The organism is Paenibacillus canaveralius (assembly GCF_047238265.1).
Classification (GTDB): Bacteria; Bacillota; Bacilli; order Paenibacillales; family NBRC-103111; genus Paenibacillus_F.
Genome location: NZ_JBDFMM010000001.1, coordinates 1926363 through 2041705, shown reverse-complemented (window position 1 = coordinate 2041705; position 115343 = coordinate 1926363). Strand labels below are relative to the sequence as shown.

The window sequence follows — 115343 nt, the reverse complement described above, 5'->3', positions numbered from 1 at the left end:
GGATCACTGTCCAGGACACGACGACACTGGACATGGTCAGCATTATCACGGGAGGCCGCCGGTACGCCATCCATTTCCAGGGCCAGCAGAGCCTCGCCCAGCGCAACCACGTCGAGACGTCCCGCCATGCTTTCGTCGTAGACAGCCGGGTGCAGGGACCGAACGTCTTCCTGGACGGAACGACGGACAAAAATTTCAACACAAGCGAGCCGCACCACAAATGGTCGGCAGGCGGCTTGTACGACAATATCCAGGCGCCGATCTCGATACGCGACCGGGCATGGCTCGGAAGCGGCCACGGCTGGTCGGGCGCGAACTATGTGACGTGGAACACGGAAGGCGCGCTTACCTCGCAGCAGCCTCCGACCGCGCAGAACTACGCCATCGGCCACGTCGGGACCGTGGTGCCCGGACTCGTGCCGAGCACCTACGATCCCAGACCGCGCAGCGAAGCGTTCTGGGAGTCCACCGGCGCCCACGTGACGCCGGTCAGCTTGTATAAGCAGCAGCTTCTGGAGAGAAAAGGCCCGGACGCGCTGCAGTTTATTTCCCGGCTTCCGCTGCCGTCCGGTTCGCTGAATCAGCCGTAAGGCAGCGCGCCGTTTCTTCTCCGGAAGTAAGCGTACGGCAGGCGGCCGAGCGCCGTCAGCGGGCGGCCGGACAACTCCTCCGCCGAGCCATTGGCCGAGCAGTGGCCAAGCGTGGCAGCGGAACCGGAGGCCATGCGGCTGAGTACCAACGACGCCTGCCGAGGCGGAACGGGCGGCCGTGCAGTTGAGTACCGGCGACGCCTGCCGAGGCGGGACGGGAGGGGGCTGTCACACCGCCATATGCCCGCCCGGGCATCCACAGAACACCCCCGCGCACACTAAAAAGCAGCCGTAGCGATACGGCTGCTTTGTCATGCATACAAACATCCTCGGTCCGGTGTGCCTTGTATAAAACCTTCCAGCCTGCCCGTTATAACCGGCATCACAGTGCAATAGGCATCCGCGCGCTCCTGCGTGACCGGAAAGCTCTTCCCGCCTAGCGCTCTCTGTTCTTTTCGATATCCAGAATCGGCAGCTTGTCGCCCTGCCCGCCGCATTTGCTGAGCTGGATCCCATAACTCTCAGAAGTTTCGATTTTTTCAATGGAGGCGCACTTGTACGTTTGCTTCTGTTTGGGCGAGCTGTACCCATCCCTCGTATTGTCTACCGTCCACGTAATCTGTGTCCCGTCCGTATGGACATCGTGTATCCACGGGCCGCTGTCAATCGTCGGTGAAATCACCATCAGATAATCTCCCTGATCCCGGTTGAACCGGTCTACGAGCTCGTCCAGCCTGTTCATATCCCGCTGATCGAGATTCACAAGAATGCCGGGGTTCGCTCCAACCGCTGAAGGCTGGAACCAGTGAGCCTTGACCGCGACATAAGGCATAAATCCGGCTAGAAATGCCGCCCCCATTAAAACAATCGCAAGCTTTTTGTTCATGGAATTGCTCTCTCCTTCACTCCGTTTCCCGAATCCGGTCATGTCCGCTCCTACCCTGATGCTGTCCGCCGGTTTGGCGTTTCACGATGTTTCCGCCTATATCCTAATCCAGCAAAACCGGTTTGGCGGGGTTCTCGGCCATTTCGAACATGGTAAGCAGCTGGGCCTCCGTGTTTCTCTCCGCCGACAGTTCGGGCAGCTCCTCTTTTCCGAAAAAAGCCGCCTCGCTCGTTTCGAGCCCTCCTTGTATCTCGCCCCCGGTAACGGTGCAGAGCACAAAAAATTTGTACACGTGATATGGAGATTCCGGATGATCGTGAAATTTTTTATCGAATACGGCCAGCAGCCTCTCCGCTTTCACTTCCAGTCCGGCCTCCTCTTTGACTTCCTTCACCGCCACTTCCGAAGGCGACAGCCCGATGTCCGCCCAGCCTCCCGGCAGCGACCAGGCCCCGTCCAGCTTCTCCCGCACAAGCACAAGCTTGCCTTCCCGGAAAACGACTGCGCGGATGTCCACTTTCGGGGTAGCGTACCCGGTTTCGTTCGCGAAAAGATCCCGGATTTTTTCCCGGTGAAGGTCCGTATACTCGCTCATGATCTCCACACTCAAATCCCGCAGCATTTCATACCGCTCCAGATCATACACATCCTTGCTGTAGGCAAGCCCGATTTGCGAAATCGCCTGAATCTGCTTGGCCCATTCCAGCCACTTGGCGCTCACGCTTGTATCCTCCCCGCTTCGTTCGTTTTATAAAAAAAGACGAGCACCGGTGATGAGGTGTCGTCTCGCAATTAGGTTTATTTTATCATGAGAGCTGTGCAAATAAAAACAAGTATTCTCTCCGCTTACTCCGTAACCCCCGAATTCATTTCCGGTTCGGCAGGCTGCTTAGCGGGTTCTTCCGCGTCGTTTTCCGGTATCCACCAGTCGTCCCAGGTGCCGTGAACATGATACCAGGTGATTCCTGCGGGAGACTGCCACTTTTCGAAAGCTTTAACAGTCTGCGGGACAAAATAGCCCTTCGGATTGTGAATGCGGCTCCAGTCGGGGTATTTATACGTTGTCGTGCGGGACGTGAGCGGAACTTCTTCGTCCGTCGGAATAATACCGGCAGGCCGCACTTTAAGCGCCAGTCCCGGATTGACCCATACTGCACCGGATTCCGTCCGGATATGCACCCATTCCAGTTCTCCGTCCTTCCACGTTTCAAAAGCGTCATAGCTGCCCGGCGCGACTTCCGAATAATTTTCATCGTCGTAATAGGTCGGCTTTCCGAATCCTTTGCCGCCGGTCGGCAGTTCCGCTTTTCCCGTCGTTTCCTGAACACCGGCCAGCTCGCCCTCGGGCAAAATCCAGCGTTCCCCTTCCGGAAGGGAAACTTTATACCACGTCGGACTGCCGTCGCCGATCGTAGGCGGAAGCTCCCACACGGCCGTTACCGGATATCTGCCGGATTTGAGCGTTCCGGTTTTGGCTGAACCCGTGTAAGGCAGTTCAAAGCTGTCCGTCTCTTTAAAAAGATCGATGGTAGTCGAGATCGCTTTTTCCCGGATAGCCTCCTTATAGAAGCTGTTGTAGATCCACTTCTCTCCCAGCCATGTCCGGATGCGGTAAAATTTTGCCTTCCGGGGAGGTCCGAAATCCGCTTCGTCCCATTCAATCGTTCCCGTTACCGTTACCTGCTGCGGGGATAGGACCGTTCCGCCCGCCTTTTCTTGCAGCGGTTCGTCGTACAGCTCCTGTTTATCCACGAGAGTGATCGTCGCGCTCTCGGCCCTGTACGTACCGGGAACGAGCGTTTCCGGATCGGCCTTGATCCATTTCTCCCCCTGCCACGTTTCGATAAGATATCCCTTTTCTTCCGTATGATCCTCCATGCTCCAACCGCTGTCTCTCTTCGTAATATGAACGGTTTGAAGAGGAGCCAGGCTTCCCGCAGGCTTCGTGAACGCTTCGTCGTCGTAGATTGCCGTCTCCCGGATCAGCGTGACGTCCCACGGAACGTTTACGATCATCGCGTTCGTCCGTGCGGGAGCCAGAATGGAGGCGGAACTTGCGAGCAGCAGGAAAGCCGTGCCAGACATGAGCCACTTTTTCAACGGGTTTCCTCCTTCGTCAACGAATAGTTAGTCGGGGTTAAAAAGCACCTGAAACCACCGGGGTCCCAGATGCTTTCAACAGGATGCGCAGCGTTTTAGCTGCAGGGCGGGCCGCGCCCTATACGGCCTTCAGCAGATAGACCCTCGCCTCATAAGGACGAAGCTGAAGCTCCGCGTCCAAACCGCTCGTCTCGCTTCCTTCCCCGACGGGGTAGTTGGCGATCAGCAGCTCACCGCCGCCTCCTGCCAGAAGCGGGTAAGGGCTCGCGAAAGAAGCCGTTTCTCCGGTAAAGTTGAGTATAACGAACAGCCTGTCGTTACCGAGCGTGCGCGTGTACGCGTAAATGCGCTCATCATCCTCGGCCACGATTTCGTAGCTGCCGTACACGATAACCGGGTGGATTTTGCGGAGTGCGATCAGCTTCCGGTAATAGTGAAAAATAGAGTCCGCATCGGCCAAAGCCGCTTCCGCGTTAATCTCCGTATAGTTCGGATTGACGTGAAGCCAAGGCGTGCCGGTCGTAAAGCCGGCGTGCTCTTCCGCATTCCACTGCATGGGAGTCCGTGCGTTATCCCGCCCTTTGACGCGGATCGCGTTCATGACCTCTTCGTGATTGCCGCCGCCTTCGGTGACGCGCTCCCGGTACATGTTCAGCGTCTCGACGTCCCGGCAGTCCTCGATCCCTTTGAACGGCACGTTCGTCATGCCAAGCTCTTCGCCCTGATAAATGTAGGGCGTTCCTTCCAGCGTATGAAGGAAAGTCGCCAGCATTTTGGCCGATTCCACGCGGTATTCGCGGTCATTGCCGAACCGGGACACCATTCTCGGCTGGTCATGGTTGTTCAGGTACAAGCTGTTCCAAGCGCGGCCGTGCAGGCCCGTCTGCCAGCGGCCGATCGCCGCTTTCAGATCCTTCAGCTTCCAGGCGCACGGGTCCCATTTGCCGCCCCAGCCGCTGTCCAGCTCCATATGCTCGAACTGGAACACCATGTTCAGCTCGCTGCCGTCCGTATTCGCGTAACGGGCCGCGTCATCGGGAGTTACACCGGGCGTTTCGCCGACCGTCATAATGTCGTAACGGGACAGCACCTTCTCGTTCATTTCCCGCAAAAACTCATGAACCCTCGGGCCGTTCATAAAGTAATCGCCGCCCCAGGCATATCTATCCCCACCGGCGCTGGGAAGACCTTCCGCCTTGGAAATCATGTTGATGACGTCCATGCGGAATCCGTCGATCCCCTTATTGAGCCACCACGTCATCATGTCGTAGACTTCCTCGCGCACCTTCGGGTTCTCCCAGTTTAAATCCGGCTGTTTGCGGCTGAACAAATGAAGGTAATACTCCCCGGTCGCCTCGTCATACTCCCAAGCCGGGCCGCTGAAGATGCTCGTCCAGTTGTTCGGCTCGCGGCCGTCACGGCCGGGCCTCCAAATGTAATAATCCCGGTAGGGATTGTCTTTGGAGGAGCGCGATTCGAGGAACCAGGCATGCTCGTCCGACGAGTGGTTCACGACGAGATCCATGATGAGCTTCATGCCGCGGCCGTGCACTTCCGCGAGCAGCTTTTCCCAGTCGGCCATCGTTCCGAAGTCGTCCATGATCTCGCGGTAATCGCTGATGTCGTAGCCGTTGTCGTCATTAGGCGATTGATAGACCGGCGACAGCCAGATCACGTCGACGCCGAGCTCTTTCAAGTAATCCAGCTTGGAAATAATCCCGGGGATATCGCCGATCCCGTCCCCGTTGCTGTCTTTAAAGCTGCGGGGGTAAATTTGGTAGACGACGCTTTCCTTCCACCAGGCTTTGCCTCCGGGGCCCCCGCCTTCGTCTTCGCCCGCTTCGCTTGCAGCCGCTGCTTGCGGCCGGGCGGGAGTACGCTGGCTTGCGGCCGGCGACGCTTCCCTCAACTGGGCCGCATGAGCCGCGGCGACCCGGAGCTGAGCTTCCTGTTCGGTGCGCCGCCGCTCTTCTTCCTGCCAGGCTCTCTGGCGCTCTTTGACGGTGTCCGCCGCCTCCCGGATCAGCTCCTGGTACAGCGACTTGTACTGCAGAGCCGATTTTTTCCAGCTGAAATCGGTTTTCTTGATGTTGGCCATCAGGTTGCGCCAGGCATCCTGGTCATGATGATAGAAATGCACCGCTCGTCTGATCGTATGCAGCATATCGTGCGCGTTGTACGAGCTGAAGCTGAACCCCGTGCCTTCCCCGGTAAATTCGTTGTAAGGCTGGACCGTATCCTTCAAGCCGCCCGTCTCGCGGACGATCGGCACCGTCCGGTAGCGCATCGCGATAAGCTGACCGATTCCGCAGGGTTCGAAAAGCGAAGGCATCAGGAAGAGATCCGAGCCCGCGTATACTTGACGGGCCAGCCCGTCGTCGAACGCGATGTAGGCCGCCAGCTTGTCGGGATGCCGGGATGCCGCTTCGCGGAAGAGTTGCTCGTATTCGTGATCCCCCGTCCCCACGATCACCCATTGGGCATCCAGGGACAGCAACTCCGGCAGCACGTGGCGGATCAGATCGATGCCCTTCTGCTGCACCAGCCGGGTCACCAGCGAAATAACCGGCACGTCGTCGCGCACCGGCAGCCCCAGCCGCTGCTGAAGATGCGTTTTATTCAGCCGCTTTTTGGACAAAGCATCCCGGTACGTGACAGCCAGATGGGAATCCGTCATCGGATTGAAAAGATCATAGTCGATGCCGTTGACGATACCCACTGTCGCATCGCTCCGGTAGCGGAGCAGGCTGTCCATATGCTCACCGAAGAACGGCGTGCGGATTTCCTCCGCGTAAGCCGGGCTTACCGCCGTAATCCGGTCGGAATACAGCAGTCCGCCTTTCAGGAAGCTGCCGCCGTCGTACATTTCCAGCTGTTCCCCGCTGAAATAACCGGCGTCCAGACCGAACAGATCCATCATCGTTTCTTTGGAAAACAGCCCCTGATAACGCAGGTTGTGTATCGTAATGACCGTTTTGATATCTTCATAGAACGGATAGTAAGGACTATACTGCGTTTTCAGCAAAACCGGAATCATTCCGGCCTGCCAGTCGTGGCAGTGAATGACATCGGGTTTAAAGCCCAGGTGCGGAAGCGAGTCGATTACGGCCCGGCAGTAAAACGCGAATCTTTCGGCGTCGTCGCCGTATCCGTAATGCCCGCTTCTGCGGAAATAAAACTCGTTGTCCACGAAATAAAACGTGACGCCTTCGTGCTCCAAGGTTTGTATGCCGCAGTACTGCGAGCGCCAGCCCAAGTTCACGCTGAACGTGACGAGGTTCGCCGTCTCCATCTTGTCTTTGAATACTTGAGGGATCTCGTCATACTTGGGCAGAATGACCCGGACATCCGCTCCGTTGCGTTTAAGTTCTTTGGGCAGGGACCCGATTACGTCACCCAGTCCGCCCGTCTTGGCGAAAGGTGCCGCTTCCGAAGCCGCAAACAAAATGTTCATGCACGTCTCCACTCCCGTCTTCTGAATTTCTTCTGAGTTTCTATTGGCAAAAAGCCAAACCGGAACCGCTCGGCGGCGTCCGGTTACGGCTTTTGATTGTCGGAATACGTTTTAGATGACCTTCATTTTGGCCGCGATAAACGGCGCTCTCATATCGCCGGTCAATACGCGTCCCCGGCTGATAAACACGTCTTTGTCGAGAATGGCGTTCTCGATCACGACATTTTCTTCGATGGAGCAGTTCTGCAGGATAATGCTGTTTTTGACGACGGCACCCTTGCTGATTTTTACCCCACGGGACAAAATGCTGTTATCGACCTTGCCTTCAATAACGCAACCGTTGGCGATCAGGGAATTGCGCACATTCGCATTAGCCTCATACCGGGCAGGCGGCTCGTCTTTTACCTTCGTGTAGATAAGATCCTTGCGGAAGAACAGTTCCCGCAGCACGGACGGGTCCAACAGCTCCATGCTGTGCCGGTAATAGCCCTGGATCGAGTTCACGATCCCCAGATACCCGTCATGACGGTAGCCGACCACGTTCAGTTTGTCGACGTTCTTCATAATGCCGTCTCGGACCAGATGGTCGTAGCCCTGAGCCAGGCACGTCTCCACCATATCGAGCAGCAGCGACTTGCTCATAATATACATTTCCATGGACACGTTGTCCGTACGAAGACGTCCGGTCTGATCTTCGATGACCGTCACTCTGCCGTCCGGACGTATCGCAAGGCGGCGGTAGCTTCCCGAGTATTCTTCTTCCGCTTCTTTATAAATGACGGTAACATCCGCTCTCATATCTTCATGGTAGCGGACCGCGTCTTCATAATTCATGTTGCAGACCATGTGGCTGCGTCCGATGATGACCAGCTCTTCCCGGCCCCGGTAGAAATAATCGCGGTGGGAGTAGAATTGGAACAAATCTCCCCGCGACATGCCCGCCGGGTCGTCCTGGACGGACGGCAGCACGAACAGGCCGCCTCTCTTGCGGTCGAGATCCCATTCCTTGCCGGAACCCAGATGGTCCATCAGGGAACGGTATTTGTGCTGGGTAAACACCGCCACGTTGCCGATTGAGGAATTCACCATATTGGATAAAACAAAATCGATAAGCCGGTACCGGCCTCCGAAAGGAACCGAAGCGGCACAGCGGTGAAGCGTAAGTTCTTCCAGATCGTCCGGCTCGTTCACCAGATTGATAACGCCCATTACATGCTTCATGCTACCCTCATCCTTTCGATTCCGTAGTCGCCCGTATGTGTTCTCCGGCGCCGATCAGCACGATTTCTTCCCCGTCGCCTACGACCGCCCCGTCATCCACGACCGTATTTTCCCCGATGATCGCTTTGCGGATGGTGACATTATTGCCGATTCTCGCTCCAGGCATGATGACGGAATCCCGGATCACGCTGCCTTCACCGATATGGACGCCATAGAACAAGACGGAATGGTCCACGTCTCCGAATACGGAGCACCCTTCGTTCACGAGTGAACGGCGTACTTTGGCCCCGTTCGAAACAAACTGGGCAGGCTGATAAGGCGTCACGGAATAAATACGCCACGATTTATCGTTCAGGTTCAGCTGGGTCGGATCGTCCAGCAGGTCCATGTTCGCTTCCCACAAGCTCTGTATGGTGCCGACATCCTTCCAGTAACCCTGGAACGGGTAAGCCACGAGGTTCGCCCCTTCTTCAAGCATCGCCGGAATAATGTCCTTGCCGAAATCTTTGCTGGAATCGGGATTCTCGTTATCTTGAATCAAATATTTTTTCAGCGCCTTCCAACTGAACATGTATACGCCCATGGAAGCGAGGTTGCTTTTGGGCTCTTTCGGTTTTTCCGCAAACTCCGTAATTTCGCTGTCATCATTTACGCTCAATAGACCAAAACGCGACGCCTCTTCCCACTTGACCTCAATCACCGCGATTGTGGCGTCGGCCCCTTTCGTTTTGTGATACGTGAGCAGCCGGTCATAATCCATTTTATAGATATGATCCCCCGAGATGATCAGCACGTACTCCGGTTCGTAGCGGTCGATAAACCCGATATTGCGGTAAATCGCGTTCGCCGTCCCCTGATACCAGTCTCCGCCGCCCTGCTCCATAAAAGGAGGCAGAACCGTTACGCCGCCGTTTTTACGATCCAGGTCCCAAGCCCCGCCTATGCCGATATAAGAGTTGAGCACGAGCGGCTGGTACTGGGTAAGCACCCCCACCGTGTCGATGCCCGAGTTGGTGCAGTTGCTCAGCGTGAAATCGATAATGCGGTACTTTCCGCCGAAATGAACGGCAGGTTTCGCGAGCTGCTGGGTGAGCACGCCAAGTCGTTTGCCCTCTCCTCCGGCAAGCAGCATGGCAATACATTCTTTACTTCGCATTTTTCGACTTCCCCTTTCGTCGCGGAGTTCGTTCGACTTGTGATCGTTTCAGATAAACTGCGGCAAGCGGCGGTACGCGAAGCGACAAGCTGTAGTCGAAACCGTGCATCGGAACCGGCTCGGCCGCAAGCGGCTCGCCGTTGGATTGGCCCGATCCGCCGTACGCTTCGTCGTCGCTGTTGAAAATTTCCGCATACGCCCCCGGCTCGGGAACGCCGATCCGGTAATCCGGGTGGACGACCGGCGTGAAGTTGCACACGACGATGAGATCGTCCTTGGGCTTCTTGCCTTTGCGGATAAAGGCGACGACGCTCTGACTGGAATCGTCGGGCGAAATCCAACGGAACCCGTCGTGGCCGTGATCGTTCTGCCATAAGGCAGGCTGCTCCAGGTAGAAGCGGTTCAAGGCCCGGACATAGGTCTGCATTTTGCCGTGCAGCTCATAGTCCAGCAAAAACCAATCCAAATCCTCCAGGTCCTTCCATTCGTCGAACTGGGCGAATTCGCCTCCCATGAACAGAAGCTTTTTTCCCGGATGACCGGACATATAACCGTAAAGCACGCGGGTGTTGGCGAACTTCTGCCAGTAATCCCCCGGCATTTTATGCAGAATGGAGCGCTTGCCATGCACCACTTCGTCATGAGAAAGCGGCAGCACGAAATTTTCGTTAAACGCGTACATCAACGAGAACGTGATGAGATTATGATGATGTTTCCGGTGGATCGGGTCCATCTTCATATATTTCAGCATGTCGTTCATCCAGCCCATGTTCCACTTGTAATTAAAGCCCAGCCCGCCTGCATCGACGGGCGCTGTGACTTGAGGCCAGTCGGTGGAATCCTCGGCCATCATCAAGGCGTTCGGATAGGAGCCGAAGACGACGGTATTTAATTTTTTCAAAAATTGGATCGCGGACGGATTTTCATCCCCTCCGTGTTCGTTCGTTACCCACATGGACTGCGGTTTGCCGAAATTCAGATACAGCATGCTTGCTACCGCATCGACCCGGATGCCGTCAATGTGATATTTGTCCATCCAGAACATCGCGTTGGAAATAAGAAAGCTGTGAACCTCCGGCTTGTTAAAATCAAAGGCCAGCGTCCCCCATTCCGGCTTTTCGGCCAGATTGGGCTCGTCCGGCTCATACAGCGGCTGTCCGTCAAACTGGCGCAGACCGTGGGCATCTTTGCAGAAATGACCCGGCACCCAGTCCATGATGACGCCGATACCCGCCTGGTGGCACCGGTCCACGAAATACATAAAGTCTTTCGGTTCTCCGAACCGGCTCGTTACCGAAAAATAGCCCGTCGCCTGGTAGCCCCACGAACGGTCGAAGGGATGCTCCGCAAGCGGAAGCAGCTCGATATGGGTATAGCCCATCTCGGCGGCATAGCCGACAAGATCGTCCGCAAGCTCGCGGTAGGAGAAGAGTTCATCCTCTTCGCGGCTTTTCTTCTTCCAGGTACCGAGATGGACCTCGTAAATGTTCAAAGGCTGGTCGTATGCCGGCTTGCGGGCGCGCTGACGCCGCCAGTTCTGGTCGCCCCACTTGTATCCGTCCAAATTATATAAGCGGGAAGCGGTGCCCGGGCGAAGCTCCGAATAGACGGCATAAGGATCGGCTTTCAGAACGATCCTGCCGTCCGGTGTGTGAATTTCATATTTGTACAGGGAGCCTTCCGCCAGACCGGGTACCGCAAGCGTCCAGATGCCGCCTGATTCCGGCATGGTCTCCATGCGGTGGTTTTCTCCGTTCCATTCGTTAAAATCGCCGACGACGCGCACTTCACGGGCATGAGGCGCCCAAACGGTAAAGCGTACGGCCGTTGTCTTACCCCTTTTCTCTGCGTGTGCCCCGAATAGGCGATAACTGTGATAATACGTTCCTTCATGGAACAAATAGATGTCTTCGGAGCCGGGGATCTGTTTACCCGCCATATGCTTCAACCCATCCCCCTCTTGTATAGTCATCTTTTTGTACCCGATTCGGCACTTCGTGAAACGAAAAGGCGCTTTATCGGGCACACTCCTTATATTGGCTTCCATCAAGGGATGTTGTACAATAGATGCTTAGAAGAAAAAGGTGTTAAAAACCGCAAGTTATACCGGTACCCGTCCGCGGACGGATAGCGTTTTTTTGAACGAGGAACCGCTGTACATTTTGACGCGAGGAAAGAAGGAAATGAACCGATGTATGTAGCTAATCGCTGGAACGACTATGAACTCCTGGACACCGGCGGAGGAGAAAAACTCGAACGCTGGGGTTCTTATGTATTGCGGCGTCCCGACCCGCAAATTATTTGGCCGCTCACGGCCGAAACGGCAAGCTGGAAACAGGCCGAAGGACATTACCGGCGCAGTTCTTCCGGAGGCGGCAACTGGGACTTCCGCCAGACCCTGCCGGAACGCTGGACGATCTCGTATGACAACAAACTCCGGTTTCATATCAAGCCGACCGGCTTCAAACACACGGGCCTCTTCCCCGAGCAGGCCGCCAACTGGGACTGGATGATGGACAAGATAAGCAAAGCCGGCCGGCCCATTAAGGTATTGAATCTGTTCGCCTATACGGGCGGAGCTACCGTCGCCTGTGCTTATGCGGGCGCTTCGGTCGTCCACGTCGACGCTTCGAAAGGCGTTGTGCAGTGGGCGAAAGAAAACGTCGAGCTGTCCGGCCTCGCCGACCGCCACGTCCGTTTCATTACGGACGACGTTTTCAAATTCGTCCAGCGCGAGCAGCGCCGCGGCAACAAATACGACGCCATCATCATGGACCCGCCGTCCTACGGACGCGGACCCAACGGGGAAACCTGGAAGCTTGAGAACGATTTGTATCCGTTTATCGAGACATGCATGACGATTTTGTCGGATAACCCGCTCTTCCTGCTCGTCAATTCCTACACGACCGGCATCTCTTCCACGGTGCTGAAAAACATCCTGACAATGGCGATGCACAAGCGCTACGGCGGAACAATCACCGCAGGCGAAATCGGTCTTCCGATTACCGCGAGCGAGCTGACGCTGCCGTGCGGAATTCTCGGCCGCTGGGAGGCGTAAGCCATGGCGGGACCGAAGCATGCGGCGGACGGGGCGGCGATTCCCGTCCTCTACGAAGACAACCACGTGCTCGTCGTGGAGAAGCCCGTCAATATGCCGACGCAGGAGGACAGCTCGCGCGATCCCGATCTCCTGAGCGTGCTCAAGGAAGACTTGAAGCGCCGGCATCATAAGCCGGGCAACGTCTTCCTCGGGCTCGTGCACCGGCTGGACCGTCCCGTCGGCGGCGTCATGGTGTTCGCCAAAACGTCCAAGGCGGCTTCCCGCCTCTCGGACAGCGTGCGGACACGGACGTTCGACAAGACGTACGCGGCCGTTGTGCGCGGCAGACCCAAGGAGCCGCAGGGCTCTTTGCGGCACTGGCTGCTTAAGGATACGCGGACAAACACCGTATCCGTGGTCAAACCCGGCAAGGACGGCGCCAAAGAGGCGCTCCTTGACTACCGGGTGCTCGGCAGCGCCGAAGGGCTCAGCCTCGTCCTGGTGAAGCTGCACACGGGCAGGCCGCACCAGATCCGCGTGCAGCTGGCGGCCATCGGCTGCCCCCTGTACGGGGATCAGCGGTACGGCGCCGGAGCGAACGAACCGGGGCAGCAGCTTGCCCTCTGGTCGGCCCGGTTGTCCTTCCCGCACCCGACACAGCAGGAGACGCTGACCTTCCGGTCGTCTCCACCGGAGCGTCACCCCTGGTTCTTATGGCAGGAGCTAGTTAGCAACCTTCCCGAGCAGGTAAACGAGTAGCTGCTGATTGTGGGAGGAAATGCGGCTGAGGTAAGTGTCCAGCACTTCCTGACGGATTTGCAGCCCCCGCTCCCGCTCGGATTTCCCTTTGTCCGTCGCGTCGACCCATACGACGCGGCGGTCTTTTTCATCCCGGCTCCGGCTGATAAGTCCCGCCCGCTCCATACGGTCCAGGAGAGTCGTCACGGCTGCCGGCGTCGTAGCCAAATATTCAATAAAATCGGAAGGCTTCATCGTGCCGTTAGCCGCAAGCAGCTCAAGCACGTGAAGCTGTCCTTCCGTAATCGTCGGTGCAAGCTGGTCTTCCATATTGGATTTGAGCTCCTTGGAAAGCTTCGTCCACAGTTTCGCAAATTCTACCGAATACAATTGCAATCACTCCTCCGATTCAAGGCTCATCCACTTTTCTATCCAAGTATATCACGTGTCCAATGGCGAAATATAGGTTAATGCCGTTAATACTTTAAGACAATAAGCCGGGCATTTCGCGCCTTTTCGCTAAGTTACGGGCTTCGCGGGCGGAAATGTTGTCCGAATTGCGAGAACGGGCGTCTGCGTCTTTAGGCTCGTTTTTCAGCTTCGTTCCGGCTTCGTTTTTAGCTTCGTTTTGATTTAGCGTCTCTTTCTCCGGCTCATTCTTCCCTGCGCCTTCTTCTGTCAGCATTGCACCCTCCTGCACGTTACTTTCCCTGTTTGCCCGAGCACGGACCCGTCCCGCACATTTCTGGGCGGATGCACATACACTGTAAGGAAACGGCAGAAGGAGGAATCGCCCGTGCACATAAAAAAAAGCGCGCTGGGACAGCGCGCACTTGATCTTGGCTTATTGAAGGACCCGGGCTGGCTGGATCGTCTGGACGAACAAGTGCCCTTATGGGTCGTATTGGAAATCGCTTTTCAGCTCATGGAAACGATCGATCCGCCTACCACGAGCTATGATTGAAGTCTAATCTGATAGGTTTCACGCGTTCGGCGGACGTTTATCCAGGCTTGCGTTCTTGACAAGGGCGGTAATGCTGTCGCCTTTGGAAACCGGCACAACCTGCTTTCCAATCGATTTACGGTCATCAAGCGGGGCCTGGTTGGTTTTGAACACGGTTTTCTCTCCGCTGCCGTTCCAGGCAGTAATATCGTAGTCCTGTTTAAAATAGAACATGCCGACCAGCTCGCTGCCGTTGGATTTCACGCGCTTGCCTTCCTTGAATTCGAACGTGCCGATGCCTTTGCCTCCGCGTCCCTGCAGCGGATAATCCACCAGCAGCGTACGTTTGGCATAGCCGAGATCGGAGATCACGAGCACCTCGCCCTCATCTCCGTATACCCAATCCGCAGCAACCACTTCATCGCCTTCGCGCAGTTGAAGCCCGCGGACTCCTGCCGCAGCACGCCCCATCGGATTGACTTCCTCCTCGCGGAAACGGATGCTCATTCCCTGCTTCGTCGCCAGCATAATATCCTTCGTGCCGTCGCTAAGCTGGACATGCAGGATCTCGTCTCCCGCTCCTACCTTGCAGGCGACAATCCCGCTGGAACGGTTCGTATAGTACTCCTTAAGGTCGGTCCGTTTAACCTGCCCTTTGCGGGTAATGAAGACGAGCGACTTGCCTTCTTCGTTAAAATCCTTGACGGAGATCATGTCCACGATCCGGTCGTCTTTCGCTATCGGAATAATGTTTACGATGGCGGTGCCGTTATCTTTCCATTTGTACTCCGGAATGAGATGAACGGGAAGAAGGAAATATTGGCCCTTATTGGTGAAAATGAGCAGGCTTTCGATCGTATTGACTTCCTTCAGATGACGGAGATAATCGCCTTCCTTAAGCCCCGTGTTATCGACCGCGCCTCCGGATCTCGTATAAGAAAGCATGCTTGTCCGTTTGATATATCCTTCGTTGGACAGCGTGACGAGAACATCCTCGGGCGTCACCATCACTTCCAGGTTTACCTTGATTTCCTCTACTTCGTTCTGGATATCCGACCGGCGCTCAATACCGTACTTGGTCCGGATTTCAGTCATCTCGTCCTTGATGACGCCAAGCAGCTTCTTCGTGCTTCCCAAAATGCCGCGCAGGTGATTGATCGTCTTCTGCACGTCCTTCAGCTCTTTTTCGAGCGAAGTGATTTCCAGGTTGGTCAGTCTGTACAGTTGGAGAACCAGAATCGCATCGGCCTGGCGCTCTGTAAAACCGAACAGGTTGACGAGATTTTTCTGGGCATCAAGGCGGTTTTTGGACGCTTTGATGGCCGCGATGACTTCGTCCAGAATGTTCAGAGCCTTGACAAGCCCTTCCAGAACGTGCGCGCGGTCTTCCGCTCTTTCAAGATCGTACTGGGAGCGGAACGTGACGACTTCCTTCTGATGCTCGATGTAGGCCGACAGCATGTCTTTCAGCCCGAGCTGCCTCGGCGTTTTGTTCACGATAGCCACCATATTGAAATTATAGGTGACCTGGAGGTCGGTCTTCTTCAGAAGATAAGCCAGAATTCCCTGAGCGTCGGCTTCCTTCTTCAGCTCCACGACGATACGCATGCCGTCTCTTCCGCTCTCGTCGCGGACTTCCGCGATGCCTTCGACCTTTTTCTCCAGACGGATATTTTCAATGGCGGTAACCAGTCTCGACTTCACGACCTGGTACGGAATTTCCGTCACGACAATTTGCTGCCGGCCCGCTTTGAGGTCCTGAATCTCCGTCTTGGAGCGGACATAAATACGGCCCTTGCCCGTATTATACGCGTCCCGGATGCCTTCCTCGCCCATGATGATGCCCCCCGTCGGAAAGTCGGGGCCTTTCATATGGCGCATCAGCTCTTCAACGCCAATTTCGGGCGCGTCGATCAGTGCCGTGCACGCGTCGATCACTTCCCGCAAGTTATGCGGGGGAATCTCGGTCGCAAATCCCGACGAAATCCCGCTTACGCCGTTGACGAGCAGGTTCGGATAACGGGAAGGAAGAACGACGGGTTCTTTGGTCGTATTATCGAAATTATCTTTGAAAAGAACGGTCCGCTTCTCGATATCGCGAAGCAGTTCCATCGCTATGGGCGATAACCTTGCTTCGGTATACCGCATAGCGGCGGCCGGATCATCGTCGATCGATCCCCAGTTGCCGTGGCCGTCGACGAGTACGTGGCCCATTTTCCAAGGCTGCGCCATACGCACCATGCCCTCGTAGATGGGACCGTCGCCGTGCGGATGATAGTTACCCATAACATCCCCGACCGTCTTCGCCGACTTCCGGTACGGTTTGTCCGGCGTATTTCCGGAATCGTACATGGCGTACAGAATCCGGCGCTGCACGGGCTTGAGTCCGTCACGGACATCGGGAATAGCCCGGTCTTGAATAATATATTTAGAGTAGCGGCCGAACCGGTCCCCTACTACTTCTTCCAGAAACGCGGGTAAAAACTGCTCCAAACTGCTCAACTCGGTTCACCTCTAGACGTTCAGTCACTCTTCGGATTCGGTAAAGTCTACATTTTCGATAATCCATCGTTTGCGCGGATCGACCTTGTCGCCCATCAGCGTCGATACCCGGCGCTCCGCCTTGGCCGCATCCTCAATCTGCACCTGCAGCAAAGTGCGGCTTCCCGGGTCCATCGTCGTTTCCCACAGCTGGTTCGGGTTCATTTCGCCCAATCCTTTGTAGCGCTGGAGTTCGATGCCTTTGCCCAGCTCCTTATGGAGCGCCTGCAGTTGTTCTTCGGTCCAAGCGTAGTGGACCGCACTGTTCTTGCCTGATTTCTTGGTCACCTTAAAAAGCGGCGGCTGCGCGATATACACTTTGCCGTTATCGATCAACGGTTTCATGTACCGGTAGAAGAACGTCAGCAGCAGCACCTGGATATGGGCGCCGTCCGTGTCGGCATCGGTCATGATAATGATTTTGCCGTAATTGCTCTCCTCAAGGGCGAATTCGGAGCCGACTCCCGCACCGATAGTCGCGATGATCGCCCGGTATTCATCGTTCTTGAGAATATCGGCGAGCTTCGCTTTCTCGGGGTTGAGCGGCTTCCCTTTCAGGGGCAGAATCGCCTGATGCTTCGAATCACGGCCCTGCTTGGCGGAGCCGCCTGCGGAATCGCCTTCCACGATGAACAGCTCGTTGCGCGCATAGTCTTTCGACTGCGCCGGCGTCAGCTTGCCTCCGAGATTGGAGCTTTCGCTGCGGCCTTTCTTGCCGCTTCGCACTTCCTCGCGCGCTTTGCGGGCCGCTTCACGCGCTTTGGCCGACTGGATCGCTTTTTTTAGCATGCTTTGGGCGATTTGCGGGTTTTCCTCCAGGAATACGGCCATTTTCTCCGACACGATAGCGTCTACGGCACTTCTCGCCGATGCGCTGCCGAGCTGGTCTTTCGTCTGGCCGACGAATTCCACCTCGCCCATCTTGATGTTAATAACGGCCATCATGCCTTCACGCAGGTCGGTCCCGTCGAGATTTTTTTCTTTTTCCTTCAAAATGGCGGTTTTACGGGCATACTCGTTCATCGCCCGCGTATAGGCGGTCTTAAAGCCGGTTTCATGGGTGCCGCCGCCGCGTGTCGGAATCGAGTTCACGAACGAAGCTAACGTTTCCGTGTAGCCGTCGTTGTACTGAAGCGCGACTTCCACCTCGATGTCGTCCCTCTCGGCCGCGAAGTGGATGACGTCATGCATGACCGATTTGCCTTCGTTGAGGAATTTAACGAATTCGCTCGCTCCGCCGTCGTATTTGAACGTTTCGGCCTGATCCGTGCGCTCGTCTTTCAAAATGACCTCCAGCCCGGAGTTCAGAAAAGCGATTTCCTGAAGCCGTTCGGCAAGCGTATCGTAGCTGATCGCAATGCCGTTCTGGAACACGCGGCGGTCCGGCTTAAAGGTAACGCGCGTCCCCGTTTTGTTCGTGGTCCCCGTCACCTCAAGCCCGGTTCTCGGTTCCCCTACATGCTCTACGCCTTTCTCGTCGATCCAATATTCGAAACGCTGTTTATGTATCTTGCCGTCTCGAAAAATCGTGACTTCCAGCCACTCGGACAAAGCGTTCGTCACGGAAGCGCCGACGCCGTGAAGGCCGCCGGACTTCTTGTACCCGCCGCCGCCGAATTTTCCTCCGGCATGAAGAATCGTAAATACAACCTGCGGCGTCGGTATGCCGGTCTTGTGCATGCCGGTCGGGATGCCCCGGCCGTTATCCTGTACGGTGACGGATCCGTCTTTATGAAGCGTCACCTCAATTTTGGAACCATGCTTCGCGAGGTGTTCATCGACCGCGTTATCGACGATTTCCCAAACCAGATGATGCAGGCCCGAAGTACTTGTGCTGCCGATGTACATGCCCGGCCTTTTACGGACGGCCGTCAGCCCCTCCAGTACCTGAATCGCATCGGCATCGTACTCCGCCGGCTGGTTCGGTTGATTCGTCATCATCTCTAGCTGCTCGGTCATCGAAGCGCCTCCTTCTTTCCTTTTTCCATTCCCGAACGGGTTCATACGTTAATTTAAAATATCTTTACGGGTAAATACCCCAAACGAAACGAAAAGTGAGATCACAGCCCAGACCGACAGAACGGCCAGCGAGAACCCGAGGCTCATGCCTTTAATCGGAGGCAGCGCGCCCGTCATGTAATCGGTCAGCTTCAGATTCACCATAAACAAATATTTGGCCGCTTCCCAAGAGGATACCATATTGGTCAGGATCGTGCCCGAAATAAGCACGGCCAGCATAATCCCCATTCCGGCCGCCGTCGAACGGATGAGCACGGACAGCATCAGGGAAAGGATGGCGACCACAATGCCGACGAACCAGACAAGCCCGGTTTCCATCAGCAGGTATTTCCACTGGTCAATGGCATGGACTCCGCTGAGATCCACATCTCCACCTGTCGTCTTGAAGCCGACAAACACCGGCATGTTCCATCCCCCGTATCCGAAAACAAGTCCGGATATGAGATAACTGAGCGCGGCGGTCGACAAAACGACGAGCGAAACGAACAGGATCAGCGTGATCAACTTGCTCATTAGGATTTTCCATCGCTTTACGGGTCTTGTCAACAACAATTTGATGGTGCCGCCCGAATGTTCGGATGAAATGATATCCGCCGCGATGACCATAATGATGAGCGGAATGAACAGCGAGATGGAGTTGTTCAGAAACTCCCGGGTGAAAGTGACGCCGTTGGGAGATTGCGGATTAATATCATGATCCAGATAATACTGGGATATTTTTATTTGTGCCCGCCTGAACTCTTTCCATTCCTCGGGAACGCGGGCGGAGCTGAGACTCCGCTGGTAATCCACGATTTTTTGACGCTCCGAAGCTCTCCAGTCCGTCGTACCGAATTGCTTGATTGTATTCTGGGAGACGCGCATCTGTGCATAAGTAAACATGGGAATGAGAGCGAGCAGGATCAGGATGACCACAAGAAAACGCCGTTTTTTAACCATTTTGATACTTTCATTCTGGACTAACGCCGCCAAGTTACCCAATTTTCTCACCCTCCGTCAGACTCAGGAACAGATCCTCCAGTGTCGGATGTTTCATTTCGATAGCATAGATCCGGATTCCTGCGTCAACCAGACCGCGATTTATTTCCGGAATCCGCTCTTCGCTTAACTGCGTGACTATCGTTCCCGCCCTTGTCTCGGCATGGAGCGAAGACAATAAGGCAGGCTCGTCTTCGGCATCGGCCAGCTCTTCGCGCCGTCCGAGCACCGTCACTCCCTGCTGCCTGCCCAGCCAGGTTTCCGCTTCGTCAGCCGGGTCCACGGACCAGAGAACCGTACTGCCGGACTGCACGATCAGCTCGTCCACTTCCCCTACCGCAATCACCTGTCCTTTGCTGATAATGGCGACGCGGTCGCAGAGCTGCTGGATTTCGCTGAGCAGGTGGCTCGATACGAACAGGCTGAGCCCGCCTTTGGCGAGCTTGCGGATAAAGATCCGCATTTCCTTGATGCCCTGCGGATCCAGACCGTTGGTCGGCTCGTCCAGGATAAGAAGCTTGGGCCTGGCCAGAAGAGCCTGGGCGATCCCGAGACGCTGACGCATGCCGAGCGAATACGTTTTCACCTTGTCGTGGATGCGCGCATCCATTCCTACCAGATCGACGACTTCCTTGATTCTCTCCTCGCCCGTATCGGGAAGCATGCGCGCAAAATGCTCCAGGTTCTCCCACCCGGTCAAATAGCCGTAAAGTTCAGGGTTCTCCACGATACAGCCGACATGCCGCATCGCTTCGTTATGCTGCTTCTGGACATCGAAGCCGCAGATCGTCACGGTTCCCGAAGACGGCTTAATGAGATCCACGAGCATTCGGATCGTCGTCGTTTTGCCGGAGCCGTTGGGCCCCAGAAATCCGAAAATTTCGCCGCCGTACACGTCAAATGAAATGCCTTTGATAATTTCCTTGCCGCGGATGCTTTTCCGGACATCTCTCACGGACAGCACCGGCTTTCGGTCATCAGCCACAAATAGTCCCCCTGTCATTTCAAAATTTGCGCCATCCGGCTTGCTATCCGCTCATACCCGTCCTGATTCGGATGAAAATGATCCGTAAACAAATATTTGTTCAAATTTTGTTCGAACAAATCGTAAGTGGGCACAAATATGGCATTCGGAAACTTGTTCGTCAGTGCGAAAGCCCCGTCGTTAAATTTCTGGACGATTAAAGAACCGGTTTTCTTCGGATCGAGATCCAGAAAAGGGTGATACAGCCCGACGTACATCACTTTCGCATCGGGATTCGCTTTGTTGATATTCGTGAGAATTTTGTCGAGATTAGCAAGAGCGGGCTCGACGCGTTTGGCTGCCGCTTCCGGATTGAAGCCCTGGTCATTGTTCGTGAAAATGTCGCTGCCGCTCTGGAAAATATCGTTGCCGCCAATCGTAAGCAAAATAAGATCCGCCTGCTTCAGCGCATCCGTCGTCTTCTTGCCGTCCCATTCCTTAAGCAGCGCTTCGGTCGTGGCACCGGGAATAGCCAGATTATTCAGCACGTAAACGGGCTTGCCTGTCTGTTCCTCCAGCTTTTCCCGGAATCGCCCCACATATCCTTTGCCCGTACCGTCTCCGGTGCCCGCCGTAAGCGAATCGCCCAGGGATACGAGCTGAATTTTATTTTTCCGGTCCAGTTCGTTCACCGCCGGCGTTTCTTTCGGAGCCGCCGTCAACTGCTCCCCGCCGGTAGCCGGAGACAAGACATCCTTTACCGCATAACCGAAGCCTCCGGCAAACAGCAAGGTGGAAATCAGGCCGGTCGTTCCGACAACAAACCATAATGTTCGCGATTTCATAGGTATAGAGGCCCCCTCGACTTGTCTGTTCGTTCCTACTTAAAAGAGTATCCGTTCGTCCGTCTATTTGCAAATGGGATGCGTTTCAAACAAAGCTTGATGCTGACATGATTCCTCCATTATAGAACACACGTTCCCCGATTTCAAAGGGTAATTGAATCACCTCGAATTCTTCCTGGAAATATTTTGCAAAATATGGTAACGTGATAAAGGTTTATTTCGCTATTTATCACGAAGTGAAAAGGAAGAACCCATTTATGTATCCCGTAAAAGTAAAGAAGTGTTTGACGGGCTTATTGATGCTGGCTTTGCTGGCGGGCGGCTGCTCCTCTCCGGCGGTAACGCCTCCGTCAGAAAGCCCCTCTCCTCTCCCTTCCGGCGCAGGACCGGAACAATTGATTGTGGAGCCGGCCGATTTGTTCGCGGGGGACGCCGACAAATTCAGCCCTTTCCTCGGCAGCCATGCGGGCAGTGTCCGCGTGCGTTACGAAGGCCGCAAAAAACAGTTGAACATTTCCTACAAGGTATGGGAAAACGGGAAGGCATCCGGATCCGCGGTCTCTCAGATTTCGCTGCCAATGGGGGGCGGTGATGCAAATCCGCAAAAGGACTACAGCGCAGAGTTCATCGTTTCGGTTCATGAGGTAAGAGACGAGAAGGATGAGAACGTCCTGAAAGCCTATGCCGTAACGTACAGCCTTAAGGACCCGGCAGGCTCTTCGTCTTCGGGCTTTAACGTTCCCGTCAACCGCAAGCACTTTACCCAATCCCACTTATTGAAGCTCCGTGAGAAAATTGCGATTCCGGACTCCACCCCGACTGCCGTCTGGGGATTTGCGGCTTCGGACGCCCATGCCGTCACGGTTACTTCCGGAAAATTGCCGGAAGAAGAAGCCGCAAAAGCCCCCTACGCTTTTGTGATGTACCTCAACCTGGAATAAACATGCCGCCCGCACCGAATAAAGAAAATCACGTCCGCTGGGACGTGATTTTCTATGTCGGAACCGTCAACCGTTCATCGGAACGTTTCCGGGTGAAACGGGCTTACGTTTGCCGGGCTTCAAGGCGCGGGCCGCTTTGCGGTAAAGAACGGCGGCAGCGAGCGAGCCGAGCAGGGCGCTCAGGAAGCCCAGCAGTACGTACAGATCATAAGCCGCCATACCGCCCGGAGCCGGAATTTTCAGCTTAAAAGCCGTTAAAATCAGCGGATGCATCAAATAAATGCCGAACGAATAAGAACCGAGCGGAAGCAGCCATTTGGCGGCGGCCGGAATTTTGTCCAGCAGCCATTTGCCCGCTCCGAGCAGGACCACCGAGACGGAAGACGCATAGAACAGCATGGCGATCACATACCAGGTGTTCTCGAACATCCGGCTGTCGTACCGGTTAAGCAGGAACATCTCCACATACGTACCGCCGGACACCAGCATAACGAGCAGTGCCCATGACACGGCGCTTTTCATTTTTTGACGGAAAAAATCGTAATACAAGCCTATAAACCCGCCCGTCAGGAAGAAACTGAAATAGGTCGGCGCCAGCGACGGGTAATGATCGATACTCTCTACCCAGTGGCTGTAGGAATAGAAGCCGAGCTGGATCAGAATACCGAGCGGAACCATGGAAACGCGGAACCATTTATACTTGGCGAGGAACATCAGCACCGGAAAAATCACGTAAAATTGCAGAATAATGATCATAAAATACAGATGATACCCCGTATCCGCCCACTGGATGTCTCCCAGAAACTCTTTCGCGTCCAGCTCTACGGGCTGACCGGATATCCAAGGGTTGTATATATAATAAAAAAGAGACCAGATCAGATAAGGGACGACAACGCTCCACAACCGGCGTTTGTAAAATTGGACGGCCGTCTTCACGCTCCAGCTTCCCGAATACCGGTAGAACAGGACAAGCCCGCTGATCAGAATGAAAACAGGCACCGCAAATTGGCAGGCCCGGTTGAGAGTGAACATAATGATCTGGGACAAACTTCCCTCGTCGGGCGTGACCTGTCCCTCCCACGGATACACAGCCGCTTCGGTTGTCGAGTGGATCAGTACGACGGCCATAATGGCAACAGCGCGCACGATGTCCATTTCAAAAATTTTCTGTTTACTTGTTTTTGTAGTCGTCTGGCGGTTCAAACAAATCCTCCTTCACTCGTGTTCCATCCAATTAATTACCCTATCACGATTTGCCCCTTTCTGTCGAGTGAGAACGGTTAACATTCTCTCCTTAAGCGGTTTTATTTGGAATCGTCCACCTTTTTTGTGCCACAGAAAAAAAGAACCCCCGAAGGAGTTCAATCGATTCATTTCCGATTCATTTCCTATTCAATTCCGATTTGTCTTCATTCCATCTTCATGCATGCTGACGGATCAAATCGCATCCTGCAAAAACTTATATTGGGCCTGAATCAGCCCGTAATAGATTCCCTGGTGCCTCATCAGCTCGTCGTGATTGCCGGTTTCCATCATTCGCCCGTGATCGAGAACGATGATCTTATCCGCTCCGCGGATCGTGGACAGACGATGGGCGACCATGAAGGAAGTCCGGCCTTGGAGCAGCGTCTTTAACGCTTCCTGGATGCGCAGCTCCGTCTCCGTGTCAATGCTTGCCGTCGCTTCGTCCAGGATCAGGATAGCGGGGTCCGCAAGCAGTGCCCGGGCGAACGAAATGAGCTGCCGCTGTCCCATGGAAAGCGCGTTCCCCCGCTCCTGGACTTCCGTGTCGTAGCCGAAAGGAAGCTTCTGGATGAAATCGTGAGCGTGGACCGCTTGAGCCGCCGCTTCCACCTCTTCATCCGTCGCATCAAGCCGGCCGAAACGGATATTGTCACGAATCGTTCCCGAGAAAATAAACGTGTCCTGCAGGACGATCCCGATCTGGGACCGCAGGCTCTGCAGCGTAACGTCCCGGATATCCGTCCCGTCGATACGAACGCTGCCTTGGGTGGGATCATAGAAGCGGCAGAGCAGGTTAATGATCGTGCTCTTGCCCGAGCCCGTATGGCCGACAAGCGCGATGCTCTGCCCCGGCTGCACGTCGAGATTGATATTGTGCAGGGCAGTGCGGCCTTTTTCATATTCGAAGACGATATTCTCGAAGCTGACATGCCCGCGGATCGGAGGCAGTGCCGCCGCGTTTTCCTTCTCGCCGACGGTCGGCTGCTCATCCATAAATTCGAAGATGCGCTCGGCGGACGCCATGGCCACGAGAAGCTGCGAATACATCTGCACCATGCGGTTGATCGGCTCCCAGAAGTTGCCGATATAGCTCGCGAAGGCGACGAGAAGACCGACTGTAATCTCACCGGACTGGATCAGGCTCGCTCCGTACCAGAACAAGATGAAATACCCGATCGCGCCCGTAATCTCGATGATCGGCCCGAAGCTCTGGTTCAGCTTGGAAGCCCGGTTCCACGCCTGCTTGTTGTCCTCGTTCATCTGTTCGAAGAAGCGGATATTTTCTTTCTCCTGCGTGTAAGCCTGCGTAACCCGGATTCCCTGGATACACTCATTGAGATGGGCGTTCAGGCGGGACTGTTTGATATTTACGGTCTGCCACGAACGTCTGACCCGTTTGCGAAGCTGGGACGAAACGATAAACATGAGCGGAACCGTAATAATAATCGCGGCTCCCAGTTTAAAGTTGATCGTCAGCAGAATAATCACGATCCCGATCAACTGGACACAGTCGATCATCATGTTGACGACCCCGTTCGTGAACAAATCCTGAAGGGAGTTCACGTAGTTCGTTACCCGTACCAGCACCGAGCCGGCCGGCCGCTTATCGAAAAATTCAAAGGACAGCCGCTGAATATGACGGAACAGGTCGTGTCTCAGATCGTAAATCACGCGCTGTCCGATTACACTCGTATATTTGATCCGGTATTTGTTCGCCAGCCACTGGATGATGTACACCCCGAGCATTAAAGCGACCATACCGAACAAAAATTTGGCGTCACCGCCTACATGAAGCGACGAATCGATCGTCGTACTGATAATAAGCGGGATCGACAGTTTCGTTACCGCTCCGACGATCATCATGACGATAACGATCGGAATAATCTGCTTGCTGTAAGGCTTCATGTAAACGGCAAGCCGTTTAAACTGCCCCCAGTCAAACGATTTTTCGAGCATTTCGTCGTCCTGGTAGACGAAACGTTCGCCGCCTCCGGCTCCCTTGCCGTTTATTTTCTCTTCGGACTGCCGCTGCCGGTTACTCATTGACTGCCGCCCTCCTTTGCTGCGCATCCGCCGCTCCCGCGACATCGGGATGATCCGAATATTGGATGCGGTACGTTTCCAGATAAGGGCCTTCCCGGCGAATCAGCTCCGAGTGAGTCCCTCTTTGTACGACGCGCCCTTTATCCAGCACGATAATTTCGTCCGCGTGTTTGAGCGAAGAAATACGGTGGGCGATAATAAACGTCGTCCTTCCCCGCATCACTTCCTTGAATCCCGCTTGAATTTCCTGTTCCGTCTCCATATCGACCGCACTTGTCGCATCGTCCAGGATCAGAATTTTAGGATCTTTAATCAGAGCGCGGGCAATGGCGATTCTCTGTTTTTGTCCTCCCGAGAGGCCCATTCCCCGCTCGCCCACGACCGTATCATAGCCGAGAGGCATCTCCATAATAAAATCATGCGCTTTCACCAGCTTGGCTGCGCGGATAATCTCGTCCATCGTCACGTCTTTGCGGCCGTAAGCGATGTTGCCTTTGATTGTCGAGGAGAACAGGAACGTTTCCTGGAATACCGTCGCAATCTGGCTTCTCAGGCTTTCCAGGCGGATGTCCTTAATATCCGTACCGTCCAGCGTGATTTGTCCGGTTTTCACGTTATAAGCCCGCATAAGCAGGGAAATAATCGTCGATTTCCCGGAACCCGTTCCCCCCAGGAAGCCGATGACGGACCCGGGAGTCGCGTTCAGGCTTAGGTCGTGAATGGCGGCCTCCGCATCCGGATAGGCGAATGTCACCCGGTCGAAATGAACGTGCCCTTTTACGGTATCGGGGTTCAATTCGACTGCATTCTCCCCGTCCTTCACATGAACGTACTGATGGAGTATTTCGAGAATTTTTTCACCGGACGCTTTGGACTGCGTATAGTTATTAATGTGAAACCCGATTCCCCACATGGGGCCGATGATATACCAGACAAGGCTGAAAAAGGCGACGAGTTCCCCTACGGACAGCGATCCGAGTATAACCATATAACCGCCCACTCCGAGCAAAATAACGGCGCTCAGGTTTGCGATCAGCTCCATTACCGGGAAATACTTGGACCAGATCTCCGAAGTAATGACGTTGTTCGCCCGGTATTCCTCGTTGCGGAGCGTAAATTTTTCGACTTCGTAAGGTTCGCGGGCAAACGATTTAACCGTGCGCACCCCTGTAATATTTTCTTGCACGGCCGTCGTCATATTGCTCATGGAAGCCCGGAGCGAACGGAAGGCCGGATGGATTTTACCTTCAAAACGGATAGCCGCGAAAGCCAGAAAAGGCATCGTCAGCATCGTCAGAAGCGTCAGTTTCCAGCTGATCGAGAACATCATGACCATCCCGAAAAGAACCATAAGAAACACGTTCAGAATCTGCGCGAAGCCGAAGCCGATAAAGTTCCGGATCGCTTCGAGATCGGCCGTAAGACGGGACATAAGATCTCCGGTACGGGCTTTGTCGTAATACTGGAAAGATAAGTACTGGAGCTTCTCGTACATCGCTTCCCGCATGTTGTACGCGACCCGGTTGCCGAGCCGTCCCCCGCTGAATCCGTGCAGAAACTGGAACAGCGCTTTCACCGCAATCACGCCTACAACCATTAGAGCCAGCGCCGGGACCTGATCGTAGCGCTTCACCGCGATAACGTCATCAATGAGATAACGCAGCAGGTTAGGGTACACAAGCCCCAGGGCCGTTGTGCAGATCAAGCAAAAAATAGAAGCGAAAAGCAGCTTCCGTTCGGGCCAATAAAACCGTTTGAGCCCCTTAAAGACTTCCATAGCATCCTCCTGGACATGGGCCAAGTTCACCGAATTTTGAGCAAGGCTTTACCTAGCAAACCTTAATGAATCTTAACACCATCCCCGTAGGGCGGCAACGAGTGGAAAAAGGCTGAATTCCCCTTAACCTTGCATATGTTCACGAATTAGACACCTGAGAGTTGCTATCCTTGTAAATCATCAAATTTCCCATCAATGAAAGCGGTATCATAACAAACCTAACTAAACCTCGTTTTTTCTTTAATGCGTCTTTAAATACATACCGCCCCCACTCCCTTTTCCTGTAAAAAAGAAAGACCTCCACCCAGAATTCAGTGAAGGTCAATTTCTCTTAAAGTGCATGATGTCAAAGGAGAACGAACCTGACTTAAGCTTCCCGGCCGGTTGATCCGCACGCACAAGTCACTTTGCCGGCTCCCGATTCCCCGAATTTGCCCAAGTTAGGGACACAGGGGCCCGTCGGTTAAAGAGGACTCGGTTCAGCCTGCCGGACAGCTCGTCTATACCCGGAAGCAGACCTGGTGAATCGGCCCGCCCGTTCAAGCAAGCCTCATCTTCCCGGTCTAAGCCGCCTCCCGTAGGTTCCAACCGATCCCGGCGCAACCTTGAGCCCGAAACAGCCGAAAACGCCGGAGCTATCCGGTTACCCTTTCCTGCCCGTCTGCCGTTTCTCCGCTGCGCGACGGCATCCATCTGGCGAGCTCGTCACGCTTGGCTGTCAGCACGCCAACGTCCGTCCGCATTTGAAGCGCATCTCTCATGCCCTCCAGATGCTCGCGGTAGCTCTCCAGGTGTCTTTCCTCCAGAACGGCGAATGTATCGGCCAGATGTCCCGCATACAATTGCTTCAGCATCGCTACGGCACTGTCCACAAAATGTGCGACCGGATCGTTCATTCTGCCCTCCAGCTCCGTCCTCAGCTTGCTCTTGCCTTCGCCTTCGAAGAAATGCTTGGCGTTCTTGAAATGAGCCACAAGCATTTTGTCCGTTACGTCGGGAGCTTCCAGCGGCAGCTTGTTATCCGGCGTATCGAAAGACAAGGATTCGTACGCTTCGAATTCGTAGCTTTCCAGCAGCTTGCGGAGTCCGGTTCCCCATGATTCATAGGTTCCTTTCGCAAGCTTGTTCAAAAACTGCTCGATCCGCAGACTGGTCGCCAGCACTTCCTGCTGAAGATCGAATTCAATCATCCGCAGGAGGTCGCGCCAGCTCTCGCGCAGGGCGGCTTTAGGGTCTCCGCCCCCTTCCCGGAAGGAAGCCGGGTTGAAAGAAGCGTTATACAGCTCGCCGAACCGGTACATCGTCCGCTGCTTCACGTAGTAGAGCAGCTCCTGAATTTCTTTTGCCAGTTCCCGCTGCACGGGCGCAGAATCCGTTTCTTTCAGGAAACGGACGGCGGCTTCCTCCGCCCGTTCCAGCGCCTGCAGGCGCGCTTTGCGGGCCTCTTCGCCCTGCTGCGCCCCTTCGATACGTTCCTGGAGAACATGCAGCGCACGTTCAATCTCCTGGTCGGCGGAGCGCAGGGATATATCCGTCAGCTCCTCCAGCGTGAAGCGGATAAAATCCCGTTCGAACGGAACGATGCCGGAAGCCTCCAGCTTCCTGTCGTCCCGGGACAGTTTTCCTTCGGCGGCCAGATGACTCGACACCGGATAAATTCTCGGATGACGGATTCCGTGCTGAAGCAGGTTCGTTTCGATATGGCGGACAACGCCCTGCAATTCTTCCTCCCCGGCCGCCAGATCCGCGGCATTGACGAGAAAGAACATTTTATCGAGTTCAAAGCTGTCTTTAACCCTGCCGAGCTGCAGCAGGAACTCCCGGTCCGCCTGTGAAAAGGCATGGTTATAATAAGTCACGAACAAAATCGCGTCCGCGTTCTTGATATAGTCGAAAGCGACGCCCGTATGGCGCGCGTTGATCGAGTCCGCTCCCGGCGTGTCCACAAACACGATTCCCTGCTCCGTAAGCGGCGTGGAATAATGCAGCTCGATGTACTCGACGAAGCACGACTTGGATTCTTCCGCCACGTAGCCGGCGAAAGCTTCCTCCCCGACTTTCTGCTGTGTTCCGAGAAGCGGGGCCGCATCGGGCCAGCCTTTGGCAACCGCCTTGAGAAACGTGTAGTGCGGCTTGCCCTTGGCCGTTACGCTTTCCGGGGTAAGCCCCCGGATCGCGGCCAGCGCTTCGTCCATGGCGGACGCCCGAACGCCTAGCATCTCCAGGGAGAACAGTACGTCCTGGAGCATCACTTCCGCCGTCTTCATCTGCACCTTGGCCGTTCCATGCGGCCAATCGGCCGTAGGCGGAACGATCTTATTAATCGCCGCGGTCGTCGGATTCGGCGATACGGGCAGGACGCGCTTGCCGATCAGCGCGTTGGTGAAGGACGACTTGCCGGCACTGAAAGCGCCGAACAAGGCGACTGTAAACGTCTTATGCCGCAGACGTTCGGCTTTCTCGCGCAGCGAGCGCACAATCGATCTCATCGACGGCATGTCGCCGAGGAGATCCGCCGCCGCCGCGAGATCCTGCGCGCGGCGCTCCGCGCGTTTCGCGCCGAGCTGCAGCCCGCCCGCGGACGCTTCCGCAGCGGCGTCTAGTGCGCCGCCGCCCGCCGGTGCCGCGGACGTTCCGTCTGCCGGAGCGCCGCTGGGCGCTGCTGCGCCGTCCGCGAGGCTGTCACGATCCCCGGGCGCGGTATGCGCCGCCCGCAGGATCGTGTCCATCTCGGACGTGTGCAGCACGCCGCGCAGCTCCCCGGTCTCTTCGCCGCGGTAAGCGGCGAGATCCGGCAGCTCGTACGCCTTGGCGTGCGGCCAGGAAGCCAACGCGCGCAGGGATTCCTCGCGGGCCGCCTCCTCGCGCTCGAAGCGCTTCAGCTCGCGCAGGGCGCCGAGCCGCTTCTCCAGCTGCCGCAGATCGGGCGCCAGCTCGGAATCGAGCCGGACCGAGCAGTTGCCGGCAAGACCGGCGAGGCGGTCGATCAGCGCGAGCGCCGTGCGGCGCGCGGCCGTTTTGAGCTCCGCGGCCGTCTGGCGCATATACGTCATCGTGTATTCGTTACCGAACACGGCTTCCGTGTTAACCTGCGAAGCGAGCCACGAAGACGTGACCTCCACGCTGAACGCGTCGATATCGGCCAGCAGCTTCTCGTCGCTCATGCCGATGCCGCTGTACGCCCGGCGCAGCGCATCCCTCAGATGCCAGTCCATCTGGGCGTGTATCTGCTCGGCGTAATCCTCGCGGAAGGCTTCCAGCCGCCGCTCCACCTCCGCAGCCGTCTTCGCGGCCGCTCCGAAGAAGCCGACCTTGAAGCCCGGCTTGCGGCTAAGCAAATATTCATGCGCTTTGTCGCGGGTAAGCGCGGGCGTCACGTTCGCATTGTCGATGATCGCCGCAATCTCTTTCCTCAGCGAGTCCGTCAGCTGCCCGGGCAGCGACTGCGCCTCGTTCAGGCGGCGGGACAGATCCTCGTACTCGGCCAGCACCCCGGCCGATTCCTCTTCGTCCACGCGCTCGCGCAAAGCCGCTTTCTGCGGCTCGTTCTGTTCCCTCAGCCACTGGATATGCTCGCCGATCAAATGATCCGCCGCCGCGTCCACGCTCGCTTCGCGAAGCTCCCGCTGCATGCCGATCAATCCGGACAGCAGCCATTTGAGCTTCCCGGATTCGTTGCGGGGATGGTCCGGCTGCTTCATCGTCACGAAGAACATCCCGTCGGGATAAATTCCCCAGCTTCGGAACGCTTCCAGTGCGCTTTCTTTGTAAGTATCGAAGGACAATTCTTCTTCCCGGTGTTTATCGATTTGGTTTACGATCAGGTAGAGCGGCTTGCCGCGTTCTTTCATCTGTTTCGTAAAAGCAAGGTTTACTTCCGATTGAACATGGTTATAGTCCATGACATAGAAAACCGCATCGGCCAGATGAAGCGCCGACTCCGTAGCCATGTGATGGGCCCCGTCCGTCGAATCGATTCCGGGAGTATCCAGAAGCACGGCGTGCTCCCCGAGAAAAGGCAGCGGATACGAAATGTGAACTTCCTCGATATCCGTTCCGTTGACGCAGTAAGCGTCGAGTTCGTTCAGCGGAATCCGCCGTTTTCTGGCCTCTTCCTCGCCCTCGCTCCTCTGAACGACTTCCGCCCCTTCCTCCCCGCTCTCAATGCTAACGATATTCGCACTCGTCGGAATCGGGCTTGAGGGCAGAAGCCGGTGCCCGCATAAGGTGTTGATCAAAGTGGATTTACCCGCCGAGAAATGCCCGCAGAACGCAAGGACGGTCTTCTCGCCGCCGAGCTTGTCTTCCAACTGAATCAGTTTGCGCACCCGCGCGCCGTCGCCGGCCCTCTTCATGTCTTCCCGAAGACGGTCGAATGCGCGGAGAACTTCGTCCTTTCTTTGCTCCATAAGTCCATTCATTGAGTTTCTAATCTCCCATGCCATTGATATCGGTATAAGTGTAATCCCGGGTGTAGCGGAAGTCAATTTCTGTTTATACGCAAAAACCCGTCCGTTCGCGCACGGAAGACAGACGCCGGGATAATCGGCGTGTCCCTGTGCGGACAGACGGGTAACCTGCTTGGAAGCCCGGTTGGCGCGGAGCAAAAGCGGTTTAGGAAACCACTGCGCTCTCTTTTTCTTCCGGAAGGAAGATTTCGAAAACATCGCCGTGTTGAAGGATGGTAATGTCGCCTTCTTTCACTTTCATGACAACCACTTCCGGTTTTGTTCTCATTTTTTCGAGATAGTTCTCAGGCACTTCGCCGGATTCGCTGACGATAACGCCTTGAATTTCTTTTTCTTCATTTTCGGAGAGCGGTGTGTTCATGATTGTCTCGTACAAATCGGAAAATAGTTCAAAATCTTTCGTGTAAACAGCTATGCATTTCATTTCTACTCATCCCTCACTACACATTCTTTTTAACTAGTTTTGCGTACTTTCTTGATTTTCATACGCTTTTTTCCTTCCGGACAGATGTCAAGCAGCGGGCAAATGTCGCATTTGGGCGATTGCGCCTTGCAGTGGTACCTGCCGAAAAAAATAAGCCGGTGATGCGTCAAGGTCCATTCCTCGCGAGGCACTTTTCGCATCAGTTTCTTCTCGACTTCGAGTACGGAGTCGTCCTTGCCCGCCAGTCCAAGCCGCTTCGACACCCGTTCTACATGAGTATCGACGGCGATTGCAGGAACTCCGAAAGCATTGGAAACGACTACGTTAGCCGTTTTGCGGCCTACACCGGGCAGCTCCACCAGTTGTTCGTGTGTGGTCGGAATCTGGCCGTCGTAGCGTTCGAGAATGAGTTGACACAGCTTCTGAATGTTCTTCGCCTTGTTGCGGTACAAACCGATGCGTCGGATGTCCTGCTCAAGCTCCTCCAGAGGGACGGCTAAATAATCTTCCGGCGTCTTATATTTTTGAAACAGCGTCTGGGTGACTTTATTCACGGTTTCATCTGTACACTGGGCGGATAGAAGCACCGCAATGGTTAACTCGAACGGATTCGAATGGTTCAATTCGCAGTGAGCGTCTGGAAACATTTCACCAATCGTGTCCAAAATGTGCCTTACCTTCTGATTCATGAGTACCTCTTCTTCAATTCCCCGTTTTCCTTTTACAAGTGTAGCGGAATGTTTGTCAGGTTGCAATGGAAGGATGCAAACAAATACGAACATTTTTCAAAAAAATTTTGACAACCAAAAAACCGCCCTCCGGAGAGGGCGGCCAGGCAATCCTTACTTTTCCATTTCGATGATTTTGTTATCCACGATATAAACCGTTACCGTCTCTCCTTTGTTGAAAGAGGAGGCGGTGAGGGTTTCGGTGCCTTTGTGATAGTAAGCGCTGCGGTGGATATTGTAACGCTCGGTAGAACCGCTCGCGTCGAACTGGATTTGATTCACCGCGTACTCGTAGCTGCTGAAGGTCTTGGTCATGGCAGCGGCGAGCTGGACGTTGATTTTGCCGTTCGACTGCTTAATCACTTGGACGCGATCTCCGGCTTTTATCGCATTCAGACCGATGAGGGTCGTGCCGTTCTTAACCACTGCATCCGTTCCGATCGTGTAAAGCTGGATTTTGCCTGTCGGCTCCTGAATGGTCAGCGTGCCGTTGACGGAATCCACATTCGTCACTTTACCGCGGGACGGGCTTACGATCTCCGCTTTCACGACGCTTCCGCCTTTATAGGTCACATACAGGTAGTCATCCGGTAAAATATCGGCCGCTGTGGCAGATGTACCGTCGCTTTTCACAATCTTCGTGTCTTTCAGGGTAAACGTCAAGCCGTTGTTAAGATCGTCTACGGCCGTAACCTGCTGGGAGCTGTTTACATACTGAACCTTCACGAGCGTGGAACGGTCAACGACGACTTTCGTTACGCCCGCCTGATTGTAATCGAGGGATGCCGTTACCAGGTCCCCGATTTTAAGATCGGCGAGGGTCGCTCCGCTTTTGTTCGGAATTTCAACGGCCGGCGAGTACATTTTGAACGTAAACGACTGTCCGTTGTTCGCACGGATCGACATTTCATTGGCTACCGTGTTGATTTGCGTGATCGTGCCGCTGACGTCAAGGGAAAGCTGAATCGCCGTCACCTTATTTTTCGATACTTTCAGGTCAACTTTCTTGCCCTCAGTGAAAAGGGAAGCGAAGCCCGGATAGTTTTTAAACGACATCGACGTGCCGCCGTACGTCACGACCGTATTGTCCGAAATCGTGTAGGCGCCCGGCGTTCCGTCCGCATGCTGGACGTTCAGCTGGTTGTATTTCGAATCGAAACGAATAAACGTAGCGAATAAAAGGTTGGAAATCGAACGGTTCGTCACGGTGATCTTCACGATCTGATCGTTCGCGATATCCATGGTCAGCTCGTCGTTCTCATCCAGGTCATACAGACTTGGAGAACCGACCCCGTCAATGACAACTTGAACGTTAGGAGCTAATTTGCTCGCGCCGAAGCTGCCGTCCGTTTCCTTGTAGAAGATACCCGTTTTATCCCCGCTGAGGCTGGAGAAAATACCTTTAACCGTCTTGCTGACGCCGGTTCTCGTTTTGATTTTAACCTGCGTGATTTGGCTGTTCTCAATCGTATACGAGACGGCGTCTCCCGCTTTGATCGCGGTTTTATCGACGAGGCGGTTATCCGCATCTACGATCGTCGGATTTTTGGCCAATGTGTACGACTCCGATTGTCCGCTCGTCAAGTCCACAAGCGCCACGGTGTCGCCGTTCACGCTCTGTACCGTGCCTTCGGACGTTTTGTTCACGGGAACTTCGCGGACGACCACTTGGCCGTATTCCTTGCTCCCCGTGATGGAGTTGCGGCGGAGTTCCAGCTTGCTGCCCACGACGAGCGAAGACAGGCTGATTTCCTGGCCTTTGCCATCAAGCACCAAGGCGCCGCTGCCAATTTCGTACGCTTCGAAATTATCGAGAGTAAGCTTGCGGTCTTTCACGTTTAGCAGCGTTCCCGTAACTTTCTCGGAGCGGTCTTCGTCTTTGAGGACCTCGGCATAGTAAGCCGTTCCGCCCTGCTGGACGAGGGAAACCTGATAAGTGTACGCCAGCTCCGAAGAATTGATCGGATTATCGTTTTTGTTTCCGTAGAAAACGGATTCCGGCGTCAATTTATAAGAAGCGGTTTTCCCCTTCTCATCGAAAATGCTGATCTTATCCGCGCTTACATGATTCACATAGCCGCGTACGACGCGGGAAGACAAGTTCTTGCTGTGACGCTCGGCACGGCTGAGGAACGTAGCCATTTGAGCGCGGGTGACTTCTCCCTTCGGACGGAAAGTTCCGTCTTCAAATCCGTCTACGATTCCCAGCACGGTAGCCGCGCTTATGTACGGCTTGGCCCAGCTTGAAATGCTCTTCAGATCGGTAAAAGCCGGCGTATCGTCCGCCAGGCCGTTAGCCGTTTCCTGCTGACCGATCGCGCGGATCGTCAGCTTCGTTACCCATTCACGGGAAGCCGGCTTGCTGCCCCAGTTTTTCGAGCCGTCCTTTTCTTCGTCAACGGAAATCAGTTTCTTCTCAATAGCGGCCGCTACATATTTCTGAGCGTAAGTGTCCACTTTCAGAGGGAGATTGTAAGAAGTATTCTCACTGAGGCTGGATTCGAATCCGAGTGTGCGGACCGCCATAATGATGACATCCTGCTGGGATACGGAAGCTTCGGGACGATAGTTGCCCTTCTCATCGCCTTCCACAATTCCTTCAAGCGCGAGTTTGGTAATGTGTCTGAGTGCCCAATGTGTATTTACGACATCCGGAAAATTCTTCTTAAGCGCTTCGGCGATGGTGGATTGAGCGGATGACGTCTTCTCGGTCGTGTTGTTGTCCGCATAAGCCGGACTTAAAGAAATGCTGGAGGCGATCAAAGCGCCTGCCAGCAACATTGCGGTTTTATTCGTTTTCATGCTTGCCCGTGTTCTCCTCTCGATTGCACGTTCTCTCTTTATTTGCGTTTAATCGGGTAAGGCAGATCCATATGGCCCATCAAGGATTCCACCTGTCCGCCGTCCTTCGTAATGTAGATGGCTTTCACTTCCGGGAACTGGAATACCGTTTTCTTCAACGCATCCAGGAAAAACTGTTCCCCGCCGGAGCCGAGCTGTGCGCCTTCGCCCATTTTCAGATCGAGTTTGAGCTCGTCCTTCTCGAATTTGACGGACTGGAACGTGACGTCGTTAAAAAGCGGTACGGCTTGCGCGTCGTCGCTTTTCTTCAAAGCTTCCAGGGCCGACTTGTACTTGTCCCCTTCGGTTTTATAAGAAATTTTGACGTTCTTCTCTACCAGCTTCGTAAGATCCGGATCGCTGTAATAAGCTTTAATCTCAGTTTGTTTAGCCTCCGGTGAAGGAGATGGTGACGGCTTTACGGAAATAGTCGGCTCAGGTGAAGGGCTCACGGTTTGCACCGGTGCCGGTGTGGAACCTCCGTTATTGCTTGCCAGAGGCTGCTGTTTCTGGCCGCAGCCGGATGCGACTGCCAACACCAGAGAGCTTACCACGATCCCCTGTACCCATAATTTTTTCTTCATGCTACACCCACTCCTTGCTTATTACGAAATCTTCAAATACTCTTTGATGGCAGCTACGAAAGAGGCCGCGACTTTGTCCTGGAAAGCGGACGTGTACATCAGAGCTTCCTCATGCGCGTTGGATAAAAATCCGACTTCGGCAAGAGCTGCCGGCATCTTCGTTTCTCTCACTACGTGAAGGTCGCCTTCTTTTACTCCCCGGTCCTTAAACCCGGTCGCTTCCAGCAAATGCTTCTGAACGACGTTCGCGAAAGCTTTGCTGTCCGCACGCTCGTAATAGAAGGTTTCGGTACCGCCTGCTGTCGGAGTCGCCTTGTTCGCGTGAATCGAAAGGAACAGGTCGGCGTCCAGGTTATTGGCAAATTCGGAACGGCCTTTCAGTGTGACAAAAGTGTCCGTCGAACGCGTCATATACGTCTGGATATTCGGTTCTTTCTCCAGCAGCTTCGCTACTTTATTCGCGACGGCCAGTACAAAATCCTTTTCTTTCTTATTGGTCAGGGAAACCGCGCCTGAATCCGTTCCGCCGTGACCTGCGTCAATAACGACTTTGTATTTGGTTTTACCCGGTTCCGGAGCTTTCAAAACTCCAACAAGCAGGTTTGCCTGTCCCGCTGCGGCGCTGAACGTAAGATCCGCTTTCGCTTTCATGTCAAGCGTAATTCTTACGGTTGCCGGATCATTGTTGAAATTCGAAAATCTCACCTTCTCTACCATCGGATGCAGGGAAGGGACTTCACCGACATTGTTGACGAGTTTACCGGCAAGCGAGGCGTCAAGCTCCGTACCCGGCAGATCGATAACGATCCGGTCCGGCGAGGTAAGCTTGAATACATTCGCCTGGGGAGACTTCTTGTCCGTTCCGACCAGAAGCTGATCCTTGGTCAGTTGGATCGTTTTCACAAGCACTTTGTCCGATACCTGGCCGGGATTCGGCGTCGGCGTCGGTGTAGGTGTTGTGGGCGGTGTTCCCGCACCGGAGCCTTGTCCGCTCTTCGGGAAAATTTGTACTGTGCTGGTTTCTTGAACCCATTTGAAATCGTAGCCGATTTTCTGTCCGACGAACCTAACGGGAACGAGCACATTGCCCTTCACGTTCATCGGGGCGACCTCAAGTTGTTCAGCCCTGCTTCCGTTGACGACCGGTTTGCGGTCACCGACTGTAAGCTGGATCTTCATGCTGTCACGAACAATAGTCGCGGTCTGCTTCGACTGATCCCAGGTCACCTTGGCACCGAGTTTCTCGAAAATTTGCCGAATCGGAACCAACACATTACCATCCACGTTGAGCGGGTCCACTTCGGTTGTCAGCGTCTTGCCGTCCAGCACGATTTTAGCGGTTGGGGGGGACGTTGCACCGAAAGCCAATGAGGGCAGGAGCAGAGCGATCATGAGCAGCGTGGCGACAGTGGACCAAAGTTTCATCATACACCTCTTACACTTATTTTTCAGCGTTCGTCTCTTCTCGCCGAGTTGCCCGCCTCATCTCTATTCTACCAAATTATGCTACGGTCAGACAACGAGAGCATAGATTCGACGGCGCCGAACATAGAGTTAGACGCAGGTTTAATGCCAAAAGTTGCACGAATTCGCCTAATAACCTTTAATATCGGCTTTTTTGAGGCAGTTTGGTAGATTTAAAGAGATATATTGGAAAAGAAAAGACATGCAAAAAAAAGCCGTTTCCTGCGGCAGGAAACGGCTTTTGGAAGACGGGCCATACGCCGTCTACAGATTCAATGCGAGGCGGTCTTGATGCTGAGCCTCGTAAGCGGAAATTTTATCCGCATGCTGCAGCGTCAGTCCGATATCGTCAAGCCCTTGAAGAAGAAATTGGCGGCGGTGCTCGTCAAGATCGAAATCGATCTTCAGACCATACTCGTCTGTCAGCGTCTTGTTTTCCAGATCGACGTTCAGCTTGTAGCCCTCGTGCTGCGCCGTACGCTGGAACAATTCTTCTACCTGTTCTTCGCTCAGCTTGATCGGCAGAATGCCGTTTTTGAAGCAGTTGTTGTAGAAAATATCCGCGTAAGAAGGCGCGATGACGACTTTGAAGCCGTAATCGAGAATCGCCCAAGGCGCATGTTCCCGGGAAGATCCGCAGCCGAAGTTCGCACGCGAAATGAGCACGGAAGCTCCCTGAAAACGCGGCTTGTTAAGGTCAAAAGTCGGGATTACTTGGCCGTCTTCGGTAAATCTCCATTCGAAGAACAGAAATTGTCCGAATCCGGTGCGCTCGATACGCTTCAAAAATTGTTTAGGGATGATAGCGTCTGTATCTACGTTAACACGGTCAACCGGACCGACGAGCCCGGTATGTTGTTTGAATGCTTCCATGATTGATTTCCTCGCTTCCTGTTATCTCGTTCTGGTTACGCTTCTTGCGGCACTTTGTACGTCCAGCCGCGCACGTCCGTGAAGCGGCCTTCGATCGCCGCTGCTGCGGCCATCTCCGGAGAAACAAGGTGCGTTCTGCCTCCGCGGCCCTGACGGCCTTCGAAGTTGCGGTTCGATGTGGACGCGCAGCGCTCGCCCGGGCTGAGAACGTCCGGATTCATGGCGAGGCACATGCTGCAGCCCGCATCGCGCCACTCGAAGCCCGCTTCGACGAAGATCTTGTCGAGACCTTCTTTCTCGGCCTGCAGTTTAACGCGGCCCGAACCGGGAACGACGATCGCGTTCACGTTCGGATTGACTTTGTAGCCGCTCGCCACAGCCGCGGCACGGCGCAGATCCTCGATGCGGCCGTTCGTGCAGGAGCCGATGAATACGCGGTCGACGGTAAGCTCCGTCATCGGTGTTCCGGGCTCAAGGCCCATATATTCAAGCGCCTTCTCGGCCGCTTTACGCTCGTTCTCCGTTGCCATTTCCTGCGGATCAGGCACGCTGCTCGTGACGCCCGTGCCCATGCCCGGGCTTGTGCCCCAGGTAACCTGCGGCACGAGGGATGCGGCGTCGAAGTCAACGACAAGGTCGTAAGACGCGCCTTCGTCCGTGGTCAGCAGCTTCCAGGCTTCGACCGCCCGGTCGAATGCCTCATCCTGCGGCACGTACTGGCGGCCGCGCAGGTATTCGAACGTCGTCTCGTCGGGAGCGATCAGTCCCGCTCTGGCACCGGCTTCGATCGACATGTTGCAGACGGTCATGCGCTCTTCCATGGACAAACCGCGGATCGCTTCGCCCGTATATTCGATGACGTAGCCTGTCGCAAAATCCGTTCCGTACTGGGCGATGATGCCCAGAATAAGGTCTTTTGCGGTTATGCCGACAGGCAGGGCGCCGTTTACGCGGACTTCCAGCGTCTTCGGCTTCGATTGCTGCAGCGTCTGCGTGGCAAGCACGTGCTCGACTTCGCTTGTGCCGATACCGAACGCCAGGGCGCCGAAGGCACCGTGTGTGGACGTGTGGCTGTCGCCGCAGACGATCGTCTTGCCCGGATGAGTCAAGCCGAGTTCGGGACCCATAACGTGGACAACGCCTTGATCCACATGGTTAAGATCAAACAGAGTAACGCCGAAATCGCGGCAGTTTTGCGAAAGCGTGTCGATCTGCTGTTTGGAAATCGGATCTTTAATGTTAAAACGGTCTTTCGTCGGAACGTTGTGGTCCATCGTGGCGAAAGTCAAGCTCAGGACGGCGAACCTTGCGCCCGCTCAGACGGAGTCCTTCGAAAGCCTGCGGAGAAGTTACCTCGTGTACGAGATGAAGATCGATGTACAGAATGCTCGGTTTTCCTTCTTCTTGATAAATCACGTGGTTGTTCCAAATTTTTTCGAATAATGTTTTTTTACTCATGTCGCTCACCCCAGATAAAGATTCCGTTAATCTAATTGATAATCTTATGCTAACATTTCTTTCTTCATTGTTCCAAGATATAATAACTATAACCTTCATAGGTAAAACCAATAATCAGAGGAGCTTTCATATGGAACTACGTCAACTGCAATACGCCGTACAAATCGCTCTGGAGCGCAACTTCTCACGGGCGGCCGAGAAGCTTCATATTGCCCAGCCTTCGCTCAGCCAGCAGTTGTCCAAGCTCGAACGCGAAATAGGCGTTCTGCTTTTCCAGCGCAGCACCAATTCCGTAGAGCTGACTCATGCCGGTTCTATTTTTGTCGATAAAGCCCAGGCCATACTCGATTCACTTGAACAGTTGAAGCAGGAGATGGAAGATATCTCCCTGATGAAGAAAGGCAAGCTCGTTGTCGGAAGCATGCCGATCACCGGCTCAACGATCATGCCGTATGTTCTCCCCATCTTCCAGGCCGCCTATCCGGATATCGAAGTCGTTCTCGTCGAGGAGACTTCCGCCAATCTGGAGAAACTGACGACCAGCGGCCAGACGGACATTTCCCTGCTCGCTCTCCCCATGCAGGAAGATTCGCTCGTCTACTCCCACCTTCTGGACGAAGAAATCGTCATCGCCTTTCCGCCAAACCATCCTCTGGCCAAGCGTCACATGGAAAACGGGGAACCCGTCACAATCTCCGAGCTGGAAAACGAAGCGTTCATCGCGCTCAAGAAAGGCCAGGGGTTCCGTAAAATCAACGTCGCCCTCTGTCAGGAAGCCGGATTCACCCCTAACATCGTTTTCGAAAGTTCCAATATGGAGACGGTCCAGTCGCTTGTCGCAGCCGGCATGGGCATTGCTTTCGTACCTTATCTTATTGCCAAAAGAACCCGCAGCGAGCTGTCCCCCGTTCACCTTCCGCTCCGGAACCACCCCTCCCGGACTCTCGTTATCGCCCACAGGCGGGGGCGGTATCTGTCCAAAGCGGCGGACGCTTTTATCGAGACGATCCAGGCGGTCATGAAAGACCAGGGCGGTCTCGAATAGCGGATTACCGGCAACATTCCGAAGTTCCGTTTGTTTCATCTCTCCTGCTGACGGGTAGAAAAAAGTACGGCAGAATCAATCAGTTAAAGGGGAGTGGAACTATGATAGGCTTCATTATTACTATTATAATGGCCGTAGTCATCGGGATTATCGGCGACGCGATCGTAAGAAGCAATATGCCCGGAGGCATACTGGGATCCATGTTGGCCGGTTTTGTCGGAGCGTGGCTCGGTTCTTTGCTTCTCGGCAGCTGGGGTCCCGAAATCGGCGGCTTCTCTGTCATCCCGGCTATTATCGGTGCAGCGTTATTCGTTTTCCTGATCGGCCTTGCCAGCCGCGCTTTTCACCGCACCAATGCTTAACCCGCGGAAACACTTCACATTTCTATAAATGTATCTTGTGTTTTAAAAAAATGATATTAGGTAAAGGAGATGGATCATATGTCTAACGAATCCAAAGGTAATGGCGTATTGCTTGGTACTCTGGTAGGTGCAGGTGTAGGCGCGATCACTGCCCTTCTTCTTGCCCCTAAAACAGGCCGTGAGATGAGAGAAGACCTCTCGGTTAAATATTCCGAATGGATGGCGAAAGGTCAAGAACTCGCGTCCGACGCTAAAACGAAAGTTGCGGATGTAGCCAGCCGTGTGAACGAGCAGACCAGCAATCTGGTCGACCGTTCGAAGGAATTGGTAAGCAGCGCGGCGACTTCCACGAACCGTGCTCTCGATAATGTAAAAGACATGAAAGAAGAGCGTACGGACCAGATGCTGAACAGCATGGACCAGTCCAATAAACCGATGAACTAAACGCTTCTGGAACTCCATTGGAATTGTTCCGAGCATCGGCAGCCAGCTTCTCTGCGGAGAGCTGGCTGTTTTGGCGAATGCCGTACAGGAGCCGTTCAAACTGACCGAAAGAGGTGCATTCCTTATGAGACAGTCTTCTCCCACCCGTGAGCGCCGAGTCCCTGGAGAGGTACCGATTCCTTCCCAGGAACCGAGCCGGAAGGAATTGGCGCTGGAACGCCTTGCTACCATCCTGGAACGCTCCGAGTATAAAGATGTGATCGAAAATTATCTCAATCCGCGTAAACGGATCATTACGAATTTCACTGCCGGCTTGGCCAGAGGCCTGGGACTTACGATCGGGACGACGGTTGTAGTCGCTCTGCTCGGCTGGCTCGTGTCCCAATTCATTTCCATGCCGATCATCGGTGAATTTATCGCGAAGCTCGTATCCTACGTGGATATGTATAAATAGAAAAAAGGCTGCCGGGCGGGCTCCATCTCCGGGCAGTCTTTTTTTGCTTCGCGTTTTTAAGATTCGTCCTGCCTGTACATCAAACTGCTTGTGAAGGGCCGTTCGCAATCGGTTCTTGTTTTCTTATATGAGTAGCCTATTAATCGATTTTAGTCGTCACTTAATGCATGCGTAGTTTGTTCAAAGTGTATTCTTATCTCGTCTGGAGCTTTTTAGGAAGCTTGTATTAATCTTATTGAACGTTCTATTATTCTGCTCTCAGTCCAATTTACCTGCTCCTTACTTGCTTCTTACTTGCTCCTTTACTTTTCTATTCATCTTTCCCTCCCCCGCCTTTCTTCTGCGTTCTGATGCTTTTGTATGTCAATGATGTCGGTTGCTTCCCTCCTATGTTTTGTCCCCGTGCTCTGCTCTTCCCTCGGATCATGCTTAAGAATCCGCTCTGATTTCTCTGTTCGCTGTTCAACAAAAAAACAGCCCGGCAGAGAACGCTCTGCACAAGGCTGTCGTTATTCGCAAATCTTATACAAAGAGTGCATCCACTTGTTCGTTCTGCATCTCTTCGTTCAGGATTTTACTTACCGGAATCGGGTGTTTATCCGGTTTCACCAAGAAGGTCTCCTGCAGGTAAAAGCCGTGTTCTTTCGCTTTTGCATACGTTTGGCAGAAATGGTCGGCTGCACGGACCGCCCGGTAAAATTCTGAATACGTTTCCAAAACATTCCCATTGCCTAGCGGGTTCGTACTAGCACGTATACAAAGCTGATATGTTGCCCCGTCAACTTCACGAACCAGAATTTCGCTGCCTTCACAGTCGATCGTATATTTGACTGTCATAAGACTCACCGCCTTCATTAGATTGGGAATTCATTTTTAATTGGGTATGATTATTATTTACCCATATTTCCCCCTGCTTGAAACGAATTTTTCTCGCAACTACCCGTCAACCGTATTGCCGGATCGGCCCCTGACGGGGCCCGCACCCGTTTATTTCAGATTGGAATGTTTGCTTTTCCCCTTGATGATATCGCCCGTCCAGCCCTTCCAATGAAGCCAGCCAAGGACTATCATCGGCAAAGCCACGATAAGACCGAGAGCAAGATAATAGCCGGCGGTCCATTTCAGCTCCGGCATATTTTCAAAGTTCATTCCCCATATTCCAGCAAGCATCGTAGGAGGAGCAAACACGGCCGTGAACACCGTCAACGTCTTCGTAATTTCATTCCCACGGTAGTTCGCGATACTCGTATCCAGGGCCAGCAGAGCCTCCACTTCTTCCGTATACAGCTTCAGCCGCGTCATAATACGCTCGATTTTGATGCAGGTTCTGCGGTGCTCGAGTCCTTCTTCCATATTCTCGACAAACAGCTCCTTGGCCGTCATCATCGTGTCTTTAAGCGGACGCACCCATTTCGTCATATCGAGCAGTTCATGGCGGCGGTCAAGAATTCGGTCCAGCAGCTTGGAATTGTTTCGTTTTCTCATATGCTCGCCGACCTGCCGCATTCTTTTCTCATAATCCGTCAGGACATGCAGCAGCCGTTCCGCAATATAACCGAGGATAACGAAAAGACCTTCAAGCGCATTCTTGGCATTTAACGTCTGTTCGCGGATCAAATCGGGATCAAAGGGAGCCAGCAGCTCTTCTTTGAAATTGATCGTAACCAGATGCTTTTCATTAACAAGAAAGTGAAAGATCGGAGTGCCCTTGAGGCATTCGGATTCAAAGTCGTAATAAAAGGCTCCTTCCAGCAGCTCGCTTCCTTTCTTACGGTATAAACGGGCTTCAAACGGCTCCGCCGCCGCCTGTTCCACGAGCGGTTTCAGCTCTTCGGGCAGCGTATCGATCGCCACATTGAGGTTTCCGTCCTTATCATGCAGGTCATGCCAAACCCAATTCGATGAAGATTCCAGCTCTTTATCTTCCATGCGTACCCTTCCTTTACCGGTATGTTGTCATTAAAAAAGAACACGCTGTAACAACGTGTTCTTTTCTGCAATCTATTGCCGCCTGAACGATTCAAGCTCCTTCACCAGGCTTGTTTTTCTCGAAATATTTGCGCAGCTTATCCAGCGCTCTGCGTTGAATACGGGATACGCTCATTTGAGAAACGCCAAGATCCTGGGCGATGGTTCTTTGCGAATATCCATCCACGTAAGCCAGCATCAGGACTTTCTGCTCCTCAGGCTTCAGGTGGCTTAACGCCTCCTGCAAATCGAGTTTGTTGTCGACATTAAGATACTCATCCACCTGAGTACCCAGGACGTCGCCAATCGTTGACCCGTTCTCTTCGGTTGAAAGCGGCATGTCCAAGGACACATAATGATAGCATTCGCGGCCTGCCAAAATTTCAATCGTTTCCTCGACAGTCAGACTCAGTTCTTCCGCAATTTCATTGACATTGGGAGAGCGTTCCAGCCGCATCGTCAGATGATCGATTGCCTGCTGGATCTGGAATCCTTTTTCTTTAATTCGTCTAGGAACCTGGATATACCAGGATTTGTCACGAAGATAATTCTTCATGTGGCCGATAATGCTTTTCATCATATAAGCATCAAACTGCACACCGTGAGAAGGGTCAAACTGCTTAAACAGCTTTAGCAGAGATATTTGCCCGATCTGGATCAGATCTTCATACAGATCCGGACGGTTGCGGGACATCTTCGCTGCGGCCATTTTCACAGTAGACTCGTATTGAATAAGCAAAGAGGTAGCGATATCATTGCATTCGGTTTCCTGATACTGTCGAATCAGATCATGGATATGCTCCATCTCTTTCCTCTCGGATTGTAATTTCATACCATTTCCTCACTTTTGCTGACCATCTTCGTTAAGATAACAACAGTCCCCTGATCCCCTTTCACTTCTACATGGTCCATCAGGGCTTGCATAAGATATAATCCGAGACCGCCGCTGCTCACTTCATCCAGAGATTTATTGTGCAGCGAGTCGGCGGAACCTACCTTCGTGACATGATCAAAGCTCAGACCCTGATCCTGCACGGTAATTTTAATCCCGCCGTCCACTTCTTCGAAATGAACTTCCATTTTGCCGCCTTGGCCAGGCTCATAGGCGTGAACCACGACGTTGTTGCAAGCCTCCGAAACGGCGACTTTCATATCTTCGATATCTTCATAAGAGAAACCCATCTTAGAGCTGATTCCATAAAGCGTCAAACGGACGAGATCAATGTATTCAGCTTCAGCAGGCAGCGTTAAACTCACAGTACGATTTTTGGATTCCATAGACCCTTTTCTTTCCTTTCTTAGTTCACAGTATTCGCTACAGCCGACAAAAACGGTGTCAACCCCGTAAGGTCAAACAACTTCTGGACCTTGGGTGGGATATTCTCAACCGCAAAAGGCGCTTTTAATGCATGACGGGTTTTGATGATCGTAAGTATGACTCCGATTCCCGTACTGTCGATATAGGTCAATTCTTTGAGATTGAGAATAAGTTTGCGTCCCACATCTTGCACAAACGGGTCCACGTTTGTATTAAACTCGGATGCCTTGGATAGATCCAGCTCCCCGATCAAAGAAATGATGTTATCATCATCTGTAATTTGTTTTTCCATTCTGAATTTGTTCTCTTGCACCATTTATTTTGTCCTCCTTAGTCAATGACCCACCAATTATAATACCTGCACATACTACTTACTTTACCCGGCTTGAATCCAAGTGAAACAGCTTTTTATTTTACCTGTTGTTACCAGCCCGCTTCGGGCTATTCTTTGTAAGAAGCCGTCTTACTTGACGGCTACGCTTTTGCTGTTCGTCGTGCGGCTCTGCTTCAATCTCTTCCACATATCTACCGCTACCGGAACCAGAGGTGCGATGCGGTTCACGATGCTTTTCGGAGAGTTAAGCTCTTTCTCCACTTTATTTCTCATTGTATTCGTTACGGTAGCCGAGGTTTGGCGCACGGAAGTCGTAATTTCGCTTACCACGTCCCCGACATTTTTAATGGTATAAAAAGTTTTGTCGAGCGCATGGAGCTTGTTGCGTACGTCCAGGCTAACCTCATTGGTATGACGAAGCAGTTCGTTTGCTTCCTGGCTTACCACCGTCACCTGCTGCTGAACTTGCTGAATGGTCTGGTTAGTCTGGGCAACGAGATCGGTCACCGACCGGAGTGTCTTTACCAGAAAAACGACGAGCACCACAAAGGCAATCGCAATAACCGCTAAACTAATTTGCCATATCATAAGCTATCCCCTCCCTTATACGTGAACCTTGCTCATGAATCGCCGGATCGACCGGCTCATCTCAGTTTTACCACCTTCCGGGCACTTTGAAACAGCGGATTTCCCGCTATAATTTGCCTTGTTTCGCCCCGTGAAGCTGCGGGTAATGAGCTTGTAGACACGACTACTCAAAGTAAAAGGGAGGAATTTTATCATGGCTAAAACATCTACAGCTAAAGAACAACAAACCGTAACTTTACTTAATAAACAAGTGGCAAACTGGGGTGTTATGTACGTTAAGCTGCATCAGTTCCACTGGTACCTTAAAGGTCCTTCGTTCTTCGTTCTCCACGTAAAATTCGAAGAGCTCTATAAAGAAGCGGACCTGTACCTCGATACGATTGCCGAGCGTATCCTCGGACTTAAAGGGAACCCGCTTTCCACGACAAAAGAATTCCAGACGAATTCTTCTATCAAAGAAGTTTCTCCGGAGCGCAATGCCGGACAGATGGTCGAAGAGCTTATCCAGGATTTCCGCACCATTACGGAAGAATCCAAGGAAGCGATCGAAACCGCCGAGAAGGAAGGCGATCACGGTACGGCTGATATGCTGACCGAAATTTGCACCAATCTTGAGAAACACATCTGGATGCTGGAGTCTTACATAAACGATTAAGACTACCATAACCGATCTCATGCAGGGAGGAGGGTTACCCATGGAACAAGACAAGAATGTCGACATTGAGCAGAGGCATATTGAGAAAAGATCGGATTCGAGCGCAGTCGCTTCTACTTTTATCAAATATGCGGCTTATCTCATCATTTTCTTTGGTTTCCTTTACTTCCTCGTTAAATATGTATTCCCCAAATTTTAATGGATTTCCTTCCATCAGCCTTCTTCGAAGGCTGATTTTTTTGTGCCCTCGTTACGTTGGCCGCCCTCCCTCTTCCGTTTACGGCGAGTGACACCGGCAGCTGGACGGCGGTGCACCGCGCGGGATCTGCCCGCCATATGAAGCGGGGGTTGCCTCTACTCATCATTATCAAGTGTAGATAGCTCCCGAACAATCTTCAAGGCAACAAAGAGCTTACGGCTGCTCCGGACAGACGCTAATGATTTTCGCTGGAGTACCCGCAGGAACACCGGTCAAAAACATACGAGCTTGCGCATCTATCTTATCTTACTCAGCTCACCTCTCCCGTTCTCCTCTCGCCCGCCAGCCGCTTGCGATGCATCTAGTCCCGCGGCAAAAGAGCCGCTATCCTTCAAGTACCGTCACTCACAGAGCAGTTACTCTTCTTGGTGTCCTTCTCTCGCAACAGAGCTTTACGATTTCGTTAACCTTCATCATCACGCGGTTATCCCCCTCAGGAAAATCAGATTCGCTCGACCGCCGCCCTTTTTCTCACGTACAGTGTTTCGTTGGATAGCCATTGAACCGTTTAAAATTCGCAGTCCGGGTCTTTGCCTCACTTCAAAAAAGTGACAACAAAAAAGACCCGCTTAACGCGGGCCTGTTTCTGCTATATGATTTTATTAAAAGAACGTTATTCCGTAACGCTGGAAAAGAATTGAACTGATTTTAACCGGCCGCTGTCAGGGTCTACGAACAGTTTCAATGCTTGACTGTCCTGCGTATAGACCAAGCCGTCCTCGGCCACCCAGTAAGGCTCACCCAGCGTCTTTTCGAGAGCCTGCAAATTGTTTGCGACCCGCTTGCCGTCGATCGTAATCTGTTTATGCTCAGGCGTAACTTCTACGTATTCTACCCCGTATTCGCCTACGGCCACACTGCAATCGGGATACTCGAGAATTTTCGTATCTCCGAAAAATTCATCTTTCCGGACGGATGTCGGTTCTCCCTTATGTTTGACAATTGTGTTCTCATCGTCGGATAGAGAGATACCGTTAACGTGTTCCAGCTTAACAGAGCCGGATGCCCCGGCAGGCGTTTGCTCGGCCAGAACGACCGCCGGTTTTGCCGATACCGTTTCGCTAGCGCTCTTATAGCCCGCTATGTCCGTCATGGCGCCTCCAGCACCAAGAACCAGAGGAGGTGCCGCCTTAGAAATGAGTCCGTCATCCGCACCTGCGGACGCAGGCACCTCAAGTCCTTGAGCGCCGCCGAAAAGCAGCGCACCGCCAAGCAGCACCATCGTCAGTGATTTCTTGTTCATCTGGAGTCCCTCCTAAGACGTATTGGGGTCATGAGCGGCTAAGGGATGTTCAGCAGAAGGCAAAATGGTTCGTAAAACGAAAACCGTTAGATACCTGAGCGCCTGATTACTGGCCCGCCGCAGACGCTTCGATCGCCTGATCGGCATAGCTGGCATCATAGGCATAAATAAACTGGCTGGGTACCGCCACAACGACAATACGTCCGCGGGAAATTTCCTCTTCGTAATGAGGAATCGCACTGCCGGCCAGCCCCAGCGAGATGAGCTTGGAGCGCATCGCTCTGCCGCTGCCGCGGAAAATAGTCGCCATCGTGTAAGCCATTTGCTCGGCGGAGAAGCCGATACGGCTTGTGTAACGCGGTCTGAGCATCTCTTCCGTGTCTACCGCTTCGTCGGACAGCACATGAATGCAGTGCGGTTCGCAACCGGCGGTTTGAAGCTGACGAATGACATCCCGGATTTCCTTTTCGCTGTCGACGACAATAATGGAATGATTCACTTGAATATCCCCCTTAACCGATACGCTGCTCGAGACGAGGCAGGTAAATTTTCGGAGCTTTGTCGTTGATCTTGTAAAGCACTTCATGATCTCCGACGACACTAATCGTTTCGGCATCCGTCTTGCCAACCGTTACACCGTCGCACAATACACTTCCCTCACCGATAATGGCTTTGTGAAGCTTCACGTTGTTCCCTATCCGGACATTCGGCATGATAACGCAGTCCGTCAGAATGCTGCCTTTGCCTATGTAAACTCCATGGGAGATTACCGAGTTCTGAACTTGGCCGTATACGGCGCAGTTCTCGCTGATCAGGGAACGGTCCACTTTGGCCGTACGGTCGACGTGCGGCTTCACGTTGGCAATCTGGGCCGTATACATCGGCCATTCCAGCTCGCTCATCAGCGGAGAACCGTTGAGCAGGTCCATCTGCGCCTGCCACAGACTGTCGATGGTGCCTACATCCTTCCAGTAGCCTTCATAGGAGAAGGAATGAACGCGTACGCCTTCCTCGACCATCATCGGAATGACGTCCTTACCGAAGTCGTGGGAAGATTGCGCGGACAAATCATCTTGTTCCAGCACTTTCTTCAGGAAATCCCAGTTGAATACGTAAATTCCCATCGAAGCCAGATTGCTTTTCGGTTGAGCCGGTTTTTCTTCGAATTCAATGATACGGCCTTCTTCATCCGTGTTCATAATACCGAAGCGGCTCGCTTCGTCCCAGCCTACCGGCTTCACCGCGATTGTCGCCACAGAACCGAGCTTTTGATGCTGTTCGATCATTTTGCTGTAATCCATTTGGTAAATGTGGTCGCCCGAAAGCACCAGTACATATTCCGGATCGTGCTTTTCGATAAAGTGGCGGTTTTGATACACCGCGTTTGCGGTTCCCGTGAATTCGTTGCCGATTACATGCTCCTGGTTCGAGCAAAGCACTTCAACGCATCCTTTGTCCGTTTCGCTCAGCCAAGCTTCACCTGTTCCGATATGCTGATGAAGAGATTCCGGTTTGTATTGGGTTACTACACCGATCGTATCGACGCCGGAATTGCGGCAGTTGCTCAACGCGTAATCGATCATACGGTAGCGGCCTGCGAAATGAACCGCCGGTTTCGCCGTGTTTTGGGTCAGGGCACCGAGTCGGCGGCCTTCACCTCCTGCTAATAGTATTGCTACACTCTGTTTTCTCATCTCTGTCACCTGATCCTTTCGTAGTTGTCGATTCTCTTTTCTATTTTTCTATAAGAAGAAGTTCTTGTTTATATAGGTACGTGTGATACTTGTCTAACTTTAAATACCCCGTGCGGAGAATTCATAATCACCTTAATTTGATTTGCCCGGTTTTATTTGTACGATCTGTAAATGTATTGCTCTTATGACGTCACAGCCCGGTTTGTTTCTTCTCTCTTAGCTCCACCAACCTCTATGTCTCGGTAATACCTGTTTTTACACCGCCCCCATCCCTTTGAAACAATAAAAAAAGACAACAAAAAAAGCCCCGCAAACCGCATTCTTAGCGTGTTTACGAAGCTTTTATCATGCGCGGAGCTCTTCCGCCTGTATGGTAAAAACAAATTCGGTACCCTGTCCCTCTTCCGAATAAACCTCCATCTTGCCGGACATCAGCTCCACAAGATTTTGGCAAATGACAAGGCCTAAACCGGTTCCCCCGTATTTCCTGGTCATCGAGGAATCGACCTGTGTAAAAGGCTGGAACAGCCGGTTTCTTTTCTCGGCCGGTATGCCGATACCGGTATCACGGACCCGGAATTGAAGAATAATCCGGCTGCCGTCCCCGACCCTTCCCAGATGGCTCACTTTAACCTTAATGCCGCCCGTCTCCGTGAACTTAACCGCGTTGCCGATCAGATTAATGAGCACCTGCCGGAGCTTCAGCTCGTCCCCGATAAGATGGGACGGCACGTTCTCCGCGATTTCCCGTTCCAGCTTAAGATCCTTCTTGCGGCATTCGCCGTAGAACAGATCCATCGTTTCTTCCATGCAAACGTCAAGATCGAACGGTTCGGTGTTCATCTCCATTTTCGAAGATTCCAATTTGGTAAAATCAAGAATCTGATTAATAATATGCAGCAGTGCGGCACCGCTGCGTGAAATGGTATCGGCGTATTCCCGCTGTTCATCCGAAAGCTCCGTTTCCAGGAGCAGGTCGGTCATCGCCATGACCCCGTTCATGGGTGTGCGGATTTCGTGGCTCATCAGCGCAAGGAACTCGGACTTCGCCCGGTTGGCGGATTCCGCCGATTCCTTGGCCGTCAGCAGTTCCTGTGTCCGCATATTGAGAAGCTCCGATTGGTGCTGGAGCTTTTTTTGAACGAGATACAGGTTGACGAAGCCTTCGATCTTCGCTTTCAGCGTGTGCGGCACGAACGGTTTAACGATATAATCAATGGCCCCGACGGAATAAGCCGCGAATACATGCTCCTTCTCGTGGGAGGCCGCCGTTATGAAAATAATCGGGATATCCTTCGATTTCTCCCGTGATTTAATCCAGCGGGCCGTCTCGAAACCGTCCATACCCGGCATCTGAACATCCAGGACAATCACGGCGAAATCGTCGTGCAGTAAACATCGAAGGGCCTCTTCACCCGAGCCCGCTTTTACCAGATGGTAATTCTCTTCCGCAAGAACCGCTTCAAGCGCCAGCAAATTCTCGGGCTGATCATCCACCATCAGTATTTTAATCGGTTCATCCAAGTTCACTTCGAGAAACCCCTTCCTCCAACTCGTCTCCTCATCTTATGCAGCGTCACTGCACCTTGCGGTATATTTTGTCGGCTGTACTGACGGCTTCGTAAGCGGACGCGTGCTTGGTGAAAGTGATCGTTTCTTTATCGCCCAAAATCAGGAAACCCGAAGGTCCCAGACTTTCGTATATGAGCGTATGCACCTGGTTCTGCAGACTGCGTGTTGAAATAGATCAATACATTCCGGCACAAAATCACGTGGAATTCGTTAAACGAACGGTCCGTAACCAGGTTATGCTGGGCGAAGACTATATTGTCACGCAAAAAAGAATGAAGCGTAACGGAATCCTTCGAAGCCGTATAATACTTCGAGAAAGCTTCCTTGCCTCCGGACTGCAGGTAGTTTCTCGTATAATCTTTCATGCTGCGAAGCGGGTAGATTCCTTTCTCCGCCTTCTTCAGCACATCTTCGTTGATATCCGTGGCGTAAATCCGGGTACGGTCGTAGAGCCCCTCTTCGTGCAGCAGGATGGCCATGGAGTACACTTCTTCCCCGGTGGCGCAGCCCGCATGCCAGATGCGGATCGCCGGATACTGGCGGAGCAGGGGGACCACCTTCTGCCGGAAGGTCAGGAACACCTCGGGATCGCGGAACATCTCGGTTACGTGGATCACCAGGTCCGACAGCAGCCGTTCCAGACATTCGCGGTCATGCAGAACTTTCTCCTGGAGGCCCGAGACGGTAGTCAGCTTCTCCGCCAGAATGCGGTGCCAGATTCTTCGCCGGATGGAGGGGTACGAATAATTGCGGAAATCATAGCCGTAAATGCGGTAGATGCCCTCCAGCAGCAGATTAATCTCAATACGTTCGTGCTCGGCCTGCTGACCGGAAAAAGTCGGCAGTTGATCTATAGGTTGAAAATTAGAATCCAATCGTCTCTCTCCTTCTCCTCCGAATCGATCCTGTGGCACGTCTGAGATGTTTCTCATCAGAGGGTTCGCATTTGCTCCTTCTCTTACTTAAACAACCAAACGCGAATTAGAGACATTAATTGATCATTATTTATCGGTTTTGTTATATAATCCGACGCGCCGGCCTGAATGCACTTCTCCCGGTCATCCCGCATAGCCTTCGCCGTCAGGGCGATAATCGGCAGATTATCGAACTGCGGCATGCTGCGGATCTCTTTCATCGCCTGGTAGCCGTCCATCTCCGGCATCATAATATCCATCAGGACCAGATCCAGATCCGGTTCTTTCTCCAGAATGGAAAGAGCCTGGCGGCCGGTCTCCGCAAACAGCACTTTCATATTGTACCCTTCCAGCAGATTGGAGAGCGCAAAAACGTTGCGGATATCGTCGTCGACGAGCAGGACCTTTTTGCCCGAGAAAACCGCCTCGCTGCTGTGCAGGCGCTGGAGGATCCGCTTTTTCTCTTCCGGCAGGGTTTCTTCGACCCGGTGCAGGAACAGCGCCGTTTCGTCAAGCAGCCGTTCGGGCGACTTCACGTTCTTGATGATGATGGACTCCGCGTATTTCTTGAGTCTCATCTCGTCCTTCTTATCGTATTCTTTTTCCGTGTAAATAACAATCGGCAGCCGGCGAAGCTCCTCTTCGGCTTTAATCCGCTCCAGCAGATCGAATGCGGACTGATCCGCCAAGCCGATGTCGAGCACCATGCAGTCGAAATGCTGCTCTCTGAGTTTCACGATCGCATCGTCGGCCGTGAGCGCCACCTCGATAATGACATCGTCATGGCGGATCAGCTCGATCAGATTGTTCAGCTGGACGGGATCGTCCTCCACGAGCAGAAGCTTGCGCAGATTCTGATCGATAAACCCTTCCAGTTCGACAAAGGCCTGCTCCAGCACATCCTTGCTGGAAGGCTTGCGCATGTAAGCTATCGCGCCCATGGAAAGCCCCTGGTGCACTTCGTCGACGACCGACATGACATGTACGGGGATATGCCGGGTCTCGGCATTGTTCTTGAGCTGGACGAGAATCGACCAGCCGTCGACGATCGGCAGCTGGATATCCAGAATGATGCCGTCCGGTTTATACTCTTTCGCCATCTGCAGGCCGATATCCCCCTGCATCGCGACCAGAGCCTTGAATCCGCGGCTGCGGGCCATATCGACGAGCACGTTCATAAAGTGCACGTCGTCTTCGACGATCAGCAGCACTTTATCGTTCTCGGAGATGGTGCCGCGGTCGTCCTCCACTTCGCGCTGGGCGGATTTCGGAGCCGGTTTAACCGGCATGGGGGCAGGTGCCGGAAGCGGCGGTGCCGCAGGACCACCCGGAAGCGGCAGAACCTGCTGCTCCTGTCCCGCGGCAGCGGCCTCCGACGCTGCTCCTACGCGTTCGGAATACTGCCGCTGCGGAATAAACAGCGTGAAAGTACTGCCCTCCCCTTCCCGGCTGCAGATTTCGATCGTACCGCCGAGGAGGCCCGCCAGCTGTTTGGAAATGGACAGGCCCAGACCCGTTCCGCCGAACTGGCGGCTCGTCGTTCCGTCAGCCTGCTGGAACGCTTCGAAAATGATCTGCTGCTTCTCTTCGGCGATGCCGATACCCGTATCCTTGACGGAGAAAGCGATCTGAGGCGTTCCTTCCCGGACGGGATAAACATGCAGATGTACGGAACCTTGTGACGTGAATTTAAAAGCGTTGGACAGCAAATTCCGCAAAATCTGCTCCAGCCGCATACTGTCCGTATAAAGCATCCGCGGCACGGCGCTGTCGATCGTAATTTCGAAGCCCAGCGATTTCTTCCGGGCGACTTGTTCGAACGAGCGCTGGATCGTTTCCATGATATCCGGCACGAGCACATACTCGTCCTGAACCTCCACTTTTCCGGCTTCCACCTTGGAAAGGTCAAGGACATCGTTGATCAGTTTCAGCAGATCGGAGCCGGAAGAGTGAATCGTCTCCGCGTATTCCACCTGCTTGTCGTACAGATTACTGTCTTTATTCTCCGCAAGCATCTGCGAAAGAATAAGCATACTGTTCAATGGAGTACGCAGTTCATGCGACATATTGGCCAAAAATTCGGATTTGTACTTCGATGCCATGGCCAGCTCGAACGCCTGCTTCTCCAGCGCTTCCTTCGCTTCCTCGATCTGGCGGTTAGCCAGTTCCGTCTCTTGAACCTGGATCTGGAGCTGTTTCGTTTTGCGGAGCAGTTCTTCGTTATTCTGCTCCAGCTCTTCCTGCTGGGATTGCAGCAGTTCTTCGGACGCTTTCAGCGCCTTCGTCTGCTCCTCGAGCTTCTCGTTGGAGGTGCGTAATTCTTCCTGCTGGGAAATTAGCTCTTCAGACTGGCTTTGGAGCTCTTCCGTCAATGCCTGCGACATGCGGAGGAGTTCTTCGACCCGTTCGCGGGAACGGATACGGCCGATGGAGACCGCAAGATTCTCCGTCAGCTGCTCGAGCAGATCCAGCTCTTTCTCGCTGAGCATTTTCAACCCCGCAAATTCGACGACCGCTCCGATTTCGTCCTCGGATACGACCGGCTCCACAACGAGATACTTCGCGTCCAGTTGTCCGAAGGAAGACTGGATAGTCAGATACTTATCGACCTCGTCCTGGACCATAATCCGCCGGCCGTCCGCGGCCGCCTGGCCGACAAGACCCTGGCCGAGCGCGAATTCGGGAAGAAGGTTGTCCTCGGGATCTTTGTCGAACGCATACGCGGAGGAGAGGACAAGCCGTGTTCTCATGCCTTCCCGCTCCAGCAGATACACCGCTCCGAACGTCGCGCCGATCATCCGGGACGCTTCCGAAATAAAGCTGCTCGTCAAGTCGTGCATGTTCGTCTGATCCTGAAGGAGCATACTCATGTTCGCCACGTTGGACTTCAGCCATGCCTGATCTTCATTCAGCTTGTTGAACGTCCGTTCGTTATGCATCAGTTCTTCCAGGTCGTCGGCCATCGTATTAAAGACATCGGCTACTTTGCCGAATTCGTCCGTTGTCGTCACCTCGACGCGGTAGCCCGGATCAAACCGGCCGTTGCCGAAGCCTTTGATCATGCCGGTCAGCAGGGCAAGCCCGCGGGACAAGCTGCGCATGATCCAGTACATGACCCCGAGGCCGATCACGAGAGCGGCCACTGTCAGCAAAATCGTCATCAAAAGCGTTTTGCTGTTGGAGGCTTTAAATTCGTTAATCCCTTTTTGTACGTTATCGTCCAGATACTGCGTTAAATGATCCACGCTGTCCGTTACCTGATCCTGATAAGTCACGCCGATATCCGTTCTCAGTTTGTTGGCTTCCACGATCTTGCCGCTTTCGTACAGCTCGATCGCCTGGTTCAGGTAGGTCATAAAATTTTCGGTGCTTTTGACCGTTTCATAGGTTAACTGCTTCTCCACATCCGAATCGGCGGATTTCTGGAGAGCGGTCACCCCTTCTTTCAGCTTTTCTTTGTAAGTGTTCGTTTTAGCCAGATTTTCTTTGGCACCCAATTGATTGGGGTCTGTGTTAAGCAGCAGATTCGCCATATACTTGGCGATCGTATTGACATCCGAACGGGCCGTATAGGCCATCCGTGTCTTGTTAAAGCGGTTGACAAACGCGCTGTCCAGGCTCTCGTCGATACTGCTTATCCGTGTCGTCCCGATTCCCGCAAGCACGAACATCAGAATAAACAAAAGCCCGAAACCCGCCATGAGCTTTGTTGATATTTTCATAGAAAACTTCCCTCTCCCCTTTATTCCTGTCTCTGTAAAAGGCTTATCTTCAAGGAATATCGATCCAGATCAGACAAATATCGTCCATATGGTTGTTTTGAACCTCTTCGTCCAGCAGTTCGTCCACTACCGCGTGAAGCCCCAAATCCCCTTTTTGCTGAACGGCCGTAATAAGCCGCGTCGGAAGCTCCGCATCGGTCTCTTCTATTTCTTCAAGAAGCCCGTCGGTGTACAGGAGGATCCGCGATTTGCCCGTATAGGTGATCCGCCCCGGCTTGATGTCCATTTCCTCGAAAAAGCCGACCGCACAGGTCCCGTTCATAAGCGGGAACGCTTCACCGTCTTCGTTCATAAGAAAGCCCGGCGGGTGGCCGGCATTTACATAGTCGATGGTTTTGTTTTTCGTATCTACCAGCATATAAATGGCCGTAAAATAGTAATTCAAATGATTCTGGTCATTATGCAGCCGGTTCATATACCGGTTCAGCTCGGCAATAACCAGTTCGGGCGTCACAAACTTGGTAATCGTATCCCGGAGGACCGAAGAGATGAACATGCAGACGAGCGACGAAGAGATGCCGTGTCCCATAATGTCCAGCAGCATGACCCCGTAACGGTCTTCATCGATGGGATACCAGTTGTACAAGTCCCCTGCCAGTTCGTAAGAAGGATTATAGTAGGCTTCGATCCGGATTTTCTCGGTTTCGATCGGCAGGCTGAGCACGCTGCTTTGTACGTTTTTGGCCAATTGAAGCTCGGAACGGATCCGGTTGTCGTTCTCTCTGTGCCAGTCTTTCTCGTATTTGAGCCGCAGGGCCGACTTAATCCGGGCTACCAGCTCGATTTTGTTGATAGGCTTGGTTACGTAATCAATCGCTCCCGCTTCCAGCGCCTCCGCCAGTTTAATGGAATCTCCCATAGCCGTGATAATGATAATCGGAATGTCTTTCAGTTCCTCGATCTGCTGCAATCTTTTGCAGGCTTCGATTCCGTCGATTTCCGGCATCATCAGGTCCATCAAGATCAAATCGATTTGTAAATCCGAAGAACTCGGATTGTCGATCTTCAGCATATCAAACAGTTCCATAGCAGAAGAAGCGCGGTGCATGTTGGAGTAGCCCGCGCTTTTCAATATTTTTTCGATCACAATAAGGTTGACCGGATTATCGTCTACAATCATGATGCTCATTCCATGTTCTCCTTTTATAGTGGAATTCTTTTATCCGTGATTCCTCGATCTATTCGGGAGTATTTTGTAACCAAAGCCGTAAGCGCCCGCTTTCTTTCCTGCAACTCGTCAAAGCCGAAACGCGCCGGTTTGGGGGAATAAATCTGCTGCCGCACGCTTGATCTCCCGCAGTTAGTACCCGGAGATTATCGTGCGCCTGAAAATAAGGCAGCTGTACATCTATCCTATTATATAAAATATCCTATTTAAAAGTAACCCCGAAAACGACTCTTGAATCAGGAAAGATTTGATAGTTCATATGCAGATGATTTTGTCAAGAGTTTTGTTTCAGCGACATGGGGGGCGGTTAATAAGAGTCATGAACGACAGGCAAACAACCTGAACAAACGAAGTCGCCGCGGCATCAGCAAGAAGGTTAAGAAAGCTGCGGCTTAAACGATAAGGAGGAGAATGAATATGGAAACCAAAGTGAGACTTGCCGCTAACGAAGAACAAGCCCTGCGCGAGGTAAAAAATTTGCAGGCGGAAGGTTTTAACCTGGATGAAATTTACGTGATGACGCATGATTCCGACCGTACCGAAGGCGTAGCGGAAATGACGAATACGAATGAAGTCGGCGTAGCGGAAGAAGGCTTGATGACGGCCGCCGCCAATCTGTTCCGTTCGAAAGGCGACAAACTGCGCGCCAAAATGGAATCGCTCGGCTTGAGCTCTTCCGAGGCGGACACCTACGAGAAAGAACTTGACCGCGGTAAAATTCTTGTGGTCGCTTATGCGGACCGCGACGGTGACGGCTATCCTCACGACGGACGTCTCCGCGCAGACGAAACGACGCTTCCGCCTACGGGCATTTACATGAGCGGCCGCGATAACCAGAACAGCAATCTGTTCTGACAAGACTGCCATCCAAGGCGGTGGCAAACCATATCGCACAGCCATGATCGGTTTGCATACCAACCTATTCATTTAAATTTAAAAAAGACTATCATTTGAAGGAGGGTTTCTCATGTTAAAATGGGCTATGATTTTTCTGATTGTCGCAATCGTAGCGGGTATTTTCGGATTCTTCGGAATCGTCAGTGCCGCAGCCGGTATCGCCAAAGTCCTTTTCTTCCTGTTCCTCATCCTGTTCGTTATCACACTGATAACAGGTCGAAGATCCTCAGTCTGACGCCGGCTTTCGGCCGGTTATAGGCTGTTAACAACCGTCTCCCTCTGAGAGGGAAACAAAAAAACGCAGCTCTTCTTCTTGAAGGGCTGCGTTTTTTGGCGTTCCGTCTATTCGTATACGGCAGGACGGCGGTCGGCGAATACGGGAATTTTAGCGCGTACGGAGGCCACTTCGGCCAAATCGACTTCGGCGAAAATGATTTCTTCCTCTTCTCCGCCCTCGGCCAGTACCTGCCCCCAAGGATCGATCACCATGGAATGACCGAAGAACGAGGTTCCCTTGCTCTCTCCTACCCGGTTGCAGGAAACGACGATCATCTGGTTCTCGATGGCACGCGCCATCAGCAGCGTGCGCCAGTGATGAAGCCGCGGATGCGGCCACTCGGCGGGCACGAAGAGCATCTGGGCCCCGTCCAGTGCAAGCTTGCGGGTAAGCTCGGGGAACCGGATGTCGTAACAGATGACGGCTGCGGCCGGAATCCCGTCCAGATCGAAACTGCCCCTTTCACTGCCGGCGGCGAGGCTTAAATGCTCGTCCATCAGCTGGAACAGATGAATTTTGGAATATTCGAGAATTTCCTCGCCGTTCCGGTTAAAGCCGTAAACGGTGTTTTTAACTTCCTCGCCCTTCTTCTCCGCAACGGAGCCTCCGATAATATGTACCCCATGCTCTTTGGCAAAAGAGCCGAGCATCTCCCGGGTTATACGGCCTTCCGGATCGGCAAGCTCATGAATCCGGTCCAGGGCGTAACCCGTGTTCCACATTTCCGGGAGCACGATAATGTCCGGTTTTTGCGCTCCGCCGACTGCTTCCAGAAGAAGCTTCTCTACTTTACGCCGGTTTATTTCCGGTTCTCCGATCGTAATATCCATCTGAATAAGCGCTAGACGGACTTTGTTAGGCAACGATTGCTGGTTATCCATTCAGGCACCTCCTGGTTTAGTCTGCCGGGTACGTCAGTCTGCTTTCATGATAGAGGATCGCCCCCCATAGATCAATTCTTTTCTTCCCGTTCTTCTTTGTCAAAAAAGGCGCCGCTGTTCATTTATCCACATGACGGAAGGAAATTACCGGTTCGGCGGCGAAATCCAAGATTAACCATCCTATCAAGTACCTATAAGGAGAGATACCTATGAATTCGTCTCGACCTCTCAGCAGAAGAAAGCTGCTTGCCGCACTCGGCGCCGCTGGAGCCGTTATGGCTGCGGGATCGCTTCCGTCCGCGGTCAAGGCGCGGGGAGCGGAAACTCTCATACATAACGTAAAAGAATACGGCGCCCTCGGTCAGGGCTCCTTCGGCGACACGGACTCTGCGGGCATACAGAGCGCCGTTCACGCGGCCGCCCAGACCGGCGGCATCGTCTACATACCTGCGGGCCGGTATATCCTGACCAAGCCCGTTCAGCTGAAAAGCGGCGTCCGGGTTATGGGAGCGGGCATCGGCCAGACGATCGTGACGGCCGCCGCCGGCTGCGCCTTCACCTCCCTGCCGCCCGCCTCGGATATCGAAATCGGCGGTCTTTCCTTCCACGGCGGGAGTGCGCCCGGAGCTGTCGCTTCGCCTGTCGAAGACAGCATCATCTCCCTGCTTCAAGCGAGCCATGTCAGCATCACGGACTGCCGCTTTTTCACCTTGTCCAGTCCGGTCCTGCTCCGCAACTGCCGCGCGTGCCGGGTGGAACACTGTGACTTCGAGCTTATACTGGGCAATATACCGGGTAAACCGCATTACGGCACCGGTATTTACTGCAGCGGAGGCGAAGGCCACACCTTTTACCGCAATACCTTCAAGAGCGTAACGAACACAGCCGTCTATCTGGACGGAGGCTGTTCCCGGTCGGTGATCCAGTCCAATGAAGTCACCTACATCGACCAGTACGCCTTCCTCATCCAATCCGATCAGGCAGCCGAACCCGCCTCCAAGAATGATATTATTTATAACCGGGTCACCAATCTGACCGCCGCTAAATCGGGAATAACCGGCATTCTGCTGAAACGCAATGTCTCCGGCTGTACCGTTTCCCACAATGAAATCACCAGCCTTGACGGGGACGGCATCCGGTTAGAAGGCGATCAGGAGTCCGGCAAGCTCCAGCCCGCGGACCATACTCTCCAGGGCAATACGATCAAAGGAATCAGCGGAAACGGCGTCGTGCTCAGCAACGCGGTACGCGCAACCGTTCAAAGCGGTACGTTCCGCAATCTGGGGGCGAGCGGCATCCACATCGAATCAAGGGGTGAGACCGGTTCCCGCGAAAACGCGGCCGGCGGAAATCTGTTCAGCGGCTGCAAAACGGCCGGCATCCGGATTTCCGGCAAGAAGAGCACCGGAAGTCTGCTCTTCGGCAACGGAGGAACCGGCAACGGGCAGAACGTTCTCGACGAAGGGACAGGGACCGTGAAAGAGGGCTTTTAAGCGGACAATTCCGAGTGGTATACATCCTTTTGAAATCATGATAAAGTAGGGGTAAATTTAGGATCATACCGGGTCTATCCCTAACGGATCAGCATGATGGAGGCAGTAAAATCATGAACGACAACCTACAAACCGGAAGCTCCCAGCAGCCGGATCATAGCAAATCCAATTTAACAAACACGTCAATCCGCCCTTTAAGAATCGAAGCGGCCAGCCGTATGGCAAGCCTGCCTTCGCAGTTTTTCGCGGGACTCGTCAAAAAAGCGAATGCCCAAATCGCCCAAGGACATGATGTCATCAATCTCGGGCAGGGGAATCCCGATCGTCCCACCCCTCCCCATATCGTAAAATCTCTTCAGGAGTCCGCGGAAAACCCGCTGTATCACAAGTATCCGCCCTTCAGCGGGTACGGCTTCCTGAAAGAAGCGGTTGCGGCACGCTACCGGGAGGATTACGGAGTCACGCTGGACCCGGAGACGGAAGTGGCGATTCTGTTCGGCGGCAAAACAGGCCTCGTCGAGATCAGCCAGTGCCTGCTTAATCCGGGAGACGTCTGCCTCGTGCCGGACCCGGGTTATCCCGACTACTGGTCTGGCGTGGCGCTCGCGGGCGCCGAGATGGCCTTCATGCCTTTGCGCGAAGACAACGCCTTCCTGCCCGACTACGGATCGTTGTCCGAGAACGACGTTAGACGCGCCAAGCTCATGTTCGTCAATTATCCGAACAATCCGACAGCTTCCACGGCTTCCGAAGCCTTCTACGACGAAACGATCGCCTTCGCCGCGAAGAACGGAATTGTCGTGGCCAGCGATTTCGCATACGGCGCGATCGGATTCGACGGCAGCAGGCCCGTCAGCTTCCTCGAACGGCCGGGCGCCAAGGAAGTCGGCGTAGAGTTCTATACCCTCTCCAAAACGTACAACATGGCCGGATGGAGGGTCGGGTTCGCGCTCGGCAACCCGGATATTATCCGCATCATCAATCTGATGCAGGATCATATGTATGTCTCCCTGTTCGGCGGGATCCAAGCCGCTGCCGCAACCGCACTGACCGCTCCCCAGGACTGCGTGCACGAGCTGAGAGGCGTCTATGAAAGCCGCCGCAATGCCCTCTTCGGCGCACTGGGCGAGATCGGCTGGGAAGCCAAGCCTTCGCAGGGCTCCTTCTTCGCCTGGCTTCCCGTGCCCCGCAAATACGGCTCGGCGGAGTTTGCGGATTTGCTGCTGAACGAAGCCAAAGTCGTCGTGGCGCCGGGCATCGGGTTCGGTACCCACGGAGAAGGGTATGTCCGCCTCGGGCTGCTGACGGACGAGGAACGCCTCCGGGAAGCCGTCCGGCGCATCGGCACGCTTCACCTGTTCGATTCGTAATCCGGCGAAGCGGATCGGGTTTTCTTTGCGGGGAGCCTTCTTTACAAGCGGCGGCACGCGTGCTATCCTAGTAAGAAAACATCGAACGTTGTGATGGGAATAGTAAGGAATAACCCGCTTCGCTTCAGAGAAAAGCTCCCCGGCTGAAAGAGCTTTGCAGCAGTTTTCCCGAACCCGCCCCGGAACGGTCAGCGACGAGCTGAACAGTCCCCTGCTGTTATCAGGGACAGAGATGGATGTGCATCTCGATCGGACCTTTTATAGAGGCCCCCTGTTCGCAGCGGGCGCCGGCAGGCCGCTCGGATACGCATCAACCTAAGGTGGTACCGCGGAAGCCCAGGCTTTCGTCCTTACGAGGACGAGGGCCTTTTTTGCATTCTTCCGTCCGGATGCCTCCGCCTGGGGCTCCTGTTCAGTCAGCCTAAGAAGCTGTAAATCCGAACGGAATCAGACGTAAACTACTCGGTCGTACAGACCGTTTGCCAAGGAAGTGAACCAGATGCAGCAGCGAATCGTTGTAAAAATAGGAAGCAGCTCGCTTACCTCGGATGCCGGAGGATTAAACCCGGCTCCTATCGCCTATTTTGCCGCCGAGCTTGCCCGGCTTCAGCAAAACGGACACGAAGTCGTCCTTGTCACTTCGGGCGCCGTAGCGGCGGGCTTTTCTTTCCTCGGCTACAAGTCAAGGCCCAAGCTTGCTTCACGAAAAACAGGCGGCCGCTTCCGTCGGTCAGGCGCTGCTTATGCGCGCTTATCAGGAAGCTTTTCACCAATACGGCATCGGCGCCGCCCAGATCCTCCTTACACGGGACGATTTCACCAGCCGCAAGCGGGTTTCCAACGCGACCGCAACGATGGAAGAGCTGCTGCGCCGCGGGTTTATCCCGATTATTAACGAGAACGACACTGTGTCGGTCGACGAGATCAAATTCGGGGATAACGATACGCTGTCGGCTCTCGTAGCCAACCTGCTCAAAGCGGGCCAGCTGATCATCATTACGGATACGGACGGCTTGTATACGGACGATCCCCGCAAAAACAAAGACGCGCGCCGGATCGAACGTGTCGATGAAATCAGCGACGAGCTGTACCGGATTGCCGGCGGGTCCGGCAGTTCCGTAGGCACCGGGGGCATGCGCTCCAAAATCGAAGCGGCCCGCATCGCCATGCGCGGGGGAATTCCCGTCTTCGTCGGACGTGCCACGGAGCCCGGGGACCTGGGGACGGCCGCGGAAGGAAGCGGACGGGGGACCTATTTCTCCGCCGCCGATCACACGCTGTCCATCAAAAAGCAGTGGGTCGGATTTCACTCCGTTCCCCAGGGAAAAGTAACGGTCGACCGCGGAGCGGAGCAAGCCCTTCTGTCAGGGGGCAAAAGCCTGCTGCCGGCCGGCGTGACCGCCGTCGAAGGCGATTTTCACCCCGGCGACGTGATCGAGGTATGCGGCGAAGACGGCTCCGTGATCGGCCGGGGCGTCGCCAATTACGTGGCCTGGCAGCTTCAGGCCGTAATGGGTCTGGGCACCGGAGAAATTCAGCGAAGAGTTGAGGTTCCCCGCATCGAGGTTATTCACCGGGACGAATGGGTAACCCTGCAGGCTTACCGCGCTTCGCACAATACGCAGCAGCCGCACTAGTGCAGGCCCCTACCCTGTACTGGCGTGGACGTTGACGGGTTCGATCCGCCCACTCTTTATTAGCTTAGCCGGATACACCCTTTCACCGCCGAAGTGGTTCTGCATTTTGCACGGACGCCTTACGCCGTTAGCCGATCAACCCCGGAACTCCGAATTTTAAACGGTGCTTCCGCCAGTTATATAGATCAATACAATCAAATTCCAATAGCCAAGGAGTGAGCTCCATGAGTGAAGTCAGACAAAAAGCAGCTCTCGCGAAAGAAGCCTCGACCCGTCTCGGAAACTTGACCACCGGCCAGAAGAATACCGCCCTTCTAAGAATGGCGGAAGCTCTGGTCGCCGAACAGGACTCCATTATCGCGGCCAACGCCGAGGATTTAAAACGGGGCGCCGATACCGGCCTCGGAACTTCCCTGCTGGACCGGCTGGCTCTTACGCCCGAACGGATCGCAAGCATGGCCGAGGGGCTCCGTCAGATCATCGAGCTTCCCGATCCTGTCGGCGATCAGCTCGAATCGTTTGTCCGGCCCAACGGCCTGCGTGTCGAGAAGATCCGGGTGCCGCTGGGTGTAATCGGCATCATCTACGAAGCCCGTCCGAATGTAACCGTCGATGCCGCGGGACTTTGCCTGAAAACGGGAAATGCGGTAGTTTTGCGCGGTGGCTCTTCAGCGCTGCGCTCTAATGAACGGATCGTTGAAGTCCTGCAAGCCGCACTGGCAGGTACGGACGTTTCTCCGGGCGCCCTGCAGCTTATTTCCGATCCCGACCGGGCTTCGGTGGACGAAATGCTGAAACTGAACGGACTGCTTGATGTTCTGATTCCAAGGGGCGGAGCCTCCCTCATTCAAAATGTGGTCAAAAACGCGACCGTTCCCGTAATCGAAACCGGAGCGGGGATCTGCCACACGTTCGTCGACGAAACGGCAAAACCCGAAATGGCCGAGAAGATTGCCATCAACGCGAAAGTACAGCGCCCTTCCGTCTGCAATTCGATGGAAACGCTGCTTGTGCATAAGAACCATGCGGAGGAGTACCTGTCCGCCTTGACGGGCAAGCTGTCCGCTTTGGGTGTCGAGCTGTACGGATGCGCGCGGTCACGGGAGCTGGTTCCGCAGATCAAAACGGCGGCGGATGAAGCCTGGGATACCGAATACAACGACTATGTCCTCAATGTGAAAATCGTTGATTCCCTCGATGAAGCTCTCGATCATATCCGCCTCCACGGAACGATGCACTCCGAATGTATCGTGACCGAGAATGAAACTCATGCTGCCCGTTTTCTGCAGGAAGTGGATGCGGCCGCCGTTTATCATAACGCTTCCACCCGCTTCACGGACGGGTTCGAATTCGGCTTCGGCGCGGAAATCGGCATCAGCACACAAAAACTTCATGCGAGAGGCCCGATGGGACTTCCCGCTTTAACTTCCACCAAATACAGAATTTATGGCGACGGCCAAATCCGGGAATAATTCCATGTATAAAGAGATCCGTTCCGTGGGAACGGATCTTCACCAACAGTAACAGGAGAGTGAGACTTGTGAACAGCATAATTCATACTAAACGCATCGCATTTGTCGGTGCCGGTTCCATGGCCGAGGCTGTTTTGCGCGGCCTCATCGAGCGGGAAATCACCGTGCCCGGGCAAGTTTTCGTCTCCAACCGGCAAAATGAAGAACGCCTCCGTGAGCTGCGAGATCGTTACGGTGTCGAAGCGAGCTGCGACCCTCTGACCAAAAGAGAACGCATCTCTTCCGCCGATATCGTCGTGCTCTGCATGAAACCCAAAGACGTCGAGGCTTCTTTCGACGAGCTTAAACCGATGCTGAACGAGAACCAACTGCTCGTGTCTGTCATTGCCGGACTGACGATCCGTAAAATCGAACTTTTGCTGGATACCAAAATGCCGATCGTACGGACAATGCCTAACACGTCTTCAACGATAGGACTTGGCGCTACCGGAATGAGCTTCTCCGAAAGCGTGTCCGAAGAGCAGCAGGAGCTCGTGACGAAAATGTTCGAAGCCGTCGGAATGGTGACGGTCGTTCCCGAAGATTATCTCGAAATCGTAACCGGACTTTCCGGAAGCGGTCCCGCTTATGTATACTACTTTATGGAGGCTTTAATTCAGGCAGGCATTGCAGGCGGACTTCAGGAGAACGAAGCGCGCCGGCTCACGATGCAGACACTGCTCGGAGCCGTTCATATGGTAGAGCGTACGGGAGAAGAACCGGCGGAACTCAGACGCAAAGTTACCTCTCCGGGGGGTTCGACCTTGGCCGCTCTTCAGACGCTGGACCGATACAAGTTCCCGGAAGCCGTAGCCGCCGCCGTTTTCAGCTCCGCAAAACGGGCAAAAGAAATGGGCGCCGAGATTGCTCCCCATATCCGTTAAGCGTGCTGCCTCCTATCTTTTCTTAAGCAGGTGATATGTTGTGAATTCCTATTGTTTGGCGACTTACCGCTGTTATGACGATACAGCCGATTTTAACAAGAAAGCGCAGGGTATCGCTGTCGGCCTTACCGTCGGCAGCTGGACCGAGCTTCCGGAAGCCCGCAAAGCCGAAATGCAGCGGCACCTGGGTCACGTCGTTTCCGTAGACGTCCATGAAGCCGGAGAAGCTTCGCCCGGATCCCGGCGATATGCGGATATCCAAATCGCTTACCCCGATGTGAATTTCAGCCGGGATTTGCCGGCTTTGCTGGTTACCGTTTTCGGCAAACTGTCCATGGACGGGAAAATCAAATTGACCGACCTCTCCTTCTCGGATTCGTTCCTATCGGCTTTTGCCGGTCCGAAGTTCGGCCTGCAGGGCGTAAGAGAACTGCTCGGCGTACATGACCGCCCGCTGCTGATGAGCATTTTCAAATCCGTCATCGGTCAGGACCTGCAGGGACTCCGGGAGCAGTTCTATGCACAGGCGGCAGGCGGCGTCGATCTTATTAAAGACGACGAAATCTTGTTCGAGAACCCGCTCACTCCGATCGAGAAAAGGGTAGCCGTCTGCATGGAAGCGGCACGCCGCGCCCGCGAAGTAACGGGACAGAAGCTGCTCTATGCGACGAATCTGACCGGCCCGACGTCCAAGCTGGCCGATCAGGCGAAGAAAGCGATCGATGCCGGCGCCAACGCGCTTCTGTTCAATGTGCTCGCTTACGGATTCGATACGCTGTGCGAGCTGAGCGCCGATCCGGACATCTCCGTCCCGATTATGGCGCATCCCGCTATGGCCGGCGCCTTCTATCCGTCCGCCGAGTACGGCATTTCCGCCTCTCTGCTGCTCGGCAAGCTTATGCGGGTAGCCGGAGCCGATCTCGTCCTGTTCCCTTCCCCGTACGGTTCCGTCGTGATGCCGCGTGAAGAGAACCTGGCGATCAAGCAGGTCCTTCTTACGGAGAACCTGGATCAGGACTATATTTACCGCTATTCCCAGGCGGAAGGTTCAGCCGGCCAGCCATCCGCTTCCGCTATCGGAAGCCCGGCGCTTAAAACAAGCTTCCCCGTGCCATCGGCCGGCATCCATCCCGGGCTTGTCCCGCTCATCCTGCGTGATTTCGGCACGGATGTCGTGGTTAACGCAGGCGGCGGGATTCACGGACATCCCATGGGCGCCATTGCCGGCGGACAAGCTTTCCGCCAGGCGATCCAGGCGACGCTGGAGGGGGCAACGCTTCAGGAAGCCGCCCTGCAGCATCCGGAACTGAAAGCCGCAATCGACGCCTGGGGGGTTAAATCTTGAGTACCCGACAAAAGATCGTGTTCTGTGATTTTGACGGCACGATTACCGTAAACGACAACATTGTGGCGATAATGAAACATTTCAATCCGCCCGGCTGGGAAGCGATCGTGAAGCGTCTCGTGGAAGAAAGGGCAATCTCCGTGCGACATGCGGTCGGTGACATGTTCCGGCTGATCCCTTCTTCGCGGCAGCATGAAGTGATCGATTATGCCATCTCGAATGCGGTTATCCGTGAAGGCTTCGCCGATTTCGTCGCGTTCTGCAAGCAAAACGGAATCAAACTGCTCGTGACAAGCGGCGGAATCGACTTTTTCGTCTATCCGCTCCTGGAATCCTTCGATATACCCCGGGAGCGTATTTACTGCAACGGAAGCTCGTTCGAAGGCGAAGCTATCGAAATTTTGTGGCCGCACGCCTGTGACGAGCACTGCGGAGCGGACTGCGGAATGTGCAAAACGTCGATTATCCGCTCCTATCCCGCCGGCGACTATGAACGCATCCTGATCGGAGACAGCGTAACGGATTTTCAGGGAGCGAAGCTCGTCGAGAACGTTTATGCCCGCTCTCACCTGATCGAACTTTGTGAGGAACTGAAGCTCCCTTATGTTCCTTTCGAAACATTCCACGATATTATCCGTGACCTGGAGGCGAAAATAAAAGCATGACCGAATTAACCTTGGAGCAAAAACAGCACGCCTATGACGAGCTGCGCGTGATCAAAGCAAACCTTGCGACCCGCGGCTGGTTCCCCGCTACAAGCGGAAACCTGTCCGTGCGAGTCGGCGAATTCACCCCGGAGAACTTCACGTTTGCCGTGACATCCAGCGGGAAGGACAAATCACTCCAATCGCCGGAAGACTTTCTTCTCGTGAACGAAAAAGGAGCGCCGGTCGAAGCGACTCGTCTGAAGCCTTCTGCCGAAACCCTGATCCACTGTGAAATTTACAAGTATACGGGTGCGGGCGCCATTTTACACGTGCATACGATGTTTAACAACTTGGCTTCCGAGCTGTACGGCGACGAAGGTTCCATCCCGGTAGAGGGAATTGAAATCATCAAGGCCCTCAACATTTGGGAAGAGGATGCCAAAATCCGCATTCCCCTTCTGCCGAACTACGCCGACATTCCGAAAATCGCCGAGCTCGTGCAGGGCGCCATCGTTCCGCGCATTCCGGGAATCGTGCTGCGCAAGCACGGAATTTACGCCTGGGGTGCCAGCGTGGCCGAAGCCAAGCGGCATCTGGAAGCGTTCGAATTTATGTTCGAATATGTGTATCGCTGGCACCTTCTTAAAAAATAAGCTGTCCTTTCAGGCGTGAATAGACGTTTCGCCGGATCGGTCGAACGCGTCTTCTGATTCTTTTGTACCGGAATAAATATTTCCTCACCAACACGTAAAACCCCCGAAGGAATCTCTTGCGAGAATCCGATCGGGGGTTTCTTGTTAGCGGGCGGGCCGCTCTGTAAGAACGAGCTGTACGTACGACTAGCGGTTGCCTCTGAATTTTTGTGTAAATTCTTTCGCCTGCTCCACGGTCGTAATCCGGTTCCGGCTCCATTCCAGCAAGATGCGGTCCACATAGCGGAAATGAACTTTGCCCGCGAAAACGGCTTCTTTGAGAGCGGCCAGCACAAGCTCTTCCTTATAGCCGTCCCTATCCAGCCAGCTCGTTATCGTTTCAAGCTCCATGGGAGTCAAAGGCCGGGCAAATTCCGCTTCGAAGATCGAATATACATCTTTTTCACGTCCAGGCTGTGCTTCCGCTTTCTGGGCTTCCGCCTGCCTGGCCGCTTTTTGAAGGAGATCCTCCGCGTAGCAGCTCGCGATTTTTTCGTACATCGGCCTCAAATTGTACCGCTCGTACTGGATATCCGACACGCTGTCGATTTCCTGTTCAATCCGGAGCACGCCGCTGTTCACAAGCTTTTGAATGCCTTCGATCACTTGATCCTGCGGGGCTGTCATCCGGTCTTGAATCTCATCGTGCGTCGGGAAATCTTTCTTTTCATTCTCCTGGAAAGCCAGGATATGAATAAGCAGCATGACTTCAAGTTCGGACAGCTTCATCCGGTGATAATACCTCAAAAGCAGATGCGGAACGGCCACGGTTCCTGCTGTCATTCCTGCAAGGAGAGCCCGCTCTACCCGCTTGCGATCGTTATCGTTCGGTTTCAAATCCATCCTCCTCTTTCTAGCTCGGCCGGTGTGACCGGCCACCCCGTACGTACAGGCTGCATTCCTGCCGTATTACGGGTACAGACGGTAAAGCAGACGCGGGAACGGAATTGTCTCACGCACATGCTCCAGACCGCAGATCCAGGCGACCGTGCGCTCCAGACCGAGCCCGAATCCGGAATGCGGAACCGTGCCGTATTTGCGCAGATCCATATACCACTGATACGCTTCGGAAGACAGTTCGTGTTCCTTGAAGCGCTCTTCCATCAGCTCGGGATCGTCGATCCGCTGGCTTCCCCCGATAATTTCGCCGTACCCTTCAGGCGCGATCATATCGGCGCAGAGCACGACTTCCGGACGGTTCGGATCAGGTTTCATGTAGAAAGCTTTAATTCCCGTCGGATAGTGCGTAATGAAGACCGGCTTCTCATACTTTTCGGCGATGGCCGTTTCATGCGGAGCGCCGAAGTCTTCTCCCCAAGGGAATTCATGACCCGTGTCCTGCAGGAACTGAACCGCTTCATCGTACGTAATGCGAGGGAACGGAGCCTGGATCTTCTCCAGCTTGGAGATATCGCGGCCCAACGTTTCAAGCTCGCTTCGGCAGTTTTTCAGAACGGTCTGGACCACATGCGAAACGAACTGCTCCTGCACGCGAAGGCTCTCTTCGTGATCGACAAACGCCATTTCCGGCTCGATCATCCAGAACTCGATCAGATGGCGGCGTGTTTTGGACTTCTCCGCGCGGAAGGTCGGTCCGAAGGAATACACTTTTCCCAGCGCCATGGCGGCGGCTTCCATGTAAAGCTGTCCGCTTTGGGTCAAATAAGCGTCTTCATCGAAATATTTCGTATGAAATAGATTCGTCGTCCCCTCGCAGGAGGATGGCGTTAAAATCGGCGGGTCGACAAGCTGAAAGCCCTTGTCATCGAAAAACTGCTGAATCGCACGGATAATCTCCGCGCGGATAACGAGAATGGCGCGCTGACGCGGAGCACGCAGCCACAGGTGGCGGTGGTCCATCAGGAAATCCACGCCATGCTCCTTCGGCGTAATCGGATAATCCTCGGTAATCTGAATGATTTCCACGCCTTCAACCGTCAGTTCATACCCGCTCTTGCTGCGCGGTTCCTCACGAACCGAGCCCGTTAAGTAAAGCGAGCTTTCCTGGGTTAATTTCGAAGCGGCTTCCCAGACGTCTTCGCTCACTTCGCTTTTTACGACAACCGCTTGAATAAAGCCGGTTCCGTCACGCAGACTGCAAAAATTGAATTTTACCGCTTTTGCGCTTGTTGTGCAGCCAGCATCCGATTCTTACGGATTCGCCGACATGATTCTTGACTTCATGAATCGTACTCATACTGCTCATCTGACGTCTTCCTCCTTGCGTTGACATGGAAAAACGGCTCAATGGCCGTTTTCTCCCATCCACCTATTGTACTATAAACCAGTGGTAAAAAAAATCATTTTACCGCTTCGCTTCATGCAGCCCGTTCACCAGTTGGAACGTATCCCGCGCGATCATCCACTCTTCGTTCGTCGGAATGACAAGCACTTCTACCTTCGAATCGTCCGTCGAAATACGTTTCTCGATTCCCCATCCGTTAATGTTCCGCTCGGAGTCGAGTTCCAGACCGAGATAGGAAAGTCCCTCACATACCGCTTTGCGCAGAATAACGGAATTTTCCCCTACACCGGCGGTAAATATGAGGACATCGATGCCGTTCATTGCCGCCGCATAAGAGCCGATAAATTTACGCAGCCTGTACGTATACATATCGAAGGCCAGCTTCGCGTTTTTATCCCCGCTGTCCATCGCTTCCGTAATTTCACGCATATCGCTGCTCAGCCCGGATATGGCTTGCAGCCCGCTGTGCTTGTTCAGCATGGAATTCACTTCGTTGAGGGACAAATCCTCTTTGCCCATTGCGAATGTGACGACAGCCGGATCGAGATCCCCGCTCCGCGTCCCCATCATCAAACCTTCAAGCGGGGTAAGCCCCATGCTCGTATCCACGGATTTACCGCCCTGGATAGCCGTGCAGCTTGCGCCGTTTCCGATATGGGCCGAGACGATTTTAAGCTCTTCCAGCGGACGGTCCAGGAACCTGGCGGCACGCTCGCTCACATATTGATGAGAGGTACCGTGGAAGCCGTAACGCCGGACTTTATGTTTGCTGTACCAGATTTTTGGGATCGCGTACATGTAAGCGTGAGAAGGCATCGTCTGGTGGAAAGCCGTGTCGAACACGACCACCTGAGGCACGTCGCCCATATTCGCCTCCACGGCGTTAATCCCCAGCATATGCGCGGGATTGTGCAGAGGCGCCAGGTCAAACAGCCGCTTGATCTCCTTTTTCACTTCTTCCGTTACGACAACCGAGGAAGAAAACGCTTCCCCGCCATGCACGATACGGTGACCGACCGCATCGATTTCATTCACCGACTCTAAAACCCCATGCTCTTTATGAACGAGCATATCCAGCACCTTTTTGATCGCCGTCGTATGCTCCAGAATTTCGCTGACTTCACGGACCTCCGTCTTTCCTTCGGGCTCGTGGGTAAGAATGGCCGAGTCCAGCCCGATCCGCTCTACGCGGCCTTTAGCGAGCACGGACTCATCCTTCATATTGTACAGCTGATATTTTACCGACGAGCTTCCTGCATTAATGACGAGAATATTCACATTCTGTCACCTTCCTTATCGTACCGGAAAAATCCTTCCCCGGTTTTAACGCCCAAATGTCCGGCATGCACCATCTGCTTCAGCAGGAAGGAAGGCCGGTATTTCAATTCGCCGAATTCACGGAACATCCGGTCCAGCGCGGCCAGCACCGAGTCCAGTCCGAACCGGTCCGCCATCTCAAGCGGCCCGTGCCGGAACTCATAGCCTTTGCGCATCGCCAGATCGATATCTTCAGCCGAAGCCACGCGCTCCGCGAGCGTATGAACCGCTTCGTTAATGAGCAGGCAGATAAGCCGGGACGTGACAAAGCCGGGCGACTCGTATACCTTGATCGCCGTTTTCTGAATCACGTCTTCCACAAAGCGGCGTGTCAGCATGTACGTGTCTTCCGAGGTTTTCAGACCGCGGATAATTTCGACAAGGTCGATTTTGGCAACCGGATGAATAAAATGAAGACCGATCACCCGCTCCGGATGCTTCGTGGAAGCGCCCAATTCCGTAAGACTAAGCGTAGATGTATTGGAAGCCAGAATCAGATCCGGGCCGCAAATTTCATCAAGCTTCCGGAATAAGCTTTTCTTAAGATCCAGATCTTCGGAAATCGTCTCAATCACCATATGGCAGGAAGGGAGCTCTTTCAGATCCGTCGTTTTATGAATGCGAGAAAGAATCAGCTTCTTCTCCGCACCGGTAATAGCCCATTTCTCCAGCTGTTTATCCAGACTCAGCTCAATCATGGCCCAAGAATGTTCCATTCGTTCGTTATCTTTCTCCACCAGGACAACCTCAAGGCCTTTAGCCGCCAACATCTCGGCTATCCCTTGCCCCATCGTTCCTCCACCGATAACACCTATCTTTTTATATTGCATCCCTATTCTCCTCTTCATCCGTTAATCTAGGGGTGTCGATTTTTATATCTGTTTTCAAGTCCATCATACACCGTTTTCATGCCTTTTTCATTAGTATACACAAAACTTTCAAAAGCAACTGCCCTATTTCGACAACTTTCGCATACTGTGAAAAAGAACACAGACAATCACGCTTCATTATACGGTTTCTTACCCGTTTAGAAATAGTGGAAATCTGGAAATTTTCAATGGTTTAAGTAAACGAAAAAAACACCTCCGCAAGCAAATAAAGCGGACGTGTTTTTAGAGTATAAAACGAACATATGTTACACGAACAGATAAGAGTTGTGAAGCATTTATTCATCACTGATATGAAAAATTCGTTGGCATTCTTCGGCTATCGACCGGTCGTGAGTTACCATAACAATTGTTTTTCCCTGTTTATGCAAAGTATGAAACAATGCCATGATAGATGCTTCCGTTTTTTCGTCTAACGAACCCGTGGGCTCATCGGCCAAAATTACATCTGCATCGTTAACTATTGCCCGGGCAATTGCCGTCCTTTGACATTGACCTCCCGAGCATTCGGAAGGATAACGGTTTCTTAGTTCAAAGATACCTACCGACTTTAACACCTGGTTAACTTTCTCCGTCATACAAGCTTTGGACATTTTATTGTATTTTAAAGGCAGCATAACATTCTCAAAAACGGTCCGGTCCTGTAAAAGCGCAAAGTGCTGTACAATAAACCCGACATGATTTCTCCTAAAGCGGCTCAGTTCCGCTTCCTTTTTCCCGTTTATATTCTCCCCGTTAAAACAATATTCGCCGCTGTCCAGGGATGTTAGCCCTCCCATGATGTTCAACAGCGTCGATTTTCCCGACCCGCTCCTACCCATAATGGCCACCATCTCACCATGTTTAATCTCAAGGGATAAATGGTGAAGCGCTCGGACTGCCGCTTCTCCGCTTCCGTAAGTTTTGCAGGCGTCTTTGAGTTGAATGTCTGGCATCAATCCTTCCTCCTTAGCATCGTATCCACGTTTAATCGTCTTAAATGAAACAGGGGCTGAATACTGCTTGTCAGCAGCAGCACCAGGCTTAAACCAATCCAAATTGGACTGTACGTGATTTTGTCACCAAACAAAAGTAGAGTAATCAGAAAAGCCAAAAGATGAGCAGCCGCAAAAACAAGAAAGTTTTCCAATAAAACAAACCCCGTAATATGCCGCATACTCCCTCCGCACAACAAGTGAACACCATATTGGCTCCGGTTACGCCTGATCTTGCTGGACATGATAACCGAAAGCGTCAGCACGGCGAAGCCCGCCATCAGCAGGCCAATGGTCAGCATGTGTCCGATATTTTCTCCTGCGGTAAATTTTAATATTTTCAGTTCCCAGGGGGAAGAGTTCCAAATTTCGAAATCAAACATCTGATAGCGCTGTCGTAGTTCTTCAAAATAAGCAGCAAAGCTTGCTAACGTATATCCGTTTTCAAGTTGAATAGTTCCGCTTAATTTAGTTAAATTACTGATTTTTTGAAAAGTATAATCTTCTTCCGTTACCGGCGGTTCGCTGCTCACAACGGATGGCAGCACAATATAACGGTCTAAATAAAGCAGTTCTCCTTGTCCTCTTGCAGGCATAGCGGAGTTCTTTTCCAAAAAACCGACTATTTCCATGGTGAAATTTTTAAAATAATACTGAATTTGAAGATGATCCCCTACTTTATAAACATCATGATACTCATAACCTAAGACGGCCGGCATGACTTCTTGGTTTGACAAACTATAATCGGTTTTATCAAAATCTCTGCCCTGACTTGTGCGGAATGTGAATTCTTTCCATGTCTGTTCATTAACTGCAGCCGCTTTGACAAATGTTAAGTTCAGATCATTGGATTGGTAGTAGGTAGGTTCTCTTCCATCTTCATAGCCACTAGTAAACTTTTCCGAACCTCTAAAATTAGCGACATAAACCGGCTGCATGATGCGTTCCAAAAAAGTGAATTCTTTCTGATTAATAAGTTCACGATGAAAGCCTTTAAAATCTTCTAGCACTCCTTCTCTTCCTAGAAAGGATCTTTCCTCTTCGCCTTTCAGCTTATCCGACAATTCATATCTTTGTTTCTCTTGTAATTGTGCGGCATAATGTTGTTCGCTTTTTTTCATAATAGTCATGTTCGTGAATATGGCATTTAGAACTATAAAAGAAATTGTAAATTGGATTACGATAAGAATGCTGAAAAACTTCCAATTTTTTAAACTTCTAATTGCTTCTGAGACTAACATTATTGGACCCTCCTTACAGCTTGGTCCGTTGATCGTTTCATCATTAAAGTCAAGGGTATTAAGCAGACTACGATCCCAGTCAAAAGCGTACTTCCGTATTGAGCAAGCAAATTTGCTGGAGAGTAAGAAGTTTGCGGAAGAACAACAATTCCGATCATGCTGCCCCCTGTATAAGATAATACGGAAACAGCTAAATAACGCTTGAAGGAATCCCAAAATATTAATCGTGTCGAAAACCCGCACAATTTTTGAATAGCTATCATCTGTTTCCTTTGCTCTACCCAATAGACAGTGAGGGCTGAAGCACATGTTATAAAACTTAAAATTACAAGAGAATCAATCATTTTAAAAATTAACTCGTTCTGAAAAAACCGCCGGAGTCCTTCTCCCGGTACATCTACTTTTTTGACACTACCCCCATTCTGTTCCGAGAAAAGCTGAATGTTTTGAAAGGTTTCTTCGAGATTCTTATTGCCATCCAGAATCCATATTCCTTTAGTGTCTGCCTGGGCATTATCCGTTTGTAAAAAAACCATACGATCCAATTTACTTGGCTTTCCCATCCCGGTAATCCCTATAATTTCGTAGGAGAGTCCGTTATGCGCATAGCGCTCTTTTTCGCCCGTTGTCTTAGGAACATCTCTACCCACGACCGCGATATTTTTCCCTGGTTTGCTTTCACTATCAAAGGAGTGACCTTCAATCATAGGAAAAGGACTAATCGCTCCCTTAAACAACATTTCCCTGATTGCAGGATCGATTTTTTTGTAAAGGATCTCTCCCTGATTTAACATATTACGCAGGGAGCTTTTATCTACTGAGCTTAATCGTTCAAATCTAAAAAATATGGCCTCGTCACCAACATAGTTTTGACTTATTTTTTCAACAAGCTTGTACTTGTCCAGATACGAAACGGCCATACTCGTAAAAAAACCAATACAAACAAAAACAAGAAATAACAAAAGGGACGATGAATTCATTCTAGGCATCCGGTTCTCATCCTTCACTGAAAGATACATTTACATAGCGGATATACGCTAAAAACTAATAGGATATCTAGTATTTTCCATATCGAATCGCTATAAAGTACCTTATCACTAATAGTAATTATTTTCAATTTTATTAAATAATCCCTCTTAACAGCAAAAAAACCAACCTCGCTTTAAAAGCCGAGACTGGTTCTTATTTGTATGCGGTTATTCGTAGACTTAAGCCAATACCGGCTCCAGATGTCTTTTGCTTCCTTCAAGCAGATCACGGAACTGCTGACCGGAAATAACCTCTTCCTTAAGCAGAATATCCAGCGATTGCTCGAATACGATCCGGTGCTTCGTCAGAAGTTCTTTTGTACGAGCCATCAAATCATCGAGGATGGCGTTATTCACTTCCATCAGCTTCTGCTGAGGAACCATTTTCAGGTCGACGATGCCCAGAGACGTCAAGCCCGAAGAAATCATCGTACGGACCATGTCGATAGACTTCTCGAAGTCGTTGCTCGACCCCGTGCTCCGGCCGCCGTAAATAATCTCTTCCGCAGCGGCACCGGCCAGCGCGATCATAATTTGATCTTCGATCGCTTCCTTGGAGTACAAGTACTGGTCCTGCGGCGGGTTATGACGCACATAGCCGAGCGCTTTGCCGCGGGGCCGCAGGGATACCTGGGCGACGGAATCCGGACGCACCAGTTCCGCGATAATGGCATGGCCGAGTTCGTGATAGGCAACGCGGATTTTCTCTTCCTGAGTCGCTTCACGGTCCGTCTGCTCGCCCATCATCACTTTATCGATAGCCGAAAGCAGATCTTTCTGCATAACGGAATCCTGCTGGCCGCGCAAGGCGTAAATGGCCGCTTCGTTCAGCACGCTCTCAAGCTGCGCACCGGAAAATCCGAAGGTCTGCTCCGCGATTTTCTCCAGATCCGCCGCTTCATCCAGCGGCTTGTTCTGGGCATGAATTTTGAGAATGGACAGGCGTCCCTTCTTGTCCGGCAGCTCGACATCGATGTGTCGGTCAAACCGCCCCGGACGGAGCAGAGCCGGGTCCAGCATTTCTTTGCGGTTGGTCGCCGCAATAATGAGAATGCGCGGAGTCGTATTTGTATGAATGCCGTCCATTTCGGTCAGGAGCTGGTTCAGCGTCTGGTCGTACTCGCGCTGCTGTCCGCCGTCGCGTTTGCCCCCGATGACGTCGATTTCATCGATAAAAATAACGGCGTTTTGTTTATTTTCTTTCTGTGCTTTCGTTCTGGCTTCCTGGAACAGGGTACGGATCCGCGAAGCTCCCACACCGACATACATTTCCACAAATTCACTACCGGAAGCGGCAATGTATACGGAATTCGTATGGTGAGCGGCCGCTTTGGCCATCAGCGTTTTCCCCGTTCCCGGAGGACCCGTTAGCAGGATGCCTTTTAGAGGGCGGATGCCGAGCTTTTTCGTTTCTTCCTGTTTCACGAGAAAATCAAGCGCTTCGACGAGCTCTTTCTTGGCGCGTTCCTGACCGCCGATCTGATCGAAGCTGAGGTAGGACGGCTGACGCGTTTTGCCGCGCGTACCGGCTCCCGCGCCGATTCCGATGCCGGAACCCCCGCGGCTTTTCATCATATAAAGAACGGCTGTTATAAGGGCGGCTGTAAACAGTAAAGGGATAATGTTGACTTTAATAAAAGCAAGAAAAATGAAAAGTACCGGAGCAGCGCCAATCGCTATCTCTTTTCCGTATTTGCTCATTTAAACACCCCAACTTTTTCGGCATTTCGCGGCAGCACCACGTATTTGTGCTGATCCCCTTTTTGCAGATGAACGTAAACGTTCTGCTCATCCATTTCGGTTTTGACGACCAAACTGCTGTCTTTGTCCGTTTTGTGTTTTTCCAGTGCCGTAGGTATATCAGCATAGTGACGGGTTTCCATCGCTTGGGCGACATCGAACAGCGCTTGCGCCCACCATTTATCGAGATCCGGAGATTCTTTTGTATTGACCGACAGTTTCACGTCACGGGAACCGATTGTGGAGGCTCCTTCTTTTGTAATGCGACCGTATACTTCTCTTAAGCTTGTGTCAGGTTTGAGGGACAGACGGATCGAAACTTCTCTGTCATTATATGTGACCTGGGATTGCTCAACCCCCGGTGTTTCTTTCACGATATTGCCGAGCGGTTTTCCAATGGCGTAGGTCTGATAAGCGAACCAGCCGCCAAAGAGGAAAAAAGCGGTGATGACGACACTTAACAGGACGGGCAAGAGACGTATTTTACGCAACTTACGTCCCCCTTTCTATATCACTCGTATTTAGCAAATGCTATACGAATAGTATATCACAGTCCGTAACCCGTGGGCAAAGAAAACGGTGGAGTCTTTGACAAATTAACGAAATGAGAGAAAGCTCACCCTATTGAAGGCTGAGCTTAAACGTATCTTCGAGAGCACCCGTTTTTAAATTGTAATAATCGTAGAACGCCCGATCCTGCTCGTCTTTATAAAAGACTTCCCAGACATATTTCCCCTTGAATTCCCCCGCGTTGACGCGCAGAATATCCAGCTTGGGGCTTTTCTTCGCCATGATGCCGCGCACGGCTTCTTCCGTAATGTTCTCGGCCGTCATTTCCGTATGAATTTCGTCTACGGCCAGACCCGTCCCGTCCTGCTTGTGCGGCACCCAGACGATCAGCCCGTTGCCGAGCTTGTCTTCCCCGTACACGACTTCATAGGAGCGGGCTCCGTGAAAAGCCTCGACCCGGTTTGCCTTGGTCATCGTCGTTTTCTCATAAGCCGCCTGAACGGCCTCCGAGTTCGTTTCCCAGTGGGTTGCCTGCACGTTTACGTAAAAACGGTTAATGCCGAATCCAGAAGTCAACAGGACGAACAGACCGATCCAAATCGCTTTTTTGAGCATTGCTATCCCTCCTTCCTTCCGCCGAAGACTAGCTGCTCGTCAAACGGGCGAAACACGACTCGAATTCCCGTTTGATTTTCTCTTCGTCAAGCGTCAGGCATTCGCGGCCCCGTACGATCCAGCTGCCGTCCACGCACACATCTACCACATCATGGGCGGATGCCGAATAGACGATATGGGAAACATAATCCGTACGAGGCAGAAAATGAGGCTGGTCGATATCGAGCGCGATAAAGTCGGCTTTCATCCCCGGCTGGAGCGTACCGATATCGTCAAGCCAGATGGAGCGCGCGCCCATCGATGTGCCCATGGTTAAAGCGGCGGCCGCCGGCACGGCGATCGGATCGCCGGATACGCCTTTATGGATCAGGGCGGCAAGCCGCATTTCCTCGAACATGTCGAGGTTGTTGTTGCTGGCCGCTCCGTCCGTGCCCAGTGACACGTTTATGCCGGCTTTGAGCAGCTCCGGCACACGGGCGACACCGCTCGCAAGCTTAAGGTTGCTCCCCGGGTTGTGCGAAACCCCGACGTTGTATTTGGCAAGAACGGCGATCTCTTCATCCGTTAAATGAACGCCGTGCGCCACGAGCGTCGGCCGCGTGAAAACGCCCAGCTTTTCCAGATGCTCGACAGGCCGTGCGCCGTACTGCTCCGCGTTGGCTTCCACTTCTTTTAGCGTCTCGGACATATGGGTATGAATAGGCAGGTCCAAATCGTGTGCGGCCTGGACAAAACGTTCAATGTAATCCGGCGGACACGTGTAAGGTGCGTGCGGGGCCATCATTGTCGTAATACGTCCGTTCGCTGCGCCGTTCCAATCCTTGGCGAAAGCGACGGCTTCCCGGAGCTTGGCCTCCTGAACGTCGGCCGGACAAAGTCCGATGACACCGCGCGTCAGGCGTGCCCGCATACCGGAGTCGGAAACCGCCTGGGCCACTTCGTTCATATGGTCGTACATGTCGACAAATGTCGTCGTTCCGCCTTTGATCATTTCGAGGATGGCCAGAAGCGTTCCGTAACGCACGTCCTGCGCCGTGAACTTGCCTTCCATCGGCCACATTTTCTCCTCCAGCCAAACCTGGAGGGCAAGATCATCTCCGTAGCCGCGCAGCAGTGTCATCGCCGCATGGCCGTGCGTATTGACGAGACCGGGCATGTAAAGCTTGCGGTCCCCGCGGATGACTTCATCGTAAGTTTCAAGCGGATGCGGCGCATCCTTTCCTATATATGTAAGCTGATTTCCTTCCATAACCATACAGCCTTCGATGACGGGCGCGGATGCGTCCCCCGTTACGAACAAGCCGTTTATGATAATCGTTTTTTTCATGGGATAGCCCTCATTCCGTATAAAGTGCCGAAATCGGCAGTTATTCTTATCTTTTCAATGTACAACGTCACCTGTTTAAAATCAAGCCGAGCAAACAATTGAAAAAACGCTCAACCAGTGATTGCTTTCTGGGGAAATGTTATGATATTTTTAAGTTTGTGAGTTTAAGCTACAAAATTCTACATACATTAAACTTAACTTCACGGAATCTTTACAATCGAATCACTAGGAGGAACCGTAATGGCATCGCTTTTTAGCAGTAAAAGAGGAGACGTCGATTTTTTAAACCTGCTCATTCGGGCGGCAGAAAACACACTCCATGCATCCCAGATGTTCAGAAACGCGATGATGGGAGATAAAATTCCGGAAAACTTTTTCCAGATGATCAAAGACATCGAGAGTAAGGGCGACCAGATCACCCACGAAATCTTTAAAGAGCTGAACAAAGTCTTTATCACTCCGCTTGACCGTGAAGATATTATGGAGCTGGCTTCCAAACTCGACGACGTACTGGACGGCATTGAAGCGACTGCGGCACGTTTTGATTATCTCAACATCAGCCAGACGGACAAGGTTATGCAGGAATTCTCCGCCGTGATCGTGTCCAGCTGCCAACATATGCTCGATGCTTTCAAGCTTCTTTCCAAAAAGAAGTACATGCAGATTCCTCAACATACGGTAGAAATCAATGCGCTTGAGAACGAAGCCGACCGCCTGATGCGCGAAGGCATCCGTGAGATTTTCATTACCAAACGCGATCCTTACGAGGATTTCAAGCTCAAAGAACTTTATGAACGTCTCGAACAGACCACCGATGCATGTGAAGACGTTGCCAACATCTTGGAAAGCGTCGTGCTGCGCTACTCGTAAGCCCAGCAGTTTAGGAGGATTTCATGACGACAACAGTTCTTATTACCTTGATTGCGATCGTTTTTCTCGCCCTTGCCTTTGACTTCATTAACGGTTTCCACGATACGGCGAATGCGGTAGCGACTTCGATCTCTACGCGCGCAATGAGTCCTAAAGTGGCCATTATATCCGCCGCATGTCTGAACTTCGTCGGCGCCCTGTATTCTTCGGAAGTGGCGAAGACGATCGGCAGCGGGATCGCGGATCCGTCCAAGATCAACCACGGTGAATTTATCGTCATCGCGGCCCTGCTTTCCGCCATTATCTGGAACCTGGTTACCTGGTATTATGCCATTCCCTCCTCTTCCTCCCATACGCTCATCGGGTCCATTGTCGGAGCCGTGCTGGCCGGGGCGGGAGCCGACTTCGTCAAATGGGGCGGTCTCGGCAAGATCGTACTGATTCTGGTGCTTTCACCGATAGTCGCGTTTGTAGCCGGCTATATCATCATGACGATCATCAAATACCTCGTTATTCTGACGGGCAACAAATCCCGCTCGAAGCTGAACCGCGTGTTCAAGTTCTTCCAGATTCTGTCCGCCTGGCTGCTGTCCTTCTCCCACGGGGGAAATGACGCCCAGAAAGCGATGGGCATTATCGTATTCGGACTCGTCGCTGCCGGAGCCCAGACAACCATGGACGTGCCGTTATGGGTCAAAATCGCGGCTGCGACCGCTATGGGTCTCGGAACTTCGATCGGAGGCTGGAAGATCATCAAGACGATCTCCAAAAACTTGATCAAAATCGAGCCGATCAACGGATTCGCTTCGGATTTGACTTCCTCCATCGTGATTCAGACTTCCACGCATATGGGGATGCCGCTTTCGACTACTCACGTAATTTCCTCCGCCATCATCGGTTCCGGTTCCGTACTCCGGTTTCATGAGGTGAAGTGGGGTACGGTAACACGCATGGTCGTTACCTGGATCATTACGATTCCGATCAGCATCATTCTGTCTTATGTGCTCTATACCGTGTTGTTTAAGTTCTTCGTATAAATTAAAATTGGATTCCATTAAAAAACCGCCATACGGCCCAAACGGCCCATATAGCGGTTTTTCTGGTTTTTAAGACTAGACCCTCACTTGTTTATTCAGGAAGGTAATAGGCCAAGCTCTGGAGCTCTGCCGTAAAGTCCGCATGATGCACACGGATTTCTTCCGGTACTTTCAAAATGGACGGAGCGAAATTCAGAATCGCTTCGATGCCCGCCTTCACGAACTGGTTTGCGACGTTTTGCGCTTCCGGCGCCGGAACGGTTATGATGCCGATTCGAATGCTGGAATCCCGGATAACATCGGCCAGATGCTCCATGGGCAGAACGCTCATGTTATTGATAACCTGGCCGATCTTGTCCGGCGACGAATCGAAAATCGCCGTTATTTTCATCTGATCACGCAAATAGATGTTATAGTTGCACAGCGCCCGGCCCAGGTTACCGGCTCCCACGAGGGCAACCGGTATTTGGCGGTCAAGCTTCAAAATCTGGCGGATCTTCTCGATAAGATAGGTTACATCGTAGCCGATCCCCTTCTTTCCAAATTCACCGAAGTAAGCCAAATCTTTGCGGATTTGGGCCGGATTCAGATTCAGCTTCTGTCCCAGATCCTGGGACGAAACCGTTAATACGTTTTTCTTCGACAGTTCGTTAAGAAAACGCAGATAGATCGGCAGCCGTTTTACGACTGCCTCGGATATTTTAGGTGACTTCAAGCGAGTTCTCTCCCATCCATTCCTGAATTCTCGGTACGATGCGCTCTACAGGCATATGTTCAATCTTCGGCCCCGGCAGAGAGTAGAGAAAGTGCTTGCCGTACTGTGTCTCGATGACACGCGTATCGTAGATCAGCACAATGCCTTTGTCCGAAGCTCTGCGTACGAGCCGGCCGAACCCCTGCTTGAACCGTATGACGGCCTGAGGCACCGACAGCTTCATGAACGGGTTCTGATTCCGTTTTTTCAGGTTTTCGCTCTTCGCTTCGACCAGCGGATGATTCGGCGGCTGGAAAGGCAGCCGTACGATCGCCAGACACGTCAGAGCTTCTCCGGGAATGTCCACCCCTTCCCAGAACGAGCTCGTGCCCAGCAGAACACATGCTTTATGCTCTTGGAAAAGCCGGGTCAGCTTGCTGCGGTTGCCGGTGTCCACCCCTTGACCGAGCACATGAATCCCCTGCGGACGGAGATTTTCTTTCAGAACCGCGTGGGCCTGCTTCAGCATCCGGTTCGAAGTGAACAGAACGAGCATCCTGCCCCGTGTGGCCACGGCCACATCCGTAAGCGACTCCGTCAGCGCTTTGAGGAACTCCTCCTCGCCGCTGCGGCCTTTTAACATCGGAAAATCCCGCGGAATGCACACAAGCGCCTGCTGCCGGTACTGGAACGGGGACGGAAGCTGGACGGTCTTCAGCTTCGGATTCTTCTCTTCTTCAGCAGGCAGTTTCAGCCCGAGCTGATCCGCCGAATACTGGAACGATTTATTCACCGACAGGGTAGCCGAGGTGAGAATCACGCTCTCCTTGTTGTCAAAGAAATGTTCGCGGATCAGGGGGCTGACGTCCATCGGCACGGAGATCAGATTGATCGAACGGCTCTTGTTGTATGTCCCCGCTTCCACCCAATACACGAAGTTGTCGTCCGCCATCTTCATAAAGAAGCGGAGCGTCTCCTTGGCAGCCTGCAGTTCCTTCGCAACCCCGCCGAGATCGGTTACGAAGCTCTGGACGTCGTATTCTTCCTGGACTTCCTTCAAATCCTGAGCGAGCGAATCGACGGATTTGTACACATCCTGAATATGCTGTTCCAATATCTCTTCCAGATCCGTAAAATCGCTCCAGTTCGGCGGGAGCGACTCTTTCTTCAAACGCATCACCAGAGAACCGGGATCGATCTGGCCGGGCTCGGAATTCGTCTGGAGCAGCTCGTAAAACTTTTCACAGAGTAAATCCCAAGCTTCCTTGATCAGCAGCGTTTTCGGGAAAAGGTTGTCGATGCCGTTCATCCAGGTAGCCGCGCGATAGTCGTCGTCATAGCGCTGCAGCTTCGTCCGGAGAGCCGGCAACTGCCCGTTCCGGCTGTCTTTGAACAGCCAGAGGAGCTGATTGGTCAGTCCCAGATAATGAAGCTCCTTACCCAAATGCTTGCTGGCTACCTCTTCGAAATGATGGGCCTCATCCAGGACGAGGTGCTTATAAGCCGGCAGCACACGGTTCTCGGCCTTCATATCCGTGAACAGCAGCGAGTGGTTCGTAATGACAACGTCCGAATTGTTGGCGTCATGGCGAGCACGGTGATAAAAGCACTTTTTGAACCATGGGCAGTGCCGGTTCTGACACGACTCCGCATCGCTCGATACGGTATGCCAGAAAGCGGCGCCCTTGTTTCCGAAATGCAGCTCCTCTTCGTCGCCCGTCTGCGTCTGACTCAGCCAAACGACCATCTGTGCGGCCGTAATGGCATCCTCCTTGCCCGTGTCGAACTCCTGCATGGAGATGCGGTTCTCGAACTTGCGGAGGCACAGGTAGTGGCTGCGGCCTTTGAGAACGGACGCTTTAAAATTGACCGGGAAAATTTCGTGAAGCAGGGGAATATCCCGCTCCCGCAGCTGCTCCTGCAAATTGATGGTGTGCGTGCTGACCACCACCTTCTCGTCGTGCTTGATCCCGTAATAGAGGGACGGAATCAGGTAGCCGAGCGATTTGCCCGTGCCCGTACCGGCTTCGATCATGAGATGCCGGTCGTTCTGGAAGGCTTCCTCAATTTCGTGAATCATGATTTCCTGGGCTTCGCGGCTTTCGAAATGCTCGAATTTCGCTTTCAAAGCCTCTTTTACCTGTTCGTAAACGTCTTCAAATGAGTCGCTCAGTTCCAGCACATCGTTCTCGTCACGTACCGGGTCTTCGTCCCCCCAGTCCTGCACGTTCAGTGCGAACTGGCGGTAATACTGATGAACCGATGTATCCAGAGGTGTCTGCTGTTCCTTGAACCGGGCGATTTCCGACATAAACCAGCCTAGGTCGCTCGTCTCGGCGGGCAGGATCTGGGCCAGACGCTGAACCGTCAGCAAAGGCAGGGAAAGCAGCCTGTCCAGGCTCATCGTCCAGATCTCCGCCGTAACGTCCGCATCGCTGTCCGCCTGGTGAGGCCGCTCATGCTCGATGCCGAAGGCCGAAGCCACCATGCCGAGCTGATACGTCGGAAGAGACGGAAACACGATTCTCAGCATATCTATCGTGTCCAGGACGCGTCCGGTAAAATCGGGATAGCCCGTTTTACGCAGAGCGCGCTGCAGAAAACCGAGATCGAAAGAGGCGTGGTGAGCCACAAGCACGCAGTCAAAAAGCAGCGGGTACATCTCCGCCATAATATCATCGAGCTTTGGAGCATGCTCCACCATCTCGTCGGTAATGCCCGTAAGCTCCGTAATCGAAGAAGGTATACTGATCCCCGGGTTTACCAGGGAAGTATACCTGTCGGTTACTTCCATATCATCTATAATAACGAGACCGACTTGAATAATATCGTCAGCCGGGCCCGTTCCAGTCGTTTCAAAATCCAAAACCGCAAATTTCATAAGTTCAAGCCTTCTTCCTTTCTCCAGCTTCTATTCTAAGCATACCACATTTAGAGGCCCAGAGGGGAAGTTAGTTTGTCGATTCCACAAATAAAGAGAGCATCCGTTCTTATTTCTTCTTATTCGTTCGATGCGGAAAAAAGCTCCAGACAGTCCGGATCGGCATGATAGGCTTTTTTGAAATACTCAAGCGCCTGTTCCAGATTCCGGTTCTGAAACTGGATGCAGCCCATCGCGTTGTAAGAGATGGCTTTCATCTGTTTATTTTCGGTAAGTGCCAGAAGAAGGGTGAAGTGCCGGGCGGCTTCCGCCGTATCTCCCTGGCGCAAATAGCCCATGGCGAGATAAGCCCTCGCAAGTAAAAAGTCCGGTTCGCGCACAAGCAGAGCCTCGAATTCCCGGGTCGCCTGCTCGTACATGAAGAGCATATAAAATCCCTGCCCGCGGATAAACTCCGCCGCTTCCCTCCCCTCGGCCTGATTAGGCTGATCGGCTTCGGCCGCCGGAGACAAGTCCGGCTGCTGCGGATCGGGTACGGGGGCTGACATAGACGGGACGGACGCGTTTTCGACGGACAGGGTTTTTCCAAGCTTCTCCTCAAAGAGGAGCCAGTGCTCGATACAATCGTCACTAATGGCCTTCAGGGCTGCAAGCTCATCTTCAAGCTCCGCTTTTAACGCGCCTTTCGCATTCGGCAACTGAAGCAGAATTTCATCCAACACTTCATTCATCGTGGCGAACAAATGTTTGAACACTGCGCATCCCCCACCTTCGGCTTTGCTGTCGTACACTCATTCTGCGTTGCCGGAGGTGTTTTCATACAAGTTCTTTAAGGGTGCCAGACGTTACAGTACAGTTGCATGCATTTCCTCTTTTAGCAGCTGGGCCACTTTATTGTTTTCTCCCATGATCGCTACGGTCGGCTTGTGGCGCCGCGCCTCTTCTTCCGTCATCATCGCGTAAGAAATGATGATAACCGTGTCACCCGTCTGCACGAGCCGCGCCGCGGCGCCGTTAAGGCAGATAACACCCGTTCCGCGGGGGCCCGGTATAATATATGTTTCCAGGCGGGCTCCGTTGTTGTTGTTCACGATCTGGACCTTCTCGTTCGGCAGCATATCCACCTGATCCAGCAGATCCTCGTCAATCGTAATGCTTCCGATATAATTAAGATTCGCCTCGGTCACCGTCGCACGGTGAATTTTGGCTTTCATCATGGTTCTGAACATGCGATCACTTCCCCAGGGTTAAAATAGTGTTGTCGATAAGCCGCGTAGCGCCGAATTTAACCGCCAGCGCGACGATAAGCTGTACGGGTACGCCCGTTTCAACCGCTTCGGGCTGCTCCAACTGCGGGTACGTCAAAACCTCTACGTAATCGATTTCCGCGAGAGGGGCTTCTTCAATGATGGCTTTTACGTAGCCGCGGAGGTCTTCCGCCCGGAAAGAAGCGTGCTCCCGCGCCCAGGCTTCCGCGGCTTTCAAGGAGCGGCTCAGAACGAGTGCCTGCTCCCGTTCGTCCCTGCTCAGAAATACGTTCCGGGAGCTCATCGCAAGCCCGTCTTCTTCGCGTAAAATGGGGCACGCCACAATGTCCACGTTCATATTCAAATCCTGGACCATTTGCGAAACGACGGCGACCTGCTGCGCATCCTTAAGTCCGAAGAAAGCTTTATCGGGCTGAACGATGTTGAACAGCTTGGCCACGACCGTAGTCACCCCGTCGAAGTGCACGGGACGCGAAGCGCCGCAAAGTACCGAAGTGATACCCGAAACGGAAACGGTCGTTTTGACCGGTCCCGGGTACATTTCCTCGACCTGAGGCAGAAAAACGATATCTACCCCGGCTTCTTCCGCCAGCTTCAAGTCCCTCTCCGTATCCCGCGGATAACGGTCTAGGTCTTCGGCAGGACCGAACTGCAGCGGGTTGACGAAAATGCTGAGCACGACGATTTCGCTCGCTTCGCGGGCCGCTTTTATCAGACTCAGATGCCCTTCGTGAAGGTAACCCATCGTAGGCACAAAGCCGACCGGGGCCTTAAGTGCCGCCCCGATTCCGGATTTTTTCCGTTCCAGCGTACTGCGCAGCAAAGCAATGCTTTGAATAACTTCCAACGTCTCTCTCTCCTTAACGACTAAAGCTAGGATAACCGTTTATTTAACGGACGTTCCGTACAAATACTGGAGAACTTCGTTATCTCCTTTGAAGCTGTGCTGTTCGGCGGGGAATTTGCGGCCTTTCACTTCGGCCACATACTGCCCGATTCCTTCGCGAATGGCGAGTCCTACCTGCGCATAAGCTTTTACGAACTTTTTGGCCGGAGCATCCGGCTCGTAACCGAGCATATCGTGAAAAACGAGAACCTGGCCGTCGCAGGACGCGCCCGCACCGATACCGATCGTCGGAATGGACAACTTGCTTGTGATCCATTCGGCCAGTTCTTCCGTTACCAATTCCAGTACGATCGCAATCGCGCCCGCTTCTTCCAGCGCTTGGGCGTCTTCCATCAGTTTGCGGGCCTGCTCGGAATTTTTGCCCTGTACACGGTAACCGCCGAGCACGTGAACCGATTGAGGCGTAAGTCCGAGATGGCCGACGACGGGAACACCCGCCTGGGTCAATGCTTTAACCGCATGGGCGATTTCCGCCCCGCCCTCCAGCTTGACGCCTTTGGACAAGCCTTCCCGCATGATCCGTCCCGCGTTCTGAAGCGTCGTATCCAGGCTTCCGTGATAGGTCATGAACGGCAGGTCCGTTACGACAAAAGCCGTTTTGACGGCACGCGTTACCGTCTTCGCATGGTAAATCATTTCGTCCAGCGTGACGGGCAGAGTGGACTCATGACCTTGTATCACGTTTCCAAGGGAATCGCCCACCAGAATCATGTCCACTCCCGCTTCGTCCGCCAGTTTGGCCGTCAAATAGTCGTAGGCCGTCACCATCGAAATAGGTTCCTTGCTCGCTTTCATTTTTTGCAGCTTGACAGTCGTCACCGGTTTGCGCTCTTGCGCCATGTCAATCCCACGCTTTCTTTTTTAATGTGGAAAAAATAAAACCGTGCTTCCGTCCAAGCCTTGACCGGGTTCTAAGCATCAAAAAAACCCTTCAGCAAACAGACTGAAAGGGCGCATAGTCAAAGAATCGTGAATCGTATGATCCTTCTGTCTCGGTCCTTCAGGCTCAGAGCAGAATCAGAAAACACACAAACGTACTTTATGCAATTGTCTAAAGCATTAACCGTATAAGTGCAGTTCCGAAGATACCGCCTTACGGTGACAGTATATCAAAAACCTGTTCTTTTGAACAGACGGTTTAGCGTAATTCGACATCGCCGCTGTAAATTTTAACTTTGCGGCCGTCGTCCGTAAGCACGGTCAGCGCCCCGCTGTCATCGAGCGAATCCGCCCGTCCTTCCAGCATTCCCTCGCTCGTTTTGACCCGGATGGGACAATTCAGCGAAACGCTCATCGCTTCCCACATGATCCGGATGGGAGCGAATCCGTTTTCCAGATACAGATCGTACAGCTGCTCCAGCTCATTCAGAAAAGCCGCAATTATCGCTTCCCGCACAACGGGTGAACCCGATTCCAGCGCAAGCGAAGTGGCCACCGGCTTCAGCTCTTCCGGAAAATCGGTTTCCGTCAGATTCGCCGTAATGCCGACACCGACGATCACATATTTCAGCCGTTCGTCTTCTCCGCTCATTTCAAGCAGAATCCCGCTTACTTTGCGGCCCTTCACAAGAAGATCATTCGGCCACTTAATTCCGACTTCGACGCCGCTTACCCGGCGGATCGCCCGGCAAAGAGCTACCGCGGTAAGGAGGGTAAGCTGCGGAACGAAGTAAACCGGTACGCGCGGCTTCAGGATCAGGCTCATCCAGATGCCCTTCCCTTTCGGCGAGTGCCAGTGCCTGCCCATCCGGCCGCGGCCGGAGGTCTGCTCTTCGGCAAAGATCAGCGTTCCTTCCCCCGCACCTTCCGCGACGAGCCTATGGGCTTCATTCATCGTGGAATCAACAGCTTCACGGACTTCGATATGCCTGCCCATGAATCGGGTCTGCAAAACTTCGTCGATAAGAGCTGCCTGGAGCTTGTCGGGCTCTTCAATAAGACGGTAGCCTTTCCGGGTGACGGCTTCAAACTGAAACCCGTCCTGCCGGAGGCTTTCGATATGTTTCCAGACGGCTGTCCGGCTGCAGCCCAGCTCCCGGCTGATTTGCTCGCCGGACAAATATACGCCCGGATTGCTCCGGAACAAGTCTACAATTCGCTCGCGTACCGCCATGAGTCATTCATCTCGCATTTCTATAGGACGGAAAGCTTCCGTCATTAAGATTTCTTTGGTGTTTTCCAAAAGACCCAAGGCAACCCGCTCCAGAAGCATATTAAGCGTCTCGCCTATCCAGGGTCCCGCTTTTTGCCCGCTTCGCGCCATCAAATCGGTACCCCCGACGGCGAGATCTTTAATTCCATGGACCGGCATTTCGCGTATCCAGGATTCACCGTTAACCAGGTAAACGCCCGCTTCGCCCGTCATAAAGCGGAAAAGTTTATCCAATCCTGCTTCATATGCCGCGGCATCTGCTTCTGCGTCCATGGAAAGGTCCCCGGTGGCTTCATTCCGGCCGGTTGAGCGGCTAGGCGGCGCCGAACCGAGCGGCGCAGCAATCGCGGATGGAGGTGCTTCTTGCTCGTGACGATCGCTTCGCGCCGGTGAAGCTGCAAGGTCGTGCGGCTCACCCTTCAGCGACGGGCCCGAATCCGCGGCTTTCGCGGGCGGCAGGTCCTCTTGCTCACGACGATCGTTTCGCGCGCGTACGCCGGCCTGCTGCCGCCATGCGGTGCGCAGAAGCTCCGCCGCGCGCAGCCAGCCGCGCGCAGCTTCCTTGCCGTGAGCAAGCACGGCAAGCTTAAACCGCGCGGCTGCGCGCTCTTCCGCGGACGCCGGCGCGTCCGTCAGCGGCTGTACCGTCGCTTCTTCAGCGTCATCACGCTGAAGAAGCGCATGCACGGCGAGGATGCGCGTCAAACGCGCAATATCCTCGCCGGGGAACGTCAGAGCGCGCAGCTCCGCTCTGACGGCTTCAAGCTGCTGCGAACCGATCAGCAGCAGCAGAACCGCCCATCTGTCCTCTTCCGCAGGGACAGAGGACAGATGGGCGACGACCGCCCGCGCATGGGGATGTCCCCATGCGGCGAAGGGCAGCGCGAGCGGAGTCTTGGCGTGCCGCCAGAGCCCGCTCGCGAGGAGCAGTTCCGCGGCGCGGGCCGGGTCTGCGCCGCCCACCATGCGCTGGAGCTCCGCGCGTACGCGCTCCATCGCGATGTGCCGCAGCAGAGGGGCCTGCCGCAGCAGAGCCTGCCACGTGGCGTCTTCGATCTCAAGGCCGTATTCGGCTGCGAAACGGATGCAGCGCAGCATCCTCAAAGCATCCTCTCCGAAACGCTCGGACGCCTCCCCCACGCATCTCAGAACGCCTCTGTTCATATCGCTTCGCCCTTCGAACGGATCGATCAGGCTTCCATCCGCGTCCATGGCCATGGCGTTCATCGTAAAGTCGCGCCTTTTCAAATCTTCTTCCAAATCCGTAATGTATTCGACTTCCGCCGGTCTGCGGAATCCCTCGTATTCCGTTTCCTTCCGGAAGGTCGTCACTTCAAAACTGTAAGCCCCCGTCAGAACGGTGACCGTACCGTGCTGCAGCCCGGTAGGCACCGTCTTCGGGAAGGCTTCCATCACTTCTTCGGGTTTGGCCGAAGTCGCGATATCCACGTCTTTTACGGGCCGTCCCAGAACATAATCCCTGACAAACCCGCCGACGAAATAAGCCTCATGCCGCCGGGACCGCAGCCTTTCGAGCACACGGCGCCCTTCTTCGATCATGGTCCGGTTTTTCTCTTCCATGGTATGTACTCTTCCTTCCGTTACCGGAACACGCTTAGCTTTCCGCGCAAGCTTGTTTGTCCACCCGGTGCGACGGAGGCAGTTCTTTGCCGAGAACCCGGTAATAAATTTCCTCGTATTGCATCGTGATCCAGTCGTTGCAGAACGTCGTGCGGGCACGGTTCAGACATGCGGCCGACATTTTTTCGTACGCCTGCGGATCACGGAGCAGCTCGACCGCATACTCCGCCATTTTCTCGGTATCGCCGATTTCCGCCAGAAAACCGGTCTCTCCGTGCGTTACAAGCTCGGGAATACCCCCGGCTATGGAGCCAACCGTCGGCACGCCGCAGGCCATCGCTTCCAGAGCGACAAGCCCGAAGCTTTCTTTTTCCGAAGGCAGAAGCATAACATCACCCAGGGAAATAAGCTGCGCCACATCGTCTTGTTTGCCGCAAAAGTTAACCCGGTCGCTAAGGCCCAGTTCTTTCACGTACGAAATCACTTTGGACAGCTCCGGTCCTTCGCCAACAAAAAGTAGGCGGCTCGGAATTTTTTCGCTGACGCGCTTAAAAATATCGACGACGTCCGTGACCCTTTTGACCGGGCGGAAATTCGAAATATGCAGCAAAATTTTCTCATCGTCCCGGGCGAATTCTTTCCGCAGCGACTTTACGTCACGCGGGTAATAGACCCGCTTGTCCACAAAATTGTAGGTCAAATCGATGTCTCTGGAAATATCGAGCGTTTCTCTCGTTTCCGCGATGAGATCGTTGGATACGGCCGTAACCGCATCGCTTTCGTTAATGGCGTACCGGATCAGATCGCTGATGGACTGGTCTTGGGCGAGTACCGTAATATCCGTCCCGTGGAGGGTGGTAACGACTTTCAGATCCGGGCCTACCATCTGCTTGGCCAGCAGCGCGCAGACGGCATGCGGAATCGCGTAATGAACGTGCAGAAGATCCAGCTTCTGCATCTGAGCGACCTGCGCAAGCTTGCTCGCCAGGGATAAGTCGTAAGGAGGGTAGCGGAAAACGTAATAATCGCTGACCTCTACCTCATGATAATAGATATTTCTATGGAATTTACCCAGCCGGAAAGGCATACTGTGCGTAATAAAGTGGACCTCGTGGCCTTTTTCCGCGAGCAGCTTGCCGAGCTCCGTCGCAACCACTCCGGAACCTCCCAGCGTAGGGTAGCACGTGATTCCGATTTTGAGCTTATCGTTCATGCTCAGGTTCCTTTCTTGGGCAGAAAGTATTGGAGTGCGACGGGCAGCTTGGACATAAACCCTTCCGCGTAAGCCATCATCCGCTTCTGTCCAAGCAGCGCGTCTCTCGCTTCCACGCGTTCCACGTAATTCCGGTTCAGAGGGGTCAGCACGATGTCTTCGCCCACCTGAGGAGGCGTGAATTGGGAACGGTAAGCTTGTAACACTTCTTTCTTGCCGGGGTATGTGTCCGAGACATCTACCACGATGTCCGGGTCAATCGTGTCATTAATGAAATAAAAGAAAAGGCTATCGACTTGAAAAGCTTCGCTTTCAGGCAAATACCGTCTGAGTTTCGCGTTGAAAACCGCTTCCTGGACCAGATGCGAGCACGCGATATGGTCGGGATGGCGGTCTTCCCAGTACGGCGCAAATACAATTTTCGGTTTTCTCAGCCGGATTTCTTTGGTTATCGCGTCAATCTGATCCTTCGAGCCGGCGGATAAGCCACGGTCGGGAAGTCCCAGATTGGAACGGAGCACAATCCCCATCGCTTCCGCGGCCTTGTTCGCTTCTTCCAGCCGGTTTTCAGGCGTTCCGTTCGAAGACATTTCGGACCGGGTCAGATCGCACAAGCCTACGGTATAACCCGCTTTTGTGTGCTTCAGAATGGTACCGCCCATTCCGATCTCCGCATCATCCGCATGTGCCCCGAATACGAGGATATCTACGGTCTGCATTACGCTTCACCCGGCTTGTACTTGTGGACAAGCTCCCGCCATGCGAAATCCCCTCTGTCCAGAGCGCGGACAAGAAGCTCCGCGGTAGCGATATTCGTGGCGACGGGAATGCCCATTACGTCGGATAAACGGAGCAGAGCGATGATATCGGGTTCATGCGGTTGGGCCATCAATGGATCCCGCAGGAAAATAATGAGGTCCATCTCGTTTTGAGCTACCATCGCACCGATCTGCTGATCCCCGCCAAGAGGACCTGACATAAAGCGGTGGATCGTCAAACTTGTATTTTCCATAATCCGTTGGCCCGTAGTTCCGGTTGCGAATAGCCGGTTCCCATCGAACACCTTTTCATAGGCGGTTACGAAATTGACCATCTCGTCTTTCTTGCGGTCATGGGCGATTAAGGCAATATTTAAGCTCACTTGTAAACTCTCCCTTCCCTGCCTCCAGGGGGTCTGCTGATATGTATGTTTCGTTAGAGGAGCATAATAAATAGGTTATAGAAAGTCCGCTTGCGGGAATGAGAAGTTCGGTCAATCAGTCGATAAAATGTTCGAACCCGTAGATCATGCCTTCATAAGTCATCACTTTATGCACGGCTGTATTGACGCCCGGCATGTAAGCCGCCCGCTCGTAAGAATCATGGCGGATTTTAAGCGATTCTCCGTATGCCCCCATAATAACCTCCTGCTGGGCAAAAACTCCCGGAAGCCGGACACTGTGGATACGGAAGCCGTTATAATAAGCTCCGCGCGCTCCTTCAAGCTGTTCCTCTTCCTTGGGATTACCTTGCCGGAATTCTTCCCGGTTCTTGGAGATCAGTTCAGCCGTTTTGACGGAAGTGCCTGAAGGGGCATCAAGCTTCTGGTCCCCGTGATATTCGATGATTTCCAGGTGAGGAAAATATTTCGCCGCCTGGGAAGCGAATTTCATCATCAGAATAGCGCCGATGGAGAAATTGGGAGCGATCAGTCCGCCGATTTTTTTCTCCTTGCATTGTTTGTCCAACTCTTCGATATCCCGTGTCGTAAAGCCCGTCGTTCCGATTACCGGTCTAACGCCGTGACGGATAGCCAGCGCCGTATTGGCGACAGCGCTCTGAGGTCCGGTGAAGTCAACCAGAACGTCCGCTTTGCCTTCAACCATTGCCAGTTCCAGATCGTTGGACATTTTAACGCCGCAATCCGGAAGCCCCACCAGAGAGGCCGCGTCTACCGGACCGGAGGACCGGTCAACGGCAGCCACCAGCTTTAATGAAGAATCTCCGAGCACCATTTTTACTACTTCACGGCCCATCCGTCCGCTTGCTCCGGCAACCGCTACTTTAATTACTTCTTGAGTCATCACATATACCGCCCTTTCTTATCTTGTGCAGTGTTTAAGGTTTCAAATACTGGCGCAGCTTCCTGCGGTACTCATCCAGCAGTTCCGCGGCTGCTTTATTCAGCGGTTCAAGGCGAATGGCCTCTTCGGCCGCATGTACGGCCAGATCAAAGTCGTTTACGCCCGCGTAAGCGGCTGCTAGCTTCAAGCAGGCCTCGGCACTAAGCGGATCCAGGGCAGCCGCCTGCTTCAGCAGAACGATCGCGGTTTTAAGCTGCTCCCTGTCCTTGCTTTGGTCCAGACACTTGTCCGCTTCCGCAATCAGTGCTTTGGCTTTCAGCGTAGTCAGATGATACTCATAAGCTTCGCTTTCGGGTTCCAGTCCGTAAGCGTCGACCGCATGCTCGATCGCTTTAGCGAGCTTTCCGCTCCTGGCGTACGTAATCGAAAGCTTATAATGGTAAGAAGCGTTGCCTGGCTCCGCTAAAACCGCCTTTTCGAACCAAGTGATCGCCTCTTCAAAATCATTGTTCAGAATAGCCTCGTAGGCCTTCTGAATTTCGTGTTCCCCGTCCATCCGTCCATCCTCCTTCCGCCCGCAAAAGAGCCGGGGATGGTACAGCATATGAGGTTTAGTCGGAATCGGTGTTTATTTTCGTCCACCTGTCCGCATCCCGGGTGTTGAACTTCTTCATCACTTTATCGTGCGCTTCCGTTAAATCAATCCCCAGTGAATTGGCGAAGCAAATGGTGATAAATAAAATGTCACCGAGCTCCAGCTCTATCGAATTTTCTTCTTCGGACGCTTTTTTAGGCTTTTCCCCGAACTGGTGATTGACTTCCCTGGCCAACTCTCCGACTTCCTCGGACATTCTGGCCAGCATGGCAAGCGGACTGAAATAGCCTTCTTTAAACTGCGATATGTATGTATCCACTTCCTGCTGCAGATCCTTCATTGAACGTTCCGCCATAAAAGGGCCTCTCTTTCTTTCCAGCCTAACTTAAATCTTACCAACATCTTATTATAGACTCGTTTTTATTGCAATTTTCGATTTTCGGACAACACTTTCCTTGTATGACATTCAGACTACAGGGAAAACCAAAGATAAGCAGCAAGCGAAGTCATACAAGAAGGCGGGATTCAGATGAAACGGCTGTACAGTTTTTCGCTCTGCGTAATGATGCTCTTATCCGTATGCGGCACCTGCATCGCGCAATCCGCTGACCGGAACACTAAGGGAGAACCTGGAACGCTCGGTTATCCGGGTAATCGGCCCTCTTCCTACGGAACTCAGCCGGTCAAGTCCGGCATCAGCGGGTCCGCCGGAACGGCCGATCCTTCGGAGTATTCTAACGGCGGCGTAGGCACCAGCCTGCCCCAGCCTCCGCTGGACCCGACTCCCAAGCCGGGCGATTACCCTCCATCCAAACCATATAACGTCAATCTGATGCAGTTCGACTCCAAAGTATCCGACTCCGCAAGGAGAGACGATCCCGATTGGGATTGGCTGGGCTTTATAGGTCTGCTCGGATTAGCCGGCTTTGTGGGTAAATACCGCAAAAAAGAATTTTACTAACGGTTTTTCTTCCCATGCAAAAAAACAGGCCAATGAATCGAACGGCCTGTTTTTCCTTTATGATTGGCAGGGGAAAACTATGTTCCGGCAGGGACCCGGATGACAACGGACCCGAATTTCATTACAATAGGATTGGTGATGAGTGGCAAGACCGGGAAGGAGGAAACAATCATGGCCATGGCATTAAAAGATAAGACAATGCCGTATTTGAAGCAGTTTTTGCCGATCGCATTCGGAACCGCCATCTTTTCGTTCGGGGTGCATTATTTTGTTATTCCCAATGAGCTTATGGAAGGCGGACTAACGGGTATTTCGCTGCTTCTGCACTATATTTTCCAGCTTCCGCCTTCCGCAACGACGCTCGTACTGAATGTGCCGCTCTTTTACTTGGGATGGAGACATTTCGGCTCCAAAGCTATGGTCTACACGATTTTCGGGTCTCTTTCTTCGTCGTTTTTCTTGTGGGTTATGGAAATCATGATCGGCAAAGGATGGATTATCCCCTTCATTACCAAGCAGGATTATTTGCTTGCCGCATTGTATGCGGGATTTACGATAGGCCTTGGACTCGGCATCGTATTTCGTTTCGGGGGAACGACCGGGGGATCGGATATTCTTGCCCAGCTCGGCAACAAGTGGAAGGGCTGGAGCGTCGGGCAGGTCATCCTGCTCATCGACCTCATCGTGATCGGCACGTCTTTACTCTACATACCGAAGGAAAAAGTACTCTACTCGCTGGTCAGCGTGTTTATCGGCTCCAAAATGATCGACTACATTACCGAGGGCTCGCATTCCGCCAAAGCATTTACGATCATTACCAATGATGCGGAACAAGTGTCGCAGATGATTCAAAAGGAGTTGGACCGGGGAGTCACCCTTTTCCCGGCCAAGGGAGCTTTCTCCCGTCAAGAGAAAGAAGTGGTCTACTGCGTAGTCTACCGGCAGGAAATGAGGCGGCTTAAAGAACTGGTCAAATTCATTGACCCCGCCGCATTCATCATTATCAACGAAGTGCACGAAGTACTGGGAGAAGGCTTCAAGGTTGACTAGAAGCCTTCTTTATTTTTATGCCGGACGGTGTCGTAACCCGGCTTCAGCCGGAACATCCTCCAACCGGCAAACAGCAGGACGCCGATGATGAACGCGCCGACTCCCAGTGACCAGAATACCGGTTCCTGCGTGTCGGGCAGCGGCAGAAAAGCTTCGCGGTCGGAACGGCCGAATATCGCGTCGATCGTCTTGCCGAATTCCTCCGAAGCTCGAAGCACATTCTCCTTGTCGGGAGCGGGCGCGGACAATTCCTTTTTCATGAACACGAGAAGGGAATCCAGCTTCTCCACTTCCGCGGGAGCACGGCTGATAAGCAGGGCCGGACGAATCGTCGACATATGCCGGTACAGCTTGTTGTAATCCAGTAAAGCTTCAAGTTTTTTGCGTGCCGCCACGTTCGCACCGATTCGTTTCAGGTCATCTTTAATCAGCTTGTAGTACTGGAGCCACATCGGCTGTCCCCGGTGGGTCAGCGCGTCGGCGGCCAGTCTTATTTTTGCGGCGGCAAAGCGCGCTTCATCCAGGGAAAAAGAAACAGAGGCATAGGTTTTCTTCGCCTCCGTGATCGTTTCCGTCAGAGCGTGCAACCCCTCTATCGTAATCGAACCGTCATACGTCAGCTTCGTCGCAAGATCTCCGAGCTGCTCCAGTTCGATTCTGGCTTCGGTCGTTTTCCCCTGCTCCGACAGCTTGTACAGCTGTTCTGCGGCTTCATTCAAAGCTTCAGCCGTCTTCATTTGAACCGGAGTCATCGATGCCGCGGGAACCGCTTCTTTCGGAGCGGGCGCACATCCGGCCGCTGCCGAAATGAAGATTGCCCATGCTCCGAGCAATCCGATCATCCGCCTGCAAGAACTAAACAACATGTGGACATCCCTCCTACCACATCATATGGAGGGATGTCCACATTTAGACCTTGCGGCGCCGGTGTTTTTGATAAGGCAGCCAAGCAAGCGCCACAAGAATGCCCGCAGCGCTTAACCCGATCGTAAACCACTGGATCGTATCCAGATGAGGCAGGAGAACCTCGGAAAGTCTGGGGAATATTCCTCTTGTGTAGTCCATAAAGTCGTTCGCGAACACCCAAACGGCTACCAGAATCAAGGCGGGAACCGAGTAGGTCATCACCGAAGCGAATAAAAGCGCCTCAACCGCCATACCCAGATGAGAAAGGGTAAGCATCCAGTCCTGCCAGGCGATCGGATCTCCCAGCGCATAGCCCGACCAGATCATGGCTACGGCCCAGATCCCGTATTTGAAGGAGGTCACAAGCCCGAACGCTTCGACAAATCCCCGCAGCAGCGACCGTTTTCCCAAGCCGACTCCGTTCGTCCGTTCGTCTCTTAACAGATAAAGCAGGGTAAGCGTAAAAAACAGGCTTGCCGTCGGGCTGTCCGGAACAAAAGGCAAATACCAGACAGGCTCAAAATCGTACGTATCTATCAGTTGATATTTATACCAATAGTAGCCGTATACCGTTCCTAAAGCATTCATCCAAAACAGCAGCCAAAGCATAGGCCGGCTTCTCAAGAGAGTAAGCGCCTGATGCAGGATGGCGTTATTTCTCATCGTTCTGCTCCTCTCGGAAATCCGGCTAACGGATCTCTTGCGTTGCGTACAATTCTCGTTTTACAAAAAAACCTGACCGTCTGCGTACGGTCAGGTTCTTAGACTGCTTATTGGGCTTTCTTTTGTTTGGCAAGCCAGTCAGACAATTTGTCCAAATCGGCATCGGTCAATCCTTTGGCGATGTTGTCCTTATATTGAGGCTGCATAGCCCCCTGGCCGTTCTTGATGATGTTCATGATTTGTTCCTTATCATGCTTGTCACCCACACCGCGAAGTGCCGGGATTCCGTTGTTCGGCATCCCTTTCAGGTCGCCGCCATGACAAGATACGCAAGTCGCTTTCTTGTAAATCTCCATGGCCGGATCGTCTGCCGCGACGATACCTGCCGCTTTCTGCTGCTGTCCGCCACCGCCGGAAGCGGCTCCGCCAGTCTGCTTTCTTCTCTTTCATCTCTTCTTCACGCTTGATATGCTCCGGAATCGTGTTACTCGCTTTCAATTCCAGCTGGTAATGATGCCAGGAGGTATACGTCAAGTATGCGGAAGCGATTAACGTCAGAAGCGCCAGAGAAGATGCGATCGGGCGTCTGTAGAAACGGCGCTCTTTGCCTGTATCCAGGAACGGAGCCAGAAGAAGTCCGCCGAACATCAGTCCGGGTACGATCAGCGTACCGAAAACTACGTATTGATCCGATGTATACGGATATTTCAGCAGTTGGTACATAAACAGGAAGTACCAGTCCGGAATCGGAATAAAGGCCGTGTTCTTAGGATCAGCCGGGTAGCCGAGCGGCGCCGGTTCTGAAATAACCAGACACAATACACCGACCAGAAATACAACGGCAACCATCCATTCTTTCAATAGAAAGTTCGGAATGAACGCTTCGGATTTACCCGGATAAGACGAATAATCCGGAGGTACGGTATTTTTTACTGTTTTCTTAACACGAGAGTCGCCTACATATACGACTTTCTCGCCATCTTTTTGTCCGTGAGCCACTTAAGTACCCTCCTTTCATTTTATAGCGGTCCGGAAATCCCCTGCCTGCGAATCATCAAGAAGTGTCCGGCCAGTAATGCTAGGAGAGACTGCAGGTAGGAAGAACACGTGAAGCGCGAAGAATCTCGTCAGCGTCTGCGCACCTACAATATCTCCACCCTGCAGGAACGTTTGAACATATTGACCCAGGAAAGGAATCGATGCCGCGATCTTGATCCCTACTTGCGTAGCATAGTAGGCTTTGTTATCCCAAGGAAGCAGGTAACCGGTAAATCCAAGACCCAGCATAACAAAGAAAATCAGCATACCGACGACCCAGTTCATTTCACGAGGCGCTTTGTAGGAGCCCGTGAAGAAAACGCGGAGCGTATGTAACAGCATCATAACGATAACAAGTGATGCTCCCCAGTGGTGCATACCGCGCACGATAACGCCGAATGCGACCTGGTGCTGCAAATAGTCAACGCTTGCATAAGCGTTGATAATGTCCGGTGTATAATACATCGTCAGGAACATACCGGACAAAATTTGAATTACAGTGACAAAGAACGTCAGACCGCCGAAACAATAAACGAAAGCGGAAAAATGGTGAGCCGGATTGACGTGTTCAGGAACCTCGTGATCGGCTACGTCCCTCCAGATCGGCGTGATATCTAGACGTTCGTCGATCCAGTTGTACATATTTTTAAACATCTGATCGTTACGCCCTCCTTATTTCGCCCTTGTGTTAGCGTGCAGCTGTCCCAGATAGACGAATCCTTTATCGATTTTTACGTCGTATTCGTCCAGCGGAGCTGGAGCTACCGCAAGGTTTTTGCCGTCAGCGGTATAATGCGCGCCGTGGCATGGGCAAAAATACTGGTTTTTGTACTCCGGATTGTTGTTCCAGTTAACCGTACAACCCAAGTGCTTGCATGTCGGGTTCAAGGCAAAGATTTTGCCGTCTTCACCCTTGGTGATCCATGCGGTAAGTTCCACATCGCTCTCGTACCAGCCGTCCACCTGATGGACCTGGAACGTGAATGATTTGGGCTCATTCGTAATTTTGGTTTCTTCAACTACTTTGATCCAATCCGAAGCCTTCTTCGGCTGAAGCACCGGATCCACCGCGAATCTCAGCATTGGAGCTACCATACCGGCCGCCATGAAAGCAGTGGTACCGCCGAGCGTGTACGAAAGAAACTGGCGGCGGGACATTTGACGCCGTACTACTGGCTTTTTGCCATGGTGCTCATTCGAATTGTTGCGTTCACTCATTTCGCGTGCTACCCCCCTAAGCCATTCAATTTGTCGCATGACAAATCGAACCTATATCACGTGTCGTTCGACATTATCTTACACTTCATAGACTAGGACATTACTAATAATATCCTACGACCTTTGGGGCGTCAAGGATGTAGCCGCAAGGTCAAGGGAGTGCCTTCTCGGGTTATCTTGTGAATTTAACAAAATTGTCACAATTTCCTCCGGGAAACACGCCATCCTTTTTATCTTTACCAAATTTTCGAATTCTAACGAATCTCTTCTGATTTTTTTGAGTACCAGAGCTGTTCGATTCGTTCCCCTATCGCTTTCTTCGCTTCCTGCCCGGGAAACTGCAGCGCTTCGGGGGAAATGTACACGATCAGATCCGCATTTTGCAGCTGCCAGGCTCCGATCTCGGGATGGGCGGTCACGACGACGACATAGGCGAAACCGACCTTCCGTACCTGCGCGCAGGTACGCTCCACGTATTCGCGGTCCGCGTCCTCCCCCTTACAGTAATGGAGAGCCGGATAGGTGACCACTCTTCCTTTGTAAGGAATCTCCAGCACGTCCAGTACGTCTCTGAGGCTTTCCAGGGCGTCTCCCGCTTCCCAGGGCTGCTCCGCGCCGTCCAGGCCCGTAACGGGAAGCAGACAGGTGTCCAGATACGGCTGCAGATCCGTCCAGTCTTTTTCCGTTATTTCACTAAACTTCATTTTTTTCTCCCCTTCCGATCACTAGAGCCTACTTTACCATACCGGGACAAACGGCGGGTACCCTTTTTACAACCGTATAATCCGCGGAACTCAAAAAACCCCCTCCTTCCGCAGTCCCATCCGCCTGGATGGCCTGCAAGAAAGAGAGGATAATGACGGGACATGCCGCGGTTGCGGCCGTCCTCTTTTCATAAACTTTGCGACAACACGGGAGACGTTCAGCCTAGCCTGGAGATTGGATGGATTTAAGTTCGGCGGTAAGCGCTAGAAAAGTAGCTTCATCACCCTCGGCTAGAGCGCTGTCAATCTGTTGATAGAGATGATTCTCTTTATATTTCCGCATGGCGTCGTCCATTACCAATTCAGCGATCAGACCCAGCAGCGCTTCATTTGAAACATTCATTCTTCCCATAGGGATCTACCTCCAGGTATCGTCCGCACAATGCAGAGCAGCGATAGGATTGTATTACTTCCCTGGTTCCATCCGGTACTCTCTTCCCTTGCTTACATAGTTATCCGTCGTGCGTTTCATCCGTTCGAGATCCTCTGGTGTTAATTCCCGCACAACTTTGGCCGGTGTTCCCAGCGACAGCGTATAAGCCGGAAGAAGCGTACCTTCAGTAACGAGAGAACCTGCCCCTACTAAAGCATATTCACCGATCTCGGCGCCGTTTAGTACGATCGCCCCCATTCCGATTAATGTGCCCCTGCCTATACGGCAGCCGTGAATAAGGGCACCATGACCGACGGAAACGTCGTCTTCCGCAATCAGCGGCTGATCTTTGTTGACGTGTCCGATGCATCCGTCTTGAATATTGCACCGGTTCCCGATCCGGATCGGAGCCAAATCTCCTCTCAGGACGGCATTGAACCAAATCGTGGAATGTTCACCGACGGATACATCTCCGATAATTTGTGCGCCGGGGGCGATGTAGACCGATGACGCGATAGCGGGAAATAAACCTTTAAAAGGATGCAGCATAGCACAGCTCACTCCTCTGGATTTTTCCTCATCATAGATGGAGGGAGGAGAGGCCGTCAACGTGGCGGTCCGCTAAGGGCGGCCCCGCGGATCGACGGAGCTATGCTTTCAAATCAATTTTGTCTTCGTCGGCAATCTGGTTGCCTGCGATTGTTTTGCCGCCCAGAGGGCTCATACGGACAACGGCTCCGGCATGTTCTTCTTCCCCGACGGCAAGCAGTCCCAGATGCATCATCATGGCGATAATCCGCTGTTCGAAAATCGATTCCGGCGAATCGTAGTAAAACGGCCGGATCAACGGACACAGCACTTCCGCCAGCGATGCGGTCGTCACCCAGTTATCGGCGAGCCGGGCTGTCCACTGTACGATGGACTGAAGGTTGTAGACGGGGCCTTTGTAAAGACGGAGCCAGAAGCGGTACAGTTCGTCCTGGCCCGGCTTTATTCCGGCGGCCGTCATTTCGGCCCCTTTCTCCGTCAGGAGCAGCAGCCCGCCTTTTTCCTGGAAGAGCCCCTCGAAAAAGCAGTAGTCGTAGATCAGCGAGAACCGGTTCGGATATTCCTTGAATTTGCGTCCATAGCCGAATCTCCATGCCGTCTTGCCTACGAGCTCTTCCTTGACTGCCATGCCGCCCAGTATCTGAGACAACTGCCGCTTGTACATGACGTCTTCATGGGTCAGCAGCACTTCATGGTCTCTGACATACCGCATAAGCTGGAGAACATCGTCGGCCAGCAGGGTATGTTCGTCCCGATAGACGGCCGGATCGTCCGTATAGGTAAGGCGGCTTTTGTAATTGCGGGCCAGCACATCGCCGAAACGCCGCTTCAAATCATGAGGCACTTGGAAAAGATACTTGGTCTGCTGGGAATAGCCGTGAAACAGCCAGCCGTGCTTTTTGAATTTCGAGATCGTGTCGCGCGGGTTGGAGTTTTCCTTCTCTTCCTTCAGAAACTTGGCCTGCTGCACGCGGGCAACGAGTTCCTCCAGACTGAACAACCCCCGTTCCTCAAACAACAAAGTGTTCAGAAAACGGATATCTTCCATCGTCAGCGCGTCTACCCTCTGCTCGAAAATGTCCCTGCGGCTGACCGTGGTCAATATAGACTGGATCAGCTCGTTCTTGGAGTGCATGTTGCATTCGCAGGCATACGTATCCGCAATCCGGTTGAGATCATGGATATCCGCGTAACTGAGCATATCGGCCAGATTCAAGTCCGCCACCTCCCTTCACGATTCCTCTCCGCCGTCTTACCCGGGCGCAATCTTCTAGTTAGCCGTATACTTGTCGGTACTAACCAGTATGGGAATAATTCCCTGAATTAAACCATCCGCGCAAAAAAAAGCACATCCGCCCTCAGGCAGACATGCTTTTCCAGGTTCAACTGCTCATCCGATTAAATGCTTCGTACAATTATACAGGGTGCATTCCCACATTGCCGTGCTTTGGCGGACAATGGTCAAAGACGCGTTCTCAAGCGGGTCGTCCAGACGCTCCAGTTTCATCGTTTCGAGCGCCCGTCCGATAAACGCTCCATGGCTGACGACAAGCATCCGGCTGCGGGGATAGTTCACGCATAAATCCCCGTAGAACGAAAGCCAGCGGCTGCGGACCTGCTCGTTCGTCTCTCCGCCAAGCTCCAGCTTCAGCCAGTCGGGTCCCCAGCGGTCAAGCCGTTCCTGCAGCGTCGTTCCCTCCACCTGACCGAAGCCTTTCTCCCTGAGCCTCTTGTCCGTTCCGGCAATCGGTATGCCCGATCGTTCGCTGATCAGCTGTGCGCTTTCCCTGGCGCGTTTCAAATCACTGCAGATGATCCCGTCCCACTCTTCTCCGCGCAGACGTTCGCCCAGCTTGCGTGCCTGTTCTCTTCCTTCTTCAGTAAGCTCCGTGTCGAGCGCCCCTTGTATTTTGCCTAAAAGGTTCCACTCCGTGCTTCCGTGCCGGACTAATCCGATTGTGGTCAAGCCTATCTCCTCCATAAACAAGCCAGCTCCGTAAGAGCTGGCGGGTACTTTTCTTTTAACGTTTGACGCGCCCGATCCAGGCACGAAACAAAAAACTCACAAATAAACCGATCAGCGACAGCGCGATGAGATGATGAACGTAGGGCGGCAAAACAAACGTGCTCCTGCTCGGCATCGCAGCCGAAACGTTGAGGCCAGCAACGGCCTGCTTCATCGTACGGCCGTTCATCGCGGAGGCCGCTTCCGTTCCCGCCGGCGCGGCATAGGCATGCTCATAAGCCGAGCTTAGCCCCTTCCCCAGGAAATCGGGAGACGAGTTCAGAGAGAGGCACAGCAGCACGCCTACGAAAAGCAGCAGACAGAAGGAGGCCGCCAAACGGCCCGCGCTGCGGTATTTGACCCCGCGTCCGGAGCTCCCCGGGGTCCCTGCCTGCGCCGGATAACGCCACGGCTCGTAAGCGCCGATCCGCTGCATCACCGAATCCGCGACCGATACGCGCGGGACAGGCGTATCGGTACGCAGCGATAAGCGGATCAGATCCCGGCACTCCTGCCAGGCATTGAACTGAGCCGAGCAATGCTTGCAGCTGTCCGCATGGACCCGGACGGCCTGGCGCCTCAGCTCGCTGGCCGTACCGTCTATGTATTCAATCAGCCATTCCTGAACGTCCTCACACTTCATCTACGCGCCATCCCCTCGCATTCTTCGAGCCAGCTATCCGTGTTGTAATAAGGCTCCAGCTGCAGCTTTACGCTGGCTCTGGCCCGGAACAACAAAGATTTGACCGAACTGACGGTTTGTCCCAAAATGGATGCGATTTCCTGATAATCCAGCTGATCGTATTCTCTCAGGATCAGAGCCGATCTCTGCTTCTCCGGCAGACTGTTGATCGCAATCCGGACCATGGAGACTTTCTCCTTCCGGATGACGGTCTGTTCGGGAAGCGATTCAAACGAAGTTTGAGGGGTATGTCCGCAATTGTCCAGCGATATCTTAACGATTTTGTGTTTGCGCATTTCACTCAGCACGGTGTTTCGTGCGATCGTATACAGCCAGGTAGAGAAGGAAGCCTCGGCTTCCCGGAATGAACTCAGGCTACGGTATGCTTTGTAAAAGGTTTCGTTGCACAAATCTTCAGCCATCAGCTCCAGCTGGGCACTTTTGAGCATATGATATATAAAGACGAAAATTTTGCGCTCATAACGCTGCATCAGCTCGTTGTATTTCCCTACATTTCCATCCTTCACTTCACGAATCAATTGGGTATCCGTCATTACGTGCACCCCTCCTGCACAGTACGTTCGGGTTCCCCGCTTCGGTTTACAAGCTTATACCGGGCGGGAACCAAAAAGTTGCGCGGTCTGCGGGTTAACTTCCATCAATCGAAGCACAACATGTACTCACTATAACAAATATTGTATAGAGCTGTAAAATTTTCGCCGTTCACGCTGCGATAACGAAAAAAGGCAAAAAAAAACCACCTCTACGAGGCGGCTGCACAATGTGCGATTATCGGATAGGAGTGGAGAGAAACCATACTGTACTTTTATTATATGAATCCGTTTACAAAAAGTCAATGCTTTTTTGAAAACGTTTACGAAAAAGTTTTTGAAAATGCCGGTACTCATGAAAAAAGTCTCTTCCCGATGCGCACAGCTCCCTAAAAAGGCGTCCGTGTCATCGAGTAAGAGACTTCGCAGGTATGTGAGAAAAGCATGATTTATACGTGGATGGAAAATTGCTCGCTGAGCAGGGCCGACGCTCTGTCGGCGGTCTCCTGGTCACGGAAAGACAGACGAAGCACGCCCGGTACGTCGAGACGGCTTTCGATAATCTGCAGGTTGCTCAGATTGAGCCGGTGTTTACCGAGCAGCGTGGCAATTTGCCCGATCATACCCGGATGATCGGGAATATCCGCATAAATGTCATACAGCGGGGTGAGCATTCCTTTGCGGCGGTCGGGAACCTGCTTGCGGAATGTTCCCGCTACTTCGAACTGCTGCTGGATGCCTTCTCCGTCTTCCTTCTCAAGCAGCTCGCGGAATACTGAGATCTGCCGGTCCCAGTCGTCCAGAAGCTTCAGCAGGACCGTACGGTTGTTGATAAGGATATCCCGCCATATAAACGGGTCGCTGGAAGCGATGCGCGTAATATCGCGGAAACCGCCGGCCGCCAGATTTTTGTAGAGCTCATTCGTATCGTTGTACGTCCGGATCTGGTTAACGAGCGCGACTGCAATCATGTGCGGCAGGTGGGAGATGGCTCCCACGATATCGTCGTGTTCGCGTGCGTCCACTCGGATAATCTGGGCTTGCGTATACGCAAGAAGTATGGCCAGACGCTCGACTTCAGCAACCGGCGTGTCAGTTCCCGGTGTCAGAACGTAGAATGCATTCTCGAACAAATGCGAAGAGGCAGCTTCCATGCCGGAACGCTCTGAACCGGCCATCGGATGACCGCCGATGAAATAAGCGTCCGTGAAGCCCAGTTTCTCCGCACACTGTACGACGGACAGCTTCGTGCTGCCCACATCCGTTATAATGCAGCCTTTTTTTAAGGAAAACTGCTTTAACCGTTCGAGATACGATTCCAGCGCCCCGACGGGCACGCACAGAAAAATGATATCGGCGGCTTCGGCCGCCGCCTGCATCGAGGTCGTTCCTTCGTCCACGATGCGTCTTTTCACCATATTTTCCACCGACGTAGGGTTATTGGAGTGCCCAATTACCGTAATGTCCGGTTTGCCTTTGAAGCACAGAGCGAGGGAGCCGCCAATCAGCCCGACGCCGAAAATTGAGATTGTAGTCATGTTTAATAACCTTTTCCTATACGTATTATGATTCTTGGACAGCTCCCTGAAGCACGAGCTCAAGCGCACGAACGAATGCTTCGTTCTGCTCTCTGCTGCCCACCGTTACTCTCAGCATGGTCGGGAAATCAAGTTTCTCCCCGCTGCGGACGATGATGCCGTGACGAAGAAGCTCGTCAAATACCGGACCGGAAGGACGGCCGATGTCCACCAGAATAAAGTTGCCGTGCGCCGGATACGAGGAAAGCTCCAGTCTCCGGAACTCGCCGAGCAGATACTCTATGCCTTCCCGGTTGCGCCTGCGGCACTTATCCACAAAATCCTGGTCGCGGATAGCGGCAGCCGCGGCAGCTTGAGCCAGGCGGGTCGTGTTAAACGGCTCCCGTACCTGATTGATCGTACGGATCACATCCGGGTGCCCGATGCCGTAACCGATCCGCAGCGAAGCGAGCCCGTAAATTTTGGAGAACGTACGGAGGATCACGATATTCGGATAAGTGTTCAGCAGTTCCAGACTGTCCGGATATCCCTCATCGGTCGTATATTCATAGTAGGCCTCGTCGAGAGCCACCATAATATCGGAAGGCACTTTGGCCATAAAGGCTTCCAGTTCCTCCCTCGTCACGATCGTTCCGGTCGGATTGTTAGGGTTGCAGATCCAGATGATTTTCGTACGCTCATTGACACGCCGAAGCATTTCATCCAGATCGTGTTTTCCTTCTGTTAAAGGAACCTCGACCGAAACCGCGCCTTCGATTTCCGCATTGTGTTTGTATTGGGGAAACGTATGGGTCGCCATGATCGTCTCGTCACCGGGAACGAGATACGCGCGGGCGATCATAAGGATGACATCGTCCGATCCGGCCCCGAAAATAAGCTGGTCCGCACCAACGCCATAGTGATCGGCAACCGCCCGGGTCACCTCCGCTCCGGCTCCGTCCGGATATAGCGTCAAGTTGTCGAGGTCGGCAACAATCGCTTCCTTCGCTTTAGGCGAAAATCCGAACGGATTTTCGTTGGAAGCCAGCTTGATCACGTGAGTCAAGCCAAGCTCCCTTTTCACTTCGTCGATCGGTTTGCCCGGCTGGTAAACCGGCAGTTTCTTTACCTGTTGTTTGGGTCGCATATCTGTCACCTCAGCCTGTCTCTATCTGCATTTAACGTGCTTTACTCGTTAGCTTTGCGTCTGAAACGACGCGCCTTTCAAGTCTCTCACAAATTCACCGATTTGCCCCAGCGCCTCTTGTTTAGTGCTTGGGTCCAGAAGGCGGTGCTCCTGCTCTCCGATGCGACGGACAATGGCGCTGCCCACAACGACCGCGTCGCACGTTTTCTCGAAACGCTCCACTTGCTCGCGGTTCGAAATGCCGAAACCGATAGCGATCGGCAAATCCGTAGCCGCTTTTACCGAAGCCAGGAAATCGTCAATGCCGGCATGAAACTCGGAGCGTACACCGGTCACTCCCATGGAGGATACGCAGTAAACGAAGCCCGAAGCCCGGCTGACGATTTTCTGCACACGCTCTTTGGAGGTCGGTGCAATCAGCGGAATCAGGTGAATGCCGTGCCGTTCCGCCAGTTGCTTGGCTTCAGCGTCTTCCTCCATCGGCAGATCCGGAATAATAACACCGCTGATGTCACTTTCCTTCATGAGTTCAAAAACGCGCTCCAGCCCGATGCGGAGAAGCGGGTTGTAGTAAGTAAACAAGATCATGGGCAGCTCGGAGCCCTCGCTGCGCGCCTGTTTGGCGATTTCGATGACTTTCAGCACGGTAATCCCGCTTTTAAGGGCACGTCCGGAAGACTCCTGAATAACAGGGCCGTCCGCGAGCGGGTCCGAATACGGAACGCCGAGCTCCAATAAATCCGCACCGGATTTCTCCAGTTCACGGATAATATCCAAGGTAACGTCCGCTGTAGGATCTCCTACCGTTATAAAAGGAACCAAGGCGTTCTTGCCGGCGGACTTCAGCTCCGCAAATTTACGGTCAATTCGATTCATGATCAGCACCTCCGAGATAGCCCATGATAGCTTCCACGTCTTTATCTCCCCGTCCCGACAAACAAATGACAAGAAGCTCGTCAGAGGACATAGTCGGAGCCGTTTTTATCGCCTGTGCGACCGCATGCGCGCTTTCCAGAGCCGGAATAATGCCTTCCGTCTTGCAGAGGAGACTGCAGAGCTTCAAGTGCCTCCGCGTCGGTAATCGGCACATACTCGGCCCGTTTCAAGTCTTTCAGGTAAGCGTGCTCGGGACCCACGCCGGGATAATCGAGGCCGGCCGAAATGGAATGGGCCGGAATCACTTGACCGAACTCGTCCTGAAGCACGTAACTGAGGGAGCCCTGGAACACGCCCGGGCTTCCTTTCGCCATCGTGGCCGCATGCTCTTCGGTATCCACGCCGCGTCCGGCCGCTTCCGTAGCGATCAGACGCACGCTTTCATCGCCGACGAACGGATAGAACATCCCCATCGCATTGCTGCCTCCGCCGACACAAGCAATAACCGTATCCGGCAGTCTTCCTTCGAGCTCCAAAATCTGCGAGCGCGTCTCGTCTCCGATCACACGCTGGAAATCGCGGACGATCATCGGATACGGATGCGGACCGGTTACGGAGCCGAGGATATAATACGTATCGTGAACGTTGCTGACCCAGTAGCGGAGCGTTTCATTGCAAGCGTCCTTAAGCGTTCGGGTGCCGGACAGGACCGGAACGACTTCCGTTCCGAGCAGACGCATGCGGAAAACGTTCAACTGCTGGCGTTTCATATCTTCTTCGCCCATGAACACCTTGCATTCCAGGCCAAGCAGGGCCGCAACGGTAGCCGTGGCGACGCCGTGCTGTCCCGCCCCGGTTTCGGCGATCACTTTCTTCTTGCCCATCCGTTTGGCCAGAAGCGCCTGGCCGATCGTGTTGTTGATTTTGTGAGCGCCCGTATGGTTAAGATCTTCACGCTTCAAATAAATTTTAGCGCCGCCAAGCTTTTCGGTCAGCCTTTGCGCATGGTAAAGCCGTGTCGGTCTGCCGGAATAATCGTGCAGCAGAGTTTCGACCTCTTTAACAAATTCGGGATCATTCGAGTATTGACGGTAAGCTTCTTCCAGTTCGATCAATGCGTTCATTAAAGTTTCAGGTACATATTTACCCCCGAAACGTCCGAATCTTCCATGTTCATCTGGTACTGCTGCCATTATCCTGTCACCCTTTCCACAAAAGCTGCAATCTTGGCGATATCTTTAACACCTTCCGTCTCGACTCCGCTCGAAACGTCAACTCCGTCGATTTCATATCGTTCGATGAGACCGCCGACATTGTCGGGGTTCAAACCGCCCGCTACTATGAGGGGAATGCCCGCTGACTGTGCCCACTTACGGGCGGCGGGTATGCACTCCCACGAGAAGGTGCGTCCCGATCCTCCGCCGTAGACGGGATCGAACGTATCGATCAACACGGCATCCACCGCATCGCGATAAGGGTCCAGCCGCTGAATCCAGCCGTCAACCCCGTACTTTATATCCGAAAAAGAGCTCTCGTTTACAAGAGGCTCTTCGCTTTTAATTGAGGATACTTTCCAAAGCTCTACACCGAATTGTTCCTTGATGCTTCTGCAGGTATCAGGCGATTCTTCCCCGTGAAACTGGATAATATCCAGTTTGGCGACGGACAGAACTTCCGCCAGCTCATCGCGGGTGGGATTGACGAACACCCCGACCGTCTTCGGAACATGGTGGCCCTGCAGGGCACGTTCATGCAGATACGCAATCATCTCGGAAGCTTGTTCCGGTGTGATTCGTCTTCTGCTGGGTGCAAAAACAAACCCGATCTGGCTAATCGGGAATTGTACGATTGATTTTAACACTTCAACGCTTTGAAGTCCACAAATTTTTACGCCCGGCCTGTTGGAAAACGACCCCATTCTCTTCACTCCCCGGCAGTCAAAAAGCTTGTTTTTGCCGCCATTACTCCACTAGCTGACGATGACACTGTCTCCAAAATCCGCCTTTATTCGTTAAACATTCGCGGTATTGCTGCGCTCGCCCATCAAGTCATAAACGGCTTGGCCGACATCCGGCTGCCTCATAAAATGCTCCCCGATCAGAACGGCTCCCGCTCCGGCTTTGCGGACGAAATCCAGATCGCTCCGTGATGAAATTCCGCTTTCGCTGACGAGAATCCGGTCATCCGGCACGATGGCCGCGAGTTCTTCCGTCGTCTTGATATCGGTCACGAATGTTTTCAGGTTCCGGTTGTTAATGCCGACCAGAGTCGCGTCCTGTTCCAGGACCGTCTCCAGCTCCCCGGCGGTCATGAACCTCCACGAGAACGTCCAGCCCCACATCCTGCGCAAGCTGTTTAAGCTCCTTCAGCTCGGAAGGCTTCAGGATCGCGGCAATGAGCAGAACCGCATCCGCGCCGATAACTCTCGCTTCCAGAACCTGCAGCGGATCGATGGTAAAATCTTTGCGAAGCAGCGGCACGTTTACCGCTTCGCGGACGGCGCTCAAGTATTCATTGGCGCCTTGGAAGTAATCGGTATCCGTAAGCACCGAAATGCAGTCCGCTCCGGCTTCGGCGTAGGCCGAAGCAAGCTTGACGGGATCGAAATCGGCACGGATAAGTCCTTTGGAAGGCGAAGCTTTCTTCACTTCCGCAATAAGTCCCGTCGGACGCTTTCTTCCGTCACGCAAGGCGTTTTCGAACCCCCTGCATGCCTGAAGGGCGGAAATGCGGCGCTCCAGCTCCGAGGAGCTTACCCGCCCGCGAAGCTCTTCAACTTCCCTGCGCTTGGTCGTTACGATTTTCTCAAGAAACATAGCTCAGATCTCCTGTATAGTGGGCTAATTGCTGTAATTTCTCCATGGCTTTGCCGCTGTCGATGACATCGGCCGCCACCTTGACGCCTTCCTGCAGCGTACCGGCAATTCCGGTTACGTAGAAGCAGGCGCCCGCATTGGCAAGCACGATTTCGCGGTGCGCGCCTTTGACTCCGGTGAAAATCGTGCGGATGATCTCCGCATTCTCCGCCGCGTTCCCTCCCTGGATTTCTTGCAGGGAGTACGTTTGCAATCCGAGATCATCCGGCGTGACGGAGTATGTGTTCACCGTTCCGTTTTTCAGCTCCGTCACCTGGGTAGGCGCGGAGATGCTGATTTCATCCAACCCGTCATGGCTCGATACCACGACGGCCCGCTTAAGGCCGAGCGCTCCCAGCACTTCGGCCACGAGCTCCGTCTTGCCGCGCTCGAACACTCCGAGCACCTGGCGGTCGGCGCCGGCCGGGTTGGTCAGCGGGCCCAGCAGGTTAAATACCGTCCGGACACCCAGCTCACGGCGGGGACCCGCAGCGTGCTTCATCGACTGGTGAAACCGCTGGGCGTACATGAAGCAGATGCCGATCTGATCGAGACACTGCGCCGCCTGATTGCCGTCGAGCTCGATGTTAACTCCCAGCGCTTCCAGCACGTCCGCGCTGCCGCTGCTGCTGGACATCGCGCGGTTGCCGTGCTTGGCGACCCGGATGCCGCCGGCTGCCGCCACGATGGCGGAGGCGGTCGAAATGTTAAACGTGCCGGCCCCGTCTCCCCCGGTTCCGCAGGTATCCAGCAAATTGTCCTGGATAGTCTGCACCGAGGTCGCTTTAAGCCTCATCGCTTCGGCAAAGCCCGTCACCTCTTCGATGGTTTCCCCCTTGATTCTCATGGCCGTCATCACACTGCCGATTTGAGCGGGCGTTGCCTCCCCGTCCATAACCGACAGCATGACCTCCCTCGCTTCATCGCGGGACAAGTTCCCGCCTCCAATGAGTGTCGAAATCGCCCGCTGAATGGTACCATTCGCCGCCATTTGACCGTCCTCCTTCTTCGAAATGGATTTTAACCTGCCGTTCAATCTTGTGCCCGTTCCGCCGCTTGGTCCGTCTCAGGGCGGGCTATGCCTTTCCTTCCCGCTTAAAAGGCCGGGACGTGGACATAGTAGTCGAGGTTCGGATTATCCGCCGCCCGCTTGAACATCGCTTCCGCGGTGCGGATCGCCGTCATCATGCCCCGGGCCTTGTTCACCGTCTCTTCGTATTCCTTCTCCGGATCGGAATCGTAGACGACTCCCGCTCCCGCCTGAATGTACGCCTTGCCGTTTTTGAA

Annotated in this window: 100 protein-coding genes and 10 pseudogenes (2 of these 110 cut by a window edge); 25 read left to right on the top strand and 85 right to left on the bottom strand. The window is 53.2% G+C overall.

Annotation, left to right across the window (positions count from 1 at the left end; genetic code table 11):
* Positions 1-590, top strand: the final stretch of a protein-coding gene (locus ABC395_RS09620; RefSeq protein ID WP_413002533.1) for a discoidin domain-containing protein. Its footprint begins 2179 nt before the window's first position; the window shows 590 of its 2769 coding nt (coding positions 2180-2769); its start codon lies beyond the left edge, outside the window; it ends in the stop codon at positions 588-590.
* Positions 591-1026: 436 nt separating this feature from the next.
* Here ABC395_RS09620 and ABC395_RS09615 read toward each other — a convergent pair whose 3' ends face one another.
* From ABC395_RS09615 to glgB, 8 genes and pseudogenes are all read right to left on the bottom strand, one after another.
* A complete protein-coding gene (locus tag ABC395_RS09615; RefSeq protein ID WP_413002532.1) occupies positions 1027-1476 on the bottom strand; it encodes a hypothetical protein in 450 nt (149 codons plus the stop codon).
* A 103-nt stretch (positions 1477-1579) separates the two neighbouring features.
* On the bottom strand, positions 1580-2197 hold the full coding sequence (locus tag ABC395_RS09610; RefSeq protein ID WP_413002530.1) for an NUDIX hydrolase: 618 nt from the start codon (positions 2195-2197) through the stop codon (positions 1580-1582).
* Between the two features lie 125 nt (positions 2198-2322).
* On the bottom strand, positions 2323-3576 hold the full coding sequence (locus tag ABC395_RS09605; RefSeq protein WP_413002529.1) for a hypothetical protein: 1254 nt from the start codon (positions 3574-3576) through the stop codon (positions 2323-2325).
* A gap of 118 nt (positions 3577-3694) precedes the next feature.
* Positions 3695-5485 carry a glycoside hydrolase family 13 protein gene (locus tag ABC395_RS09600; RefSeq protein ID WP_413006715.1) on the bottom strand — a complete coding sequence of 597 codons (1791 nt, stop codon included), beginning with the start codon at positions 5483-5485 and terminating at the stop codon, positions 3695-3697.
* 123 nt (positions 5486-5608) lie between these two features.
* A pseudogene (gene glgA / locus ABC395_RS09595) lies at positions 5609-7030 on the bottom strand (glycogen synthase GlgA); the annotation flags it as partial.
* Positions 7031-7141: 111 nt separating this feature from the next.
* Positions 7142-8251 carry a glucose-1-phosphate adenylyltransferase subunit GlgD gene (gene glgD, locus ABC395_RS09590; RefSeq protein ID WP_413002527.1) on the bottom strand — a complete coding sequence of 370 codons (1110 nt, stop codon included), beginning with the start codon at positions 8249-8251 and terminating at the stop codon, positions 7142-7144.
* A gap of 7 nt (positions 8252-8258) precedes the next feature.
* Complete coding sequence (locus tag ABC395_RS09585) at positions 8259-9407, bottom strand: glucose-1-phosphate adenylyltransferase (RefSeq protein ID WP_413002525.1); 1149 nt, start codon at positions 9405-9407, stop codon at positions 8259-8261.
* Entirely contained in the window at positions 9397-11346 is a 1950-nt protein-coding gene (gene glgB / locus ABC395_RS09580) for a 1,4-alpha-glucan branching protein GlgB (protein WP_413006714.1), read from the bottom strand. The genes ABC395_RS09585 and glgB overlap by 11 nt, the downstream gene beginning before the upstream one ends.
* A 252-nt stretch (positions 11347-11598) precedes the next feature.
* On the opposite strand from glgB, the gene ABC395_RS09575 reads away from it, so the two are divergent.
* Together ABC395_RS09575 and ABC395_RS09570 are read left to right on the top strand one after the other, a co-directional pair.
* Positions 11599-12465 carry a class I SAM-dependent methyltransferase gene (locus ABC395_RS09575; RefSeq protein WP_413002523.1) on the top strand — a complete coding sequence of 289 codons (867 nt, stop codon included), beginning with the start codon at positions 11599-11601 and terminating at the stop codon, positions 12463-12465.
* A 3-nt stretch (positions 12466-12468) separates the two neighbouring features.
* Positions 12469-13206, top strand: coding sequence for an RluA family pseudouridine synthase (locus ABC395_RS09570; protein WP_413002521.1), 738 nt, complete (start codon positions 12469-12471; stop codon positions 13204-13206).
* Here ABC395_RS09570 and ABC395_RS09565 read toward each other — a convergent pair.
* Both ABC395_RS09565 and ABC395_RS09560 read right to left on the bottom strand, forming a co-directional pair.
* Positions 13171-13575: a MarR family winged helix-turn-helix transcriptional regulator gene (locus ABC395_RS09565; protein ID WP_413002519.1), complete on the bottom strand. Its 405-nt coding sequence runs from the start codon at positions 13573-13575 to the stop codon at positions 13171-13173. The genes ABC395_RS09570 and ABC395_RS09565 overlap by 36 nt on opposite strands.
* A 94-nt stretch (positions 13576-13669) precedes the next feature.
* Positions 13670-13870 carry a hypothetical protein gene (locus tag ABC395_RS09560; protein WP_413002517.1) on the bottom strand — a complete coding sequence of 67 codons (201 nt, stop codon included), beginning with the start codon at positions 13868-13870 and terminating at the stop codon, positions 13670-13672.
* A gap of 111 nt (positions 13871-13981) precedes the next feature.
* Here ABC395_RS09560 and ABC395_RS09555 point away from each other — a divergent pair, with 111 nt between their 5' ends.
* Complete coding sequence (locus ABC395_RS09555) at positions 13982-14149, top strand: hypothetical protein (protein ID WP_413002515.1); 168 nt, start codon at positions 13982-13984, stop codon at positions 14147-14149.
* Positions 14150-14167: 18 nt separating this feature from the next.
* Here the strand turns inward: ABC395_RS09555 and gyrA are convergent, their stop codons facing one another.
* The 5 genes from gyrA to ABC395_RS09530 are packed head-to-tail and all read right to left on the bottom strand — an operon-like array spanning position 14168 to position 21475.
* Positions 14168-16630: a DNA gyrase subunit A gene (gyrA, locus tag ABC395_RS09550; RefSeq protein ID WP_413002514.1), complete on the bottom strand. Its 2463-nt coding sequence runs from the start codon at positions 16628-16630 to the stop codon at positions 14168-14170.
* Between the two features lie 24 nt (positions 16631-16654).
* Positions 16655-18628 carry a DNA topoisomerase IV subunit B gene (parE, locus tag ABC395_RS09545; protein WP_413002512.1) on the bottom strand — a complete coding sequence of 658 codons (1974 nt, stop codon included), beginning with the start codon at positions 18626-18628 and terminating at the stop codon, positions 16655-16657.
* Between the two features lie 48 nt (positions 18629-18676).
* Complete coding sequence (locus tag ABC395_RS09540; protein ID WP_413002510.1) at positions 18677-19669, bottom strand: ABC transporter permease; 993 nt, start codon at positions 19667-19669, stop codon at positions 18677-18679.
* Positions 19662-20651, bottom strand: coding sequence for an ABC transporter ATP-binding protein (locus ABC395_RS09535; protein ID WP_413002508.1), 990 nt, complete (start codon positions 20649-20651; stop codon positions 19662-19664). The genes ABC395_RS09540 and ABC395_RS09535 overlap by 8 nt, the downstream gene beginning before the upstream one ends.
* A gap of 14 nt (positions 20652-20665) precedes the next feature.
* Positions 20666-21475, bottom strand: a complete 810-nt coding sequence (locus tag ABC395_RS09530) for a GDSL-type esterase/lipase family protein (RefSeq protein ID WP_413002506.1) — start codon at positions 21473-21475, stop codon at positions 20666-20668.
* 257 nt (positions 21476-21732) lie between these two features.
* Between ABC395_RS09530 and ABC395_RS09525 the strand changes: the two genes are divergently transcribed.
* Positions 21733-22416 (top strand): hypothetical protein, encoded by a 684-nt coding sequence (locus tag ABC395_RS09525; protein WP_413002505.1) that lies wholly within the window; start codon positions 21733-21735, stop codon positions 22414-22416.
* Between the two features lie 66 nt (positions 22417-22482).
* Here the strand turns inward: ABC395_RS09525 and ABC395_RS09520 are convergent, their stop codons facing one another.
* The 11 genes and pseudogenes from ABC395_RS09520 to leuC form a co-directional block, all read right to left on the bottom strand.
* The gene (locus ABC395_RS09520; protein ID WP_413002503.1) at positions 22483-23619 is read right to left on the bottom strand and encodes an acyltransferase; all 1137 of its coding nucleotides are present in this window, start codon (positions 23617-23619) and stop codon (positions 22483-22485) included.
* Between the two features lie 234 nt (positions 23620-23853).
* Positions 23854-25704, bottom strand: a complete 1851-nt coding sequence (locus ABC395_RS09515) for an ABC transporter ATP-binding protein (RefSeq protein WP_413002502.1) — start codon at positions 25702-25704, stop codon at positions 23854-23856.
* The gene (locus ABC395_RS09510) at positions 25697-27481 is read right to left on the bottom strand and encodes an ABC transporter ATP-binding protein (RefSeq protein ID WP_103995034.1); all 1785 of its coding nucleotides are present in this window, start codon (positions 27479-27481) and stop codon (positions 25697-25699) included. Before ABC395_RS09510 ends, ABC395_RS09515 begins: the two co-directional genes overlap by 8 nt.
* A gap of 635 nt (positions 27482-28116) precedes the next feature.
* Positions 28117-31902 (bottom strand): dynamin family protein, encoded by a 3786-nt coding sequence (locus ABC395_RS09505; protein ID WP_413002499.1) that lies wholly within the window; start codon positions 31900-31902, stop codon positions 28117-28119.
* Between the two features lie 193 nt (positions 31903-32095).
* Positions 32096-32374 (bottom strand): hypothetical protein, encoded by a 279-nt coding sequence (locus tag ABC395_RS09500; protein WP_009675599.1) that lies wholly within the window; start codon positions 32372-32374, stop codon positions 32096-32098.
* A 29-nt stretch (positions 32375-32403) separates the two neighbouring features.
* Positions 32404-33063 carry an endonuclease III gene (nth, locus tag ABC395_RS09495; RefSeq protein ID WP_413002497.1) on the bottom strand — a complete coding sequence of 220 codons (660 nt, stop codon included), beginning with the start codon at positions 33061-33063 and terminating at the stop codon, positions 32404-32406.
* A gap of 153 nt (positions 33064-33216) precedes the next feature.
* The gene (locus tag ABC395_RS09490) at positions 33217-35904 is read right to left on the bottom strand and encodes an S-layer homology domain-containing protein (RefSeq protein WP_413002496.1); all 2688 of its coding nucleotides are present in this window, start codon (positions 35902-35904) and stop codon (positions 33217-33219) included.
* A gap of 38 nt (positions 35905-35942) precedes the next feature.
* On the bottom strand, positions 35943-36527 hold the full coding sequence (locus ABC395_RS09485; protein ID WP_413002494.1) for a GerMN domain-containing protein: 585 nt from the start codon (positions 36525-36527) through the stop codon (positions 35943-35945).
* A gap of 21 nt (positions 36528-36548) precedes the next feature.
* Positions 36549-37955: an N-acetylmuramoyl-L-alanine amidase family protein gene (locus ABC395_RS09480; RefSeq protein WP_413002492.1), complete on the bottom strand. Its 1407-nt coding sequence runs from the start codon at positions 37953-37955 to the stop codon at positions 36549-36551.
* Positions 37956-38255: 300 nt separating this feature from the next.
* Complete coding sequence (gene leuD / locus ABC395_RS09475; protein WP_413002490.1) at positions 38256-38864, bottom strand: 3-isopropylmalate dehydratase small subunit; 609 nt, start codon at positions 38862-38864, stop codon at positions 38256-38258.
* 35 nt (positions 38865-38899) lie between these two features.
* A pseudogene (leuC, locus tag ABC395_RS09470) lies at positions 38900-40322 on the bottom strand (3-isopropylmalate dehydratase large subunit).
* Between the two features lie 130 nt (positions 40323-40452).
* On the opposite strand from leuC, the gene ABC395_RS09465 reads away from it, so the two are divergent.
* From ABC395_RS09465 to ABC395_RS09450, 4 genes are all read left to right on the top strand, one after another.
* Positions 40453-41367: a LysR family transcriptional regulator gene (locus ABC395_RS09465; protein ID WP_413002488.1), complete on the top strand. Its 915-nt coding sequence runs from the start codon at positions 40453-40455 to the stop codon at positions 41365-41367.
* Between the two features lie 101 nt (positions 41368-41468).
* A complete protein-coding gene (locus ABC395_RS09460; RefSeq protein ID WP_009675502.1) occupies positions 41469-41729 on the top strand; it encodes a GlsB/YeaQ/YmgE family stress response membrane protein in 261 nt (86 codons plus the stop codon).
* Between the two features lie 78 nt (positions 41730-41807).
* Positions 41808-42173: a YtxH domain-containing protein gene (locus ABC395_RS09455; RefSeq protein ID WP_413002486.1), complete on the top strand. Its 366-nt coding sequence runs from the start codon at positions 41808-41810 to the stop codon at positions 42171-42173.
* A 124-nt stretch (positions 42174-42297) separates the two neighbouring features.
* Complete coding sequence (locus ABC395_RS09450; protein WP_413002485.1) at positions 42298-42627, top strand: DUF5665 domain-containing protein; 330 nt, start codon at positions 42298-42300, stop codon at positions 42625-42627.
* Positions 42628-43149: 522 nt separating this feature from the next.
* On the opposite strand, the gene ABC395_RS09445 is transcribed toward ABC395_RS09450, so the two are convergent.
* The 6 genes from ABC395_RS09445 to ABC395_RS09420 all read right to left on the bottom strand — a co-directional run bounded on the left by ABC395_RS09445 (position 43150) and on the right by ABC395_RS09420 (position 46835).
* Positions 43150-43464: a hypothetical protein gene (locus tag ABC395_RS09445; RefSeq protein ID WP_413002483.1), complete on the bottom strand. Its 315-nt coding sequence runs from the start codon at positions 43462-43464 to the stop codon at positions 43150-43152.
* Positions 43465-43614: 150 nt separating this feature from the next.
* A complete protein-coding gene (locus ABC395_RS09440; RefSeq protein WP_413002482.1) occupies positions 43615-44556 on the bottom strand; it encodes a magnesium transporter CorA family protein in 942 nt (313 codons plus the stop codon).
* A gap of 91 nt (positions 44557-44647) precedes the next feature.
* Positions 44648-45427 carry a sigma-70 family RNA polymerase sigma factor gene (locus ABC395_RS09435; protein ID WP_103995048.1) on the bottom strand — a complete coding sequence of 260 codons (780 nt, stop codon included), beginning with the start codon at positions 45425-45427 and terminating at the stop codon, positions 44648-44650.
* Positions 45424-45873 (bottom strand): anti-sigma B factor RsbW, encoded by a 450-nt coding sequence (gene rsbW, locus ABC395_RS09430; protein WP_103995049.1) that lies wholly within the window; start codon positions 45871-45873, stop codon positions 45424-45426. Before rsbW ends, ABC395_RS09435 begins: the two co-directional genes overlap by 4 nt.
* Positions 45874-45893: 20 nt before the next feature.
* A complete protein-coding gene (locus ABC395_RS09425) occupies positions 45894-46229 on the bottom strand; it encodes an STAS domain-containing protein (RefSeq protein WP_009675595.1) in 336 nt (111 codons plus the stop codon).
* A 147-nt stretch (positions 46230-46376) separates the two neighbouring features.
* Positions 46377-46835 (bottom strand): DUF948 domain-containing protein, encoded by a 459-nt coding sequence (locus ABC395_RS09420; protein ID WP_009675468.1) that lies wholly within the window; start codon positions 46833-46835, stop codon positions 46377-46379.
* Between the two features lie 193 nt (positions 46836-47028).
* Between ABC395_RS09420 and ABC395_RS09415 the strand changes: the two genes are divergently transcribed.
* Together ABC395_RS09415 and ABC395_RS09410 are read left to right on the top strand one after the other, a co-directional pair.
* Positions 47029-47490 (top strand): Dps family protein, encoded by a 462-nt coding sequence (locus ABC395_RS09415; protein ID WP_413002479.1) that lies wholly within the window; start codon positions 47029-47031, stop codon positions 47488-47490.
* Positions 47491-47530: 40 nt separating this feature from the next.
* Complete coding sequence (locus ABC395_RS09410; RefSeq protein WP_413002478.1) at positions 47531-47689, top strand: hypothetical protein; 159 nt, start codon at positions 47531-47533, stop codon at positions 47687-47689.
* Between the two features lie 673 nt (positions 47690-48362).
* On the opposite strand, the gene ABC395_RS09405 is transcribed toward ABC395_RS09410, so the two are convergent.
* From ABC395_RS09405 to ABC395_RS09375, 7 genes and pseudogenes are all read right to left on the bottom strand, one after another.
* A complete protein-coding gene (locus ABC395_RS09405; protein ID WP_413002476.1) occupies positions 48363-48992 on the bottom strand; it encodes a hypothetical protein in 630 nt (209 codons plus the stop codon).
* A gap of 106 nt (positions 48993-49098) precedes the next feature.
* A complete protein-coding gene (locus tag ABC395_RS09400) occupies positions 49099-49491 on the bottom strand; it encodes a general stress protein (protein WP_413002474.1) in 393 nt (130 codons plus the stop codon).
* A 13-nt stretch (positions 49492-49504) separates the two neighbouring features.
* On the bottom strand, positions 49505-50686 hold the full coding sequence (locus ABC395_RS09395) for a glucose-1-phosphate adenylyltransferase (RefSeq protein WP_413002472.1): 1182 nt from the start codon (positions 50684-50686) through the stop codon (positions 49505-49507).
* A gap of 366 nt (positions 50687-51052) precedes the next feature.
* A pseudogene (locus tag ABC395_RS09390) lies at positions 51053-52216 on the bottom strand (response regulator); the annotation flags it as partial.
* 46 nt (positions 52217-52262) lie between these two features.
* Positions 52263-53133, bottom strand: a pseudogene (locus ABC395_RS09385) (CheR family methyltransferase).
* A gap of 83 nt (positions 53134-53216) precedes the next feature.
* Positions 53217-56894, bottom strand: coding sequence for a response regulator (locus tag ABC395_RS09380; RefSeq protein ID WP_413002471.1), 3678 nt, complete (start codon positions 56892-56894; stop codon positions 53217-53219).
* Between the two features lie 49 nt (positions 56895-56943).
* The gene (locus tag ABC395_RS09375) at positions 56944-58083 is read right to left on the bottom strand and encodes a SpoIIE family protein phosphatase (RefSeq protein WP_413002469.1); all 1140 of its coding nucleotides are present in this window, start codon (positions 58081-58083) and stop codon (positions 56944-56946) included.
* Between the two features lie 456 nt (positions 58084-58539).
* Here ABC395_RS09375 and ABC395_RS09370 point away from each other — a divergent pair, with 456 nt between their 5' ends.
* Both ABC395_RS09370 and ABC395_RS09365 read left to right on the top strand, forming a co-directional pair.
* Positions 58540-58977, top strand: a complete 438-nt coding sequence (locus ABC395_RS09370; protein WP_413002467.1) for a YflT domain-containing protein — start codon at positions 58540-58542, stop codon at positions 58975-58977.
* 112 nt (positions 58978-59089) lie between these two features.
* Positions 59090-59254 carry a DUF1328 domain-containing protein gene (locus ABC395_RS09365; protein ID WP_413002465.1) on the top strand — a complete coding sequence of 55 codons (165 nt, stop codon included), beginning with the start codon at positions 59090-59092 and terminating at the stop codon, positions 59252-59254.
* 107 nt (positions 59255-59361) lie between these two features.
* Here the strand turns inward: ABC395_RS09365 and ABC395_RS09360 are convergent, their stop codons facing one another.
* Positions 59362-60177, bottom strand: coding sequence for a carbon-nitrogen family hydrolase (locus ABC395_RS09360; RefSeq protein ID WP_413002463.1), 816 nt, complete (start codon positions 60175-60177; stop codon positions 59362-59364).
* 209 nt (positions 60178-60386) lie between these two features.
* Here ABC395_RS09360 and ABC395_RS09355 point away from each other — a divergent pair, with 209 nt between their 5' ends.
* The 8 genes and pseudogenes from ABC395_RS09355 to mtnB all read left to right on the top strand — a co-directional run bounded on the left by ABC395_RS09355 (position 60387) and on the right by mtnB (position 69717).
* Entirely contained in the window at positions 60387-61670 is a 1284-nt protein-coding gene (locus ABC395_RS09355) for a right-handed parallel beta-helix repeat-containing protein (protein WP_413002461.1), read from the top strand.
* Between the two features lie 113 nt (positions 61671-61783).
* Complete coding sequence (locus tag ABC395_RS09350; RefSeq protein WP_413002460.1) at positions 61784-63040, top strand: pyridoxal phosphate-dependent aminotransferase; 1257 nt, start codon at positions 61784-61786, stop codon at positions 63038-63040.
* A 499-nt stretch (positions 63041-63539) separates the two neighbouring features.
* Positions 63540-64677, top strand: a pseudogene (proB, locus tag ABC395_RS09345) (glutamate 5-kinase).
* A 224-nt stretch (positions 64678-64901) separates the two neighbouring features.
* Positions 64902-66149 carry a glutamate-5-semialdehyde dehydrogenase gene (locus ABC395_RS09340; RefSeq protein WP_413002458.1) on the top strand — a complete coding sequence of 416 codons (1248 nt, stop codon included), beginning with the start codon at positions 64902-64904 and terminating at the stop codon, positions 66147-66149.
* Positions 66150-66217: 68 nt separating this feature from the next.
* Positions 66218-67072: a pyrroline-5-carboxylate reductase gene (gene proC, locus ABC395_RS09335; protein ID WP_413002456.1), complete on the top strand. Its 855-nt coding sequence runs from the start codon at positions 66218-66220 to the stop codon at positions 67070-67072.
* Positions 67073-67112: 40 nt separating this feature from the next.
* Entirely contained in the window at positions 67113-68417 is a 1305-nt protein-coding gene (locus tag ABC395_RS09330; protein WP_413002454.1) for a 2,3-diketo-5-methylthiopentyl-1-phosphate enolase, read from the top strand.
* Positions 68414-69082 carry a 2-hydroxy-3-keto-5-methylthiopentenyl-1-phosphate phosphatase gene (locus ABC395_RS09325; protein WP_413002452.1) on the top strand — a complete coding sequence of 223 codons (669 nt, stop codon included), beginning with the start codon at positions 68414-68416 and terminating at the stop codon, positions 69080-69082. Before ABC395_RS09330 ends, ABC395_RS09325 begins: the two co-directional genes overlap by 4 nt.
* Positions 69079-69717 (top strand): methylthioribulose 1-phosphate dehydratase, encoded by a 639-nt coding sequence (gene mtnB, locus ABC395_RS09320; RefSeq protein ID WP_413002450.1) that lies wholly within the window; start codon positions 69079-69081, stop codon positions 69715-69717. The genes ABC395_RS09325 and mtnB overlap by 4 nt, the downstream gene beginning before the upstream one ends.
* Positions 69718-69903: 186 nt before the next feature.
* Here the strand turns inward: mtnB and ABC395_RS09315 are convergent, their stop codons facing one another.
* The 11 genes and pseudogenes from ABC395_RS09315 to ABC395_RS09265 all read right to left on the bottom strand — a co-directional run bounded on the left by ABC395_RS09315 (position 69904) and on the right by ABC395_RS09265 (position 81640).
* Positions 69904-70593: a DnaD domain-containing protein gene (locus tag ABC395_RS09315; protein WP_413002448.1), complete on the bottom strand. Its 690-nt coding sequence runs from the start codon at positions 70591-70593 to the stop codon at positions 69904-69906.
* A gap of 72 nt (positions 70594-70665) precedes the next feature.
* A pseudogene (gene asnS / locus ABC395_RS09310) lies at positions 70666-71962 on the bottom strand (asparagine--tRNA ligase).
* Positions 71963-72061: 99 nt separating this feature from the next.
* On the bottom strand, positions 72062-73279 hold the full coding sequence (locus ABC395_RS09305) for an acetate/propionate family kinase (protein WP_413002446.1): 1218 nt from the start codon (positions 73277-73279) through the stop codon (positions 72062-72064).
* On the bottom strand, positions 73276-74148 hold the full coding sequence (locus ABC395_RS09300; RefSeq protein ID WP_042228387.1) for a 3-hydroxyacyl-CoA dehydrogenase family protein: 873 nt from the start codon (positions 74146-74148) through the stop codon (positions 73276-73278). Before ABC395_RS09300 ends, ABC395_RS09305 begins: the two co-directional genes overlap by 4 nt.
* Positions 74149-74483: 335 nt before the next feature.
* On the bottom strand, positions 74484-75140 hold the full coding sequence (locus ABC395_RS09295; protein ID WP_413002445.1) for an ABC transporter ATP-binding protein: 657 nt from the start codon (positions 75138-75140) through the stop codon (positions 74484-74486).
* Positions 75140-76420 carry a hypothetical protein gene (locus ABC395_RS09290; RefSeq protein ID WP_413002443.1) on the bottom strand — a complete coding sequence of 427 codons (1281 nt, stop codon included), beginning with the start codon at positions 76418-76420 and terminating at the stop codon, positions 75140-75142. The genes ABC395_RS09295 and ABC395_RS09290 overlap by 1 nt, the downstream gene beginning before the upstream one ends.
* Positions 76420-77409 (bottom strand): FtsX-like permease family protein, encoded by a 990-nt coding sequence (locus tag ABC395_RS09285; RefSeq protein ID WP_413002442.1) that lies wholly within the window; start codon positions 77407-77409, stop codon positions 76420-76422. The genes ABC395_RS09290 and ABC395_RS09285 overlap by 1 nt, the downstream gene beginning before the upstream one ends.
* A 219-nt stretch (positions 77410-77628) precedes the next feature.
* On the bottom strand, positions 77629-79149 hold the full coding sequence (locus ABC395_RS09280; protein WP_413002440.1) for an AAA family ATPase: 1521 nt from the start codon (positions 79147-79149) through the stop codon (positions 77629-77631).
* Positions 79146-79679, bottom strand: coding sequence for a hypothetical protein (locus tag ABC395_RS09275; protein WP_103995075.1), 534 nt, complete (start codon positions 79677-79679; stop codon positions 79146-79148). The genes ABC395_RS09280 and ABC395_RS09275 overlap by 4 nt, the downstream gene beginning before the upstream one ends.
* Before the next feature lie 130 nt (positions 79680-79809).
* Positions 79810-80313, bottom strand: coding sequence for a cell wall elongation regulator TseB-like domain-containing protein (locus ABC395_RS09270; RefSeq protein WP_413002438.1), 504 nt, complete (start codon positions 80311-80313; stop codon positions 79810-79812).
* Between the two features lie 28 nt (positions 80314-80341).
* A complete protein-coding gene (locus ABC395_RS09265; protein WP_413002437.1) occupies positions 80342-81640 on the bottom strand; it encodes an amidohydrolase in 1299 nt (432 codons plus the stop codon).
* Positions 81641-81880: 240 nt separating this feature from the next.
* Between ABC395_RS09265 and ABC395_RS09260 the strand changes: the two genes are divergently transcribed.
* Both ABC395_RS09260 and ABC395_RS09255 read left to right on the top strand, forming a co-directional pair.
* Positions 81881-82510 (top strand): DUF47 domain-containing protein, encoded by a 630-nt coding sequence (locus ABC395_RS09260; protein ID WP_009675522.1) that lies wholly within the window; start codon positions 81881-81883, stop codon positions 82508-82510.
* Between the two features lie 23 nt (positions 82511-82533).
* Positions 82534-83547 carry an inorganic phosphate transporter gene (locus ABC395_RS09255; RefSeq protein ID WP_413002434.1) on the top strand — a complete coding sequence of 338 codons (1014 nt, stop codon included), beginning with the start codon at positions 82534-82536 and terminating at the stop codon, positions 83545-83547.
* Between the two features lie 91 nt (positions 83548-83638).
* Here the strand turns inward: ABC395_RS09255 and ABC395_RS09250 are convergent, their stop codons facing one another.
* The 14 genes from ABC395_RS09250 to ABC395_RS09185 form a co-directional block, all read right to left on the bottom strand.
* Positions 83639-84262, bottom strand: coding sequence for a redox-sensing transcriptional repressor Rex (locus ABC395_RS09250; protein WP_103995079.1), 624 nt, complete (start codon positions 84260-84262; stop codon positions 83639-83641).
* Complete coding sequence (dinG, locus tag ABC395_RS09245; RefSeq protein WP_413006713.1) at positions 84249-87149, bottom strand: ATP-dependent DNA helicase DinG; 2901 nt, start codon at positions 87147-87149, stop codon at positions 84249-84251. The genes ABC395_RS09250 and dinG overlap by 14 nt, the downstream gene beginning before the upstream one ends.
* 92 nt (positions 87150-87241) lie before the next feature.
* Positions 87242-87877 carry a tetratricopeptide repeat protein gene (locus ABC395_RS09240; protein ID WP_413002432.1) on the bottom strand — a complete coding sequence of 212 codons (636 nt, stop codon included), beginning with the start codon at positions 87875-87877 and terminating at the stop codon, positions 87242-87244.
* 90 nt (positions 87878-87967) lie between these two features.
* On the bottom strand, positions 87968-88351 hold the full coding sequence (gene panD / locus ABC395_RS09235) for an aspartate 1-decarboxylase (protein WP_009675514.1): 384 nt from the start codon (positions 88349-88351) through the stop codon (positions 87968-87970).
* Between the two features lie 4 nt (positions 88352-88355).
* The gene (gene panC, locus ABC395_RS09230; RefSeq protein ID WP_413002429.1) at positions 88356-89237 is read right to left on the bottom strand and encodes a pantoate--beta-alanine ligase; all 882 of its coding nucleotides are present in this window, start codon (positions 89235-89237) and stop codon (positions 88356-88358) included.
* A 39-nt stretch (positions 89238-89276) separates the two neighbouring features.
* On the bottom strand, positions 89277-90137 hold the full coding sequence (gene panB, locus ABC395_RS09225) for a 3-methyl-2-oxobutanoate hydroxymethyltransferase (protein ID WP_413002427.1): 861 nt from the start codon (positions 90135-90137) through the stop codon (positions 89277-89279).
* Positions 90138-90435: 298 nt separating this feature from the next.
* A complete protein-coding gene (locus ABC395_RS09220; RefSeq protein ID WP_413002425.1) occupies positions 90436-91410 on the bottom strand; it encodes a biotin--[acetyl-CoA-carboxylase] ligase in 975 nt (324 codons plus the stop codon).
* Positions 91411-91413: 3 nt separating this feature from the next.
* Positions 91414-93030: a CCA tRNA nucleotidyltransferase gene (locus ABC395_RS09215; RefSeq protein WP_413002423.1), complete on the bottom strand. Its 1617-nt coding sequence runs from the start codon at positions 93028-93030 to the stop codon at positions 91414-91416.
* A 34-nt stretch (positions 93031-93064) separates the two neighbouring features.
* Positions 93065-94243, bottom strand: a complete 1179-nt coding sequence (bshA, locus tag ABC395_RS09210; protein ID WP_413002421.1) for an N-acetyl-alpha-D-glucosaminyl L-malate synthase BshA — start codon at positions 94241-94243, stop codon at positions 93065-93067.
* Positions 94244-94245: 2 nt separating this feature from the next.
* The gene (gene bshB1 / locus ABC395_RS09205; RefSeq protein ID WP_413002419.1) at positions 94246-94962 is read right to left on the bottom strand and encodes a bacillithiol biosynthesis deacetylase BshB1; all 717 of its coding nucleotides are present in this window, start codon (positions 94960-94962) and stop codon (positions 94246-94248) included.
* Positions 94962-95384, bottom strand: a complete 423-nt coding sequence (locus tag ABC395_RS09200) for a methylglyoxal synthase (protein ID WP_103995087.1) — start codon at positions 95382-95384, stop codon at positions 94962-94964. The genes bshB1 and ABC395_RS09200 overlap by 1 nt, the downstream gene beginning before the upstream one ends.
* A gap of 115 nt (positions 95385-95499) precedes the next feature.
* Positions 95500-96306, bottom strand: coding sequence for a 4-hydroxy-tetrahydrodipicolinate reductase (gene dapB, locus ABC395_RS09195; protein WP_413002417.1), 807 nt, complete (start codon positions 96304-96306; stop codon positions 95500-95502).
* Between the two features lie 34 nt (positions 96307-96340).
* Positions 96341-96862, bottom strand: a complete 522-nt coding sequence (locus ABC395_RS09190) for a tetratricopeptide repeat protein (protein WP_413002415.1) — start codon at positions 96860-96862, stop codon at positions 96341-96343.
* A gap of 55 nt (positions 96863-96917) precedes the next feature.
* Positions 96918-97256 carry a nucleotide pyrophosphohydrolase gene (locus ABC395_RS09185; protein ID WP_218229830.1) on the bottom strand — a complete coding sequence of 113 codons (339 nt, stop codon included), beginning with the start codon at positions 97254-97256 and terminating at the stop codon, positions 96918-96920.
* A 174-nt stretch (positions 97257-97430) separates the two neighbouring features.
* Between ABC395_RS09185 and ABC395_RS09180 the strand changes: the two genes are divergently transcribed.
* A complete protein-coding gene (locus ABC395_RS09180; RefSeq protein ID WP_413002413.1) occupies positions 97431-97862 on the top strand; it encodes a WGxxGxxG family protein in 432 nt (143 codons plus the stop codon).
* A gap of 171 nt (positions 97863-98033) precedes the next feature.
* Positions 98034-98912, top strand: a complete 879-nt coding sequence (locus ABC395_RS09175) for a YitT family protein (RefSeq protein WP_413002411.1) — start codon at positions 98034-98036, stop codon at positions 98910-98912.
* On the opposite strand, the gene ABC395_RS09170 is transcribed toward ABC395_RS09175, so the two are convergent.
* The 20 genes and pseudogenes from ABC395_RS09170 to trpE all read right to left on the bottom strand — a co-directional run.
* Positions 98909-99778, bottom strand: coding sequence for a sporulation protein YpjB (locus tag ABC395_RS09170; protein WP_413002409.1), 870 nt, complete (start codon positions 99776-99778; stop codon positions 98909-98911). The two genes, ABC395_RS09175 and ABC395_RS09170, sit on opposite strands and share 4 nt — an antisense overlap.
* Before the next feature lie 43 nt (positions 99779-99821).
* On the bottom strand, positions 99822-100481 hold the full coding sequence (locus ABC395_RS09165; RefSeq protein WP_413002407.1) for a DUF1405 domain-containing protein: 660 nt from the start codon (positions 100479-100481) through the stop codon (positions 99822-99824).
* Positions 100482-100588: 107 nt separating this feature from the next.
* Positions 100589-101480, bottom strand: a pseudogene (locus ABC395_RS09160) (c-type cytochrome).
* 20 nt (positions 101481-101500) lie between these two features.
* Positions 101501-102173, bottom strand: a pseudogene (qcrB, locus tag ABC395_RS09155) (menaquinol-cytochrome c reductase cytochrome b subunit).
* 18 nt (positions 102174-102191) lie between these two features.
* The gene (locus ABC395_RS09150; protein WP_413002405.1) at positions 102192-102737 is read right to left on the bottom strand and encodes a QcrA and Rieske domain-containing protein; all 546 of its coding nucleotides are present in this window, start codon (positions 102735-102737) and stop codon (positions 102192-102194) included.
* A 254-nt stretch (positions 102738-102991) separates the two neighbouring features.
* Entirely contained in the window at positions 102992-103441 is a 450-nt protein-coding gene (locus tag ABC395_RS09145; RefSeq protein ID WP_413002403.1) for a DUF2487 family protein, read from the bottom strand.
* Positions 103442-103664: 223 nt separating this feature from the next.
* A complete protein-coding gene (locus ABC395_RS09140; protein ID WP_009675494.1) occupies positions 103665-103853 on the bottom strand; it encodes an IDEAL domain-containing protein in 189 nt (62 codons plus the stop codon).
* 54 nt (positions 103854-103907) lie between these two features.
* Entirely contained in the window at positions 103908-104423 is a 516-nt protein-coding gene (locus ABC395_RS09135) for a gamma carbonic anhydrase family protein (protein ID WP_413002401.1), read from the bottom strand.
* 100 nt (positions 104424-104523) lie between these two features.
* Complete coding sequence (locus ABC395_RS09130) at positions 104524-105639, bottom strand: hypothetical protein (RefSeq protein WP_413002399.1); 1116 nt, start codon at positions 105637-105639, stop codon at positions 104524-104526.
* Between the two features lie 174 nt (positions 105640-105813).
* Positions 105814-106389, bottom strand: a complete 576-nt coding sequence (locus tag ABC395_RS09125) for a histidine phosphatase family protein (RefSeq protein ID WP_413002397.1) — start codon at positions 106387-106389, stop codon at positions 105814-105816.
* A gap of 55 nt (positions 106390-106444) precedes the next feature.
* Positions 106445-107071 (bottom strand): anti-sigma factor family protein, encoded by a 627-nt coding sequence (locus tag ABC395_RS09120; RefSeq protein WP_413002396.1) that lies wholly within the window; start codon positions 107069-107071, stop codon positions 106445-106447.
* Positions 107068-107664: an RNA polymerase sigma factor gene (locus tag ABC395_RS09115; RefSeq protein ID WP_103995102.1), complete on the bottom strand. Its 597-nt coding sequence runs from the start codon at positions 107662-107664 to the stop codon at positions 107068-107070. The genes ABC395_RS09120 and ABC395_RS09115 overlap by 4 nt, the downstream gene beginning before the upstream one ends.
* A gap of 446 nt (positions 107665-108110) precedes the next feature.
* The gene (locus ABC395_RS09110; protein ID WP_413002394.1) at positions 108111-109199 is read right to left on the bottom strand and encodes a prephenate dehydrogenase; all 1089 of its coding nucleotides are present in this window, start codon (positions 109197-109199) and stop codon (positions 108111-108113) included.
* A gap of 25 nt (positions 109200-109224) precedes the next feature.
* Entirely contained in the window at positions 109225-110325 is a 1101-nt protein-coding gene (gene hisC / locus ABC395_RS09105; protein WP_413002392.1) for a histidinol-phosphate transaminase, read from the bottom strand.
* Positions 110326-110373: 48 nt separating this feature from the next.
* Positions 110374-111201 carry a tryptophan synthase subunit alpha gene (gene trpA / locus ABC395_RS09100; RefSeq protein ID WP_413002390.1) on the bottom strand — a complete coding sequence of 276 codons (828 nt, stop codon included), beginning with the start codon at positions 111199-111201 and terminating at the stop codon, positions 110374-110376.
* Positions 111188-112394 (bottom strand): annotated as a pseudogene (gene trpB, locus ABC395_RS09095) (tryptophan synthase subunit beta). The gene trpA and the pseudogene trpB overlap by 14 nt, the downstream one beginning before the upstream one ends.
* Positions 112394-113119, bottom strand: a complete 726-nt coding sequence (locus ABC395_RS09090; RefSeq protein WP_413002388.1) for a phosphoribosylanthranilate isomerase — start codon at positions 113117-113119, stop codon at positions 112394-112396. Before ABC395_RS09090 ends, trpB begins: the two are co-directional and overlap by 1 nt.
* 93 nt (positions 113120-113212) lie before the next feature.
* A pseudogene (gene trpC, locus ABC395_RS09085) lies at positions 113213-114017 on the bottom strand (indole-3-glycerol phosphate synthase TrpC).
* Positions 114007-115047 (bottom strand): anthranilate phosphoribosyltransferase, encoded by a 1041-nt coding sequence (gene trpD / locus ABC395_RS09080; protein WP_413002386.1) that lies wholly within the window; start codon positions 115045-115047, stop codon positions 114007-114009. Before trpD ends, trpC begins: the two are co-directional and overlap by 11 nt.
* Positions 115048-115151: 104 nt before the next feature.
* Positions 115152-115343, bottom strand: partial view of an anthranilate synthase component I gene (gene trpE, locus ABC395_RS09075; RefSeq protein ID WP_413002384.1) — the 3' end only. Its footprint extends 1353 nt past the window's final position; 192 of the gene's 1545 nt are visible here — the last part of the coding sequence; its start codon lies off the right edge, out of view — the gene reads right to left on this strand; it ends in the stop codon at positions 115152-115154.

Bases quoted from the DNA above. Each gene is read 5' to 3' on its own strand.
- trpA (WP_413002390.1), bottom strand. From the start codon at position 111,201: ATGAATCGAATTGACCGTAAATTTGCGGAGCTGAAGTCCGCCGGCAAG.
- ABC395_RS09515 (WP_413002502.1), bottom strand. From the start codon at position 25,704: ATGAGTAACCGGCAGCGGCAGTCCGAAGAGAAAATAAACGGCAAGGGA.
- ABC395_RS09120 (WP_413002396.1), bottom strand. From the start codon at position 107,071: ATGAAGTGTGAGGACGTTCAGGAATGGCTGATTGAATACATAGACGGT.
- ABC395_RS09190 (WP_413002415.1), bottom strand. From the start codon at position 96,862: ATGGACGGGGAACACGAAATTCAGAAGGCCTACGAGGCTATTCTGAAC.
- leuD (WP_413002490.1), bottom strand. From the start codon at position 38,864: ATGGAAGCATTCAAACAACATACCGGGCTCGTCGGTCCGGTTGACCGT.
- ABC395_RS09500 (WP_009675599.1), bottom strand. From the start codon at position 32,374: ATGAAATGCATAGCTGTTTACACGAAAGATTTTGAACTATTTTCCGAT.
- ABC395_RS09615 (WP_413002532.1), bottom strand. From the start codon at position 1,476: ATGAACAAAAAGCTTGCGATTGTTTTAATGGGGGCGGCATTTCTAGCC.
- ABC395_RS09115 (WP_103995102.1), bottom strand. From the start codon at position 107,664: ATGACGGATACCCAATTGATTCGTGAAGTGAAGGATGGAAATGTAGGG.
- ABC395_RS09340 (WP_413002458.1), top strand. From the start codon at position 64,902: ATGAGTGAAGTCAGACAAAAAGCAGCTCTCGCGAAAGAAGCCTCGACC.
- ABC395_RS09270 (WP_413002438.1), bottom strand. From the start codon at position 80,313: ATGCTCAAAAAAGCGATTTGGATCGGTCTGTTCGTCCTGTTGACTTCT.
- ABC395_RS09405 (WP_413002476.1), bottom strand. From the start codon at position 48,992: ATGAACAAGAAATCACTGACGATGGTGCTGCTTGGCGGTGCGCTGCTT.
- ABC395_RS09375 (WP_413002469.1), bottom strand. From the start codon at position 58,083: ATGAGCATCATGATTGTAGACGATAATCCGGTCAACCTTATTGTGATC.
- ABC395_RS09135 (WP_413002401.1), bottom strand. From the start codon at position 104,423: ATGCTGCATCCTTTTAAAGGTTTATTTCCCGCTATCGCGTCATCGGTC.
- ABC395_RS09290 (WP_413002443.1), bottom strand. From the start codon at position 76,420: ATGTTAGTCTCAGAAGCAATTAGAAGTTTAAAAAATTGGAAGTTTTTC.
- ABC395_RS09525 (WP_413002505.1), top strand. From the start codon at position 21,733: ATGTATCCCGTAAAAGTAAAGAAGTGTTTGACGGGCTTATTGATGCTG.
- ABC395_RS09170 (WP_413002409.1), bottom strand. From the start codon at position 99,778: ATGTTGTTTAGTTCTTGCAGGCGGATGATCGGATTGCTCGGAGCATGG.
- ABC395_RS09445 (WP_413002483.1), bottom strand. From the start codon at position 43,464: ATGACAGTCAAATATACGATCGACTGTGAAGGCAGCGAAATTCTGGTT.
- trpD (WP_413002386.1), bottom strand. From the start codon at position 115,047: ATGGCGGCGAATGGTACCATTCAGCGGGCGATTTCGACACTCATTGGA.
- ABC395_RS09110 (WP_413002394.1), bottom strand. From the start codon at position 109,199: ATGACTACAATCTCAATTTTCGGCGTCGGGCTGATTGGCGGCTCCCTC.
- ABC395_RS09490 (WP_413002496.1), bottom strand. From the start codon at position 35,904: ATGAAAACGAATAAAACCGCAATGTTGCTGGCAGGCGCTTTGATCGCC.
- ABC395_RS09510 (WP_103995034.1), bottom strand. From the start codon at position 27,481: ATGGAAGTCTTTAAGGGGCTCAAACGGTTTTATTGGCCCGAACGGAAG.
- rsbW (WP_103995049.1), bottom strand. From the start codon at position 45,873: ATGGAATCCAAAAATCGTACTGTGAGTTTAACGCTGCCTGCTGAAGCT.
- nth (WP_413002497.1), bottom strand. From the start codon at position 33,063: ATGAATCAGAAGGTAAGGCACATTTTGGACACGATTGGTGAAATGTTT.
- ABC395_RS09180 (WP_413002413.1), top strand. From the start codon at position 97,431: ATGAAACGGCTGTACAGTTTTTCGCTCTGCGTAATGATGCTCTTATCC.
- ABC395_RS09435 (WP_103995048.1), bottom strand. From the start codon at position 45,427: ATGAAATTACAATCCGAGAGGAAAGAGATGGAGCATATCCATGATCTG.
- ABC395_RS09355 (WP_413002461.1), top strand. From the start codon at position 60,387: ATGAATTCGTCTCGACCTCTCAGCAGAAGAAAGCTGCTTGCCGCACTC.
- parE (WP_413002512.1), bottom strand. From the start codon at position 18,628: ATGACCGAGCAGCTAGAGATGATGACGAATCAACCGAACCAGCCGGCG.
- ABC395_RS09220 (WP_413002425.1), bottom strand. From the start codon at position 91,410: ATGGCGGTACGCGAGCGAATTGTAGACTTGTTCCGGAGCAATCCGGGC.
- ABC395_RS09530 (WP_413002506.1), bottom strand. From the start codon at position 21,475: ATGAAATCGCGAACATTATGGTTTGTTGTCGGAACGACCGGCCTGATT.
- mtnB (WP_413002450.1), top strand. From the start codon at position 69,079: ATGACCGAATTAACCTTGGAGCAAAAACAGCACGCCTATGACGAGCTG.
- ABC395_RS09145 (WP_413002403.1), bottom strand. From the start codon at position 103,441: ATGAAGTTTAGTGAAATAACGGAAAAAGACTGGACGGATCTGCAGCCG.
- ABC395_RS09280 (WP_413002440.1), bottom strand. From the start codon at position 79,149: ATGAGCAAATACGGAAAAGAGATAGCGATTGGCGCTGCTCCGGTACTT.
- ABC395_RS09485 (WP_413002494.1), bottom strand. From the start codon at position 36,527: ATGAAGAAAAAATTATGGGTACAGGGGATCGTGGTAAGCTCTCTGGTG.
- ABC395_RS09560 (WP_413002517.1), bottom strand. From the start codon at position 13,870: ATGCTGACAGAAGAAGGCGCAGGGAAGAATGAGCCGGAGAAAGAGACG.
- ABC395_RS09570 (WP_413002521.1), top strand. From the start codon at position 12,469: ATGGCGGGACCGAAGCATGCGGCGGACGGGGCGGCGATTCCCGTCCTC.
- ABC395_RS09450 (WP_413002485.1), top strand. From the start codon at position 42,298: ATGAGACAGTCTTCTCCCACCCGTGAGCGCCGAGTCCCTGGAGAGGTA.
- ABC395_RS09410 (WP_413002478.1), top strand. From the start codon at position 47,531: ATGGAACAAGACAAGAATGTCGACATTGAGCAGAGGCATATTGAGAAA.
- bshB1 (WP_413002419.1), bottom strand. From the start codon at position 94,962: ATGCAGACCGTAGATATCCTCGTATTCGGGGCACATGCGGATGATGCG.
- ABC395_RS09265 (WP_413002437.1), bottom strand. From the start codon at position 81,640: ATGAAAAAAACGATTATCATAAACGGCTTGTTCGTAACGGGGGACGCA.
- ABC395_RS09150 (WP_413002405.1), bottom strand. From the start codon at position 102,737: ATGAGTGAACGCAACAATTCGAATGAGCACCATGGCAAAAAGCCAGTA.
- ABC395_RS09350 (WP_413002460.1), top strand. From the start codon at position 61,784: ATGAACGACAACCTACAAACCGGAAGCTCCCAGCAGCCGGATCATAGC.
- ABC395_RS09460 (WP_009675502.1), top strand. From the start codon at position 41,469: ATGATAGGCTTCATTATTACTATTATAATGGCCGTAGTCATCGGGATT.
- ABC395_RS09285 (WP_413002442.1), bottom strand. From the start codon at position 77,409: ATGCCTAGAATGAATTCATCGTCCCTTTTGTTATTTCTTGTTTTTGTT.
- ABC395_RS09295 (WP_413002445.1), bottom strand. From the start codon at position 75,140: ATGCCAGACATTCAACTCAAAGACGCCTGCAAAACTTACGGAAGCGGA.
- glgD (WP_413002527.1), bottom strand. From the start codon at position 8,251: ATGAAGCATGTAATGGGCGTTATCAATCTGGTGAACGAGCCGGACGAT.
- ABC395_RS09440 (WP_413002482.1), bottom strand. From the start codon at position 44,556: ATGGAAGATAAAGAGCTGGAATCTTCATCGAATTGGGTTTGGCATGAC.
- ABC395_RS09425 (WP_009675595.1), bottom strand. From the start codon at position 46,229: ATGGTGCAAGAGAACAAATTCAGAATGGAAAAACAAATTACAGATGAT.
- ABC395_RS09140 (WP_009675494.1), bottom strand. From the start codon at position 103,853: ATGGGAAGAATGAATGTTTCAAATGAAGCGCTGCTGGGTCTGATCGCT.
- ABC395_RS09380 (WP_413002471.1), bottom strand. From the start codon at position 56,894: ATGAAAATATCAACAAAGCTCATGGCGGGTTTCGGGCTTTTGTTTATT.
- ABC395_RS09165 (WP_413002407.1), bottom strand. From the start codon at position 100,481: ATGAGAAATAACGCCATCCTGCATCAGGCGCTTACTCTCTTGAGAAGC.
- ABC395_RS09585 (WP_413002525.1), bottom strand. From the start codon at position 9,407: ATGCGAAGTAAAGAATGTATTGCCATGCTGCTTGCCGGAGGAGAGGGC.
- ABC395_RS09365 (WP_413002465.1), top strand. From the start codon at position 59,090: ATGTTAAAATGGGCTATGATTTTTCTGATTGTCGCAATCGTAGCGGGT.
- ABC395_RS09395 (WP_413002472.1), bottom strand. From the start codon at position 50,686: ATGAGAAAACAGAGTGTAGCAATACTATTAGCAGGAGGTGAAGGCCGC.
- ABC395_RS09215 (WP_413002423.1), bottom strand. From the start codon at position 93,030: ATGGAAGAGAAAAACCGGACCATGATCGAAGAAGGGCGCCGTGTGCTC.
- ABC395_RS09185 (WP_218229830.1), bottom strand. From the start codon at position 97,256: ATGGCGGAACGTTCAATGAAGGATCTGCAGCAGGAAGTGGATACATAC.
- ABC395_RS09360 (WP_413002463.1), bottom strand. From the start codon at position 60,177: ATGGATAACCAGCAATCGTTGCCTAACAAAGTCCGTCTAGCGCTTATT.
- hisC (WP_413002392.1), bottom strand. From the start codon at position 110,325: ATGCGACCCAAACAACAGGTAAAGAAACTGCCGGTTTACCAGCCGGGC.
- ABC395_RS09175 (WP_413002411.1), top strand. From the start codon at position 98,034: ATGGCCATGGCATTAAAAGATAAGACAATGCCGTATTTGAAGCAGTTT.
- glgB (WP_413006714.1), bottom strand. From the start codon at position 11,346: ATGGCGGGTAAACAGATCCCCGGCTCCGAAGACATCTATTTGTTCCAT.
- bshA (WP_413002421.1), bottom strand. From the start codon at position 94,243: ATGAACGATAAGCTCAAAATCGGAATCACGTGCTACCCTACGCTGGGA.
- ABC395_RS09575 (WP_413002523.1), top strand. From the start codon at position 11,599: ATGTATGTAGCTAATCGCTGGAACGACTATGAACTCCTGGACACCGGC.
- ABC395_RS09260 (WP_009675522.1), top strand. From the start codon at position 81,881: ATGGCATCGCTTTTTAGCAGTAAAAGAGGAGACGTCGATTTTTTAAAC.
- ABC395_RS09255 (WP_413002434.1), top strand. From the start codon at position 82,534: ATGACGACAACAGTTCTTATTACCTTGATTGCGATCGTTTTTCTCGCC.
- panD (WP_009675514.1), bottom strand. From the start codon at position 88,351: ATGTTCAGAACCATGATGAAAGCCAAAATTCACCGTGCGACGGTGACC.
- ABC395_RS09090 (WP_413002388.1), bottom strand. From the start codon at position 113,119: ATGGGGTCGTTTTCCAACAGGCCGGGCGTAAAAATTTGTGGACTTCAA.
- panB (WP_413002427.1), bottom strand. From the start codon at position 90,137: ATGGCGCAAGAGCGCAAACCGGTGACGACTGTCAAGCTGCAAAAAATG.
- dapB (WP_413002417.1), bottom strand. From the start codon at position 96,306: ATGACTCAAGAAGTAATTAAAGTAGCGGTTGCCGGAGCAAGCGGACGG.
- ABC395_RS09480 (WP_413002492.1), bottom strand. From the start codon at position 37,955: ATGATGAAACTTTGGTCCACTGTCGCCACGCTGCTCATGATCGCTCTG.
- ABC395_RS09505 (WP_413002499.1), bottom strand. From the start codon at position 31,902: ATGAATGGACTTATGGAGCAAAGAAAGGACGAAGTTCTCCGCGCATTC.
- ABC395_RS09465 (WP_413002488.1), top strand. From the start codon at position 40,453: ATGGAACTACGTCAACTGCAATACGCCGTACAAATCGCTCTGGAGCGC.
- ABC395_RS09455 (WP_413002486.1), top strand. From the start codon at position 41,808: ATGTCTAACGAATCCAAAGGTAATGGCGTATTGCTTGGTACTCTGGTA.
- ABC395_RS09420 (WP_009675468.1), bottom strand. From the start codon at position 46,835: ATGATATGGCAAATTAGTTTAGCGGTTATTGCGATTGCCTTTGTGGTG.
- ABC395_RS09370 (WP_413002467.1), top strand. From the start codon at position 58,540: ATGGAAACCAAAGTGAGACTTGCCGCTAACGAAGAACAAGCCCTGCGC.
- ABC395_RS09300 (WP_042228387.1), bottom strand. From the start codon at position 74,148: ATGCAATATAAAAAGATAGGTGTTATCGGTGGAGGAACGATGGGGCAA.
- ABC395_RS09415 (WP_413002479.1), top strand. From the start codon at position 47,029: ATGGCTAAAACATCTACAGCTAAAGAACAACAAACCGTAACTTTACTT.